Source organism: Stenotrophomonas sp. YJH_SMC_130, from assembly GCF_059369035.1.
The window spans coordinates 112,605-220,904 of the sequence record NZ_JCAFSH010000004.1 but is presented as its reverse complement, the minus strand read 5'-3'; the positions used below and the strand labels follow the sequence as shown (position 1 = coordinate 220,904).

General features: G+C 66.8%; 111 protein-coding genes and 2 pseudogenes (2 of these 113 running past the window's edge). 59 read left to right on the top strand and 54 right to left on the bottom strand.

Annotated features, from left to right (window positions below; translation table 11 throughout):
* The 5 genes from AC5P5V_RS09180 to AC5P5V_RS09160 all read left to right on the top strand — a co-directional run.
* Window positions 1-1,643 carry the 3' portion of a DUF2341 domain-containing protein gene (locus AC5P5V_RS09180; RefSeq protein ID WP_134968772.1) on the top strand. Its footprint begins 142 nt before the window's first position, so only the last 1,643 of its 1,785 coding nucleotides appear in the window; its start codon lies off the left edge, out of view; it ends in the stop codon at window positions 1,641-1,643.
* Between the two features lie 10 nt (window positions 1,644-1,653).
* Window positions 1,654-2,067 (top strand): ExbD/TolR family protein, encoded by a 414-nt coding sequence (locus AC5P5V_RS09175; protein WP_049413909.1) that lies wholly within the window; start codon window positions 1,654-1,656, stop codon window positions 2,065-2,067.
* A gap of 39 nt (window positions 2,068-2,106) precedes the next feature.
* Window positions 2,107-2,778, top strand: a complete 672-nt coding sequence (tolA, locus tag AC5P5V_RS09170) for a cell envelope integrity protein TolA (RefSeq protein WP_495215867.1) — start codon at window positions 2,107-2,109, stop codon at window positions 2,776-2,778.
* Between the two features lie 43 nt (window positions 2,779-2,821).
* Window positions 2,822-4,567: a putative porin gene (locus AC5P5V_RS09165; RefSeq protein WP_231352137.1), complete on the top strand. Its 1,746-nt coding sequence runs from the start codon at window positions 2,822-2,824 to the stop codon at window positions 4,565-4,567.
* A 97-nt stretch (window positions 4,568-4,664) separates the two neighbouring features.
* Window positions 4,665-4,994, top strand: coding sequence for a hypothetical protein (locus AC5P5V_RS09160; RefSeq protein WP_005416760.1), 330 nt, complete (start codon window positions 4,665-4,667; stop codon window positions 4,992-4,994).
* Window positions 4,995-5,104: 110 nt separating this feature from the next.
* Here AC5P5V_RS09160 and AC5P5V_RS09155 read toward each other — a convergent pair whose 3' ends face one another.
* On the bottom strand, window positions 5,105-5,503 hold the full coding sequence (locus tag AC5P5V_RS09155) for an OsmC family protein (RefSeq protein ID WP_134968770.1): 399 nt from the start codon (window positions 5,501-5,503) through the stop codon (window positions 5,105-5,107).
* Window positions 5,504-5,824: 321 nt separating this feature from the next.
* Between AC5P5V_RS09155 and AC5P5V_RS09150 the strand changes: the two genes are divergently transcribed.
* From AC5P5V_RS09150 to AC5P5V_RS09105, 10 genes are all read left to right on the top strand, one after another.
* Window positions 5,825-6,328, top strand: a complete 504-nt coding sequence (locus tag AC5P5V_RS09150; RefSeq protein ID WP_065177682.1) for an RNA polymerase sigma factor — start codon at window positions 5,825-5,827, stop codon at window positions 6,326-6,328.
* 82 nt (window positions 6,329-6,410) lie between these two features.
* Window positions 6,411-7,367, top strand: coding sequence for a FecR family protein (locus AC5P5V_RS09145; protein WP_231352136.1), 957 nt, complete (start codon window positions 6,411-6,413; stop codon window positions 7,365-7,367).
* A gap of 182 nt (window positions 7,368-7,549) precedes the next feature.
* The gene (locus AC5P5V_RS09140; RefSeq protein ID WP_134968721.1) at window positions 7,550-10,672 is read left to right on the top strand and encodes a TonB-dependent receptor; all 3,123 of its coding nucleotides are present in this window, start codon (window positions 7,550-7,552) and stop codon (window positions 10,670-10,672) included.
* A gap of 52 nt (window positions 10,673-10,724) precedes the next feature.
* Window positions 10,725-11,489 carry a Slam-dependent surface lipoprotein gene (locus AC5P5V_RS09135; RefSeq protein WP_134968720.1) on the top strand — a complete coding sequence of 255 codons (765 nt, stop codon included), beginning with the start codon at window positions 10,725-10,727 and terminating at the stop codon, window positions 11,487-11,489.
* Between the two features lie 90 nt (window positions 11,490-11,579).
* The gene (locus AC5P5V_RS09130) at window positions 11,580-13,034 is read left to right on the top strand and encodes a surface lipoprotein assembly modifier (RefSeq protein ID WP_154350934.1); all 1,455 of its coding nucleotides are present in this window, start codon (window positions 11,580-11,582) and stop codon (window positions 13,032-13,034) included.
* A gap of 136 nt (window positions 13,035-13,170) precedes the next feature.
* Window positions 13,171-13,575, top strand: coding sequence for a response regulator (locus AC5P5V_RS09125; protein ID WP_005416747.1), 405 nt, complete (start codon window positions 13,171-13,173; stop codon window positions 13,573-13,575).
* A gap of 9 nt (window positions 13,576-13,584) precedes the next feature.
* Window positions 13,585-15,171, top strand: coding sequence for a sensor histidine kinase (locus tag AC5P5V_RS09120; RefSeq protein ID WP_134968719.1), 1,587 nt, complete (start codon window positions 13,585-13,587; stop codon window positions 15,169-15,171).
* 70 nt (window positions 15,172-15,241) lie between these two features.
* Window positions 15,242-15,583, top strand: coding sequence for a type II toxin-antitoxin system prevent-host-death family antitoxin (locus AC5P5V_RS09115; RefSeq protein ID WP_049411569.1), 342 nt, complete (start codon window positions 15,242-15,244; stop codon window positions 15,581-15,583).
* A 3-nt stretch (window positions 15,584-15,586) separates the two neighbouring features.
* Window positions 15,587-16,213, top strand: a complete 627-nt coding sequence (locus tag AC5P5V_RS09110) for an ATPase (RefSeq protein WP_134968718.1) — start codon at window positions 15,587-15,589, stop codon at window positions 16,211-16,213.
* 63 nt (window positions 16,214-16,276) lie between these two features.
* Entirely contained in the window at window positions 16,277-16,894 is a 618-nt protein-coding gene (locus AC5P5V_RS09105; protein ID WP_134968717.1) for a hypothetical protein, read from the top strand.
* A 54-nt stretch (window positions 16,895-16,948) separates the two neighbouring features.
* Here the strand turns inward: AC5P5V_RS09105 and proP are convergent, their stop codons facing one another.
* Window positions 16,949-18,436, bottom strand: coding sequence for a glycine betaine/L-proline transporter ProP (gene proP / locus AC5P5V_RS09100; protein ID WP_495215866.1), 1,488 nt, complete (start codon window positions 18,434-18,436; stop codon window positions 16,949-16,951).
* A gap of 576 nt (window positions 18,437-19,012) precedes the next feature.
* Here proP and AC5P5V_RS09095 point away from each other — a divergent pair.
* Together AC5P5V_RS09095 and AC5P5V_RS09090 are read left to right on the top strand one after the other, a co-directional pair.
* Window positions 19,013-19,429, top strand: coding sequence for a host attachment family protein (locus AC5P5V_RS09095; protein WP_134968715.1), 417 nt, complete (start codon window positions 19,013-19,015; stop codon window positions 19,427-19,429).
* Window positions 19,430-19,434: 5 nt separating this feature from the next.
* Window positions 19,435-19,758 carry a thioredoxin family protein gene (locus AC5P5V_RS09090; RefSeq protein ID WP_134968714.1) on the top strand — a complete coding sequence of 108 codons (324 nt, stop codon included), beginning with the start codon at window positions 19,435-19,437 and terminating at the stop codon, window positions 19,756-19,758.
* 57 nt (window positions 19,759-19,815) lie between these two features.
* Here AC5P5V_RS09090 and AC5P5V_RS09085 read toward each other — a convergent pair whose 3' ends face one another.
* Window positions 19,816-20,058, bottom strand: a complete 243-nt coding sequence (locus AC5P5V_RS09085) for a hypothetical protein (protein ID WP_134968713.1) — start codon at window positions 20,056-20,058, stop codon at window positions 19,816-19,818.
* 462 nt (window positions 20,059-20,520) lie between these two features.
* Here AC5P5V_RS09085 and AC5P5V_RS09080 point away from each other — a divergent pair, with 462 nt between their 5' ends.
* A complete protein-coding gene (locus AC5P5V_RS09080; RefSeq protein ID WP_134968712.1) occupies window positions 20,521-22,872 on the top strand; it encodes a GH92 family glycosyl hydrolase in 2,352 nt (783 codons plus the stop codon).
* Between the two features lie 143 nt (window positions 22,873-23,015).
* Here AC5P5V_RS09080 and AC5P5V_RS09075 read toward each other — a convergent pair whose 3' ends face one another.
* Both AC5P5V_RS09075 and AC5P5V_RS09070 read right to left on the bottom strand, forming a co-directional pair.
* The gene (locus AC5P5V_RS09075) at window positions 23,016-24,389 is read right to left on the bottom strand and encodes a sensor histidine kinase (protein ID WP_231352135.1); all 1,374 of its coding nucleotides are present in this window, start codon (window positions 24,387-24,389) and stop codon (window positions 23,016-23,018) included.
* A complete protein-coding gene (locus AC5P5V_RS09070; protein WP_134968711.1) occupies window positions 24,382-25,056 on the bottom strand; it encodes a response regulator in 675 nt (224 codons plus the stop codon). Before AC5P5V_RS09070 ends, AC5P5V_RS09075 begins: the two co-directional genes overlap by 8 nt.
* A 62-nt stretch (window positions 25,057-25,118) precedes the next feature.
* Between AC5P5V_RS09070 and AC5P5V_RS09065 the strand changes: the two genes are divergently transcribed.
* The 3 genes from AC5P5V_RS09065 to AC5P5V_RS09055 are packed head-to-tail and all read left to right on the top strand — an operon-like array spanning window position 25,119 to window position 30,609.
* Entirely contained in the window at window positions 25,119-26,363 is a 1,245-nt protein-coding gene (locus tag AC5P5V_RS09065) for a TolC family protein (protein WP_265330008.1), read from the top strand.
* A complete protein-coding gene (locus tag AC5P5V_RS09060) occupies window positions 26,363-27,535 on the top strand; it encodes an efflux RND transporter periplasmic adaptor subunit (RefSeq protein WP_495215865.1) in 1,173 nt (390 codons plus the stop codon). Before AC5P5V_RS09065 ends, AC5P5V_RS09060 begins: the two co-directional genes overlap by 1 nt.
* Window positions 27,532-30,609 carry an efflux RND transporter permease subunit gene (locus AC5P5V_RS09055; RefSeq protein ID WP_134969040.1) on the top strand — a complete coding sequence of 1,026 codons (3,078 nt, stop codon included), beginning with the start codon at window positions 27,532-27,534 and terminating at the stop codon, window positions 30,607-30,609. The genes AC5P5V_RS09060 and AC5P5V_RS09055 overlap by 4 nt, the downstream gene beginning before the upstream one ends.
* A 139-nt stretch (window positions 30,610-30,748) precedes the next feature.
* Here AC5P5V_RS09055 and AC5P5V_RS09050 read toward each other — a convergent pair whose 3' ends face one another.
* Window positions 30,749-31,492: an SDR family oxidoreductase gene (locus tag AC5P5V_RS09050; RefSeq protein WP_134969039.1), complete on the bottom strand. Its 744-nt coding sequence runs from the start codon at window positions 31,490-31,492 to the stop codon at window positions 30,749-30,751.
* Between the two features lie 106 nt (window positions 31,493-31,598).
* On the opposite strand from AC5P5V_RS09050, the gene AC5P5V_RS09045 reads away from it, so the two are divergent.
* Window positions 31,599-32,552, top strand: coding sequence for a LysR family transcriptional regulator (locus AC5P5V_RS09045; RefSeq protein WP_235643204.1), 954 nt, complete (start codon window positions 31,599-31,601; stop codon window positions 32,550-32,552).
* A gap of 19 nt (window positions 32,553-32,571) precedes the next feature.
* Here the strand turns inward: AC5P5V_RS09045 and AC5P5V_RS09040 are convergent, their stop codons facing one another.
* The 4 genes from AC5P5V_RS09040 to dkgB are packed head-to-tail and all read right to left on the bottom strand — an operon-like array spanning window position 32,572 to window position 35,612.
* Window positions 32,572-32,895, bottom strand: a complete 324-nt coding sequence (locus AC5P5V_RS09040) for a MoaF-related domain-containing protein (protein WP_134969038.1) — start codon at window positions 32,893-32,895, stop codon at window positions 32,572-32,574.
* Entirely contained in the window at window positions 32,892-33,830 is a 939-nt protein-coding gene (locus AC5P5V_RS09035; RefSeq protein ID WP_134969037.1) for a cyclase family protein, read from the bottom strand. The genes AC5P5V_RS09040 and AC5P5V_RS09035 overlap by 4 nt, the downstream gene beginning before the upstream one ends.
* A gap of 19 nt (window positions 33,831-33,849) precedes the next feature.
* Complete coding sequence (locus tag AC5P5V_RS09030) at window positions 33,850-34,797, bottom strand: TIGR03571 family LLM class oxidoreductase (protein WP_134969036.1); 948 nt, start codon at window positions 34,795-34,797, stop codon at window positions 33,850-33,852.
* 11 nt (window positions 34,798-34,808) lie between these two features.
* Window positions 34,809-35,612 carry a 2,5-didehydrogluconate reductase DkgB gene (dkgB, locus tag AC5P5V_RS09025; RefSeq protein ID WP_134969035.1) on the bottom strand — a complete coding sequence of 268 codons (804 nt, stop codon included), beginning with the start codon at window positions 35,610-35,612 and terminating at the stop codon, window positions 34,809-34,811.
* 118 nt (window positions 35,613-35,730) lie between these two features.
* Here dkgB and AC5P5V_RS09020 point away from each other — a divergent pair, with 118 nt between their 5' ends.
* Window positions 35,731-36,633, top strand: a complete 903-nt coding sequence (locus AC5P5V_RS09020; protein WP_134969034.1) for a LysR family transcriptional regulator — start codon at window positions 35,731-35,733, stop codon at window positions 36,631-36,633.
* 73 nt (window positions 36,634-36,706) lie between these two features.
* Here AC5P5V_RS09020 and AC5P5V_RS09015 read toward each other — a convergent pair whose 3' ends face one another.
* Complete coding sequence (locus AC5P5V_RS09015) at window positions 36,707-37,183, bottom strand: MerC domain-containing protein (protein ID WP_134969033.1); 477 nt, start codon at window positions 37,181-37,183, stop codon at window positions 36,707-36,709.
* A gap of 32 nt (window positions 37,184-37,215) precedes the next feature.
* Here AC5P5V_RS09015 and AC5P5V_RS09010 point away from each other — a divergent pair, with 32 nt between their 5' ends.
* The 8 genes from AC5P5V_RS09010 (at window position 37,216) to AC5P5V_RS08975 (ending at window position 43,834) form a co-directional block, all read left to right on the top strand.
* Entirely contained in the window at window positions 37,216-37,749 is a 534-nt protein-coding gene (locus AC5P5V_RS09010; RefSeq protein ID WP_231352132.1) for a ZrgA family zinc uptake protein, read from the top strand.
* Window positions 37,746-38,441, top strand: a complete 696-nt coding sequence (locus AC5P5V_RS09005) for an ATP-binding cassette domain-containing protein (RefSeq protein ID WP_061479410.1) — start codon at window positions 37,746-37,748, stop codon at window positions 38,439-38,441. The genes AC5P5V_RS09010 and AC5P5V_RS09005 overlap by 4 nt, the downstream gene beginning before the upstream one ends.
* Window positions 38,434-39,687: an ABC transporter permease gene (locus tag AC5P5V_RS09000; RefSeq protein ID WP_134967838.1), complete on the top strand. Its 1,254-nt coding sequence runs from the start codon at window positions 38,434-38,436 to the stop codon at window positions 39,685-39,687. Before AC5P5V_RS09005 ends, AC5P5V_RS09000 begins: the two co-directional genes overlap by 8 nt.
* 2 nt (window positions 39,688-39,689) lie before the next feature.
* Window positions 39,690-40,241, top strand: coding sequence for a DUF3299 domain-containing protein (locus AC5P5V_RS08995; protein WP_134967837.1), 552 nt, complete (start codon window positions 39,690-39,692; stop codon window positions 40,239-40,241).
* Complete coding sequence (locus tag AC5P5V_RS08990; RefSeq protein ID WP_134967836.1) at window positions 40,231-40,851, top strand: DUF3299 domain-containing protein; 621 nt, start codon at window positions 40,231-40,233, stop codon at window positions 40,849-40,851. The genes AC5P5V_RS08995 and AC5P5V_RS08990 overlap by 11 nt, the downstream gene beginning before the upstream one ends.
* Window positions 40,851-41,591, top strand: a complete 741-nt coding sequence (locus tag AC5P5V_RS08985) for a hypothetical protein (protein ID WP_134967835.1) — start codon at window positions 40,851-40,853, stop codon at window positions 41,589-41,591. Before AC5P5V_RS08990 ends, AC5P5V_RS08985 begins: the two co-directional genes overlap by 1 nt.
* 148 nt (window positions 41,592-41,739) lie before the next feature.
* Complete coding sequence (locus AC5P5V_RS08980) at window positions 41,740-43,272, top strand: MFS transporter (protein WP_134967834.1); 1,533 nt, start codon at window positions 41,740-41,742, stop codon at window positions 43,270-43,272.
* Between the two features lie 4 nt (window positions 43,273-43,276).
* Complete coding sequence (locus AC5P5V_RS08975) at window positions 43,277-43,834, top strand: TetR/AcrR family transcriptional regulator (RefSeq protein WP_061479404.1); 558 nt, start codon at window positions 43,277-43,279, stop codon at window positions 43,832-43,834.
* A gap of 128 nt (window positions 43,835-43,962) precedes the next feature.
* Here the strand turns inward: AC5P5V_RS08975 and AC5P5V_RS08970 are convergent, their stop codons facing one another.
* On the bottom strand, window positions 43,963-44,841 hold the full coding sequence (locus tag AC5P5V_RS08970; RefSeq protein WP_134967833.1) for an AraC family transcriptional regulator: 879 nt from the start codon (window positions 44,839-44,841) through the stop codon (window positions 43,963-43,965).
* Window positions 44,842-44,947: 106 nt separating this feature from the next.
* Between AC5P5V_RS08970 and AC5P5V_RS08965 the strand changes: the two genes are divergently transcribed.
* Entirely contained in the window at window positions 44,948-45,484 is a 537-nt protein-coding gene (locus AC5P5V_RS08965; protein WP_134967832.1) for a carboxymuconolactone decarboxylase family protein, read from the top strand.
* 38 nt (window positions 45,485-45,522) lie between these two features.
* Here the strand turns inward: AC5P5V_RS08965 and fdhD are convergent, their stop codons facing one another.
* Complete coding sequence (fdhD, locus tag AC5P5V_RS08960) at window positions 45,523-46,371, bottom strand: formate dehydrogenase accessory sulfurtransferase FdhD (protein ID WP_231352131.1); 849 nt, start codon at window positions 46,369-46,371, stop codon at window positions 45,523-45,525.
* 483 nt (window positions 46,372-46,854) lie between these two features.
* On the opposite strand from fdhD, the gene AC5P5V_RS08955 reads away from it, so the two are divergent.
* A complete protein-coding gene (locus tag AC5P5V_RS08955) occupies window positions 46,855-47,394 on the top strand; it encodes a DUF411 domain-containing protein (RefSeq protein WP_134967830.1) in 540 nt (179 codons plus the stop codon).
* Window positions 47,395-47,519: 125 nt separating this feature from the next.
* Here the strand turns inward: AC5P5V_RS08955 and blaL1 are convergent, their stop codons facing one another.
* On the bottom strand, window positions 47,520-48,392 hold the full coding sequence (gene blaL1, locus AC5P5V_RS08950) for a L1 family subclass B3 metallo-beta-lactamase (RefSeq protein ID WP_134967829.1): 873 nt from the start codon (window positions 48,390-48,392) through the stop codon (window positions 47,520-47,522).
* 205 nt (window positions 48,393-48,597) lie between these two features.
* Between blaL1 and AC5P5V_RS08945 the strand changes: the two genes are divergently transcribed.
* Complete coding sequence (locus AC5P5V_RS08945) at window positions 48,598-48,864, top strand: hypothetical protein (RefSeq protein ID WP_061480327.1); 267 nt, start codon at window positions 48,598-48,600, stop codon at window positions 48,862-48,864.
* A gap of 9 nt (window positions 48,865-48,873) precedes the next feature.
* Window positions 48,874-50,052, top strand: coding sequence for a low temperature requirement protein A (locus tag AC5P5V_RS08940; protein ID WP_134967828.1), 1,179 nt, complete (start codon window positions 48,874-48,876; stop codon window positions 50,050-50,052).
* A gap of 69 nt (window positions 50,053-50,121) precedes the next feature.
* Here AC5P5V_RS08940 and AC5P5V_RS08935 read toward each other — a convergent pair whose 3' ends face one another.
* From AC5P5V_RS08935 to pip, 8 genes are all read right to left on the bottom strand, one after another.
* Window positions 50,122-50,673: a DUF1697 domain-containing protein gene (locus AC5P5V_RS08935; protein ID WP_134967827.1), complete on the bottom strand. Its 552-nt coding sequence runs from the start codon at window positions 50,671-50,673 to the stop codon at window positions 50,122-50,124.
* A complete protein-coding gene (locus AC5P5V_RS08930) occupies window positions 50,670-51,311 on the bottom strand; it encodes a response regulator transcription factor (protein WP_061480324.1) in 642 nt (213 codons plus the stop codon). The genes AC5P5V_RS08935 and AC5P5V_RS08930 overlap by 4 nt, the downstream gene beginning before the upstream one ends.
* Window positions 51,304-52,359, bottom strand: a complete 1,056-nt coding sequence (locus tag AC5P5V_RS08925; protein WP_134967826.1) for a sensor histidine kinase — start codon at window positions 52,357-52,359, stop codon at window positions 51,304-51,306. Before AC5P5V_RS08925 ends, AC5P5V_RS08930 begins: the two co-directional genes overlap by 8 nt.
* Window positions 52,360-52,597: 238 nt before the next feature.
* Entirely contained in the window at window positions 52,598-53,335 is a 738-nt protein-coding gene (locus tag AC5P5V_RS08920; protein ID WP_134967825.1) for an MgtC/SapB family protein, read from the bottom strand.
* A gap of 30 nt (window positions 53,336-53,365) precedes the next feature.
* Window positions 53,366-56,125 (bottom strand): magnesium-translocating P-type ATPase, encoded by a 2,760-nt coding sequence (gene mgtA / locus AC5P5V_RS08915; protein WP_495215864.1) that lies wholly within the window; start codon window positions 56,123-56,125, stop codon window positions 53,366-53,368.
* A gap of 63 nt (window positions 56,126-56,188) precedes the next feature.
* Complete coding sequence (locus AC5P5V_RS08910) at window positions 56,189-56,488, bottom strand: hypothetical protein (protein WP_049410891.1); 300 nt, start codon at window positions 56,486-56,488, stop codon at window positions 56,189-56,191.
* Between the two features lie 293 nt (window positions 56,489-56,781).
* Window positions 56,782-57,081 carry an EF-hand domain-containing protein gene (locus AC5P5V_RS08905; RefSeq protein ID WP_134967823.1) on the bottom strand — a complete coding sequence of 100 codons (300 nt, stop codon included), beginning with the start codon at window positions 57,079-57,081 and terminating at the stop codon, window positions 56,782-56,784.
* A gap of 320 nt (window positions 57,082-57,401) precedes the next feature.
* Window positions 57,402-58,349, bottom strand: coding sequence for a prolyl aminopeptidase (gene pip, locus AC5P5V_RS08900; protein ID WP_061480318.1), 948 nt, complete (start codon window positions 58,347-58,349; stop codon window positions 57,402-57,404).
* A gap of 114 nt (window positions 58,350-58,463) precedes the next feature.
* Here pip and AC5P5V_RS08895 point away from each other — a divergent pair, with 114 nt between their 5' ends.
* Complete coding sequence (locus AC5P5V_RS08895) at window positions 58,464-59,129, top strand: TraX family protein (RefSeq protein ID WP_134967822.1); 666 nt, start codon at window positions 58,464-58,466, stop codon at window positions 59,127-59,129.
* A 458-nt stretch (window positions 59,130-59,587) separates the two neighbouring features.
* Window positions 59,588-59,944 (top strand): hypothetical protein, encoded by a 357-nt coding sequence (locus tag AC5P5V_RS08890; RefSeq protein ID WP_032962681.1) that lies wholly within the window; start codon window positions 59,588-59,590, stop codon window positions 59,942-59,944.
* 79 nt (window positions 59,945-60,023) lie between these two features.
* Here the strand turns inward: AC5P5V_RS08890 and AC5P5V_RS08885 are convergent, their stop codons facing one another.
* Window positions 60,024-61,412: a phosphatase PAP2 family protein gene (locus AC5P5V_RS08885; RefSeq protein ID WP_235643206.1), complete on the bottom strand. Its 1,389-nt coding sequence runs from the start codon at window positions 61,410-61,412 to the stop codon at window positions 60,024-60,026.
* A gap of 289 nt (window positions 61,413-61,701) precedes the next feature.
* Between AC5P5V_RS08885 and AC5P5V_RS08880 the strand changes: the two genes are divergently transcribed.
* The 3 genes and pseudogenes from AC5P5V_RS08880 to AC5P5V_RS08870 all read left to right on the top strand — a co-directional run.
* Complete coding sequence (locus AC5P5V_RS08880) at window positions 61,702-62,073, top strand: hypothetical protein (protein ID WP_495215863.1); 372 nt, start codon at window positions 61,702-61,704, stop codon at window positions 62,071-62,073.
* A 32-nt stretch (window positions 62,074-62,105) separates the two neighbouring features.
* A complete protein-coding gene (locus AC5P5V_RS08875) occupies window positions 62,106-62,294 on the top strand; it encodes a hypothetical protein (protein ID WP_231352129.1) in 189 nt (62 codons plus the stop codon).
* Window positions 62,267-62,399, top strand: a pseudogene (locus AC5P5V_RS08870) (autotransporter outer membrane beta-barrel domain-containing protein); the annotation flags it as partial. The gene AC5P5V_RS08875 and the pseudogene AC5P5V_RS08870, both read left to right, overlap by 28 nt.
* A gap of 209 nt (window positions 62,400-62,608) precedes the next feature.
* Here the strand turns inward: AC5P5V_RS08870 and AC5P5V_RS08865 are convergent.
* Complete coding sequence (locus AC5P5V_RS08865; protein ID WP_231352128.1) at window positions 62,609-62,791, bottom strand: hypothetical protein; 183 nt, start codon at window positions 62,789-62,791, stop codon at window positions 62,609-62,611.
* Here AC5P5V_RS08865 and AC5P5V_RS08860 point away from each other — a divergent pair, their 5' ends adjacent.
* Window positions 62,792-64,888 (top strand): autotransporter family protein, encoded by a 2,097-nt coding sequence (locus tag AC5P5V_RS08860; RefSeq protein WP_231352127.1) that lies wholly within the window; start codon window positions 62,792-62,794, stop codon window positions 64,886-64,888. It begins immediately after the preceding gene.
* Window positions 64,889-65,009: 121 nt separating this feature from the next.
* Here the strand turns inward: AC5P5V_RS08860 and AC5P5V_RS08855 are convergent, their stop codons facing one another.
* Window positions 65,010-67,205, bottom strand: a complete 2,196-nt coding sequence (locus AC5P5V_RS08855) for a TonB-dependent receptor (RefSeq protein WP_134967817.1) — start codon at window positions 67,203-67,205, stop codon at window positions 65,010-65,012.
* 238 nt (window positions 67,206-67,443) lie between these two features.
* On the opposite strand from AC5P5V_RS08855, the gene AC5P5V_RS08850 reads away from it, so the two are divergent.
* The 3 genes from AC5P5V_RS08850 to AC5P5V_RS08840 are packed head-to-tail and all read left to right on the top strand — an operon-like array spanning window position 67,444 to window position 69,307.
* Window positions 67,444-68,046, top strand: coding sequence for a TetR/AcrR family transcriptional regulator (locus tag AC5P5V_RS08850; RefSeq protein WP_134967816.1), 603 nt, complete (start codon window positions 67,444-67,446; stop codon window positions 68,044-68,046).
* 12 nt (window positions 68,047-68,058) lie between these two features.
* Window positions 68,059-69,171: a DNA glycosylase AlkZ-like family protein gene (locus AC5P5V_RS08845; protein ID WP_231352126.1), complete on the top strand. Its 1,113-nt coding sequence runs from the start codon at window positions 68,059-68,061 to the stop codon at window positions 69,169-69,171.
* A gap of 13 nt (window positions 69,172-69,184) precedes the next feature.
* Window positions 69,185-69,307, top strand: coding sequence for a hypothetical protein (locus tag AC5P5V_RS08840; RefSeq protein ID WP_260619799.1), 123 nt, complete (start codon window positions 69,185-69,187; stop codon window positions 69,305-69,307).
* Between the two features lie 117 nt (window positions 69,308-69,424).
* Here the strand turns inward: AC5P5V_RS08840 and AC5P5V_RS08835 are convergent, their stop codons facing one another.
* The 3 genes from AC5P5V_RS08835 to AC5P5V_RS08825 all read right to left on the bottom strand — a co-directional run bounded on the left by AC5P5V_RS08835 (window position 69,425) and on the right by AC5P5V_RS08825 (window position 71,375).
* Window positions 69,425-70,018, bottom strand: a complete 594-nt coding sequence (locus tag AC5P5V_RS08835) for a mechanosensitive ion channel domain-containing protein (protein WP_134967815.1) — start codon at window positions 70,016-70,018, stop codon at window positions 69,425-69,427.
* A 6-nt stretch (window positions 70,019-70,024) separates the two neighbouring features.
* The gene (locus tag AC5P5V_RS08830; RefSeq protein ID WP_019659796.1) at window positions 70,025-70,891 is read right to left on the bottom strand and encodes a glucose 1-dehydrogenase; all 867 of its coding nucleotides are present in this window, start codon (window positions 70,889-70,891) and stop codon (window positions 70,025-70,027) included.
* 100 nt (window positions 70,892-70,991) lie between these two features.
* The gene (locus AC5P5V_RS08825) at window positions 70,992-71,375 is read right to left on the bottom strand and encodes a sensory rhodopsin transducer (protein WP_134967814.1); all 384 of its coding nucleotides are present in this window, start codon (window positions 71,373-71,375) and stop codon (window positions 70,992-70,994) included.
* Window positions 71,376-71,634: 259 nt separating this feature from the next.
* On the opposite strand from AC5P5V_RS08825, the gene AC5P5V_RS08820 reads away from it, so the two are divergent.
* The gene (locus tag AC5P5V_RS08820) at window positions 71,635-72,108 is read left to right on the top strand and encodes an LLM class flavin-dependent oxidoreductase (protein WP_331275682.1); all 474 of its coding nucleotides are present in this window, start codon (window positions 71,635-71,637) and stop codon (window positions 72,106-72,108) included.
* Between the two features lie 65 nt (window positions 72,109-72,173).
* On the opposite strand, the pseudogene AC5P5V_RS08815 reads toward AC5P5V_RS08820, so the two are convergent.
* Window positions 72,174-72,896 (bottom strand): annotated as a pseudogene (locus AC5P5V_RS08815) (alpha-amylase family glycosyl hydrolase); the annotation flags it as partial.
* A gap of 166 nt (window positions 72,897-73,062) precedes the next feature.
* Here AC5P5V_RS08815 and AC5P5V_RS08810 point away from each other — a divergent pair.
* Window positions 73,063-73,854, top strand: a complete 792-nt coding sequence (locus AC5P5V_RS08810) for an exodeoxyribonuclease III (RefSeq protein WP_134967813.1) — start codon at window positions 73,063-73,065, stop codon at window positions 73,852-73,854.
* On the opposite strand, the gene AC5P5V_RS08805 is transcribed toward AC5P5V_RS08810, so the two are convergent.
* The 6 genes from AC5P5V_RS08805 to AC5P5V_RS08780 form a co-directional block, all read right to left on the bottom strand.
* On the bottom strand, window positions 73,855-75,573 hold the full coding sequence (locus AC5P5V_RS08805; RefSeq protein WP_231352125.1) for a sensor domain-containing diguanylate cyclase: 1,719 nt from the start codon (window positions 75,571-75,573) through the stop codon (window positions 73,855-73,857).
* Between the two features lie 120 nt (window positions 75,574-75,693).
* Window positions 75,694-75,888, bottom strand: coding sequence for a hypothetical protein (locus AC5P5V_RS08800; RefSeq protein WP_134967812.1), 195 nt, complete (start codon window positions 75,886-75,888; stop codon window positions 75,694-75,696).
* On the bottom strand, window positions 75,888-76,523 hold the full coding sequence (locus AC5P5V_RS08795; RefSeq protein WP_235643207.1) for a DNA-3-methyladenine glycosylase: 636 nt from the start codon (window positions 76,521-76,523) through the stop codon (window positions 75,888-75,890). Before AC5P5V_RS08795 ends, AC5P5V_RS08800 begins: the two co-directional genes overlap by 1 nt.
* 72 nt (window positions 76,524-76,595) lie before the next feature.
* Complete coding sequence (locus AC5P5V_RS08790; protein ID WP_134967810.1) at window positions 76,596-77,555, bottom strand: cation diffusion facilitator family transporter; 960 nt, start codon at window positions 77,553-77,555, stop codon at window positions 76,596-76,598.
* Between the two features lie 144 nt (window positions 77,556-77,699).
* Entirely contained in the window at window positions 77,700-78,803 is a 1,104-nt protein-coding gene (locus AC5P5V_RS08785) for a hypothetical protein (RefSeq protein ID WP_134967809.1), read from the bottom strand.
* Between the two features lie 329 nt (window positions 78,804-79,132).
* Window positions 79,133-79,774, bottom strand: a complete 642-nt coding sequence (locus AC5P5V_RS08780; protein ID WP_134967808.1) for a TetR/AcrR family transcriptional regulator — start codon at window positions 79,772-79,774, stop codon at window positions 79,133-79,135.
* Window positions 79,775-79,897: 123 nt separating this feature from the next.
* Between AC5P5V_RS08780 and AC5P5V_RS08775 the strand changes: the two genes are divergently transcribed.
* Together AC5P5V_RS08775 and AC5P5V_RS08770 are read left to right on the top strand one after the other, a co-directional pair.
* On the top strand, window positions 79,898-82,186 hold the full coding sequence (locus AC5P5V_RS08775; protein WP_181357845.1) for a TonB-dependent receptor: 2,289 nt from the start codon (window positions 79,898-79,900) through the stop codon (window positions 82,184-82,186).
* A gap of 17 nt (window positions 82,187-82,203) precedes the next feature.
* Window positions 82,204-83,100 carry a tyrosine-protein phosphatase gene (locus tag AC5P5V_RS08770; RefSeq protein ID WP_134967806.1) on the top strand — a complete coding sequence of 299 codons (897 nt, stop codon included), beginning with the start codon at window positions 82,204-82,206 and terminating at the stop codon, window positions 83,098-83,100.
* 93 nt (window positions 83,101-83,193) lie between these two features.
* Here the strand turns inward: AC5P5V_RS08770 and AC5P5V_RS08765 are convergent, their stop codons facing one another.
* The 9 genes from AC5P5V_RS08765 to AC5P5V_RS08725 all read right to left on the bottom strand — a co-directional run bounded on the left by AC5P5V_RS08765 (window position 83,194) and on the right by AC5P5V_RS08725 (window position 91,523).
* Complete coding sequence (locus AC5P5V_RS08765; protein WP_061478325.1) at window positions 83,194-83,451, bottom strand: hypothetical protein; 258 nt, start codon at window positions 83,449-83,451, stop codon at window positions 83,194-83,196.
* Window positions 83,448-84,800, bottom strand: a complete 1,353-nt coding sequence (locus AC5P5V_RS08760) for a TFIIB-type zinc ribbon-containing protein (protein ID WP_134967805.1) — start codon at window positions 84,798-84,800, stop codon at window positions 83,448-83,450. The genes AC5P5V_RS08765 and AC5P5V_RS08760 overlap by 4 nt, the downstream gene beginning before the upstream one ends.
* 20 nt (window positions 84,801-84,820) lie before the next feature.
* The gene (locus tag AC5P5V_RS08755) at window positions 84,821-85,960 is read right to left on the bottom strand and encodes an SPFH domain-containing protein (RefSeq protein ID WP_134967804.1); all 1,140 of its coding nucleotides are present in this window, start codon (window positions 85,958-85,960) and stop codon (window positions 84,821-84,823) included.
* A 137-nt stretch (window positions 85,961-86,097) separates the two neighbouring features.
* Window positions 86,098-87,402, bottom strand: coding sequence for a transporter (locus AC5P5V_RS08750; protein ID WP_134967803.1), 1,305 nt, complete (start codon window positions 87,400-87,402; stop codon window positions 86,098-86,100).
* Window positions 87,403-87,451: 49 nt separating this feature from the next.
* Window positions 87,452-88,201: a hypothetical protein gene (locus AC5P5V_RS08745; protein WP_134967802.1), complete on the bottom strand. Its 750-nt coding sequence runs from the start codon at window positions 88,199-88,201 to the stop codon at window positions 87,452-87,454.
* A gap of 13 nt (window positions 88,202-88,214) precedes the next feature.
* Window positions 88,215-88,919 carry a C39 family peptidase gene (locus AC5P5V_RS08740; protein ID WP_134967801.1) on the bottom strand — a complete coding sequence of 235 codons (705 nt, stop codon included), beginning with the start codon at window positions 88,917-88,919 and terminating at the stop codon, window positions 88,215-88,217.
* A 99-nt stretch (window positions 88,920-89,018) separates the two neighbouring features.
* Window positions 89,019-90,335, bottom strand: a complete 1,317-nt coding sequence (locus tag AC5P5V_RS08735) for a FapB/FapC family functional amyloid domain-containing protein (RefSeq protein WP_134967800.1) — start codon at window positions 90,333-90,335, stop codon at window positions 89,019-89,021.
* Window positions 90,336-90,378: 43 nt separating this feature from the next.
* On the bottom strand, window positions 90,379-90,996 hold the full coding sequence (locus tag AC5P5V_RS08730; protein WP_134967799.1) for a FapB/FapC family functional amyloid domain-containing protein: 618 nt from the start codon (window positions 90,994-90,996) through the stop codon (window positions 90,379-90,381).
* Complete coding sequence (locus tag AC5P5V_RS08725; protein ID WP_061478317.1) at window positions 90,993-91,523, bottom strand: FapA family amyloid fibril periplasmic chaperone; 531 nt, start codon at window positions 91,521-91,523, stop codon at window positions 90,993-90,995. Before AC5P5V_RS08725 ends, AC5P5V_RS08730 begins: the two co-directional genes overlap by 4 nt.
* Before the next feature lie 397 nt (window positions 91,524-91,920).
* Between AC5P5V_RS08725 and AC5P5V_RS08720 the strand changes: the two genes are divergently transcribed.
* Window positions 91,921-93,276 carry a sigma-54 interaction domain-containing protein gene (locus tag AC5P5V_RS08720; protein ID WP_134967798.1) on the top strand — a complete coding sequence of 452 codons (1,356 nt, stop codon included), beginning with the start codon at window positions 91,921-91,923 and terminating at the stop codon, window positions 93,274-93,276.
* A 7-nt stretch (window positions 93,277-93,283) separates the two neighbouring features.
* Here the strand turns inward: AC5P5V_RS08720 and AC5P5V_RS08715 are convergent, their stop codons facing one another.
* On the bottom strand, window positions 93,284-94,165 hold the full coding sequence (locus AC5P5V_RS08715; RefSeq protein WP_134967797.1) for a TolB family protein: 882 nt from the start codon (window positions 94,163-94,165) through the stop codon (window positions 93,284-93,286).
* Window positions 94,162-95,202 (bottom strand): hypothetical protein, encoded by a 1,041-nt coding sequence (locus tag AC5P5V_RS08710; RefSeq protein WP_231352122.1) that lies wholly within the window; start codon window positions 95,200-95,202, stop codon window positions 94,162-94,164. The genes AC5P5V_RS08715 and AC5P5V_RS08710 overlap by 4 nt, the downstream gene beginning before the upstream one ends.
* Before the next feature lie 91 nt (window positions 95,203-95,293).
* On the opposite strand from AC5P5V_RS08710, the gene AC5P5V_RS08705 reads away from it, so the two are divergent.
* Genes AC5P5V_RS08705 through AC5P5V_RS08690 form a run of 4 tightly spaced genes read left to right on the top strand, consistent with a single transcriptional unit; the run spans window position 95,294 to window position 97,341 of the window.
* Window positions 95,294-96,220 (top strand): LysR substrate-binding domain-containing protein, encoded by a 927-nt coding sequence (locus tag AC5P5V_RS08705; protein ID WP_231352121.1) that lies wholly within the window; start codon window positions 95,294-95,296, stop codon window positions 96,218-96,220.
* Window positions 96,217-96,678 carry a helix-turn-helix domain-containing protein gene (locus tag AC5P5V_RS08700; RefSeq protein ID WP_061478312.1) on the top strand — a complete coding sequence of 154 codons (462 nt, stop codon included), beginning with the start codon at window positions 96,217-96,219 and terminating at the stop codon, window positions 96,676-96,678. Before AC5P5V_RS08705 ends, AC5P5V_RS08700 begins: the two co-directional genes overlap by 4 nt.
* A 10-nt stretch (window positions 96,679-96,688) precedes the next feature.
* On the top strand, window positions 96,689-97,114 hold the full coding sequence (locus tag AC5P5V_RS08695; protein ID WP_061478311.1) for a VOC family protein: 426 nt from the start codon (window positions 96,689-96,691) through the stop codon (window positions 97,112-97,114).
* Entirely contained in the window at window positions 97,111-97,341 is a 231-nt protein-coding gene (locus AC5P5V_RS08690) for a hypothetical protein (RefSeq protein ID WP_134967795.1), read from the top strand. Before AC5P5V_RS08695 ends, AC5P5V_RS08690 begins: the two co-directional genes overlap by 4 nt.
* 7 nt (window positions 97,342-97,348) lie before the next feature.
* On the opposite strand, the gene AC5P5V_RS08685 is transcribed toward AC5P5V_RS08690, so the two are convergent.
* From AC5P5V_RS08685 to AC5P5V_RS08675, 3 genes are all read right to left on the bottom strand, one after another.
* A complete protein-coding gene (locus AC5P5V_RS08685) occupies window positions 97,349-98,044 on the bottom strand; it encodes an HAD family hydrolase (protein WP_134967794.1) in 696 nt (231 codons plus the stop codon).
* 104 nt (window positions 98,045-98,148) lie between these two features.
* Entirely contained in the window at window positions 98,149-98,889 is a 741-nt protein-coding gene (locus AC5P5V_RS08680) for a DNA/RNA non-specific endonuclease (RefSeq protein ID WP_061478308.1), read from the bottom strand.
* Window positions 98,890-99,200: 311 nt separating this feature from the next.
* Window positions 99,201-100,214, bottom strand: a complete 1,014-nt coding sequence (locus AC5P5V_RS08675) for a DUF4034 domain-containing protein (RefSeq protein ID WP_134967840.1) — start codon at window positions 100,212-100,214, stop codon at window positions 99,201-99,203.
* A 159-nt stretch (window positions 100,215-100,373) separates the two neighbouring features.
* Between AC5P5V_RS08675 and AC5P5V_RS08670 the strand changes: the two genes are divergently transcribed.
* The gene (locus AC5P5V_RS08670; protein ID WP_134967793.1) at window positions 100,374-101,948 is read left to right on the top strand and encodes a S15 peptidase family protein; all 1,575 of its coding nucleotides are present in this window, start codon (window positions 100,374-100,376) and stop codon (window positions 101,946-101,948) included.
* Between the two features lie 4 nt (window positions 101,949-101,952).
* On the opposite strand, the gene AC5P5V_RS08665 is transcribed toward AC5P5V_RS08670, so the two are convergent.
* Complete coding sequence (locus AC5P5V_RS08665; protein ID WP_134967792.1) at window positions 101,953-102,138, bottom strand: hypothetical protein; 186 nt, start codon at window positions 102,136-102,138, stop codon at window positions 101,953-101,955.
* 51 nt (window positions 102,139-102,189) lie between these two features.
* Here AC5P5V_RS08665 and AC5P5V_RS08660 point away from each other — a divergent pair, with 51 nt between their 5' ends.
* On the top strand, window positions 102,190-102,402 hold the full coding sequence (locus AC5P5V_RS08660; protein WP_134967791.1) for a hypothetical protein: 213 nt from the start codon (window positions 102,190-102,192) through the stop codon (window positions 102,400-102,402).
* Between the two features lie 106 nt (window positions 102,403-102,508).
* Window positions 102,509-103,078 (top strand): hypothetical protein, encoded by a 570-nt coding sequence (locus AC5P5V_RS08655; protein WP_231352120.1) that lies wholly within the window; start codon window positions 102,509-102,511, stop codon window positions 103,076-103,078.
* Here the strand turns inward: AC5P5V_RS08655 and AC5P5V_RS08650 are convergent.
* The 3 genes from AC5P5V_RS08650 to msuE are packed head-to-tail and all read right to left on the bottom strand — an operon-like array spanning window position 103,035 to window position 105,730.
* The gene (locus tag AC5P5V_RS08650) at window positions 103,035-104,069 is read right to left on the bottom strand and encodes a methionine synthase (protein WP_134967790.1); all 1,035 of its coding nucleotides are present in this window, start codon (window positions 104,067-104,069) and stop codon (window positions 103,035-103,037) included. The two genes, AC5P5V_RS08655 and AC5P5V_RS08650, sit on opposite strands and share 44 nt — an antisense overlap.
* A 39-nt stretch (window positions 104,070-104,108) precedes the next feature.
* Window positions 104,109-105,086: a DUF1852 domain-containing protein gene (locus tag AC5P5V_RS08645; protein WP_134967789.1), complete on the bottom strand. Its 978-nt coding sequence runs from the start codon at window positions 105,084-105,086 to the stop codon at window positions 104,109-104,111.
* Window positions 105,087-105,142: 56 nt separating this feature from the next.
* Window positions 105,143-105,730, bottom strand: a complete 588-nt coding sequence (msuE, locus tag AC5P5V_RS08640; protein ID WP_134967788.1) for an FMN reductase — start codon at window positions 105,728-105,730, stop codon at window positions 105,143-105,145.
* A 75-nt stretch (window positions 105,731-105,805) separates the two neighbouring features.
* On the opposite strand from msuE, the gene AC5P5V_RS08635 reads away from it, so the two are divergent.
* Window positions 105,806-106,720, top strand: coding sequence for a LysR family transcriptional regulator (locus AC5P5V_RS08635; RefSeq protein WP_134967787.1), 915 nt, complete (start codon window positions 105,806-105,808; stop codon window positions 106,718-106,720).
* A complete protein-coding gene (locus tag AC5P5V_RS08630) occupies window positions 106,720-107,589 on the top strand; it encodes a methylenetetrahydrofolate reductase (protein WP_061478299.1) in 870 nt (289 codons plus the stop codon). The genes AC5P5V_RS08635 and AC5P5V_RS08630 overlap by 1 nt, the downstream gene beginning before the upstream one ends.
* Before the next feature lie 6 nt (window positions 107,590-107,595).
* Here the strand turns inward: AC5P5V_RS08630 and AC5P5V_RS08625 are convergent, their stop codons facing one another.
* On the bottom strand, window positions 107,596-107,874 hold the full coding sequence (locus AC5P5V_RS08625) for a hypothetical protein (RefSeq protein WP_061478298.1): 279 nt from the start codon (window positions 107,872-107,874) through the stop codon (window positions 107,596-107,598).
* A gap of 205 nt (window positions 107,875-108,079) precedes the next feature.
* Here AC5P5V_RS08625 and AC5P5V_RS08620 point away from each other — a divergent pair, with 205 nt between their 5' ends.
* Window positions 108,080-108,300: the beginning of a DUF6622 family protein gene (locus AC5P5V_RS08620; RefSeq protein ID WP_061478297.1), read on the top strand. The gene runs 307 nt beyond the window's last position; 221 of the gene's 528 nt are visible here — the first part of the coding sequence; the start codon lies at window positions 108,080-108,082; its stop codon lies beyond the right edge, outside the window.

The following is a 108,300-nucleotide window of genomic DNA, read 5'->3' as shown; positions in this document are numbered from 1 at the left end:
GCCTGGCCGGTGACCCGGGCCGCACGCCGCTGCTGCTGCGCCTGCATACCGGCAACTTCGGCTTCGACGGCACCCAGGATGCGGGCAACGACCTGCGCTTCGTCTCGGGTGATGGCCGTACCGTGCTGGCCCACCAGATCGAACAGTTCGATCCCCAGATGGGCCTGGCCCTGGTCTGGGTGGACGTGCCGGCGGTCAGTGCCGCCGCGCCGCAGACGATCTGGATGTACTACGGCAATGAAAAGGCCCCGGCCAGCGGCAACGGCCAGCAGGTGTTCGATCCGGACTATACGCTGGTCTACCACTTTGCCGAGGCCAACGCCCCGGCGCGTGATACCACCGCCTACGGCAACAACGCCGGTGCCGTGGCACCGCCAGCGGAAGGCTCGGTGATCGGTCGCGGCGTTCAGCTGGGCACCGCGCCGCTGCCGCTGCCGGCCAGCGCCTCGCTGGCACAGGAAGCGGGTGCACCGCTGACCGTCTCGGCCTGGATCAAGCCCGGCAGCAACACCGCTGCGCAGGCCATCTACGCCCGCCGAGATGGCGCGTCCGAACTGGTGCTGGGCATCGAGAACCGCGTGCCGTTCGTGCAGCTCAATGGCCAGCGCAGCACGCCTGCGCAGCCGGTTCCGGAAGGACAGTGGGCACACGTTGCACTGACGGCAGAGAAGGGCGCGTTGCAGCTGTACCTCAACGGGCGCGTCGTTGCCCAGCTGAGCGGTGCGCTGCCGGCGCTGGGCACGGCTCCGGTGGTGGGTGCCGATGCGCCGGGCGCGGTGCAGCCACTGGCCAACTTCGAAGGTGCGCTGGATGAACTGCGCATCTCGCGCGTGGCACGGCCGGCCGCGCTGCTGCTGGCCGATGCCACCGCACAGGGTGCCGATTCGCGGCTGATCAGCTACGGCGCCGACGAGCAGTCCACCGGCCAGAGCCACTTCGCCTTCATCCTCAAGGCGATGCCGTTCGACGCCTGGGTGGTGGTCGCGATCCTCGGCCTGATGATGCTGCTGTCGTGGGCGATCATGATCGCCAAGGGGCGGCACTTCGGCCGTACCAGCAAGGCCAATGCAGTGTTCACCGAGAGCTTCGGCAAGCTGTCCGGTGTGCCGCTGCGCACCCTGTCCGACATGGACCGCCAGGGCAAGGCCCCCACCGCGATGCACGACGGTTCGTTGTGGCGCATCTACCAGGTGGCCATCGATGAAATGCAGCAGCGCCATCAGCGCGACGGCAACAGTGGCTACCTCAGTGGCGCCACCATCGCGGCGATCCGCGCGTCGATGGATGCGGTGATGGTGCGTGAGCAGGAGGCAATGGCACGACGCATGAACTGGTTGTCGACCACCATCGAGGGAGCCCCGTATGTGGGCCTGTTCGGCACCGTGATCGGCATCATGCTGGTGTTCGTGGTGGCGGCGATGGCCGGCGCGGTCGACATCAACTCGGTGGCACCCGGCATGGCCGCAGCGTTGCTGTGTACGGCGGCCGGCCTCGGCGTCGCGATCCCGGCACTGTTCGGCTACAACTACCTGGGCGCGCGTGCCGAAGCTATCGGCGCCGACATGGCGGTGTTCATCGACGAGTTCGCCGCGCGCCTGGCCGAAGAGCAGGACGGGCGCGGCCCGGCCGCGGTGCAGGGCTGAGGGGCGCGCCATGGGCCAGAAGGCGAAGTTCGGCATCAAGAAGCGCGAGAAGGGCATCAACGTGACGCCCTTCGTCGACGTGCTGCTGGTGGTGCTGGTGATCTTCATCCTGACCAGCAACGCCTCCATCCCCGGCATCGAGGTCAACCTGCCGAAGGCCAGCAACGCCGTAGCGCTGGAGAAACCAAAGACCAAGGCGATCACCATCGACCCCAGTGGCCAGGTGTTCCTGGATGCCTACCCGGTGACGATGGCCGAGCTGGAAGACCGGCTGCGCACCGAGCGCGCGACCACGCCGGATTTTCCGGTGATCGTGCGGGGTGATGCGCAGGTGCAGTACGCCCGTGTGGTCGAGGTGCTGGACCTGCTGCGGCGCCTGGAGCTGGCCCAGGTGGGCCTGGTCACCGGCAAGGCGCAGGGCTGAGGCATGACCGCCCATCAACCCCCTCGGCCGGAGCCCGGCATGCGTGGTCGCCCGTTGCTGGTGACCGTCGCGCTGGTGCTGGTCGCGTTGCTGGTGCTTGGCGTCGCGCTGTGGTGGCTGTTGTTCAAGGACACCGCAAGCACCCGCCGGCCGGTGGTGCAGCCGCCGATGCTGGCGTTGCCGCCACCGCCTCCGCCACCCCCGCCGCCGCCGCCGCCGGAGAAACCGCCGGAACCGGAAACGCCGCCGGAAGAGGCGATGCCCGAACCGGAGCCGCTGGATCAGCCGACGCCGGCCGAAGAGCCGACGCCGACCCCGGACAACAGCGATCCGGTGACGATGAATGCCGACGCGCAGGCCGGTGGCGACAACTTCGGCATCCAGTCCGGCAGTGGTGGCGGTTCGTCCGGTGTCGGTCGTGGCGGTGCCGGCAACGCCACCTATGGGCGCTACCTCGGCTACCTGATGCAGCAGGCGATCTCGCGCGACGACAAGGTCAAGCGTCTGGCGTTCCAGTTGCAGGTGAATGTGTGGCTGGCCAGCGATGGTCGCCTGGAAAAGGTCGAGCTGGTGCGTGGCAGTGGCAACGAGGAGGCCGACGCGGCCGTGCTCGATGCACTGCGTCGCATCGGCAAGGTCGACCAGGCACCGCCGCCGTCGCTTGATTTCCCCGCCCGCGTCCTGATCCAGGGCCGCCGGCCCGGGGCCTGATTCCCCGACCTCCGTGATTTCCCTTCATTCGATGAGAACCGTGATGAACGACCACGTCCGCGCACGAACCGATTCCCGCCGCCCGCGGCCGGCCCGACGGGCGCTGCTGTGCTGCGCCGTGCTGCTCAGCCTGGCCGCCCCGGCCGGCGCGATGGCCGCCGAAACCACCATGGTCAAGCTGATCAAGGGGCTGATCGCCAGCGGTGCACTGAAACCCGAAGACGGCCAGGCATTGCTGGTGCAGGCGCAGGCCGAAGCAGAGGCATTGCAGCACACCGCGGCCGCCGGGACACCGGCCGCCAGTGGTGGCGTGGCCCTGGAGGCCGGTGACGTGCGCGTGCCGTACGTACCGCAGAGCGTGCGCGACGGCATTCGTGACGAAGTGCGCCAGGAGGTGATGGCGCAGGCCAGGTCCGAGGGCTGGGCGGCGCCGAACGAAGTGGCTGAGTGGACCAAGCGCATCAAGGTTACCGGTGACATGCGCGTGCGCAGCGAGTCGCGCTTCTTCTCCGAACGCAACAGCGACATCGTCAGCAACTGGTCGTCGATCAATTCCGGCAACGGCTTCGACACCAACACCAACACCAACCTGCAGCTGCCGCCGCTGCTGAACACCCGCCAGGACCGCCGCAACCTCTGGCGCATCCGCGCTCGCCTCGGCATCGAGGCGACCATCGGCCAGCACACCACGGCCGGCGTGCGCCTGGCCAGCGGCAGCAGCAATGGCCCGGTGTCGACCACCGAGCAGCTGGGCGGTGGCCTGAGCAAGAAGGACGTGTGGCTGGACCAGGCCTGGCTGGCCTACAGTCCGGCCGATTGGGTGACGGTGCGCGGCGGCCGCTTCGGCAATCCGTTCTGGACCAGCGATACGCTGTTCTCCAACGACCTGAACTTCGACGGCCTGGCCGCCAACCTGCAGTACGATTTCGACGGCGGTGACCTCGGCCTGTTCGCCAACCTGGCAGTGGTACCGCTGGAGTACACCTCCGACAGCGCGCCCAGTCAGAGCCGGGTCAAGACCCCGAACGAGAACAAGTGGCTGTCCGGCGCACAGGTGGGCGTGAACTGGCGCTTCAACGACGACAACGCGCTGCGCGCCGCGTTGGGCTACTACGATTTCAAGAACATCAGTGGCCGCCTGTCCTCGCCGTGCGCGCTGTACGCAGGCGCGGTCGGCTGCGACACCGACTGGTCGCGCCCGGCCTTCATGCAGAAGGGCAACACCCTGATGCTGATCCGCGACATCGCACGCAACCCGCTGGATCCAGCCAACACGCCCACCCCGCAGTACGTCGGCCTGGCCTCGGCATTCCGCCTGGCCACGCTGAACCTGCGCTGGGATACGCAGCTGGCCCAGGGCATCGGCCTGCGCCTGGATGGCGACTACATCCGCAATCTGGCCTACGACAAGCAGAAGATGTTCATCCGCGCCAACAGCGGCATCGTCAACAACTACGGTGCCGGTGGCACCGCCGGCATCGATACGTTCCGCAGCGGCGACACCGCCTGGATGGTGCAGGCCACCTTCGGTGCCACCGACCTGAAGGAGAAGGGGCAGTGGCAGGCGCTGCTGGGCTACAAGCGCATCGAGGCCGATGCGCTGCCGGACGCCTACAACGACCCGAACTTCCACCTCGGAGGCACCAACGCCCGCGGCTACTACGTGGGCGGCGCCTACGCGCTGGACGCGCGCAGCTGGATCAGCGGCAAGTGGATGGCGGCCAAGGAAGTGTCCGGTGCTCCACTGTCGATCGACGTGTTCCAGCTGGAGTTCAATACCGGGTTCTGAGTGACGGCGTGATGTGGATCACGTAGTGCGTGGCGGGGGCGCAGCGATGCGCCCGTCTAGGGAAAGGAGACCACGCGCTGCACATAAGGAGGAGTGGATGAGCCGTCGCAAGCTGTTCGAGAGTTCCGAACCGTCCAGCCGATCGCTGGGCATCGGCCCGGCCTATGTCTCGGTGGAGGGGCTGCGCCAGCACCTGGCGGAGTTCCTGCTGTATGCGGGCCGGCCGGTGGTGATCATGCGCGGGCGCAGCGAAGTGGGTTACTTCCTGCCAGCGCGCTGCTGGCGCCAGCGTGACGATGATCCGCTGGCGGCCGCCGCCGCCGACCAGCTGCTGGACGCGGCCGGGTTCCAGGCCGAGGATATCCAGCAGGTGGAGCAGGAATTCAACGCGATGCGCCAGCGCACCGTACTGCATTCACGGCGCTGAGTGGCCGCCGGGCATGGCCCGGCGCTACCCGATGGCCCCGCGCCGCTCCGGTAGCGCCGGGCCATGCCCGGCGAGCGTCGTCTGTAGATCCACGCCATGCGTGGATGGGGTTACGCAGCACTCCCGCGCTCACTGGTGATGCGTGCACCCTCGCGCATCACCAGGGTCACCGGGGTCTTCTCCACCACCTCCAGCAACCGCTGCCACTGCGCATCACTCAGCTCGGCGCTGGCATGCAGCACGCGGTGCACGTGGAAACGCCCATCCTCGTCACGTTCCGAGCGCAGCTCGGCATGGAACTCGCCCAGCTCCCAGCCCTTGCGCTGCGCATACATGCGCAGGGTGATGGCGGTACACGCCGCCAGCGAGGCCAGGTACAGGTCGAACGGCGCAAAGCCCTTGCCCTGGCCACCCAGCGAGGCAGGCTCGTCCGCATCCACATCAAAGCTGCCGTTGCTGATGTGGTGCAGATAGTTGTCGGCGGTCGAAACAATGCGTGCGTAGGCCATCACGTTCTCCATCTGTCTGTGGCGTCGAGCCACGCTCGACTGCGCTAAAAAGGGCGGCCCCAGCCAGGACCGGGGCCGCCACCCCATCACTCGGTACGATCGTACGAGAACTGGATGCCCGCGGTACCACCGGTTGCGATGAAGAGGTTCATGAAATCCGGGACCGTTGCCGAGCGGGCCCAGTCGCGCTGCAGTTCGCAGAGCACCTGCCATGCGTGGATGAACGAGCCCGCGGCTTGCCGCCTGCGGCCGCGCAGCCCACAATCCACGTCCGGACCGTCGCCATCACGCCCATCATTCCCCGGTCCGGCCTTGGCGCCTATGTCTCCCAATGCCCTGGCGCTGGTCGAGCTGCTGATCCGCGAGCGCCGTGCGTTGTCCCGCTTCATCGCACGCTATCTCGACCCGGCCAGTACTGAGGACACCCTGCAGAACCTGTACCTGAAGGCCAGCAGCGTGCCCGGCGATCCGCCCATCCTGGAGCCGCGCGGCTATCTGTACCGGATGGCCTACCATCACGCGCTCAACCGCAGCCAGGCCGACGCCCGCGAGCGGCGAGCGATGGCCGAGTACGCCGTCGACATGGGCGATGCAGGGCATGATGGCGAGGCGCAGGCGCTGGACCAGGCGCAGCTGCGCGAGATCACCCAGACCATCCTCGCCCTGCCGGCCCAGGTGCGCGAGTGCTTCGTGCTCAACCGCTACCTGGGCCTGAGCGAGCGCGAAATCGCCGCGCGCCTGGGAATCTCCAAGAGCCTGGTTGGCAAGCATGTGCTGCGCGCAGCGCTGCTGATCCAACAACAGCAGCAGGGAATGCGTCGATGAGCGGCGATTACCGTGGGCAGATCGCGCCCGCCGTTGTCACAACAGGAAAGCGCACCTGTTCGTGGTGCGGCAGGCCACAATCATGACCACCTCCGAACCCTCGCCGCGTCAGGCCAGGCAGGCGTTGCGCTGGGTGATACGGCGCAGTGCAGGCCCCCTGCCGGAACGCCAGCAACGAGCCCTGCAGCGCTGGCTGCAGGCCGATCCCCGCCACGCGCGGGCCTGGCGCCAGCAGCAGGCCTTCTGGCAGCGGTTGGACGCTGCCGGGCCCGAGGTGCTGGCCGCGCTGCCCGAGCTGACCGCAGATCAGCAGGGGCTGCGCCCGATCGCACCGCGCCGCCGTCTGCCCTGGCTGCTCGCCAGTGCTGCGGCCGCAGTGCTGATGGTCGCGGCCGCACCGCACGCGTTGCTGCTGGCGCGCAGCGATGTGCGCAGCAGTGATGCGCCGCGCGTGGTGCGGCTGGACGACGGCAGCACGGCGGTACTCGATGCCGGCACCGCACTGGCATTCACGTTCGATGGCCAGCAGCGGCGCGTGCAGCTGCTGCGCGGGCAGGCCTGGTTCCAGGTGGCGCATGAGCAGCGACCGTTCCAGGTCGAGGCCGGCGGTGGCCAGATCCGCGATATCGGTACGGCGTTCAGCGTGTCGATGCAGGGCGCCACCATCACCACCGAAGTCAGCGAGGGCGTGGTCGATGTGCGCCCGGGCGATGGCAGCGTGCAGCGCCTGCGCGCCGGGCAGGTGCGTGCGTTCCGTGACGGGCGCTGGCTGCAGCCGCTGCAACAGGCCGCGCCGGAGGCGATGGCGCCGTGGCGTCGCGGTGAGGTGGTGATCGACGGTCTGCCTGCCGCGCAGGCCATCGCCGATCTCGGCCGCTACCGGCGTGCCCCGGTCTGGGTGGTGGGCGGGCAGGGTACACGCGTGCGGGTCAGTGGCCTGTTCCATCTGCAGCAACCGGACACGGCCATCGACGCCGTGGCCGCGCAGGCGGGACTGCGAGTGCAGCGCTTGCCCGGAGGTGCGTTGCTGGTGTGGTGAAGCGCCCGCGGAGCACGCATTAACCGGCTGCATGAAAAAACATGAAAAAACCGTGGGCAGTCGTCGTACCCCGCTGTCTATAGAGGTATAGCCAGAGCGAAACCGCGTTTCTTCTCAAGCCAGACACACCACCGGGCACCGGACGTGGCCGTGGTCCCGCCCCGCTTGAGGAGTTCCTGTCCATGCCGTCCACGGCATCCGCCTGTCATCGTCGCGCTACCGTCCTGGCCCTGGCCATCTCCACCGCATTGCTGCCGCTGGCCTGGGTGCCGGTGGTGCAGGCGCAAGCCACAGTGGCCGCACCGCTGCGCACTTACGCCATTCCGGAACAACCGTTGGCCGATGCCGTGCGCAGCTTTGGCCGCCAGGCCGATGTGCAGGTGGTCTTCCGCAGTGACCTGGTGGAGGGCCGTCGATCCAGCGCGGTGAGCGGCGAGTACAGCCAGATGCAGGCCCTGCAGCAGCTGCTGCGCGGCAGTGGGGTGCGTGCCCAGCGCGGCATGGATGGCACCTGGAGCCTGCGCGCCGCAGCGGAGGCGGGGGAAGGGGACGGAGAAGGGGTGCGGGTGACCGAAACACTGGACGTGGCCGGTCGCCTGCAGTCGGAAGGGGGCGAGGCGCGTGATCGGCGCGGCTACGATGATGTGTTCGCGCTGGATCTGACCACGGCGTACTCGGGGCGCGACCGTGTGGAGCGCTATCGCGGCTCCAACCCGGCCGACGTGGTCAAGGATCTGGTCGGTGTGTTCAGCGGTGATGCGCGCAACAGCGGCGCGCTGGACATCAACATCCGCGGCATCCAGGGGCCGGGGCGGGTGCCGGTCAGCATCGACGGTGGCGAGCAGGCGCTCACGGTCTGGCGCGGCTACAACGGCGTCAGCAACCGCAACTACATCGATCCCAACCTGATCGGTGGCATCCAGGTCATCAAGGGGCCAGGGCTGGTGCGCGATGTGCACAGCGGGATCGGTGGCGCGCTGGTGATCAAGACCATCGATGTTGACGACATTGTTGCTGCCGGCGAGCGCTTCGGCGGGGAGCTGAAGATCGAAGGCAGCAGCAATGCGGTGGCGCCACGCCTGCCGCGGCTGCATACCGGCGAGGACTACCGCACGGTGCCGGGGTTCCCGCAGGGCTCACCCTCCGCACCGTATGCCGACAGCACGCTGCTGGTGCCGGTGAAGTCGCGCGGTTCTGAAACCCATGTGTTCGCCGGGGAAGACCAGGCCTGGCGGCTGGCGCTGGGCCTGCGTGGCGAACACGTGGACCTGATGGCGGCCTATGCCTGGCGCAAGCGCGGCAACTACTTTTCCGGCACCCGGGGCGCGGCGTACTACGACCAGGATCCGCGCGAGCAGTTCGAGTACAAGGGCCTGGACTACATCACCACGCTGGCGCGCTACTTCAAGCCCGGCGACGAGGTGCCCAATACCTCCAGCGAGCAGGAATCGTGGCTGCTGAAAGCGACCTGGCAGATCAACGACGACCAGCAGCTGCGCGCGACCTGGCGGCGCACGCTCTCGCACTACGGCGAGATCATGCCCTCGCGCATCCTGTCCGCGCCCGACTACGGTCGCATCCAGTGGCCGCTCAGCCGCGTCGATGCCGATGCCTGGAACCTGGAATACCACTGGCAGCCTGCCGGCAGCCGCTGGCTGGACCTGCGTGCCAACCTGTGGCGCACCGAAACCACCAGCGATACGTACACCGCTGGCGGCTTCCCCAATTTTGCCAGCAACCCCGACTGGAACCCCGGCAGCAGCCCGATCCTGCGCAATACCGCGCTGGCCAATGCCCGCAACGACCGCACCGGCCTGACCCTGAGCAACCGCTTCGCGTTGCATTCCACCCTGGACCTGACCGTGGGCGGCAACTGGCAGTTCGAGAGACTGCGCTCGGCGGACCCGTACTTCGGCGTCAGCGATGGCTGGCGCATGTATCCGCGCGCGGGGCGCCGCCAGGAAGGCGAGGGCTACCTGGTGCTGGACTGGCGGCCGGTGGATTTCCTCTCCCTGAGTGCCGGCGTGCGCTACGCGCGCTATTGGGCCTTCGATGATTTCCTGCAGGACCACCCGGAGCTGATGACCACCTCGGTGTTCCCCAAGGAGGCCCGCTACCGCGTCAACGAACTGCCCGAACGCCCGGCCAGCCTGCAGGGCGAGATCGACGCCATCGAGTCGCAGCGCGCGTTCTGGGACAGCATCGGCATGGGCTTCATCGTTGATGATCTGCTGAAGGGCCTGCTGGGCAGGTATGAGACGCCGGTTGCGGTGGACCACACCATTCCGTGGCTGCCGGATGCGGACGGCAACTACAGCCGTGCCAGCAACCCCTGCCTGAATGGCCAGGTGGCGGCCATTCCCGGGCTGTTGCCGGTGCAGGGGGCGCAGATCCTGTGCAGCATCCAGAGCGGGCCGCCGCAGACGGTGTCCGGGCGCAATGAGCGCAGGCGCGACCATGCCTGGCTGCCGACCTTCTCGGCCACCGCGCATTTCTCGCCCAATGCGCGCGCCTACGTCCGCTACAGCGAGGCGGTGCGTTTCCCCAGCATGTTCGAGAGCACCATCGCGTTCTCCAGCAGCCTGAGCCCGCTGTACCCGCTCAAGCCCGAGCACGCCTACAACTACGAAGTGGGCTACGTGCACAACCTGTCGGCGCTGTTCGGCAACACCGCTGATGCCGACGTGAAGTTGGCCTACTACGTGCACAAGACCCGCAACGTCATCGAGCGCGACGGCAATTTCCTGTTCGACAACCTGGACAAGCAGCGCATCCGCGGCGTGGAGCTGCAGGCGCGGTTCGACAACCGCCGCTTCTTCACCGACCTGGGCATCACCCGCACGCTGGAAAACAAGGTCTGTGACGAAAGCATGGCGGTGCAGCTCGATGCACTCGCCGGCAAGGTGCCCAACTGCGTGCAGGACGGCTTCGTCAGTGGCTACCTGCTGACCCAGGCCATTCCCCGCTTGTCGGTGAACGCGTCGCTGGGCACCCGGCTGTTCGATGAGCGCCTGGAGCTGGGCAGCCGCGTCGTGCATTACCAGCGCCACCAGAACCCGGACCTGCAGGCCTACCGTGACCGCCTGTACGCCGGCAGTGGTGGCCTGATCTGGCAGAACGTGCCGTTCACCTGGGGAAACATCACCACCGTCGATGCCTACGCGCGCTGGCGCATCAACGACCATGCCAGCGTCGAGCTGGTCGGCACCAACCTCGGCAACCGCTACTACGTCGACCCGGCCACTCGCTCCACGCTGCCGGCGCCAGGGCGCACGCTGAAGCTTGGTGTCACCGCGCGCTTCTGATGACCTGTTCCGTTGCTGTACCCGTAGTTCCCTCAACCCAAGGAGTAGTTCCATGAAGATGATCTCCCGTTCCGTACTGGCCGTGACCGCCACCTTTGCCCTGGCCGGTGCTGCCCAGGCTGCCGACATCGTCGGTGCGGCCAGCCCGGCCACCGATTCGCAGCTGTACGTCAAGGTCGGTGCTTCCGAAGTCAACGGCGGCCCGCACAGTGCCGGCAAGGCCGGCATCGGTGTCGGCACCGTCTCCAACGCCAAGCCGGTCGATTTCCAGGGTCTGGCCGCATACTCGGCCCCCACCACCGTGGGCAACGTGACCGTGCGCACGCTGGCCATGCCGATCACCGGCACCCCGGGCAACCATGCCGGCATGGGCCACTTCAACTTCGTCAAGGTGGGCAGTGGCGATGTGTGGTTCGGTGAATGGTCCAAGGATGGCGCCGCGGGTGGCTTCAACAACCGCCAGGTGTACTTCGCTGGCGACCGTGCGGGCACCACGTTGCCCAGCGGCACCGCCACGTACGCGGTGGCCGGCCTGAACAAATTCAACGGCAGCAACCTGCTCAGCGGCACTTTCGCCGCGAACTTCGGTACCGGCAAGCTGACCGGCGGCCTGGCCGGTGGTGGCCAGACGCTGGCGATCAACGCCAACATCAACAGCGCTGATGCGTCCTTCGCCGGCACCGCTGTGGCCAACGGTTCGGTCACCGGCAACAGCCAGGGCCAGTTCTTCGGCGCCAACGCCGCCACCCTGGCCGGTATCGCTACGTTCGCCGGCAACAGCCAGTACGACACCGCCTTCGGCGGCAGCAAGAACTGATTGCCACGCCCCTGACGGGGCAGGGCAGGGACAAGCCGCGATCCGCCAGTCCCTGCTTCGGCCCGCTGCATGCACCGCCACGGATCGCCCATGCGCCACCCCATCTTCCTTGTGTTCCTGCTGCTGGTTGCCGCCGACGTGTGCGCCCAGCAGGACGATCTGCGCCGCGTGCTCGAACAGGGCAGCGAACTGCGCCACCAGCAGCAGGACCAGCAGCGCCTGCAGCAAGCCGAATCACAGCGGCCGACGCTCACCATCGATGGCAAGACCGTGCGGGTGGAGCGCACCGTTGATGATCTCGGCCAGGCCCTCTACCTGTCGTTGCAGCACCAGCAGTGGCCGGCCGCCGCGGCGTTCCTGGCCGAATACATCGAGCTTCCGGGGCACGATCCGCTGCTGCGCCACTACGCGCAGGGTGCGTTGGCCCGCGTGGCCGGTGACCATCCGCGCGCTGCACAGGAGTACGAAGCGCTGCTGGCAGCGCAGCCGGACTTCCTGCCCGCCCGCCTTGAACTGGCACGCGTCTATGCCGAAGACCAGCGCGACCGCGAGGCGGTGGCATTGTTCGGTGCAATCAAGGCCGGTATCGACAGCAACGATCCGGCCACCGCAGGTGTCCGCGCTCGTGTGGACAGCTATCTGGACGCGTTGCAGGCACGCAGGCGCTGGAAGGCGGCGGTCGCCGCCGGGCCTGCATGGAGCGACAACATCAACCGCAGTTCGGCCAGCCGCACCTGCCTGTTCGTCGTCGGCGACACCTGCCTCATCGAACGCACGCTGCCCGAAGCGCAGCGCGCCACCGGCCTGGACTACGACGCCAACCTGGAACGGCGCTGGGCGTTGGCCGGCCATCATGGACTTTACGTGCGCGGTCTCGCTTTCGGTCAGGCATGGCGCGGGTACAGTGCATACAACGAGCTCAACGCCAGCGTGCAGGCCGGTTACAGCTGGCGCAGTGCACGGCACACCCTGCAGCTGGCGCCGAGCTATGACTTCCAGGCGCTGGGCAACCACGCTCTGCAGGGCGGCAGCGGCGTACACGGCGAGTGGCAGTACGCCCTGGACGGGCGCAGCCTGCTCAAGCTGGAGGCCGACTGGAAGCGCCAGCGCTATCGGCAGCCGGGCCTGGCTGACAACTACGATGGCGATCTGGCAGCGCTGTATGCCACCTGGTTCCGCGCGCTCAATCCGCGCTGGACCCTGTTCGCGGGCATGGACCTGAGCGACAGCAGCGCTGCCGACCCGGCCAACGGCTACCGCCAGCGCGGCCTGCGGCTGGGCGCGGCGCGCCAGTGGAGTGGCACCACGGCCACGGTGTTCGTGTCGTTGCGTCACCGTCACTACGATGCCTGGAGTCCGTTGCTGGAGGCGCGCAGGCAGGACGACGAACAGAACCTGATCGCCATCGTGCGCAGCGAGCGGCTGGCGGTGGGCGGGCTGGTGCCCAGCCTGAGCCTGCGCTACGCCCGTATCGACAGCAACGTCGGTTGGCTGTACAGCCATGACCGCGGCCTGCTCAGCCTGAAATGGGAGCGTGCGTTCTGAACGCACCGCTGCAAGGCCGGAGTGAATGCGCCGCGGCTGCGATCTTCATCGATCATCACGCGCCCTTGTAGCCCGGTTCGCGCATCCTACGACCGTTGCGGCGGAGGTGGGCCGCGTGTATCGAGGAGCGCCGGTCGTGCTGGAAGCGGGCAACAAACCAGAAGGCCTGAAAGGGTTGAGAGTACTGGTGGCGGAAGATGAATTCGCCATCGCGATGTTCCTGGTGGACTACCTGGAGCTGAAGGGCGCGCAGGTGGTGGGGCCGGCCGGGGACCTGCAGGCACTCGGCCGGCTGCTGGATGACAATCCCATCGATGTGGCCCTGCTGGACATCAACCTGGGCGGTGAACAGGTGTACCCGCTGGCCGACCGGTTGGCCGAAGCGGGTACGCCGTTCATGCTGACCTCTGGCTACGATGACAACCTGCCCAGCCGCTTCGCGGATGCGCCCCGCTGCACCAAGCCCTATCACATCGAGGCCCTGGTCCAGCAGCTGGCGGGACTGGTGGCGACGCCGCAGGCCCCTGCGGGCATCGCCTGATTGCGCGGCATGTCGCGCCGCACCGAAGGCCTCCGGGCCGTTGAGCGCCCGGCGGGCATGCCGCCGTCGCTGCAGGCGCATGCGCGCCATGACGGCATGGCCGCCCGTATTGCCCGGCACGACTGGTCAGGCACGCCACTGGGTGCGATCGAGCAATGGCCGCCGCACCTGCGCGCCACCGTCGACCTGATGCTTGCGCACGGCTTTCCGATGATCGTGCTGTGGGGCGAGCAGCTGGTGCAGCTCTACAACGATGGCTATGCCGAGATCCTGGCTGACAAGCATCCTGGCGGACTGGGCCAGCCGACGCGCGAATGCTGGCCCGAGGTCTGGCACATCAACGGCCCGATCTACCAGCGTGTGTGGCAGGGCGAGACCATCACCTATGAGGACAAGCTCTATCCGCTGGCGCGGCGGGGGCGCTTGGAGGATGTCTGGTTCACCATCACCTACAGCCCCATACGCGGAGAGGACGGGTGCATCAACGGCGTGCTGGTGACCATGTTCGAAACGACAGCCGCGCACGTTGCGCAGGCGGCCCGCGAACGCGAGGAACAGAAGCGCCGTGAGAGCGACCGCCGGTTGGCGCTGGCCTTCAAGGTGCTGCCGGTGGGTGTCTGCATTGTCGATGCCGACGGCAACCTGCAACTGTCCAACGACCAGATGCGGACCTATCTTCCCACCGGCAAGGTGCCCTCCACGGATCGCCCCAACCACTACCGGTGGCAGGGTACGCATCCCGATGGCTCGCGCATCGAACCCCACGATTTCGCCATCGCCCGCGCCCTGCGGGGGGAGACGATGGTCCCAGGCCTGGAGTTCCAGTTCATCCATGACGATGGGCGCGCGCGCTGGACGCGTGTCGCCGCCGCACCGCTGCGTGATGCCGATGGCGGGGTGAGTGGCGTGTTCGCGATCGCCGTGGACATCGACGACCTCAAGCGTGCCACCGAGCGCCAATCGGTGCTGCTGGCCGAACTGCAGCATCGCGTGCGCAACATCATGTCGACCATCCATGCCCTTGCCTGGCGGACCCGCGCATCGGTCGGCAGCGTGGACGAGTATGCCGAGCGCCTGTGCGCGCGGCTGATGTCACTGGCGCGCACGCAGAGCCTGTTGACCCGTGGCGCCAATGTAGGGGTCTGCCTGCGCGGCATGCTCGAGCAGGAGATCGCGGCGCAGACACCGGCCGCCGCCGCCTATCACCTGCAGGGTGAGGATGTGCTGTTGCCACCGAAGGCGGCCGAAGTACTGTCGCTGGCCATCCATGAGCTGGCCACCAATGCGTTGCGGTATGGCGCGCTGGCCCACGAGGACGGCCGGATCGATGTCTGCTGGCACCTGCAGGTGCAGGATGGGCAGCCGTGGCTGGGCCTGCACTGGTGCGAGCGCCATGCCGAGGTGGAGGGGTGGGAGATGCCACGCCAGCGTGGCCTGGGCCGGGTCCTGATCGAGCAGCGGGTGCCCTATGAACTGGCCGGCAGCGGCGAGCTGCGCTTTACCCCGCAAGGCCTGGATGCCTGGATCCGCTTCCCGCTGCGCGAGCGTGACAGCCTGCTGCAGACCGACGCCCCGGACGCTGGGGCGCCGGGGTGAAAAGGGATTTATCCCCAATTTGGCCAAATTGGGTATAGTGGCTGTCATCCACCCTGTCTGGAGCCGTGCCATGACCCTGCCGCTGGATCTGCCTGGCCTTGAAAAAGCCCCGGCCTCGTCGGTGAAGACCCGGGGCTGGCCGAGCCTGATGCGCACCGTGCGCGAAAAGCAGGCGCTGGTCATCACCAACCACAATCACCCGGAAGCGGTGATCGTGGACATCCGTACCTACCAGGAGCTGCTGGCCAAGGCCGCGGGTGGCGATGCCGGTGAGCGCAACGAAGAGCTGCTGCGCCTGCGCAGCGAATTCGACCAGAAGCTGGCCGGGCTGCAGCGCGGGGAGGGGCTGGGCAAGGTGCTGGGCCAGCCGATCCGGCGCGGCCGCAAGGTCACCCTCGGCCGCCCGCTCTGATCGATGGGACGCATCCTGGCGCTGGCCGGCGTCAATGGCGCCGGCAAGAGTTCGCTGCTGGGCACCTGGCTGGACGCCGAAGGGCTGAGCTGGTTCAACCCGGACTCGTTCACCCGTCGCCTGGTCGACGCCGGCTGGCCGCTGCCGGAGGCCAACGCCGAGGCCTGGCAGGAAGGCACCCGCCGCCTGCGCCAGGCCATGGCCGAGGGCACCGACTTCGCCTTCGAGACGACGCTCGGCGGCAACACCATTCCGCGCCTACTGCTCGAGGCCTGCGAACGGCATCAGGTGGCGATCTGGTTCTGTGGGCTGGCCGATGTCGAGCTGCACATCGCCCGTGTTGCGGCGCGGGTGGCCGCTGGCGGCCACGATATTCCGGTGGAGAGGATCCGCGCGCGCTTCGATTCCGCGCGCGCGAACCTGCTGGAGCTGCTGCCACACCTGGCCGAGCTGCACGTCTACGACAACAGCGCACCGGCCGACGCACAGGGCTGCGTGGTGCCGCTGCCGGTACTGGCCATGGCTGCAGGCGAACTGCAATACCCCATTGCGGTAGCCGACCTGCTGCACACGCCCGGCTGGGCCAAGCCCATCGTGATGCGTGCGATGGAATTGAACAGCCTGCGCTAGATCCACGCCATGCGTGGATGCCTTGGCTGTGGTTAGACTGGCCGCACACCCAAGGAGGATGACATGCACGGACCTGCGATGTTCCGCTCCACTTCGATCTGCCTGGCGCTTGCTGCGCTGGCGCTGTCCAGCTTGACGGCGGTGGCTGCGCCGGCCGCGTCCAAGCGGGTGGTGGCGCCGCCCAGCCTGGTACAAGCGTATCGGGCCGCCGAAGCCAATCTGCGGCTGATTCCCGGCGACGACATTGAATCCGAGTTCCGTCCGGTGTGGACCGCTGTTGCCGATCTCGATGGCGACGGCCGTGCCGAGGTCGTGTATTTCTACACGTCCACCTACACCGGCGGCAGCTTCGCCCAGCGCAACGTTGTTGCGGTGATGACCGCGTTGGCCGAGAACGATCCGCGGGGCCAGGAGAACCCGAAGAGCCTGTCGCCGGTGGAGGCAGAGGACTATGCCGCCATCCGCAGGTATGGCTATGGCGACGACGCGGTCGAACAGATTCCAGGCGCCATCCATGCCATCCGCATCCAGGGTGATCGCATCATTGTCGATTTCACCGTCAGTGCCGGGGCGACGGTCTGCGAATGGAAGAGCCCAGATCGCCACGTCTGTCCGCCGGACGGGAACTACACCTGGACGCTGCGTTGGACGCCGGGAAAGCTGGCGCGCATCAAGACGTAGCGCCAGTGGCGCCGCAGATCCACGCCATGCGTGGATCGCGTTTTGCACCCGATCTCAGGCAGGCTTCACCTGCTCGGGCTCGGCAACATCCGGCAGCGGCGGCAGGGTCGGGTCCACCGTCACCGGCACATCGCTCTTCAGCAGCGCAGCGGCTTCCTTCCTGCAGCCGACCGCCGGCGGTGAGCCGCGCAGCGGCAGGCCAGCGGTTTCCTTCACGAACAGCATGGTCACCAGGCCGATCACCGCCGCGCCCATCAGGTAATAGGCCGGCACCAGCGGGTCGCCGGTGCGTTCCACCAGCCACGCGGTCACCAGCGGCGTGGTGCCACCGAACAGCGACACCGACACATTGAAGGCGATCGACAGCGCGCTGTAGCGCACCGGGGTGTAGAACAGCGCCGGCAGCGTGGACGGCATCGAACTGGTGAAGCACACCAGCGCCAGGCCCAGCAGCATCAGGCCGAGGAAGATCAGCCCGTCATGGCCGCTGCCGACCAGCAGCAGGCACGGAATGGCCAGCACCAGCAGCGCGATGCAGGCACCGATGATCATCGGGCGGCGGCCCAGCCTGTCACTGAAGACGCCGCCGACGATGTTCAGCGGCATCATCACCAGCATCACGATGATGATCAGCAGCAGGCCCTTGCTCTCGGCGTAGCCCATGGTGACGCTGAGGTAGCTGGGCATGTAGGTCAACAGCATGTAATCGGTGACGTTGAACACCAGCACCAGGCCCATGCACACCAGCAGCTGGCGGCCATGCACCTGGAACAGCGCGCGCAGCCCCGGCCGGTCGTGTTCGCGCTTCTCGGCTTCCTCGGCGAAGGCGCGGAACGCCGGGGTTTCCTCCAGCTTCATGCGCATGTACAGGCCGAGCAGGCCCAGCGGGCCGGCCACCAGGAACGGAATGCGCCAGCCCCAGTCCAGCATCTGCTCGCTGCTCAACAGCATGTGCAGCGCGGTCACGGTACCGGCGCCGGCGATGTAGCCGCCCAGCGTGCCGAACTCCAGCCAGCTGCCCATCAGGCCGCGGTTGCGATCGGTGGAATACTCGGCGATGAAGGTCGCCGCGCCGCCATATTCACCGCCGGTGGAAAAGCCCTGCACCACGCGTGCGAGCAGCAACAGCACCGGTGCCCAGATACCGATGCGCTCGTAGGCGGGGATCAGGCCGATCGAAAAGGTACCCAGCGCCATCAGGACCATGGTGAACGCCAGCACTTTCTGGCGGCCGTAGCGATCACCCAGCGGTCCGAACACCAGGCCGCCCAGCGGCCGTACCAGGAACGCCACGGTGAAAGTGGCGAACGCGGCGATCACCTGCGCGGTGGGATTGCTGGACGGGAAGAACACCTGGCCGATGGTGACCGCCAGATAGCCGTAGACACCGAAGTCGAACCACTCCATGGCATTGCCGAGTGCGACCGCGCCAACGGCGCGCTTGAGCATGGGCTTGTCGACCACCGTGATCTCATCGACCTTCAGGTGGCGGCGGCGCTTGAACCAGCCAAAGTGGGCGTGTGCATCGGGGGTGTCCTGCATGGGGACTCCTTGTTGGGTAAATACGGTGCGGAACAGACGGTGTGGTGTGTCCCGAGAAACGGAAACGGCGATGCAGGCGCAGGTGGCGCAGGTGGCGCAGGGGGCGCAGGGGGCATCGGGGCTGGGGGAATGTGCGCACGCACGACGCCACGCGCACGAAATCGCACCGCAGTAACGGTGGACATGCGGAAACACACCACTGCAGCCGCGCAATCAGCGGCCAGCGGTCACGTCAGCGTGGGAATGCAGGCAGAGCGCCTGCGGGCGTCATCCGCCGGGATCCAGCGCGAGGCGATGGAAGGGCAGGGCGGGAGCCATCGTGGCAAGCGAAGCGCCGGTCGGCAGTGCTTCCCACGTAACAGGTGCGCCCGTCACGTAGTGGGTCGTGTCGATCATCGGTTCATGATAACGGCATCGGTGTGAGCATGCGGAGAAGCGGGCTGATCTGCACGCTGTGTTCCATTGCGCCTGTTCATCCGCAATGCATGCGATGACACGCGTTGAACGAACCTTGGCCGCAGCCCTCACGCAGTGCTGTCTACGGTAGTGCCGAACGCAATCGAGAAGGAGCATCGCATGACCCGTCGCATTCCCGAAGGCACCCTGATCGTCGTTGCCGATGGTGGTTCGGCCCGCGTGTTCACCAACGTGGGCAGCGAACATCAGCTTGCGTTGAAGCAGGAAGGTGAGCTGCGCCTGCAGGACATCAGCGAGCAGGGTATCTCAGGTCAGGGGCCGGCCGGTGCGGTGCCGAAGGACATGTCCATTTCCCAGCTCAACGAGGCGACGTTCGCCAAGCAGGTGGCTGAGCAGCTCAACGAAGATGCCTTGAATAATCGCTATGCACACCTGGTACTGGTGGCAGACCCGACCACGCTGGGCCGTATCCGCCCGCTGCTGCACAAGGAGGTCCAGGCGCGCCTGCTGGGCGATATTGCCAAGGACCTGACCAATTCACCGGTGGAGGACATCCAGAAGGCCTTGGCGGGGTAACGAGCATGCCGTTCATGCGTGACTACCCGGCGGCGGAGCCCGCCGGCGCGGACGTGGAAGCTCAGGCGGGCTGGCTGCTGCTCGAGTTCGGTGCACCCTGGTGTGGCCATTGCCAGGCCGCGCAGCCCACACTCCAGGCGTTTGTCGACGCCCATGATCTGGTGCATTGGAAGATCGAAGATGGCAAGGGAAAGCCACTGGGGCGTGCTTTCAAGGTAAAACTGTGGCCGACAGTGGTGCTGCTGCATGACGGCCAGGAAGTGGCGCGGGTGGTGAGGCCGGTCGACAGCGCCGACCTCGCCACGTTGCAGGGCGCATTGCCGGGTTGAGAGCAGCAATCATTGCGTGTGGTCCGCACGGCCGGGCAGGCTCGGCTGCATCGCGGGCTAGTGATAGGTCACCCTTTCCGCTTCCGCGCGCAGCTTCTGCAGCAACGACCGACCATGCTGGCTCAGCATGACCATCGCGTTGGCGATTTCTTTGGCGTTGTAGCCCATCGGTGCGGGTGGCTTCGGCTCGGGGCCGTACTGCTCGCCGATGAGGATGGCCATGCCTTCGGCACTGTTGAGGGCGTGTTCGATGCGCTGGAACAGCGATTCCATGGCCGGGCTGAGCGGACGTTGGGTCATGCGGGAACTCCTTGGGAAGCGAAGGCCACCGCAAGGGTGGCGGGCGATGCGAGGTTGGAACTTCGGCTGAGCTTTGGGAAAAGCCGGAGGGCCATTCGGCCGCCGCGCACCGCCCGCCGTAGTTACGGCAAGCAGATCCCAAAGCTCAAAACGGGGTTCCAATCCCGGCAGCGGCGTTTGCGCTGCGGTGCCATCCTGGGCAGATCGAGGCGCTGCATACCAATTGATGGTTCGTCTCGCTTTCTCCCGTTTCGAAGGCGCGGTCTTTCAGAGGTGCATGTGTGGACATCCATTGGCGTATCGGCACCGATCGGGAGGCGGGAGACCGCAAGGCTATGAGGCGACTCGTCGTCCGGCCATGCAATTACGTGCAAATCATCGTGCCGGTTCCGGCGGCCGCACTGCAGCATGCGACAAGACAGGCCCGGTGCTAGGATCCGACTACCACCTGAATCGATCCAAATGCCGATGCCCACGCTGGACCGTCGCCTCCTGATCGCCTTCGCTGCCACCGCCATGCTTGTCACCGGTACCGCCTTGGCGGCCCCGTCGAAATCCGCCGCCGAACGCGCCTATGCCTCGGTCGACCCGTTCATCGGCACCGGTGGCGAAGGCCACACCTACCCGGGGGCCACAGTGCCGTTCGGCATGGTCCAGCTCAGCCCGGACACGCGCATCCAGCCGCGCGAAAAGGCCTACGGCTGGGCCGCAGGCTACCGCTACGACGACAGCAGCATCGTCGGCTTCTCGCATACGCACTTCTCCGGCACTGGCCATTCCGATCTGGGCGACATCCTGCTGATGCCGTTCACCGGCAATCCGGGCCTGGAGCGCGGCGATCCGGAAAAGCCGCGCAGCGGCTATGCATCGCGCTTCCGTCATGACGATGAAAAGGCCGAGCCGGGCTACTACGCGGTCACCCTGGATGACTACAAGGTACGCGCCGAACTGACCACCAGTACCCGCGTGGGCGTGCACCGCTATGCCTTCCCCAAGGGCACCGACGCCAAGGTGCTGCTGGACATGCGTACCAGCATGTATGACTACCCGGGCAAGGTGCTGTGGTCGCGGGTACGGGTGCGCGCCGACGGTACGGTGACCGGCTTCCGCGAGACGCGCGGCTGGGCGCCGGGCCGCCAGCTGTATTTCGCGATGCGTTTCTCGCGCCCGCTGGCCGGGCACGAGCTGCACAACACCGAGCAGGACATCGTCTACAAGGGCTTCCCGCCGCCGGGTGAGAAGGATCCCGCGCAGCGCGCCCAGATCGAAGGCCGACAGCTGGTCGGCACGTTCGCATTCGGCAAGCTGGATGCACCGCTGGTGGTGAAGGTGGCGATCTCGCCGGTCAGCGAAGCCGGCGCCATCGCCAACCTCGACGCGGAAGTGGCCGACTTCGATTTCGATCGCGTGCGTGCACAGGCGAAGCAGGAGTGGACGCAGGCACTGTCCGTGCTGGACATCGACGCGCCGGAGCATGCCCGTCGCAGTGCCTATACCGCGCTGTACCACACGATGCTGGGGCCGACGCTGTTCATGGATGCCGATGGCCAGTACCGCGGTTCGGACAACGCAGTGCACAAGGCCGACGGCTTCACGCACTATTCCACGTTCTCGCTGTGGGACACCTACCGTGCGCTGCACCCGCTGCTGACGCTGGTGCAGCCGGAGAAGCGCAACAGCGACTTCGTCAATTCCATGCTTGCCCACCATGAGCACAGCCCGTACGGCATGCTGCCGGTATGGTCGTTCCATGGCCTGGAAGACTGGTGCATGATCGGCTACCACGCCGTGCCGGTGATCGCCGATGCCTACGTGAAGGGCATTCGTGGCTTCGACGCCGACAAGGCGCTGAAGGCAATGGTCGAGACCGCCAATTACGGTCCCTATGACGGCATCGCGCAGTACCGCGAGCTGGGCTACGTGCCGATCGACGAGGAGGGCGAAGCAGCCAGCAAGACGCTGGAATACGCCTTCGACGACTGGACCATCGCGCGCATGGCGCAGGCCATGGGCAAGGCCGACATCGCGGCGACCTTCGACAAGCGCGCAGGCAACTGGCGCAATGCCTTCGACAAGGACACCGGCTTCATGCGCGCACGCAAGCGCGATGGCAGTTTCCGCACGCCCTTCGACCCCAGCGCCAGCGGCTACGGCACCGACTACACCGAAGGCAATGCCTGGCAGTATTCGTGGTACGTGCCGCAGGACGTCGCCGGGTTGGCGGCCGCGCACGGTGGCAGCGACAAGCTGCTCGCGCGCCTGGACGAGGTGTTCAACGCCAAGGTGGATCCATCGATCTTCGAGCACATGGAAGACATCACCGGCCTGATCGGCTGGTACGCACATGGCAACGAGCCCAGCCACCACGTGGCCTACCTGTATTCGTATGCCGGCCAGCCGTGGCGCACGCAGGCGCGCCTGAAGCAGATCATGGATACCCAGTATGCGGACCGCACCGATGGCCTGGCCGGCAATGATGACGTCGGCCAGATGTCGGCGTGGTATGTGTTCACCGCGCTGGGCTTCTACCCGGTTGCACCGGGTTCGGGCGAGTACATTCTTGGCCGTCCGTTCCTGCCGAAGACCGCGATGCGCCTGCCCAACGGCAAGACGTTCACCATCGTGGCCGAGGGGCTGGATGAAGCGCACACGTACGTGGGCAGCGTGACGTTGAACGGCAAGCCGCTGCAGCGTACCTTCCTGCGCCACGACGAGATCCTGGCCGGTGGCGAACTGCGCTTCAGCATGCAGGCCGAGCCGAACAAGGACTGGCCGGGGCAGGGCGCGCAGGCGCCGTATTCGATGAGCCGATGACGCGCACTCGGTAGGTGCCAACCTTGGTTGGCACGCTTCACGGGTGACCGGGAACCTGTAGAGCCGAGCCCATGCTCGGCTCAGGCATCGTGCCAGGAGCAGCCGAGCATGGGCTCGGCTCTACAAGGGCAATTCAACAACGCTCAGCGAAACCGCAGCCCCACGCGCGCGCCACCGAGCGGCGCCGTTTCGATCTTCAACATCGCGCCATGCCGCTGCGCGATCTCGGCCACGATCGCCAGCCCCAGCCCGCAGCCGTCGCCCTCGCTGCTGGCCCGGTAGAAGCGTTCCGTGACGCGCGCGCGCTCGGCTTCGGCGATGCCGGTGCCGTCATCGTCCACCCACACCTGCACGCCGTCGGTCTCCTGCCGAAGGCCGAGGGTGATCACTCCGGGCGCGGCGCCATAGCGCAGCGCGTTGTCCAGCAGGTTGCCCAGCGCCTCGCGCAGCAGCTGTGGATTGCCCTGTACCTGCACGCTGTCGTCGGGTCCGTCGTAACCCAGGTCCACGCCTGCAGCCAACGCACGATCGGCGTAACGCTCGACCACGCCACGCGCCAGCGCGGCCAGGTCCAGCGGCCGCAGCGGCAGCGCGCTGCCCTGTGGATCTTCCGAGCGGCTGAGCATCAGCAGCTGATTGACCAGGTGCTGCAGCCGCGCCAGGCCGGCCAGCGTGCCGGACAGCGCCAGTTGCTGCGCCTGTGGATCATGCTGGCGCAGGGAACTCTCCAGCTCCACCTGCATCGCAGCAAGCGGCGTGCGCAGCTGGTGCGCGGCGTTGCTGACGAAGCGCCGTTGCGCCGCCTGCATCGCATCCAACCGGTGCAGCAGCGCGTTATAGGCTTCCACCGCCGGCCACAGTTCGCGTGGCGCTTCCTGTGCGGGTTCCAAGGGCGCCAGTGGGTCCGGGCGGGGGCTGGCCAAGCGCCGCGCCACCTGGTTCGCATGGCGTGCGGCAGCGCCGGTCCCCGACCACGCCAGCCACGCCGCCAGTGCCAGGATCGCGGCCTGGAACGGGATGCTGGTCAGCAGCAGCTTGCGCTCCAGCCGGTGGCGCTTGCGCAGCGTCTCGGCCACGCGCAGCCGGATGTCATGGCCCGGCCCGGCGCTGACCACGACTTCGACCATGCGCACTGGCTGCCCACGTAGGCGCGCATCGTAATAAACCGCGTCGTCGCTTGAAGCGGCGGTGGCCGGGCGGGGCAGGGCTTCGGCCAGGTCGCCATACAAGCGTGCACCCGCAGCATCGACCACTTCGCCATGCACTTCGTCGGCGGTGTCCCAGCTGAACATACGTGACACCGCGGGCGTGATCTCGATCGAGGCATGACCCTCCTGCACCGTCACCAGCTCGGACAGCGACATCGCCGAGTCCAGCAGCCAGCGGTCATAGACCTGGCCGGCGTAGAAACGGGCCAGCGCGAAGGAACCTACCGCGCTGCACAGCAGCAGCACCAGCAGCGGCAGCCACAGGCGGCGCAGCAGCAGGCCACGCAGGCTGTGCACGCGCTCAGTCACCCACGGCCTCCAAGCGGTATCCAAGCCCACGCAGCATGCGGATGCCGACGCCGACACGCGCCTGTTCCAGCTTGCGGCGCAGGCGGCTGACATGCACTTCGATCACCGACAGGCTGGCCTCGTGGTCCCAGCTGTACAGCGCGTCGAACAGGCGCTGCTTGGTGACGGTGCGGCCGGGATGCTGCATCAGGGCCTCGACCAGCGACAGCTCACGCGCGGTCAGTTCGATGCGCTGGCCGTCCACCTGCACTTCATTGCGGATGCTGTCGAAGCACAGGCGACCCAACCGCTTCTGCGCAGGCGCGTCGCTGCGGCGGCGTGACAGCGCACGCAGGCGTGCTTCCAGCTCTCCCAGCGCGAACGGCTTGGCGAGATAGTCGTCGCCACCCCGGTCGAGGCCGAGGATACGGTCTTCTATACCGTCGCGCGCAGTAAGGATCAGCACCGGCAGGGTCACACCGTCGTTGCGCAGGCGCGAGAGCAGGTCGAGGCCATCGACGTCGGGCAATGAAAGGTCGAGCACCATCACGTCATATGGCGCGCTGGCCAGTGCAGCGGGTGCATGCAGTCCGCGCGAGAGGTGGTCGCACAGATGACCCGTGCCCTGCAGGGCACGGATCAGTCCATCGGCCAGGGCGGCGTCGTCTTCGATCAGCAGGATTCGCATTGCAAGCTTCGTGCAAGGTTGGGGCAAGATTGGCGCAAGTGCGTCACCTTACCGTGACGCGCATGAATTTCTCCCCTTGTCTTGCGGCTGTGTTGGCTGCCCTCCTGTGCGCACCTGCGGCATCGGCACTGTCCCTGCAGGAAGCGCAGCGCGCCATGGAAGCGCATAACCCGGACCTGCGTGCGGCGGCGCTGGAGCTGCGCGGGGTGCAGGGCGACGCGCAGGCCGCCGCGCTGCGCCCGCCCACCGAGCTGTCGATCGGCAGCAGCAAGATCAGCCCGAAGCACGGCATCGGCCCGGGACGCTGGCAGGACAAGCGGGCGGACAGCACGCTGGGCCTGGGCTGGACCTGGGAGCGCGGTGGCAAGCGCGCATTGCGCATCCGCCAGGCCGATGCACTGCTGGAAGTGGCCGGGCTGGAGATGCTCGATACCCGGCGCCGGCAGCAGGTAGCGCTGCATGAGGCCTACTTCGGCCTGAAGCGCGCGCAGGAGCGGGTGCAGATTGCCGAGGCCAACCGCCAGAGTTCGGCCGAACAGATGGCGGCAGCCGACAAGCAGGTTGCCACCGGGGCGATGGCGCCGGTCGACCGCGCGCGGCTGGCGGTGGACGACCTGGCGGTGGCCGACGCGGCGCGCGAGGCAGTGCTGGATCTGCGCGATGCGCGGCATGCGCTGGGCCTGCTGCTCGGCCGTGACGACAGCGGCGACCTGAGCGCCGATGATCCCTGGCCCGACCCCGCAGCCGTTGCCGCAACGCGCGCGTTCGATCCGCAGCAGCGTGCCGATCTGCGTGCGGCGCGTTCGCGCCTGGCCGCGGCCGATGCCGGTGTAGCACTGGCGCGCAGCGAGCGCCATCGCGACGTCCAGCTGGGCGTGGAAGCCGAACGCGAGCCGACCGACATCAGCGGCGTCACCTGGGGTGTGTCATTGACCATCCCGCTGGGCGGCCCGTCGCGTGCACGCGGCGCGATCCAGCGTGCCGAGGCCGACCGTGACAGTGCCGCGCTGGAACTGCAGGTGCTGCAGCGCGAAGCGCGCGCCGAACTGGACCAGTTGCAGGCCAGCGCGCAGTCCGCCGCGCAGCGTCGCAGCGACTATGAAGGGCTGCAGTCCGACGCTGCACGCAAGGCGGTGCGGGGCATCGAACTGGCCTACCGCCGCGGTGCCGCCAGCCTGACCGATCTGCTGGATGCGCGCCGTAGCTGGCGCGACTTCGAGGCTGCGCTGATCGAGGCGCGTGCCGACCATGCCATTGCGTTGGCGCGCTGGGAAGCGGCCACATCCGTTGCTGAAGGAGAGTCCTGATGAAGTCCACTGTCGCCCATCGCCTGCGGGCGCGACACGCCGTGCTGCCGGCCTTGCTGGCGCTGACGCTGCTGGGTGGCTGCGTCCGCGAGCCGGCCTCGTACATCGAGGACGCGCCGCAGATCAGCGGCGGCCAGATCCAGTTTCCGGCCGGCAGTCGCCAGCTGGACGTGCTGCGCAGCGAGGCGGTGACCGCCGGCGCCAGCGCCAGCCTGCAGCTGCCGGGTCGGGTGGCCTGGGACGAGACCCGCTCCAGTGCACTGCGCACGCCATTGGCGGGGCAGGTGGCGCGTATCGATGCGCAGCCGGGGCAGAAAGTGAAGGCGGGCCAGGTGATCGCCTGGATCACTTCGCCCGAGTTCGGCCAGGCCCAGGCCGACGGCGTGCGCGGCCGCGCCGAACTGCAACAGGCCCGCAGGGAACTGGATCGCACCCGCGAGCTGCATGCGGCGGGTGTGGCATCGGGCCGTGAACTGGACGAGGCCGAGGCCAACTTTGCCGGCAGCCAGGCCGATCACGCGCGTGCGACCGCCTTCGCCAAGGCGTATGGCAATGGCCTGCACGTCGACCAGCGCCTGCCGCTGCGCGCCCCCATCGACGGCGTGCTGGTGGAACGGCGGATGAGCCCGGGCATGGCGGTCAGCCCCGACAGCGAACAGCCGTTGGCAGTGATTGGCGATCCGGACCGCTTGTGGTTGCTGCTGGATGTTCCCGAGAGCCAGGCAGGGCGCTTGAGGGCGGGCATGCAGGTGAGCCTGGCCGGCGCCGATGGACGGCCGCTGCAGGCGACCCTGCAGCACGTGGATGACTTCGTCGACAGCGAGCGCCGCGTGGTGCAGGCGCGCGCCGAGCTGGACAACCGGGCACGGGCATTCAAGGCCGGCCAGTACGTGCGTGCGCAGGTGGCGTTGCCGGCCGAGGGCGGTGTCTCGCTTCCGGATGCGGCGGTGCTGCTGATCGACGGCAAGCAGGTGGTGTTCGTGGAGGAAGCAAAGGGCCGCTTCGTGCGCAATGCCGTGCACGCCGAGGAACTGGGTGACGGCCGCCTGTGGGTGCGTGAAGGCCTGGCGGCGGGCAGCAGGGTGGTGGTCGAGGGTGGCCTGCTGCTGCAGCAGCTGGTGGATAGCGCGCCGGCAGCCACCAGCACCGGCACGGGGCACGCCGCCCCATGATCGATCGCCTGATTGCCTATTGCCTGCGCCAGCCACTGATGGTGATGCTGGCGCTGCTGCTGTTCATCGGCGCTGGCATTGCTGCGTTCCGCGTGTTGCCGGTGGAGGCCTTCCCGGATGTGTCCGATACCCAGGTGACGGTCGTATCGCTGCACCCGGGCCGCGCCGCCGAAGAGGTCGAGCGCGAGGTGACGATGCCGCTGGAAGTGGCGCTGTCCGGCATTCCGCATTCGGTGCGGGTGTTCTCGCACACCCAGTTCGGCCTGTCGATGATCATCCTGACCTTCGACGACAAGGCCGATGACTACTTCGCGCGCCAGCAGGTGCTGGAGCGCCTGCAGGGGGTGGAGCTGCCGGAAGGGGTGACCCCGGAACTGGAGGCGATGAGTTCGGCGGTGGGTGAGATCTACCGGTACGTGCTGAAAGGCCCGCACATGACGCCGACCCAGTTGCGCACCGTGCAGGAATGGACGATGGAGCGCAGCCTGCGCACCGTGCCGGGCGTGGCCGATGTGATCAGTTTCGGCGGCTTCGCGCGCACCTTCCAGGTCAAGCCGGACCTGGACAAGCTGCGTGACCGCGGCATCAGCCTGGGTGAGTTCGCCGAGGCGCTGGAGAAGGGCAGCTCGAATGCCGGCGGCGGCTACGTGGAACGCGGCCAGCAGCAGTTCCTGATCCGTGGCGTAGGCCTGATGCGTTCGCCGGCCGACATCGGCAACGTGGTGGTTACGCAGCGCGGGGGCACGCCAATACTGGTGCGCGACCTGGCCGGCATTGCCGACACCGGCCTGCCCCGGCAGGGCCTGGTCGGCCAGGACGACAATGACGATGCGGTGTTCGGCATGGTGCTGATGCGCAAGGGCGAGAATCCGTCCGACGTGCTCGACGCCCTGCATGCGCGCATCGCGGAGATCGAAGCCAACCAGCTGCCGCACGGGGTCAGCATCGAGCCGTTCTACGACCGCTCGTGGCTGGTCTCGACCACGCTGAAAACCGTCTTCCGCAACCTGCTGGAAGGCGCGGTGCTGGTGTTCCTGGTGCTGTGGCTGTTCCTGTACAACGCCCGCGCCGCACTGATCGTGGCGGCGATGATGCCGCTTGCGCTGCTGTCGACCTTCCTCGGCCTGCATCTGTGGGGCGTGCCGGCCAACCTGCTGTCGCTGGGGGCGATGGACTTCGGCATCATCATCGATGGGGCGGTGATCGTGACCGAGCACATCGTTTCGCGGCTGTCGAAGCTGCCCTCCGCAGCCGACCGGAAGGCGAGGTTCTCGACCATTCTTTCAGCTGCATCGGAAGTGGGGCGGCCGACGTTCTTCTCGATGCTGATCATCATCGCCGCGCACATCCCGATCTTTACCCTGCAGCGACAGGAAGGCCGCATGTTCGCGCCGATGGCGTACTCGGTGACCTCGGCATTGATCGGTGCGTTGATCCTCGCACTGACCGTAGTGCCGCTGTTCTGCTACTGGTGGCTGCGGCGCGACCGCATGCGCGATGGCAATCCACTGATGGACCGCCTGACCGGCTGGTACAAGCCGATCCTGGAACGCGCACTGGCCCGCCCGCGTGCGGTGGTGCTGACTGCGGTTGCGCTGCTGGTCGGCACGCTGGCGCTGGGCACAAGGTTGGGTTCGGAGTTCCTGCCCGAGCTGGACGAAGGATCGATCTGGCTGACCGCAACGCTCGACCCGAGCACCAGCCTGGCCGAGGCGCAGCAGCAGTCGCGGCGCATCCGCGAGCTGGTCGGCACCTTCCCGCAGGTATCGACGGTGGTGGCCAAGCTCGGGCGCCCGGAGGATGGCTCCGATGCCAAGGGTGCCAACCAGATCGAGGCGCTGGTGGCGTTGAAGCCGGAGGAAGAGGGGCCGAAGGGCGTGGACAAGCGGCAGCTGGTGAGCGATCTGCAGCGCACGCTGGAGCAGCGCATTCCAGGGCCGGAGTTCTCGATCTCGCAGCCGGTGCGCGACAACATCCTGGAGAGCATCTCGCAGATCAAGGGCCAGGTGGTGATCAAGGTGAGTGGCTCGGATCTGGACGTGCTGAACCAGCAGGCGCAGGCGATCCTGGCCCAGGTGCGTGCGGTGGACGGCGTGGAAAGCGCGTTCATCGATCGCGACGGTTCGCTGCCGCAGCTGCAGATCGACATCGACCGCGACCGCGCCGCGCGCTATGGCTTGAACGTGCGCGACATCGACGCGGTGATCGAGACTGCACTGGGCGGGCGCCAGGTCGGCGAGCTGTGGGAGGGTGACCGCAGGTTCCCGATCACCCTGCGCCTGGACGATGCTGATCGTGACCTGCAGCGGCTGCGCACGGTCCCGGTCGGCATCGGCGATGGGCACACGGTGACATTGTCCGACGTGGCCGACTTCCGCATGGCCAGCGGCGCGATCAACATCTCGCGCGAGAACGCACAACGGGTGAAGGCAGTGAGCATCTTCATCGCCGGGCGTGACATGGGTAGCGTGGTGGCTGACATGCGCAAGCGCGTGGAGGCCAGCGTGCAGTTGCCGGAAGGCTACCGGCTGGAGTGGTCCGGCGAGTTCGAGAACCAGCAGCGTGCGATGAAGCGGTTGGGCTGGGTGATTCCGCTGTCGGTGCTGATCATCTTCGTGCTGCTGTTCGATGCCTTCAAGGACATCAGCAGCGCGGCGCTGATCCTGGCCAACGTGCCGCTGGCGATGATCGGCGGCATCCTGGCCCTGTGGTTGACCGGCATCCCTCTGTCGGTGTCGGCGGCGATCGGGTTCATCGCGTTGTTCGGGCAGGCGGTACTGAACGGGGTGGTGATGCTCAGTCGCTTCGCCCAGCTGCGCGAGCAGGGCATGGACCTGCTGCAATCCGTGGTGCAGGGCTCGCTGCAGCGCCTGCGCACGGTGCTGATGACCGCGCTGCTGGCGATGTTCGGTTTGCTGCCGATGGCGACCTCGCATGCGATCGGTGCCGAGACCCAGAAGCCGCTGGCTGTGGTGGTGATCGGTGGCCTGCTGTCGGCGATGCTGCTGACCCTGCTGGTACTGCCCACGCTGTACTACTGGGTACACCGGCGCCGCGAGGACCGTAGCGCCTGACCCTGCTGTAGAGCCGAGCCCACGCTCGGCTGCTTCCGGCCTTTGCGCGAAGAGCAGCCGAGCGTGGGCTCGGCTCTACCGAATTCGCGCGTCACACGCAGGTGCGATCCGCGCCATGCGTGGATGCCGTCCGCGCGACCTACACCATCCCACCGTTGGCGCGCAGTACCTGGCCATTGATCCATCCGCCATCGGCACCGGCCAGGAAGGCCACCGCACCGGCGATGTCCTCTGGCGTACCCAGCCGCTCCAGGGGGGGCATCTTCGCCAGCCGCTCGATCAGCTCCGGCGATTTTCCATCCAGGAACAACTCGGTAGCGGTCGGGCCCGGCGCCACGGCGTTCACGGTGATGTTGCGCCCGCGCAGCTCCTTGCTGAGGATCGCGCCCATCGTCTCCACCGCCGACTTGCTGGCCGCATACACGCTGTAGTTCTCCAGCCGGGTCCCGACCACGCTGGTGGACAGCGTGACGATGCGCCCGCCGTCGCGCACCCGTCGTGCACTTTCGCGCAGCACATTGAAGGCGCCCTTGAGGTTGATGCCGATCACCCGCTCGAACAGGGCATCGTCGGTGTCGGCCAATGGTGCCAACTGCAGTACGCCCGCGCTGTTGACCACCACGTCGATGCCGCCGAAGCGGACTTCGATGGCGTCGAACAGCTGCCGCACCGCCTGCGGATCGGCGACATCGGCCTGAAGCGCAATGGCCTGCGCGCCGACTGCGCCGAGTTCGGCCGCCAAGGCTTCGGCGTCGCCGCGGCGGCCCGCATAGTTGATCGCGACCGCGTGGCCGTCGGCGGCGAGCCGGCGGGAGATGGCGGCGCCGATGCCACGGGAGCCGCCGGTGACCAGGGCGACAGAGCGGGCGGGGGAGAGGGTCATGGTGGCTTCCACTGGGGCACGCCGGAGCGGCGCAGGGCCATCTTCGCGCCATCGCACGTTCGGATAATCCTGCATAATCCGCCAACATCATCCGGATAGCCGAACAATGGACCGCTTCACGGCCATGCGCGCCTTCGTCCGTATCGTCGAGCGCCGCAGCTTCACCCGGGCCTCCGAGGACCTCGGGCTGCCGCGCGCCACGGTGACCGACGCGATCAAGGCGCTGGAACAGCGGCTGGGCGTGCGCCTGCTGCACCGGACCACGCGGCAGGTGGTGCCGACGCTGGAAGGCGAAGCCTTCTACGGGCGATGCCTGCGCCTGATCGCCGACATGGACGATGCCGAGGCCGCGTTCCGTGACGCGCCGCCGCGCGGCCCGTTGCGCATTGAAGTGCACGGCACGCTGGGCCGGCACCTGCTGTTTCCGCAGCTGCCGGACTTCCTGCAGTGCTACCCGGAGATCGAACTGGACGTCAGCGAAGGCGACCGCTATGTCGACCTGCTGCGCGAAGGCGTGGATGCCGCGTTGCGGGTGGGGACGCTGGCCGACAGCGATCTGGCGGCGCGCCGGTTGACGATGCTGCGCGAGGTGACGGTGGCCGCGCCGGGCTACCTGCAGGCCAAGGGCGTCCCAGGCAGCATCGAGTCACTGCTGGACGGGCATGAAATGGTTGGCTATCGCTCCAGCGCCACCGGCCAGCTGATTCCCCTGGAGTTCCAGCAGCGCGGGCAGGTGCGTTACCTGCCGCTGCCGGCGCGGGTGCGTGTGTCCGGCGCGGATGCGTTCCTCGGTGCCGCGCTGGCAGGCCTGGGCATCATCCAGGCGCCGCGCTACCGGATGGACCCGTACATCGCGCGCGGGCAGCTGGTCGAGCTGTTGCCTGATGCGCCGCCGACGCCAAGCCCGTTGAGCCTGGTCTACCCGCGCAACCGCACGCCGTCGCCGCGGTTGCGGGTGTTCATCGACTGGGTGGCTGGGGTGTTCGACCAGGCCGAGGTTGCCGGCCAGCGGCCGGCACTACCGGGCCCGGTCAAACAGAGTGGGGTATTGCTTGGGTAGTGCCGGCCGCTGGCCGGCATCACAGCGCTGCCAACGACCCCTGCATGCGATGGAAACTGCCATCGGTGGCGGTGAACCAGGCCAGCGAACGCCCGCCGGCGAAGTCATCGACATGCACCACCGATGCGCCATCGGCTTCCTGCCACGAAATGGCATAGACCCCTTCGCTGATCTGCTGCCACTCGCAGGCGGCTTCGCCCTGCGCACCGGCATAGGCGCCGGAGACGATGGCGTACTGCACGTGGCGGCCATCGGCGCTGTAGATGTTGTCAGCGGCCAGGCCGTCATAGCGGACGCGGAAGCGCCGGCCAGCGAACACGGGCAGGTCGGTTGCAGCGTTCATCGGATCGCCACCGGGTTGATGTTGACCTGGGTCGAGCCGACATACAGCGGTTGGCCGAGCACGAACAGGAATTCCCAGGCCTTGTCTCGGACCAGGGCACGGCTGTCGATCAGCTCCAGGTTGTAGATGCCGCGCTTGGCCAGCATGTACTGGTTGACCGGAAATTCCTCGGCACCGTTCGGGTTCGGGTAGACCTCCGAGGCCCAGGTGTCGCCACCGAACGCGACGATGCCCTGGTCGGCCAGCCACTTCGCGGCCTCCATGCCGATACCCGGTTCCACGTCCAGGAATTGCGTGTTGTCCTTGCCGATCAGTTCCAGCCAGCCGGTGTTGAACAGCACCACGTCGCCCTTGCGCAGGCTCAGGCCCTGCTTCTTCAGCACGGCCTGGATGTCGGCCACGGTGAACTCGGTGCCGCCGGGCACGATCGCCTTGCCGTAGTGCGCGGTCATGTCCAGCACCACACCGCGGGTGACCATCGGCGGCACCTTCTCGACGCCGAGCTTGCGCACGCCGTCGACGGTGACGAAGTCGGCGGCCTTGTTGCCGTTGTAGTAGACGTTGTCGATGCCGATATGGCCGATCCCATTGAGCTGGGTGCCGACGCCGGTCCACGCGTTCACCAGTTCATCGTTGAAGGTGAACCTGTTGGGGCCCAGCGACCTGCCGGCCTGCTGGCCGACCTGCACGTTGTACAGGCGGAAGCTGCGGTGGCGGAACGCGGGCAGGTTCTTGTCCACCGGCACCGCCAGCGGATAGGTCTTGCCGGTCCTGACCAGCGATACCGCGTGCTTGACCACGTCCGTGGTGAGCAGGTTGGCGGCGCCGATCTCGTCGTTGGCGCCGTAGGCAGAGGGGTGCCAGTCCTCGGCGGTGGCCTGGAAAGACAGCGGTAGGGTAGCCAGTGCAAGCGCGGCCAGGGTCTTCATTTTCATGGCAAAGCTCCGGTAACGGTCAGGCCGCCGCGGCGGCGCCGGCATGGGCCGGGAAGTGCGGCAGCACGTACTCGGCGATTTCGTGGAAGGTTTCGGCCAGGGGCCGTTCGTTGCGGCGGAACTGCAGGCCGATGTGGTCAACGCCGGCGGCCTGCAGGGCATTCAGTTCGGACAGCAGGGCGTTGCGGCCACCGCGCAGGCCGAAGCGCCAGCGCTGGGGCGGAGCATCAGCATCGGCGAGCAGGTCCAGGTGGATGAAGCTGGCATAGGGCTTGTTGCCGGCCACGGCACGCCAGGCCGCTACACGTTGCGCATGGTCCTGTGGCGTGCCCGGGTAGGCCAGGCAGCCGTCCATGTGCTGGCCGATCCACGCCGGTTGCTGCTGGGCCAGGCCGGCCACGAACAACGGCAGGGCCGGGCCATCCGCGGGCAGCACATCCAGGCCCTGCGGCAGGTGCGCGGCGGCGCCTTCGCGCAACAGTGCGATCTGCTCGCGTAAGCGGCTGCCACGGCTGTCGAAGTCACGGCCGAACAGCGGGTACTCCACCGGGCGGTCGCCGCTGGCCACGCCCAGCAGCAGGCGGTCGCCGCTGAGCCGCTGCACGCTGCGCGCCGACTTCAGGGTCAGCAACGGCTCGCGGATCGGCAGCACCACCGCACCGGTACCCAGCAGGATGTGCTCGGTGATGCCGGCCAGGTAGCCGAGGTAACTGAACACCTCGAACACCTGCGCCGCATCGCCGAAGGCCGGGTCGTACACCGGCACGTCGCGTACCCACAGCGCACGGAAGCCGAGACGGTCGGCCAGCCGTGCCAGCTCCGCATGGCGCTGCAGGTCCGGTTCGCCGGGCAGGCGTCGCGCGGCGCGTCGCGCCTGTTCGCCCAGCGGCGTCCAGTCATTGTCCAGCGGTGCTTCGATGCCGATGCTGAACCCCCCGGCCTGCAGCCGCGCCAACGCACTGCCCATGGCGAAGCTCCTCAGTCCCAGGCCGGGGCCAGGCCCGGCGGATCGACTTCGCGGCCGTTGCGGTCAAGCGCGGCGATCGCGGCCATGTCGTCGGCATCCAGGCGCAGGTCCTGGGCGAGCAGGTTGCTGGCCAGGTTCTCGCGCTTGGTCGACGACGGGATGACCGCGTAGCCCAGTTGCAGCGCCCACGCCAGCGCGACCTGGGCTACGGTGGCCTGGTGCTTGTCGGCGACGGCGGCCAGTACCGGGTCCTTCAGCACCTTGCCGTAGGCCAGGGTCATGTAGGAGGTGACGGTGATGCCCTGGTCCTGCAGGAAAGCAGTCAGTGCCGGATTCTGCAGGTAGGGGCTCAGTTCGATCTGGTTGGTGGCGATCTCGCCAACGCCGACCATCTCGATGGCCTGCCGGGTCAGTTCGATGTTGAAGTTGGACACACCGATCTGGCGGGTCAGGCCCAGCGTCTTGGTTTCGGCCAGCGCGGTCATGTACTCGCGCAGTTCAACGCCATTGCCCGGCGCCGGCCAGTGGATCAGCAGCAGGTCGACGTAGTCGGTGCGCAACTTGGCCAGGCTGTCGCGCAGGCTCGGGATCAGCTTGTCGGCGGCGTAGTTGTCGACCCAGATCTTGGTGGTCAGGAACAGCTGGTCGCGCGGGATGCCGGATTCGGCGATGGCCTGGCCGACCTCGGCTTCGTTGCCGTAGATCTGCGCCGTATCGATCGCACGGTAGCCGACGTCGAGGGCGTTGCGCACCGAGTCGATGACGGTCTGGCCGGTCAGGCGGAAGGTGCCGACGCCAAAGGAAGGAACGCTCATGAGGGACTCCAGGGACTTCGTTGAGAGCCGGCGGGCTCGGGACAGGGCGAAGTGTGGGCGCTTTACATTTGTTGATTAAGCCGTGTATACGGGAAACGCTTTTGCAACGAGGTAAATAATGAAAACCACCCTGGATGAGCTGAAGGCCTTCGTGGCGGTGGTCGATGGTGGCTCGATCACGGCGGCGGCCGAGGCGCTGGAGCTGACCATCTCGGCCACCAGCCGCACCTTGGCGCGGTTGGAGGACAAGCTGCAGACCACGCTGCTGCGGCGGACCACGCGCCGGCTGGAACTGACCGAGGAGGGCGCGGCGTTCCTGGAGTACGCGCGCACGATCCTGGCCACGGTGGACGAGGCCGAGGAACAGATGGCGGCGCGGCGGCTGCAGCCGGTCGGGCGCCTGCGCGTGGACGCCGCCACGCCGTTCATGCTGCACGTGATCGTGCCGCTGCTGGAGGGCTTCCGCGAGCGCTACCCGCAGGTAGAGCTGGAGTTGAATTCCAACGAGGGCATCACCGACCTGATCGAAAAGCGCACCGATGTGGCGTTCCGCATCGGCGTGCTGCGCGATTCGAGCCTGCATGCGCGGCCGATCGGCCACAGTCGCATCCGCGTGGTGGCCAGCCCCGAATACCTGCGACGGCACGGCACGCCCACGCGCGTGGAGCAGCTGCGCCAGCACGACCTGCTGGGCTTCACCCAGCCCAGCTCCTTGAACGAATGGCCGCTGCAGGATGCCGATGGCGGGCCTTTCGTGATCGCGCCGGCCATCGCTTCATCCAGTGGCGAGACACTGCGGCAGATGGCGGTGGCCGGGTTGGGCATCGCCTGCCTGTCCGACTTCCTGACCCGCCAGGACCGGCGCGAGGGCCGACTGGTGCAGCTGTTCGGCAAACAGACGCAGGACGTGCGGCAGCCGATCAATGCGGTGTACTACCGCAACACCGCGCTGGCGGCGCGCATCACCTGCTTCGTCGACCACGTCACGCAGACGCTCGGCCAGCGCCCGTTCGATGAATAAAGATCGGTAGAGCCGGCCGCTGGCCGGCTTCCCCATCTGCCGGATCAGCGCTGCTGCCGGCCAGCGACCGGCACTACCGGCGGTTGTGCAGCGCGCGCCGGTTTCCGATATGCGCGCATGCCAGCAGCACGCCACCGCTGGCTGTCGCCACGCCGTGCCAGAGCAGCGATTCCTTCAACGGCAGGTACAGCGAGGCCGACAACAGCAGGATGGCGCCGACGCACGCCAACCGCAGGGGGCGCCAGTATCGATGCCGATGCGCCCCGGCCGAGGTACTCACCAAGGCCAGCGACGAGGCCAGCAGCGCGAACAGCCACTCCCAGCGCGACATCATCAGCAGCCATGTCATGGCGCCATGGCCGGGATGCTGGAACGAGCGCAGCGCCATCATCGTGGCCGGCACGAAGGCCAGCAGCAGGGGCAGGACGATGCAGTGGGCGGCGCAGGCCAGGGACAGCCAGGCCCCGGCAAGATCGAAGCGGGGGTGCCAGCGTGCCGAACGTGGCGGCTGGGCCAGGGCCCTTGCGGGCGTCGTGGGGATATGGTCCATAATGTTACATAGTAACAATAGGAATCTCCCCCATGAAGCGTTCTGCTGCTCTTTTCCTGCTGCTGGCGGCCAGCACCGCGCAGGCCCATGACGTCCGCCAGTTGGGTGCGCATGTGCACGGCCAGGCCACCGTCGATGTTGCGCTTGACCAGCAGACGCTGGAGTTCGCCCTGCAGGCCCCCGGCATCGGCATCCTTGATTTCGAGCGGCCGCCGGCCAACGCAGCCGAGCAGGCCGCGCTGGCGCGTGCGACTGCGCTGCTGCAGAGCGGCAGCTGGGTCACCCTGCCAACCGCGGCGGGCTGCCGTCTTTCCGGCAACGATGCCAGGGCCGAGGGCTTCGATGCGTCGGCTGCCGCGCCGCCGTCAGGCAGGCACCGGCACGCGGGGTTCAGCGCAACGCTGCAGTACCACTGCGCCAGGCCGGCCGAGCTGCGGGCCATGGTCGTGCGCCTGCCCGCACTGTTCCCGGGCCTGCACGAAGTGATCGTCAACAGCGCCACCGGACGTGGCCAGAACCGCAGCGTGTTGACTGCGGACAATCTGCGCGTGGTGCTGGCACCGTGAGCCTGCGACCGGTGATCGCGCTGGATGGCGTGCAGTTCGGCTATGGCCGGCGCCTGGTGCTGGATGTGCCGCGGCTGTGGATCGAGCAGGGCAGCAGCGTGCTGCTGCGCGGGATCAGCGGTGGCGGGAAGAGCACGCTGCTGGGCCTGCTGGCGGGCGTGTTGCTGCCCGGCAAGGGCAGCGTGGAGGTCGCCGGCCACGCACTGCAGGCGATGCGTGGCGCCGCACGCGACCGCTTCCGTGCCGACCACCTGGGCGTGATCTTCCAGCAGTTCAACCTGCTGCCGTTTCTCAGTGTGCGCGACAACATCGCACTGGGCCTGCGCTTCTCGCGCGTGCGCAGCGCGCGCATCAGCGGCCCGGTGGATGCCGAGATCACCCGCCTGCTGCAGGCCCTGCAGCTGGACCCGGCGCTGATGCAGCGGCGCGCAGGCACACTCAGCGTTGGCCAGCAGCAGCGCGTGGCGGCGGCACGCGCCCTGATCGGCCGCCCGGCGTTGCTGCTGGCAGATGAGCCAACCTCGGCGCTCGATCGCGACGCGGCCACCGCGTTCCTGCAGCTGATGTCTGCGCAGTGCCAGGCGGCCGGCACCACGGTGCTGGTGGTCAGCCATGACGACAGCCTGGAGCGGTTGTTCGACCGCACGATTGCCCTGTCTCAGATCAACCAGGCAGGTGCCGGCCATGCTTGAGCTTGCCTGGGCCAGCCTGCGCAGCCGTGCGTTGAGCGTGGGCCTGACCGTGCTGGTCATCACCCTCAGCGTGGTGCTGTTGCTGGGCGTCGAGCGCGTGCGCACGCAAGCACACGAAGGCTTCGCCAGCACCGTGTCCGGTACCGACCTGATCGTCGGTGCGCGTTCGGGGCCGGTGAACCTGCTGCTGTACTCGGTGTTCCATATCGGCGACCCGACCAACAACGTGTCCTGGCAGTCCTACCAGGCGCTGTCCGCAATGCCGCAGGTGAAGTGGGCGGTGCCGCTTTCGCTGGGCGATTCCTGGCGTGGCTACCGCGTGGTCGGTACCAGCGATGCCTATTTCGAGCACTACCGCTACGGCGCCGGGCACCTGCTTGCGTTCGCGAGCGGACGGCCGTTCGATGACCTGTATGACGTGGTGATCGGTGCCGAGGTGGCACAAGCACAGAAGGTCGTCCTCGGCGATGAGATCGTGCTGGCGCACGGCACCGGCGCGGTCAGCCTGGCCACGCATGCCGACAAGCCATTCCGTGTCGCCGGCATCCTGCAGCGCACCGGCACGCCGGTCGACTCGTCGCTGCTGGTCTCGCTGCCGGCCATCGAGGCGATCCATGTCGACTGGCGCTCGGGCGTGCAGCTGCGCCGCCAGAGCGTCAGCGCCGAGCAGGCGCGTCATCTGGACCTGACCCCGACCAGCATCACCGCCTTCATGCTCGGCCTGAACTCGCGCATTGCCACGTTCTCGGTGCAGCGCAGGATCAACGAGTACCCGGACGAGGCGATGCTGGCAATCCTGCCCGGCGTGACGCTGCAGCAGCTATGGCAGTCGCTGGGCACCGCCGAGCGGGCGCTGCGGCTGATCAGCGCGATGGTGGTGGCACTGGGCATGGTTTCGCTGGTGGCGCTGCTGGTTTCGACCCTGCAGGAGCGGCGGCGTGAGATGGCCATCCTGCGTGCCACCGGGGCACGGCCGGGTTACATCGCTGGCCTGCTCGTGGTGGAAGCGGTGGCGACCAGTGCGGTGGCGTGCGTGCTGGCCCTGTCGCTGCTGGTGGTCGCCAGCATTGCCGGGCGCGGCTGGGTACTGGCCACCTTCGGTTTGTCGATCAGCCATGTGTGGCCGGATGGCCGCGAGCTGGGATGGGTGGCGGGGGTGCTGCTGATCAGCACAGTGGCCGGGCTGGTGCCGGCATTGCTGGCTTACCGGCGCACCTTGGCCGATGGCCTTTCAGCGGGAGGCTGAGCATGCGATGGATGCGGGTAGTGCCGATGGTGCTGGCGCTGGCCGCCTGTGAGCGGCCGGTGGATACCGGTGTGCAGGCCTTGCCACCTGCGCCGATTGTCGACCGCGCTGACGCTTCGGTTGCGGCAGAGCAGGAGCTGGACTGGTTGCAGATGATGCCCGAGGACGAACTGGCCGCGCTGGAGCGGGGCGAGGGCCCGGAGGTCGAGCACAACGGCAACCGGCGCATGCCGCAGTTCGGCACCTTCCGCACCGTGGACACGGTCCTGCAGCGACCGGTGCGCCTGCCAGGCTACGTGGTACCTCTAGCCAATGCGCAGGACGGGCGGCTGACCGAATTCCTGTTCGTGCCGTACTACGGCGCCTGCATCCACGTGCCGCCGCCGCCGCCGAACCAGATCGTGCACGTGGTGCTGCCGCGCCCGATCGAGATGCCGGACATGTACTCGCCATTCTTCCTGGCCGGCACCCTGCGTGCCGAACGGCTGGATGACGATCTGGCCGGCTCGGCCTACACCATGCGCGATGCGGAGCTGAGGCCGTATGAACCGTAGCCCCCTTTTGCTCATGCTGGGATGCCTGTGGCTGGCGGGCTGTACGTCGCCGGGCGGCGATGCCGTGGCGGTCGTGCCGCAGGACAAGCCGGCGCGCTCGGCCACGGCCGAAGCCCCCATCGACCGTTGGGACACGTTACGGCCCGACGAAGTGACCTATCAACGCCCACCCCCGCAGATCGGCCTGTCACGCAATGGCATGGACGGGGTGGGCGGGCTGATCGACGACACCGGCTCCGGCACGCCACCGGGACAGCAGATCGATCATTCCAGCCCGGACCGCGCAAGACAGTTCGGTTCTTCGCAGGTGGTCGATGCTGCCGATGGCCGCGCGGTGGACCTGGATGGCTACGTGGTACCGCTCGGCACCAACGATGCCGGCCTGGTGGATGAACTGCTGTTCGTACCGTTCTACGGTGCCTGCATCCACGTGCCGCCACCGCCGCCGAACCAGATCATCCACGTGACCCTGGCGACGCCGATCACGCTGGGCGATCTGTGGGATCCCTACCGGCTTGTCGGCCGCCTGCAGGTGAAGCGCTTCGACGCGGACATCGCCAGCGCCTCCTACGATGCTGCTGCGGCCACGCTGACGGCGATCCACAACTGATGCGCCGGCGCTGGATCATTGCTGCGGGGATACTGCTGGGCGCAGTTGTGCTGCTGGTTTGGTGGCAGCGCGCCCCCACCGCGCCGCCGTCGGTCGCATTTCCGGCGCCTTCTTCCGATGCCCGCCAGCGCATCGAACAGCGCCTGGCTGATGACCACGCCTTCCGCAACGACGTGCTGTTCCTGCTCGCGGCAACAGTGCGCGACCGCTGCCAGCCGGCGCAGGCAGGTCTGTTGGCGCGCATGGCCAATCGTGCATCGCTGCCGGTGCTGGCGGCGGTGAGTGCGGTGACCCAGCAGGACCCATCGCTGGACCGGCCGATCTACCAGTACATCCAGCATCGCGCTGATGCGACGCCGTGCGGCCAGCCGCTGCAGATGCCGCTGGCCGGTGGGCGCAGCATGGCCGTGGACATCGAACAGTACGCACGCACGTTCCCGGACAGCTACTTCGACCCGCAGCGCAGCAGCGAACCACGGGATTTTGATGGGGTGTCGTTGCAGCAGCGGGCCGGCAATGCCTGCAACAGCGTGGTGTATTCGGTGTTGCCGCTGGGTGGCACCGATTGGCGGTGCAGCAGCCTGCGCGCCAATGCCCGGGCGCGGGTGCGCGGGCTGTGCGAGGACGAACTGCGGCGCCGGCATGGGAATACAGGTGGGGAGCTGGACATGGCCGTAGGGCAGGGCATGCAGGCGGCCGTGGTATCAACCATCGCCGCGCTGCCGGAAGACTGCCGGTGATGATCCCTGACACCGGCCACACTCGGCAGGAGCGGCGCGGCAACATGAACATTGGCCGGACCCCAATCTGAACCGGTGGTACTGTCTCCATAACTATACCGGATATCCTGTATAGTTTTGGTGGTACTTCATCCCATCAGGTTCTCCCATGGCTCTGTCCCAGCCCTTGGCCGGCGCTCCGGCCCTGTCGCGTGCCCGTCGCTGGGCACTGTTGTTCACCGTCGCCGCCGGCCTGCTGCTGGTCACGCTGGATAACTCGGTGCTCTACACCGCACTGCCCACACTGACTGGGGAACTCTCGGCCAGCGCCGGCCAGGCGCTGTGGATCATCAATGCCTATCCACTGGTGATGGCCGGCCTGCTGCTGGGGGCGGGCACGCTGGGCGACCGCATCGGCCACCGCCGCATGTTCCTGATCGGCCTGGTGGTGTTCGGCGTCGCCTCGCTGGCAGCGGCGTTCGCCGACTCCGCAGCGCAGCTGATTGCCGCACGTGCGTTGCTGGCGGTCGGCGCGGCCGCGATGATGCCGGCCACGCTGGCGCTGATCGGCCTGAGCTTCCACGAAGAGCGCGAACGCAACATCGCGATTGCCATTTGGGGTTCGGTGGCCATCGTCGGTGCGGCGCTCGGCCCGATCATCGGTGGCTGGCTGCTGCAGCATTTCTGGTGGGGCTCGGTGTTCCTGATCAACGTGCCGGTGGTCGTGGTCGCGTTCGTGGCCACGCTGCTGCTGGCACCGGAAGGCCAGCGCGACACCTCGCGGCCGTGGGACCTGGTTTCGTCGCTGCTGGCTCTGGCGGCACTGTCCGGCCTGGTGCTGGCGATCAAGTCGCTGATCGCGACGCCGCCGTCGTATGCGCTGGGCGCAGGCGCGCTGCTGCTGGCCGTCATCAGTGGTGCGGCGTTCGCACGCCGCCAGCAGCAGTTGCCGTACCCGCTGCTGGACTTCGCGATCTTCCGTAATCCGGCGTTCCTGGCCGGCACGCTGTCGGCGGTGTTCACCCTGTTCGCGATGGCCGGCCTGCAGCTGGTCACCACCCAGCGCTTCCAGCTGGTGGCAGGCTTTTCGCCGCTGCAGGCGGGCCTGCTGGTGTCGGTGGCCGCGCTGGGCAGCCTGCCCAGTGCGCTGCTGGGCGGCAGCATCCTGCACCGGGTGGGCCTGCGCCCATTGATCTGCGGTGGCCTGGCTGCGGGCGCGCTGGGCGTCGGCGTGGTGGCGTTCGGCTTCCCGCACGGCCTTGGCTGGGTGGTCGCCGGTATGGCCATCACCGGCTTCGGTATGGGCGCGGCCATCTCGGTGGCGTCCACGGCCATCCTCAACAATGTGCCGGCGCACCGTGCGGGCATGGCGTCTTCCGTGGAAGAAGTGTCCTACGAGTTCGGTGGCCTGTTGGCTGTGGCGATGCTGGGCAGCCTGAGCGCAGCGATGTACAGCGCGTTCCTGCCGGTCTCGGCCGATATGCCCGCGCTTGCCCGCGAGGGTTTCACCCAGGCGCTGCATGCCGCGCGCGAGAGCGGGCAGGGTGATTGGTTCGCACTGGCTGCGGCGGCATATGACCGTGGCTACCAGAGCGTGCTGCTGGTGATCACGGCGGTACTGGCGCTGGGCGCGACGATCCTGGCGCACCTGCTGCGTGGCCGGGCCGGCAGCCGTGAGGGCGCCGCCGATCGCGTAAAATGACGCCATGAGAACCAGCAAGCGCGACCGCATCCTCGACGCTGCCGTCAACGTGATCAATCGTGACGGCGTGCGTGCGGTGACCTTCGAGTCGGTGGCGGCCGAGGCCAAGCTGACCCGCGGCGGCCTGCTGTACCACTTTCCCTCGCGCGAGGCGCTGCTGCGCGGGATCGACGAGTACCTGGCGCAGGCCTGGGAGGCGTCCATGGAAACGCTGCTGGGCAAGCGTGCGGACGAAGCCTCGGCGCTGGAGCGTTACCAGACCTTCGTGCGCGTGTCGGCCCAGAGCGCCACCCGTGCCGAACTGATGTTCATGCTCGAATCGGCCGACCCGGAGGCGGGCGAGCGTCCGTGGGGCCCGGCGGTTCAGCGCTGGGCACCGTCCGCGCCGGAGGCCGGGAATGTGGATCCGACGACGCTCGACAATTTCGTGGCACGTCTGGCCGCCGACGGCCTGTGGATCTACGAGGCGATGTACGAAGGGCAGCTGGATGAAGGCGTACGTGCCCAGGTGGCCGAGCGCATCGCCGGGCTGCTGGCAAAGTCTGACGGCACGTCCAGTTGAGCGGCCGGCCGGCGCGCCGACATCGCCCGTGGTAGAGCCGACCGCGGGTCGGCTGCTCTGCGGCCAAGCCATGAAAACCCCGCGCTTTGCGCGATGGTCGGCCAGCGGCCGACCCTACCCTGACGCAATTACCGAGCCTGCGTGGCGCTCGCGTCCAGCCACGCCCTGGGCGATGCCCCCAGCCGCTTGCGGAACGCCTTCGACAGTGACGGGGTATCGGCAAACCCCACCTCGATCGCCACCTGCTTGACCGCCACGCCGGCCCGCAGCTGCGCGCAGGCCAGGCTCAGCCGCCAGTCCAGCAGATAAGCGGCCGGCGTCGCCTGCATCACCTCCTTGAACACGGCCGCGAACGCACTGCGCGACATGCCGGCGGTCGCGGCCATGCGCGGCAGCGTCCATTCGTCCTGCGGCGCCTGGTGCATCGCCACCAGCGTACGAGCCAGCCGCGCATCGGACAGCCCGCGCATCAGCCCATGGCTGACGCCCGCTGCATCCGGATGATCGACCACCCAGCGCAGGATCTGGATCAGCGCGACCTCGAACAGGCGGTTGGTCAGCAGCCGTGAACCGCAGCGCTGGCGATCGGCCTCGGCAAACAGCAGCTGCAGGGTGTCATCCAGTTCGCCGATGGCCGCCAGCGGCACCACCATCACCGGTGGCAGCGACTGCACGATCGGATTGCGCGCACCGCCATCGAAATCCAGCGTGGCGCAAGTGAAATCCGGGCCATCCAGCGGCGCGTTGAAGAACACATGGTGCAGCGGCTGCGGGTACAGCAGCAGGCTGGGTGTGTCGATCTTCAGCCGGGGCAGCGCGATATCGCCGTCGGGATGGCGGACTTCCATTTCACCCTGGCGCAGGATGTGCAGGAACGCACGACCGGGCTGCGGCTCGAAGACATGCTGCCCGCACAGCGGGCCACTGTGGAACAGCGCCGCCTGCACCCGGAAGCGTTCCAGCAGGGAGGAGAGGCGATCTGGCGCAGGGGCGGCGGGCATGCTCATGGACGTATGGACAACATGTGTGGCGAATTACGACTGATGCGTCCGGAGAGTCTCCCTAGGATGAGCGGGTCGTCCAATCCCGGGCGCTTTCCCAAGGAGATCCACCATGTCCCGTGTCCCCCTGATCGATGCCGCCAACACCACCGCCGAACGCCAGGCCCTGCTGGGCCAGGTCAACGCCGCCTTTGGCGCCACCCCGGCCATGTTCCGCGCCGTAGCCAATTCGCCGGCCGTGCTGAAGAGCATGTGGGGTTCGTTCGGCGCACTCGGTGGCGGTCGCCTGTCGCCGCTGCTGGGCGAGCAGATCGCCGTGGCCATTGCCAACCGCAATGCCTGCGAGTACTGCCTGGCCGCGCACACGGCACTGGGCCGCAAGGCCGGCGCCAGCAGCGAGCGGATGGCTGCCGCGCAGATCGGCCAGTCCAGTGACCCGGCGACCGCCGCTGCCCTGGACTTCGCGCTGAAGGTGGTCGAGCAGCGTGCGCAGATCGCCGATGGCGACGTGCAGGCGCTGCGCGCGGCTGGCTTCGATGATGAGCAGATCGTGGAGATCCTCGCGCATGTGGCGCTCAACCTGTTCACCAACTACGTCAACGTCGCGTTCGACGTGCCGGTGGACTTCCCGAAGGTCGCGCTGCGCTGAGGTCTACCGGGCCGGGGGCGCTGTGCTCCCGGCCATCTTCAGCGGGCGTGGCCGTCGTCCGCCTGCAGCCGCTCCGGATGGGTATATACATTGAACCCGCTCTCCCGCGCGAACCCGACCAGGCACAGGCCGGCGCTGCGGGCCAGGTCGATCGCCAATGCGGTCGGTGCCGAGACTGCAGCCAGCACGCTGGCACCGGCGCGCACCGCCTTGCTGACCATTTCGTAGCTGGCCCGGCTGGAAATCACCAGCAGGCCGCCTTCAATGGTGTGTTCGTTGTAGTGCAGCGCGCCGATCAGCTTGTCCAGCGCGTTGTGGCGGCCGACGTCCTCGCGGACCCAGCCGATGCGCCCACTGGCATCGGCCCAGGCGGCGGCGTGGATGGAGCCGCTCACCGCATTCATCGGCTGGTGCTGCGCCAGCGTGGCCACCGCGCGCTGCAGAGCGGCGGCGGCATAGCTGCGTCGTTCGCGGACCTGCGGCAGTGGGCGCAGCACTTCCTCCAGCTGGCGCGTGCCGCACAGGCCACAGCCACCACGGCCGGGCAGCAGGCGTCCATTGGCCGGGTCCAGGTCGGCACCGGATGCCTCCTCGGCCACGGTCATCTGTAATTCGATGCCTTCCAGCTGCGGGCGGATCTCGATCGACAGCAGCTGCGAGGGCGTGTCGATCAGGCCCTCGCTGAGCGAGAACCCGAGCGCGAAGTCTTCCAGGTCGCACGGGGTGGCCATCATCACTGCAAAGGGGGCATCGTTGTAACGCAGCGCCACCGGCACTTCTTCGGCCACCATGTCGACCTGCTGCTGTTGCCTGCCGCCGCGCCAGCGCTGCAAGGGGCGCTGGGCGGTGCCGGCAGGCGGGATGTGCGGCGGGATCGAATAAGGCATGCAGCGCGTCCGGGCAAGGGGGAAACGCGGGCGGGCCACCGCCTGCGGTTTCGAGGATAGCGCAGTGGTCGCGTACAGACGCGGCTGTAACCGTTGCCCTGGCAGGTTGTGCTGAAAACAGCCAGTGCCCTCTGGCGAAGCGGCGTGGGCCGTGCTTGACTGTGGGGCTTGCTGCGCAGCCGAAACGACCGCCCGCCGGCGTCGTGCCGTTCGTTGTAGCGTTCCTCCCGCCGACCTGCCTTGGCATGCTGGCCACGTTGAATGGAACGCCAGTCTCGCCGTGGCGCGAGGCGCCGGCAGCCGCCAGTTCCCCGCAACGGGCATCGCCGCCGATGCCTGACCCGTTGCGTCCCCCCATTGCGTGATTTCCTGCAGGCGCTCAAGCGCCTGCCATGACTGTTCGACTTTTTCTCGACTCTGCCTGCGACTTCGATGCGCGGGCGGCGGGCTGCGTTGCCCGACTCTGCAAAGGAATCACTCCCTATGCACCGTACTCTCTCCCTCGGCCTGCTGCTGGGCACCGTGTTTGCCACGACCGCCTGTGCACGTGCCGCCGAAGAATCCGCCGCCGCACCGATCGCCAGCGCAGCATCGGTGGCACCGATCCAGGCCAGCCCGGCCAAGGTCGATCCGGCCTTGCCGGTGGCCATCGTGCACAAGACCGCCAGCTGTGGTTGCTGCGGCATCTGGGTCGACCACCTGAAGGCCGCGGGCTTCCAGGTCGAGGTGCGCGACACCGATGACATGAATCCGATCAAGGTTCGCCTGGGCGTGCCGGTCGGCAAGGCCTCCTGCCATACCGCCGAGATCGGCGGGTATGTGGTCGAGGGCCACATACCGGCCGAGGACATCAAGCGCCTGCTGGCCGAACGCCCGGCCGCGCGCGGGCTGGTGCTGCCCGACATGCCGGCCGGTTCGCCGGGCATGGAAATGCCGGATGGCTACGTGCAGCCGTATACCGTCGAGCTGGTGCGCACCGACGGCAGCACCGAGCCGTTTGCCCGGCACGGACAGGGTGGCTGATGGACGGCGGGTGCCGGTCGTCCTGACCGGCACTCTTCGACGCGTCCTGTGTAGAGCCGAGCCCACGCTCGGCTGTTGTCGGCCGGCAAGACGAGCATGGGCTCGGCTCTACAGGATCTGCAGAATCAGCGTGCCGTGGCCGTTTCCTTGGCCAGCTGCGCGTCGAACTTCTTCTCGGCCGCATCCGCGTAGGCTTTGCAGCTCAGTACCTTCTCGCTGGCGTTGCTGCCAGCAGCATAGTTCCAGTTGCTGGCGCCCGGATGCGGGGTCAGCAACAGGTCGCAGGGCAGGCCGCGCACCGTAGCGAAGCTGCGTCGGTAGTCCTCGACCAGGCGGGGATAGCGGGCATTGCCCTGCAGCTGGTAGCCCGGCGCGCTCAGGCTGTCGGCATAGGCGATGCGCACCGGCTTGCCATCGCGCGTATCGGTCCAGGTCCAGGCGGTGCTGCCCGGGGTGTGCCCGGGCATGAAGTAGGCGGTGAACTCGATGCCGCCCAGCTTAACGACCTCCCGATCCATGACGATGCGGTCTGCATTGACCGGTGGAAACGTGATTTCGTCGCCGAAATGAAGGTCGTCGCTGCCGCCTCGGGCCAGCAGCACTGCGGTTTCGGCGTTCACGACCACCTGCGCCCCCGTGCGGCGCTTGATCTCGGCCACAGGGCCGGCGTGGTCGGTGTGCGCGTGGCTGAGCAGGACCATGCGCAGGGGACCGGTATTGGTTCCGCTGGCCTTCATGTTGGTCAGGAGGTAAGAGGCCATTTGCGGCATGCCACCATCGATCAGGACGAGGCCATCAGCCGTCTGGACCAGCAGTGCCGTCAGGTCATGCGTGCCGATCTGCCAGGTGTGATCGGCGATCTGCAACGGCGCCATCGGTTGCAGCCAGGAAGGGTCCACCGTGTAGGCCTGCAGCTGTGGCAGCGATGCGTCGGCGGCGGCGCCGTCGAAGGTGATGAGCGTGGCGGCCAGGGCGAGCGACGAGAGGCGAAGGTGCATGATGGAAAGAAGGTCGAAAGAGAGGAGGATGACGTTAACACGCACCTGGCGGCGCGCAGTTTCGCGAATAACTCATGGCTCCGATAAGGCGGCCTCGGTATCGGCAGCCGATTGTTCGGCCGATCTGGACTGTGAATCCATGTACACGGGCTGGAGCGAAGAATCGGCCGGGGCTAGCCTGTTCTCAGGCTCAAGGAGGTGGACCATGCATGTGCTCATGGTGATGCTCGGTGGCGTGCTCCTGCTGGGGGTGTTCCTGCTGTTTGGCCAACTCTGGAGCGTGGGCACCTCGCAGCTGCGCACGGCGCTGATCGCCTTCATCGCCACCTGGCTGCTGGTGGCCGTCGCCAACATGTGGGTGGGGGTCAGCAAGGCCGGTTATACGGTACGCGAGGAGCTGCCGATCCTGTTGCTGGTGTTCGCCGTGCCGGCGCTGCTGGCCGGGTTGCTGTACTGGCGCCTGGCGCGCTGAAGGCGTTGCATGCGTACCCGACCGCGCCTGCCCGCGCTGCGCCACCGAGATGGTCACCATGCCCGCGTGACCTACGAAGAACTGTTCTTCGATCTGGTCTACGTATTTGCGGTCACCCAGCTCAGTCACCACCTGTTGCACCACCTGGACCTGGCTGGCGTGCTGCAGACCCTGGTGCTGTGGTTCGCAGTCTGGCTCGGCTGGCAGTACGCGTGCTGGGTCAGCAACTGGTTCGACCCGCAGGCGCCGCGCATCCGCGGCTTGCTGTTCACCACAATGCTGTTGGCGTTGTTGATGTCCTCGTCCATCCCCGAGGCGTTTGCCGAGCGTGCGTGGATCTTCGCCGGAGCGTACGCCACGATGCAGGTCGGACGCACCGCGTTCGTGCTGTTCGAGGTCGGCCGCAACCATCCGTTGGCGCCTAACTTCCGTCGCATGCTGGCCTGGGTCAGCGTCTCGGCCTGCTTCTGGCTGGCCGGCGCAGTGGCCGAGGGCAATCTGCGGCTGGCACTGTGGGCGGTGGCAGTTGCCTGCGAATACATCTCGCCGATGTTCGGCTTCGCCTTCCCGGGCATGGGTCGTTCGCACACCCGCGACTGGACCATCGAAGGGGGGCACCTGGCCGAACGCTGCCAGCTGTTCGTCATCGTCGCGCTGGGTGAGACGATGCTGGCCACCGGTGGCGTGCTCAGCAACGTCGAGCATTGGAGCCTGGAAGTGGTTTCAGCGGTGCTGGCCACCTTCGCCGGCACGATTGCCATGTGGTGGCTGTACTTCGGCATCTCCAGCCACGATGCCACTGAGGCCATCACCCACGCCGAAGACCCCGGAAGGATGGGCGCCAACTTCCACTACGTGCATGCATTGCTGATCGCCGGCATCATCGCCACGGCGGTGGGCAATGATCTGGTCATGGACCATCCGGGGGTGGCCGCCACCAAGGTTTACGCCAGCGTGATGGTGGCAGGCCCGCTGATCTATCTGCTGGGCAGTGCCCTGTACAAACGCGTGGTCTATGGGCACGCGCCGCGCTCGCATCTGCTGGGCGCGGTGGCGCTGCTGGTGCTGGGGCTGGGGCTGATGCTACCGCACGTGCACCTGCTGGCCGCCGGATGGCTGACCAGCCTGGTGCTGCTGGGCGTGGGGCTGCTGGATACGCGATTGAAGCGCCGCTTGCTGCGGGCGTGATCCGTTGGGTCCGCCCACTGCTTCAGCCTTCACGGAGCGCGAGCGCGGCGCAGTGCCTGAGGGTCGACGCTACCGCCTCCGGCCAGCACGCGGATTGCTGGCAGGCCAGGTAAGCGCTGCGGCCATCACTGCAAGCTTGCCGATTGTGTTCATATTGCGGGCGGTGCCGTGCTGGGCATAGGGCACCCGCAAGCGCGAGTCGGCCATGCCGGCACCGTAGTGGATGAAGATCTCGCGCGTGCCGAGTGCAAGCTGTTCGTCGCGCCGGCCGGTCACGCCGTCCAGCGGATCGGCAGGCAGGCTGCCGTCGAGGAACAGGGCGACCACACGGTTGCCGGCCGCCTGCGCAAACGGGTTGCGTGCCACCACACCGGCAATCTCGTTGGCCGAGCGCACCAGCACGCCCACCGGCTTGCCGGCATAGGCCTGGAGCCGCTGGCCGAGGGCCTGGCGCACGCCTGTTTCGTCGAGCGAGCTGCGCAACACCACGTTGCCGCTGGCGATGTACGTGCGGACATCGGCGAAGCCTGCGTCCTCGCACATTGCCACCAGTTCGCGCATCGGCAGCTTGCCGGTGCCGCCGACGTTGACCGCGCGCAGCAGCGCGACGTGGACGTTCATGGCGTACCCGCCTGCAGGCGGTCGTACATGCGCACCAGGTCAACCAGGGTGCGTGCGCCCATCTTGCGCATCACCTGCGCACGGCGCACCTTCACCGTGATCTCGCTGACGCCCAGATCGCCGGCAATCTGCTTGTTGAGGCGGCCGCGCACCACGCCATCGACCACCTCGCGCTCGCCGGCATTGAGGGTGTGCCAACGCAGCTGTAGCGCGCCGAGCGCCTCGTCCTCGCGGCGGCGCTGGCGGTCGATCTCGATGCCCTTGTGGATGGCATCAAGCAGTTCCTGGTCACGGAAGGGCTTGGTGAGGAATTCGATGGCGCCGTCCTTGATCGCGTTGACGCCCATCGCGATGTCGCCGTGGCCGGTGATGAACACCACCGGAAGCTGCAGGCCGTGGTTGCCCATCGTGCGATGGAATTCAAGACCGCTCTGGCCGGGCATGCGCACGTCCAGCACGAGACATGCCGGTGCGTCTTCCAGCGCGTGTTCGAGGAAGGCCTGGGTGGAGGCGAAGGCCCGCACCTGCAGGCCCATCGAGGCCAGCAGGTCTTCCAGTGCCGCGCGCACCGACGGATCGTCGTCGACCACATAGACGATGGGTGCCGGATCGGGGTTGGCGGCAGTCGGCTTACGCATGGTGGGCGTCCGTGGCAATGGGCAGGTCGAACACAAAGCAGGCACCGCCGCCTGCCGGTCGTTCGGCACGGATCTGGCCGTCGTTGGCTTCGATCATCGAGCGGCTCAGGCTGAGACCCAGCCCCAGACCGTGCGACTTGGTGGTCCAGAAGGCATCGAAGACGCGTTCGGGATGGTCGGCGGGCAGGCCGACGCCGCGGTCACGCACACTGAGGCTGACCCGCTGGCCGTCGCGCCGGGTCAGCAGGGACAAGCGGCGGTCGGCGGTGGGCACGGTCTCCATCGCGTCCACCGCATTGAGGATCAGGTTGCCGATCACCTGCTGTACCTGCACGCGGTCGGCCTGCACCGGTGGCAGCTCGGCGTCCAGCAGCAGCGCCACGGCCACGCCATGCCGGTCCAGCTCGCTGCGCGACAGCGCCAGCATTTCCTCCACCGCCTGGTTCAGATCGAAGGCGCGTCGCTGCGGTGCCGCGCCCTGGGTCAGGCCACGGATGCGGGCGATCACGTCGCCTGCGCGGTGTGCATCGGCGAGGATGCGGGCCACGGTCTGGCGGGCCTTGTCCACGTTCGGTGGGTCCTGCGCGAGCCAACGCTGGCAGGCTTCGGCGCTGCTGGCGATGGCCGCCAGCGGCTGGTTCACTTCATGCGCGATGGAGGTGGTGAGCTCGCCCACGGTGGAGGCGCGCGCTACCCGCAGCAGGCGGCCCTGTGCTTCCTGCACGGCGGCCTTGGCCGCTTCCATGTTCAGGGCAAGGTAGGTTGTGATGCCGATCACCAGCATGCCGATGACCGAATTGACCAGGCCGATGCGGTAGGTGCCGAAGCGGGTCAGGAAGAAGCTCACCCCGGTCAGCGCGATGCAGGCCAGGGCAAGCGTGATCAACCCGCGTGCGCCCAGCACGCGCGATGCGGCCAGAATGACCGCCGCGTAGAAGCAGGCAGCGGCAACCGCGTAATCGGTGACGGTGTCGATCAGGAAGATCGCCGCCATCACGACGATCAGGACCAGCAGCACCAGTGGGCGGCGGGGCGACAGCGATGGCATCGGGGAAGCTCCCTGGCGTGGGCGGAAAGGATAGCAAAGCCGCCATCGGTGGATGCCGACCCTGTTCGGCACCGGTCAAAGCGATGCCTGGTAGTGCCGGCCGCTGGCCGGCATCTGCAGGGTGCTTCCGGAGATCATGAGGTTGCCGGCCAGCGGCCGGCACTACCGCAGTGGTGGGCATGCCGAGGCGATGCACGGGGCGTCCGGAGATCATCAGGTCGTCGGCCAGCGGCCGCCACTACTCCTCCAGGCCGGCGTTCCAGAACCCCTGCAGGACGCCGGGCGTGGTCGCCAGCGTGGCCAATACCGCATCGAGTTCGCCGGCATCGACGGTGGTGGCATACAGCACCGCTTCGATCTCCACGTCGCGCTCGCCAAACGGGCGCTGGTCGACCGCGCGCACCGGGTACTGCGCCTGTTCAAGCAGCAGCAACAGCTGGTCCAGTACCTCGGCCTGCTGCTCGCGCTGGCAGACCACGTTGATCGCATAGGTTGCCTCGCTGAACGCTTCCGGCAGCGGCTGCCGATGGATGCGGTTCACCACCGGCCGCAGCAGGGTGTTGGCGGCCAGCACGAACACCGCGGCGAGCACTGCTTCGGGCAGCAGCTTGATACCGGCACATGCTCCCACCGCCGCCGATCCCCACAGGGTGGCGGCGGTGTTCAGGCCGGACACCTGCGCGCCGTCCTTCATGATCGCGCCGGCACCAAGGAAGCCGACGCCGGAGATCACATAGGCCACCACATGCAGCGGTGACGGTGGGCCGCCGTACAGGTCATGGAAGCGCACCGCCAGATCGACGAACACCGCCGCACCCACCGCCACCAGCGTGTTGGTACGCAGGCCGGCGGTGCGTTGCCGCAGCTGCCGTTCCAGGCCGATGATCGTGCCCAGCACGAACGCCACCGACAGGCTGATCAGCGAGCTGAGCGTGGCGCCGGCGTTGAACGCCGGCAGGTTCGGATTGATGTCCATTGTGTTTCTCCCTGGACAAGCGGCGGGCGCTTACTGCCAGCCGTAACGACGGATGTAGAACCGCTTCAGCGCAGTGGTCAGCACCGCGTAGCCGAACAGGATGGCCACCAGGAAAGGCCAGTAGCCGGCCGGCAGCGCCTGCAGCTTGAAGTAGCCGGCCAGCGGGCTCATCGGCAGGGCCACGCCAATCGCCATGATCAGGCCGGTCACCAGCAGCAGTGGCGGCGCGGCGATGCTCTGCAGGAACGGCACCTTCGGCGTGCGGATCATGTGCACGATCAGGGTCTGGGTCAGCAGGCCGACCACGAACCAACCGGACTGGAACAGACCCTGGTCGGCCGGCGTGCGTGCATCGAACACGTACCACATCAGCGCGAAGCAGGTCAGGTCGAAGATCGAGCTGATCGGCCCGAAGAACACCATGAAGCGGCCGATGTCCGCCGGGTTCCACTTCAGCGGCCTGCGCACCAGCTCCTCGTCCACGTTGTCGAACGGAATGGCGATCTGCGAGATGTCGTACAGCAGGTTCTGCACCAGCAGCTGCAGCGGCAGCATCGGCAGGAACGGCAGGAACGCGGAGGCCACCAGCACCGAGAACACATTGCCGAAGTTGGAGCTGGCGGTCATGCGGATGTACTTCAGCATGTTGTTGAACGTGCGCCGGCCCTGGATGACGCCTTCCTCCAGCACCATCAGGTTCTTCTCCAGCAGGATGATGTCGGCGGCCTCCTTGGCGATGTCCACCGCACTGTCCACGCTGATGCCGATATCGGCCGCGCGCAGCGCCGGTGCATCGTTGATGCCGTCGCCGAGGAAGCCGACCACCTTGCCCTGTGCGCGCAGTTCGCGCACCAGGCGCTCCTTGTGCAGCGGCGTCAGCCGCGCGAACACGCGATGGTGGTGCAGCGCCCGCGACAGCGCGCCGTCGTCCATGCGCTCGATCTGCGGCCCGGTCAGGATGGTGTCGGCATCCAGTCCCACCTGTGCGCACACACGGGCGGTCACCAGTTCGTTGTCGCCAGTGAAGACCTTGACCTCGACGCCGTGTGCGGCCAGCGCCTGCAGCGCCTGCGCGGCCGATTCCTTCGGCGGGTCCAGGAAGGCCACGTAGCCGACCAGGGTCAACCCGCACTCGTCCGCCTGCGAGTAGGTGGTCTGGCTGGCTGCGGTCTCCTTCATCGCCACCGCCACCACGCGCAGGCCCTGTTCGTTCAGTTCCTCGGTGGTCTGCCGCACCCGCGCCAGGCGGCGCTCGTCCAGTGGCATGTCCTGGCCGTTCTCGCGCACGGTGCTGCACACCGCCAGCATCTCTTCCACGGCTCCCTTGCAGATCAGCTCATGGTGGTCCTCGCGCTCGGAGACCACCACCGACATGCGGCGGCGCTCGAAGTCGAACGGGATCTCATCCACCTTGTGGTAGTCCTGCGACAGCCGCAACGAACTCTGCAGCTCCACGTGCTCCAGCACCGCGCGGTCGAGCAGGTTGATCAGGCCGGTCTGGAAGTGACTGTTGAGGTAAGCGAACTTCAGTACGTCTTCCGAATCCTGGCCGAACACATCGGTGTGGCGCTCCAGCGCGATCCTGTCCTGGGTGAGCGTGCCGGTCTTGTCGGTGCACAGCACTTCCATCGCGCCGAAGTTCTGGATGGCATCCAGGCGCTTGACGATCACCTTGCGCCGCGACAGCAGCACCGCGCCCTTGGCCAGGGTGGAAGTGACGATCATCGGCAGCATTTCCGGCGTCAGGCCCACCGCCACCGACAGCGCGAACAGGAACGCCTCGGTCCAGTCGCCCTTGGTCCAGCCGTTGATCAGCAGCACGAATGGCACCATCACCAGCGCGAAGCGGATCAGCAGCCAGCTGACACTGTTGACGCCGGCCTGGAACGCGGTGGGCGCACGGTCGGTGGCGGTGCTGCGCTGGGCCAGCGTGCCGAAGTAGGTGCGGTTGCCCGTGGCCAGCACGATGGCGGTGGCCGTACCGGACACCACGTTGGTACCCATGAACAGCAGGTTGTGCTGTTCCAGCAGGCCGGCCAGGCCATCGCCCGGGTGCGCGAACTTCTCCACCGGCAGCGATTCGCCGGTCATCGCTGCCTGCGCCACGAACAGGTCCTTGGCGGTCAGCACGCGGCAATCGGCCGGAATCATGTCGCCTGCCGACAGCACAATGTGGTCGCCGGGTACCAGTTCGCGGATAGGCAGGTCCAGCAGGCGTGCCGGGCGGCGGCTGTGCAGGTGCGCGCCGAAGTACTGGTCGGCCACATCCGCAGCCTCGGTGCCGGGATTGCGGCGCAGAACGCGCGCAGTGTTGCCGACCAGTGCCTTCAGCCGCTCGGCAGCACGGTTCGAGCGACCCTCCTGCACGAAGCGGATCAGCGTGGACAGCAGCACCATCGCACCGATGACGATCGTCGCCTTGATGTCCTCGGTCAGCCAGGACACCGCCGCCAGCACGGTCAGCAGCAGGTTGAACGGATTGCGGTAGCACTGCCACAGGTGGCGCCACCACGGCAGCGGCTTCTCGTGATCCACCTCGTTGGGGCCGAGCGTGGCCAGTCGCTCCTCGGCCTCATGCGGGCTGAGGCCATCGGCATGTGATTCCAGCGTGGTCAGCAGCTCGGCTTCGTCCTGCTGGGCGAGGGTGACCAGGCCGGTGGTGAGCGCGAACGGCGCGGCCTCGGCGCTGCCAGGGCCGAAGCCGGCTTCGGGCATCGCACGGCGGCGGAACAGGTTGCCTGCGCGGCGGCTGCGCAGGAAGGCGTTGAACCAGGCGTTGAGCAGGCTCATGGGACGCTCCTCGAATGTCAGAGCCGGCCGCAGCCGGAACACGAACGGAATGGGTGAGACAGATCAGGCGTGGCGCATGGCCAGCACCGCCGGCGACCACGGCTGCATGCGCAGGCGCTGGCTGCCACCGATGCACAGTGGCTTCATCGCGTCGCGCAGGGGATAGGGCAGGTGCCGCAGCACGTTGATGCGTTCGCTGATCGGCAGCAGCGACAGCGCGTCGGCCACCACGCGTGGCGAACCGAGCGACAGCGAACGGGCGAACATCACGGGGCCGTGTTGCAGCAGCTGGCTGCGCAGCGCGGCGACATCGCGCTCGCCGATCAGGCGGCGCAGCGTGATGTAAAGGATCTTGTAGGACATGGGGGTGATCTCCAGGCAGGCGGCGCCTGGCGGCCCCCCGTCACTCAAGCAGGCAGGGACCGGCGGGCAGGCGCCAGGAACAGGCAGCAATCAGGCATACGGGTCGCGGTGCGCCCGGAAGGGTCGGGGTCCATCTGCGTCTCCATGAGGGGAGGGGGCCGGCCAGGATTGCCCTGGCCAGTGGCGATATTGTCCGCCCCTGAACGGGGCAGGCCTAGAGGCCGGTGGGTTAGCCCGGCTATACCTTGGTATAGCCGGGCATGCACAGCGCCAATCGAGGGTTCAGTGATGGATCAATGCGGAGCGCTGGTCTGCTTGCACACGTCGTACTCGCCATGGCTCAGCGTCTTGTTGCGGTCGGTATCGCAGGCATGCAGGCGTTCGGCCCAGTCCGGCGCCACCGCATCGACTTCCGCCAGGGTGACGATGCCGTCCTTGTCCTTGTCAAGCGAGTCATAGGGCGGTATCAGCTTCACTTCGGTGACGTCTTCGGCGGCGGTGGCCCTGCTCGCCTCCTGGGTTCTGGAACAGGCGCCCAGCAGCAGGGCCGCACAAAGCGAGAGTGCAATGGGAAGGTAGCGACAAGCGATCATGGCGTGCTCCTGAAGAAAAGGCGGACGACCGGTGCGGTGGTCACGGCAGGATCTTCTGCGCGGGCCTGTAAGTGGGCTGCGAAGAATGGGGTCCGTCGACCATTGCCGGTGGGCCGCCATTCACCGGGCCGCGCAGCAGCGACTGTGCGCGGACGCCTTGGGGGAGGTGGCTCGACGGAGATGGCTCGGTAGCGTCGTGTGCTGGTCGACTATCGCGCGCAGCGCGGGGCCTTCAGCTTCCTGCCAAGAGCAGTCGACTAACAGTCCACTCTACCCTCGAACGGCAGGAAGCCGGCCAGCGGCAGGCACTCCCGTCTGCTTCAGAAGCGGTCTGCAAAGGCGTCCGTGGCTCGCACCAGCGCATCCACCGTGGCCGGCTCGTTGGCACTGTGGCCGGAGGTCACCATCTCCAGCCGCGCTTCCGGCCAGGCCTGGGCCAGGTCCCACGCACTGCGCGGTGGGCAGATGATGTCGTAGCGCCCCTGCACGATCACGCCCGGCAGGTGACGGATGCGATCGATATCGCGCAGCAGCTGGTCGGGTTCCAGGAAGATGCCGTTGCGGAAGTAGTGCGCCTCGATGCGGGCCTTGGCCAAGGTATCCAGCGGATCATCAGTGGATTGGGCGTCGACGTCGTGCTGCAGGGTTGCCGCGTTGTCTTCCCAGCCCAGCCAGGCCTGCGCGGCCTCGATGCGGGTCGCCTCATCCGGGCCGTCCATGCGGCTCCAGTAGGCCGCAATCATGTCGCCGCGCTCGGCTTCCGGGATGTAGGCCTCGTAGCGGTCCCAGCGCTCCGGAAAGATCCAGCGCGCACCGCCATCGGCCTCGGCGAACCAGCGATTCTCCATTTCGCGTCCGAGGAATACGCCGCGCACGATCAGGCCGGTGGCGCGCTCGGGATGCGCTTGTGCGTAGGCCAGTGACAGGGTCGACCCCCAGGAGCCGCCATAGACCAGCCAACGCTCGATGCCCAGGTGCTCACGCACTTTCTCGATGTCGGCCACCAGGTCCTGCGTGGTGTTGTGGCGCAGCTCGCCGAACGGCGTGGAACGGCCACTGCCGCGCTGGTCGATCAACACGATGCGGTAGCGTGCCGGATCGAAGAAGCGGCGATGGGTGGGTGAAATGCCCGCGCCTGGGCCGCCGTGCAGGTACACCACCGGAATGCCGCCCGGTGTGCCGCACTCTTCGACATGCAGCGTGTGCAGATCGCTCACCTTCAGGGTGAACTCGCGGTAGGGTTCGATGGCGGGGTACAGGGTGCGCATGGCGGGTGTCTCACAAGCAGGGGCGGCCAGCATAGCGCCGCCACCTGCGGGCTGCAGCGACGGGCTCCTGCGCGGCGCTGGAAATGGGCTGGCCGATGCGCATAAGCTTCCGCGATGCAAGCGACCACGACAGGGACGTCAACCTTCAACTTCACCCTTGGCAGCGGCGCGCGCGAGCTGCTGAAGTGGGTCGCACTGCTGGCCATGACGGGTGATCACGTGGCCAAGGTGGCCTTCGGCGGCTACGTGCCGGTGGTCAGCGAACTGGGGCGTATTGCCTTCCCGCTGTTCGCGCTGGTGATGGCCTGCAACCTGGCCCAGCCCGGGGCCGACCTGCGCAAATCGATACGCCGGCTCGTGCTTTGGGGGCTGATCGCCCAGCCAGTGCACGCATTCGCGTTTGGTTCCTGGCTGCCGCTCAACATCCTGCTTACCTTCACGCTGGCGGCCGTGGCCGTTCATGCGCTGGCGAACCATCGGCCCGTTCTGCTGTTGCTGGCTGCCGGCGTGCTGCCGATGTTCGTGGATTACCAGTGGGCGGGTGTCGGCTGCGTGCTGGTGGGTTGGATCGCGTTCCGGCATCGCGCGCGGTGGCTGTTGCTGGCCGGGCTCGCAGCGGTGTGCTGGGCGAACCACAACGGCTGGGCGCTGCTGGCGATACCGGTGGTGCTGCTGGCCGCGCGGGTGAATTGGCCACTGCCGCGCTGGCGGTGGGTGTTCTACGGGTACTACGTGGGACATCTGGCGGTGCTGGCGTTGATTGCCTATCTGCTTGCGTAATGTCGCAACTGGCGCGTCGCCTGTCTTGAATGCCGGATGCGGTCAAGGAATGCGCGGTGCCGATGCGGGTGAAGCATGCCGCCATCGGCATGGTGCAAGTTGTTGAATCTTCGGCTCGATTGTCGATATGCGACAATGCTGCCACTGCGTGAACGTTGCTGTCTTTGCACGTGGGTTGTTGGCGCCTGCCACCCCGCCGTGCACATGATGGATTGCCGCCGGAAAAGGGTGGCCGGGTGTGGAAACCCGTTTAGCTATGCGTTGTTTACGCTTGCCAGCCGGCGTCGCCTTGCGCGGCGCCGGCTGGCATTCCGTTCGCGTTCCATGGCGGGCGGTACGTGGGGTGCGCGCAAGCGAACCCACCGGGTAATGACGCTTAGCTACCGGTTTCCACACACGTACCGTCCGCCGCCTTTGTTAAGGGCGGTGGTCCCGCATGCCTTGCACGGAGACCTGCCATGAACGCATCGGAGTTTCCCCATCAGCGCGCCCCGGCCAATGCCGATGAGGGGCACGACATCCCGCCCGATCCCAACAACCTGACGGCCCTGCTGCATCGCATCGGGTTGGGCGCGGCTGCAGACGGCCAGCCCTGGCCCGAGCGCCATCAGCTGCCGGGCCGGTGCCTGGCGTTGGCCGACGCCGACGGTGCACTGGCCGGGCTGCGTATCGTGCAGGAGATCCTGCTGGCGGCCGAACGCGCCCGCCAGAATGGCGGCCCGGAACAGTACGTGGGCGATCGCGTGATGGAAGGTCTGAAGCTGGCCGCGCTGGCGTTGACCAGCCACGCCATCTACCGCCTGCATCCCGAGTAGATCCACGCCATGCGTGGATGCCGTTCATGTAGAGCCGGACAAAACGCAGCCGAGCATGGCTGGGCGCCATGCGTGGCCGCTACCGCGGGTGCCTCATCGGCCACCACGCGGCAGCCGCACTGGCACCCCACGCCACCCACGCGCCCAGCCCCGCGTAGACCAGCGCCTGCAGGCCGGCCGCAAGCACGAACGGTTCGGCGCGCTGTGCCATCGGCAGGCACACGCCACCCAGCACCAGCAGGCCGGCCAGCAGCCATGCTGCCGAGCGCATCGACGCTCGCTCCCGGGTTGCACGCGGCAGTACCGCGCAGGCGGCTGCTACGCAGAACGGCAATAGCAGCGGCATGGCCTGCCAGGCCACACCCACGGCCAGGCTGACGCAGGCAATGGCAGCCCAGCAGATCCGCTCGCGCACCGCCGGGTGTTCGTGGCGTGCCAGCGATGTCCCCAGCGCATGGATTCCAGCCGCGATCGCACCACCCAACAGCAACCCTGCAGCAACATCGCTCCAATAGTGAACCCCCAGCCAGACCCGGGCCATTCCGGCGATCACCCCGGCCAGCAGCGCGATACCCAGCACTGCCGAGCGTTTGAACCTTCCGGTGATGTGTTGGCGTGCCAACAACCACAGCGCGACCAGCACGAAGAAGCAGGTGGCGCTGGTGGTGTGCCCGCTGGGCAGGGAAGGGCCGGCGGCACCGGCCGGGCTGAGCGTGGCGTCGAAGCTGAAGGGGCGTGGCACCGGTGCGAAGACCTTGATGCTCTGCACGGCCAGCGTGACCACCATCAACGCCATCAGCATCAGGCGGGATGCCTGCGCGCCGAACGCAACCCACAACACGGGCATTGCCAGCAGATAGAACCAGAATTCGCCCAGGACGTTGCCGATCATCGCCAGCCCGCGCACCGGCCACTGCTGGGTGCGGTGCACGCGATCCAGCTCCGCTTGGCGGAAGGCCGAGGCGGCCCCGAAGCGCGCGACGGGGCGTACTTCACTCTCGGCTACTGCGTGCAGGCGCTGATACGCGTGCTCCAGCTGCTGCGGGAAGCGCGTGCGCAGCTGGCGGGCTTCGTCACGGCTGACCCAGCGCGCCTGGATGATCTCCCGCCCGAGGTGCGGCGCATCCAGCACATTCACCGCATTGCCGTGCACCTGGACGGGTTCGAGGGCACGGCAGGCGAACACATGCACACCCGCCCTGTCGTCCAGCAGGTCGGTGGTGGCGACGGCAAACCCAGCTTCTTCCAGCGCTTCGCGGGCGGCGGTCTGTTGCGGCAATTCACCGTGTTCTGCCGTTCCGCCAGGCAGCTGCCAGCGCGAGGTGACATCCTGCACCAGCAGCAGGCGCTCACCCGAGCGCATGACGCAGACCGAGGCGGCGGTTGCCAGCGGGGGTACGAGCAGGAGTGTTGCGAGCAGCACATGTCGCAACGACGTGGTGAACGAGGGAAAGGCTGGAAGGCGCATGGCACCACCGCGTGGGGAGGGTCACGCCGATGGTGGAGTACGGCCGGGAAGGGCACTATCGGATTCGTACGAATCCGATAGTGCACTTTTGTAGATCCACGCCATGCGTGGATGGCGTTCGCGAATTGCCTGACGATCCGTCGAGCCGTGCCCGCGCTCGGCTCACCGGACCAGACGGAGCCTTGCATGGCTCAGCGCTACAGCAACCGCGTTGTGCGGGCGTACTGCGAGAAAAGACAATCGCGATGGGGCGTGTCTTGTTTAGCTGGCTGCAGCGTTCGTAGTGCGGATGGATTTGCAGCAAGTTGCATGGCATTCGGTGGCGTACGGCGCGAAAGTTTCCGGGCCTAACACTTTTCGATTCCTGGACGCCATGAACAACCTCACCCGACAGCCTCTGGCGGCAGCACTGGTGCTGGCCCTGGTTCTGCCCGCAGCATCGGTGGCCGCCGCTCCTCCCGGCGTGCCTTGCCCGAGCATTCCGCGCCCGGCAGATCCGGGTGATCCGGCTGTAGAGGTGTCCTACCTGTGCGGCGTTGAGATTGCCGCACACGGTCTCTGGTTCGATCGGTCGCTGGAGGTCTACGACGCCACCGTGATCGGCAGTCGCGATCGCTGGCCTGGCGTGGAGATGGACATCATCACCATGGCTATCTGGTGATGGACGACAGCCCGGTCGAGACTAGAGGGATGATGTCCGACGCCGTGGTGATGGCCAGCAACCATGTGGACGGCGCAAGGATCGGCCGGTCGCACCTGCGGATCTCCGGCGAGGCTTCGACGGGGCTGTACGCAGGCAACATTTCGCCGGACGCGTCAGGTCTTATCGCCAAGGCGAATACGACCACACCGCCTACGAAGTGCAGGCCGGCGCCGAGCTGAAGCTGGGCCAGCGCTGGGGGGCCGTGGGGCGGCCTGAGCGTGCAGCGCGGTGACCGTGGCTATCGCAACGTGGGCGGCCAAGTGGGTTTGCGCATGGCCTGGTGATGTCTGTCTGGGTGCGACGAATCAGCGGTAGCTGACAATGAATGGCGTAGATCGCCATAGTTTGTCGTGATCAACTTTGAAACAAGTTGTATTCAGATGCTCTGGGTGAACTGACACAGTGGCCGCTTCTGAAATCCGCCTTTTCTCCGGATACACAACAAGTAGAAGCATTGATGCGTTCGGCGCCACCTCGTCATCTCCTTGCCGCCTCATTGGCCGGCATCCTGTTTCACATCCCGCTGGCCATGGCACAGCATGTTGTCGCTGATGGCAGCATCGCGGGTGAGGACTTCAAAATGCCTGCAGCGGGTGACTATGTCACCACTGATCCTGCCCAGCACGCCTTCCATGCACTTAATGGCGGCATGATCTTGGGCGACGACGGCATCCACTTGTCAACCCAGGGTGAGAAAGCTGCCGGCGTGCGCGTGGAGGGAGCGGGCAGCGCCGTGTTCCTGGGTCGCTCCAGCAGCATTCTGACCACGGGTCATGACGCGGCGGGTATTGCGGCAGTGGCGGCGGGGTTCGATGGAACGCAGATCGCCATTGAAACCCGCGGTGACGCCGCAAGGGGTGTCGACCTGGACAACGCGCAGCTCGCGTTGTCGCAGGCGACAGTGCAGACCTCGGGAAATGCGGCACACGGTATCGTCGCCACAGGAGGCAGCCACGTCCAGTTGCAACGCACTGATGTGATGGCTCTGGGGGCAGGCGCGTGGGGCGCGGTACTGCGCGATGCCAGCCAGCTGCAGCTGGATGGCACGGTGGTTTTCAGTGAAAAGCATGGCGCAGTGCGCATTGAAGGTAGCGGCGACACCCGTATTGAACTGTCCAACGGCGCATTCCTGTATGGCGGGAATGGCACAGCGGTATCCCGGGATCCAGCAGCTACCGGACGCGTCGATGTCGTGCTGAGCGGAGGCTCGGAAATCCGCGGCGATATTGTTTCGGCACCGGGCGTTACCTCGAGCCCTGTCGGCGCGGCGGCGGATCTGCACGTGCGGCTGTCCGGTGCGTCAACGTGGACGGGACGTTCGGACGCCGTGCGTTCGTTGTGGCTGGAGAATGGTAGTACCTGGGCGTTGAGTGGAGATTCGCGTGTCGGATCGCTTGATGTCCGCAGCAGTGCGCTGCATCTTTCCGAGGGAGCGCGCTTCAACTCGCTGACGGTTGAGGGTGATCTGCATACGGAGGATGCGCACCTCTACTTCCGTGGGGCGCTGGAAGGCGATGACTCGGCCGTGGATCGCCTGCATGTGGTGGGTGACACCCATGGCGATGCGCGCGTCTACGTGTCCAACGTCGGCGGTGTGGGTGCAGCGACGCTTGAAGGCATCACCGTGATCCAGGTCGATGGCAGGTCGGATGCGAGCTATACGCTTGCTGGGCGTACCGTTGCCGGCACCAACGAGTATTTCCTGCACAAGGGTGGTGTGGCCGGCGGTGAAGGCAACTGGTTCCTGCGTTCCGAATTGCCGACGACGCCCGATCCGTGCCAGGTCGATCCGTTGGCGCCGGGCTGTGCGCCGATCGAGCCGGTTGACCCGGTTGACCCGGTCACTCCGCCGTCTGTGCTGCGCCCGGAGGCCGGTGTCTACCTGGCCAATCAAATCGCTGCGCTGGGCATGTTCAGCCACCGGCTGAGTGATCGGCTGGGCAGCCTGGATGGAGGTGATGCACGCAATGCCTGGGCACGGTTCGGGCATGGTCAGGCCAACTTCACCGTGGTGGGTGGCCAGCTGTTGGCCAACGGCAACACCTCGGTGCTGCAGATCGGTACTGACCTGCTGCGGCGTGGCAACGCGGCTGCCGGGGTGATGCTGGGCAGTGGTCGCGCCGACAGCAGCGCAGTGTCTGATCTGACTGGCTACAGTGCCAAGGGTCGGGTGCGTGGCAGCGCGGTGGGCGTGTACGGCACCTGGTTGCAGGAGGCCGATGGCACGCGAGGCGCGTATGTGGATGCGACCCTGCAATACGGCCGATTCGACAACCGGGTGCAGGGCATCGGCCTGGCGCCGGAGCACTACGATTCGCGCATGGCCAGTGCGTCGCTGGAGACCGGCTACACCTTCAACGTGTGGCAGGGTGCCGCAAGCGCACTGTATGTGCAGCCGCAGCTGCAGCTGAGTCATGTTGACTTCCGCGCCGATCGCCACTTGGAGAGCAATGGCACGGTGATCGACCACGCCGATGCCGGTGGCCTGAGCGGGCGCCTGGGCGTGCGCGTGTTCGGTCATGGCACTGCCGCCGGCAACACCGTGCAGCCGTACCTGGGCGTGAACTGGCTGCGTGGCAGCGGCACCAGTACGTTGCAGTTCAACGGTGACACACTGGGGGCGGACGTGCCGCGCAACCGCTACGAAGTGCAGGCCGGTGCCGAGCTGAAGCTGGGCCAGCGCTGGGGGGCGTGGGGCGGCCTGAGCGTGCAGCGCGGTGACCGCGGCTATCGCAACGTGGGCGGCGAAGTGGGTTTGCGCATGGCCTGGTAAGTGAGCCTGCATCGGAGTCAGATCCCCTTGCCAAGGCAAGGGGATCTGACCCCGGCTGCTGCTGGAGAGCCGAGTCTATGCTCGGCTCCACAGCAGATCCACGCCACGCGTGGATAACTTCTCAGAAATCCATGGTTGCCGAGAACAAAGCCGTTCTCGGTGCCCCCAGCGCCAGGCTGGAAAGCAACGGCATGCCCCAATACGCCTTGTTGGTCACGTTGTTCACCGTGGCGCGCAGCGCCAGCGGCCTGCCGGCCAGTGTGGTGCTGTAGCGCGCGCCCACGTCGAACAACGTGCGCCCCGGCACCGACAGGCGGTTGTCGGCACTGATGTACTGCTTCGACATCGCCGTGGCATTACCAGTCAGAGTCAGGCCTTCCAGCGCGGGCACATCCCACTCCACGCCCAGCTTGGCCTGCCGCTGCGCAATTGCCGTGGCCATGCGGCCTTCATTCACGCCGCCAGCCGTGCGGGTCAGCTTCGGCTGTACATAGGCCACGCCACCGAGCAGGCGCACGCCGTCCATCGGTGTGCCGAAGAAGCCCCATTCTACGCCCCGGTTCCGCTGTTCGCCGCCGAACGAGAAGATATTCGTGACCGGGTCGGTGTAGCTGCTGGGGCGCTTGATTTCATACAGGCTGAAGGTGTGCGCGAAGCGGCCCAGGTCCAGCTTCAGGCCCAGCTCCTTCTGCCTGGTGCGGAACGGCGCGAATACATCGCCGGCATTGGCGGCGGTCATCGGCGCGGTGGCGCCCTGGCTGAGGCCCTCGATGTAGTTGGTGTAGAGGGAGATCGTGTCGGTGGCCTTCACCAGCAGCGCCGCTGCCGGGGTGGTGGCGCTCTCGTCGTAGCGCGAGGTGCGTGCACCCGTGGCGACGTTGAAGGTCTCACTGACCACCTGCTGGCGGCGCACGCCCAGGGTCAACTGCACGCGCTCATCGGCGAAGGACAGGGTATCGGCAACGCCGAGGCTGTCCAGCTGCAGTTCGGTATGCGAGATGTGTGGCGCCACGAACGGCGCGGCCGGGCCCCAAACCGGGTTGTACAGGTTGGTGGTCCAGTCCCAGCCTGGCACGCTGCGGCGGCCGTAGTCGTTCTGGGTGTGCTGGTAGTGGGTCACGTTGGCAGCCCACTGGTGGCCGACGCTGCCGGTCCGGAACGAACCGCGCAGGCCGGCATCGCCGGACTGCTTCCTGATATCGAAGGCGAGCTGGCCGATCACCGTGGTGAAGTCGCCGGCCGGGTTGAGGATCTGCGCGCTGATCGAACCGTTGTAGCGGTAGTCGGTCCTGCTGGTGCCGTAGGCCAGGTAGGCCATCAGGGTATCGTTGATGTCCAGTTCGCCGCGCAGCATCGCGCCCTTGTCCTGGCTGTCCACGTAGGCCCAGTCCGGGTTGATCAGCGTATCGCCACGCGGCGGCCGCGGAATGGCGACGCCGGGTGCCAGGCCGACGCCACGTGCGGGGCCGTCAACACGGTCATCGGCGCTGTACAGATCGGCCGACAGCCGCGCACGTTCGCCGCGCCAGTCCAGTGCCAGCGAACCGAGCTGGACCTTCTTGCGCTGCTTGCCCACGGCGCCATCGCCATCACGGTACGCGCCGTTGAAGCGGACGCCGAACTGCTTGTCCGCGCCGAGCCGACGGCCCATGTCCACATGGGTGCCGAACTGCGCGTCGGAGGCGAAGTTGGCGCTGATCCGCAACAGCGGCTGCTCGCCAGCGCGCTTGGGCACCAGGTTGACGCTGCCGCCGACCGAACCACCCGGCGGCATGCCGTTGAGCAGCGCGGAGGGGCCCTTCAGTACCTCGATGCGTTCGAACATTTCCGGCGAGGTGCGGTAGTAGGGCGCCATGCCACTCAGCCCGTTGAAGGTGGTGTCGCTGGTGCTGGAGGCGAAGCCGCGGATTGCGTAGTTCTCGCTCCAGGAACCGGTGACGCCGTTGCTGAACACCGTGGGGTCGGTGGCGGCGATGACGTCGGTCAGGTCCTTGGCCTGGCGGTCGCGGATGAAGGACTCGGTGTAGCTGACCGTACTGAACGGCGTATCCATGAAGTCCTTGTCGCCGAGCAGGCCGATACGGCCACCGGCGGCCACCTGGCCGCCGGCATAGTCGCCGGTCACGCGGCGCTGTTCCTGTACCTGCACCGAGGGCAGGGTGGACGGCGCGGTTTCGGCCAGCGCGGCACACGATGCCATCAGGCCAAGCGCGAGCGCCGATGCGCGGTAGCGCCGGGCCAGCCCGTGTGGAAGTGGCTGGCTGCAGGACACGGCGGCAGCATGGTTTTGTGAAGAGTAGAAGGGGGATACGGTCATGCCAGGGTCCTGTGAATCGCGAGGGCGAGCGCGCCTGGCGCGCGACCATCGGCAAGCACGGGGGAGGGCGCAGCGCGGGGTTGTCGGCTGGGTGGGGACCTGGCGGGAAGTGAGCCACGGGCTCGATCCGGACTGCGCCATGATTGCGAACCAGACGCATTCCGAATTAGTTGAGTAAATTAAACTAAAGAGACCGAAGCGGACAAGAGGGTCCCTTTGCTGGCACCCTCGGCAGGGTATGAACACGCAACGCGAAACCACGGTGCCGCCTCGCGGCCGTCCACCGACCATCACCCCCGAGCGCCTGGCCGACATCGGCATCCGCCTGGGTCTGCCCAACCTGACCATGGCCAACGTGGCCGCCGAACTGGCGGTGACCCAGGCCGCGCTATACAAGCGCGTGGCCAGTTTGGAGGCGTTGAAGCGGCTGGTGGCGGAGGCAGTGTTCCGGCGCTGGCAGATCCCGCGCGCGTCGGCCGATGCGGCGGGCGGTCTGCAGGGCTATCTGATGGTGTTCGTGGCATCGTTGTGCGAGGTGGTGAAGGCGCATCCCGGGTTGCCGCCATACCTGCTGCGGCGCACGGTGGCGACCGCGCCGATGCTGGAAAAGATTGCCTCGCACCAGGCGCATGTGGCCGAAGTGTTCGGCCTGCCGATGGACAAGGCACGCCGGCTGCTGGCCACGATCGCGTTCTATTGCATGGCCGGTGCCGACACCATCTACGCGATTGCGGACGATGAAGAAGGCCAGGTGATCACCGAGTTCAAGCAGGGCATGCGGGCGCTGGTGATCGGGTCGTTGCAGTTGTTGGATGCGGAGGACGCGGACGGATCACCGTGATGCCATCCACGCATGGCGTGGATCTACAATGCGGCCATGCCAGCCACGCCCACCCTTGAAGATCTGCGCCGCTATGCGGTGGCGCGCACCCTGTTCAAGCCGACCACGCTGCTGACCGCGATCCGGAAGCTGGGCTTCGTGCAGGCCGACCCGATCCGGGCACCGGCACGCGCGCAGGATCTGACCCTGCGGCACCGGGTGAAGGACTATCGCGCGGGTGATCTTGAACGGCGTTATGCGCGCTTGCCGGTGGAAGAGGACTGCCTGGTGAACTACGGCTTCCTGCCGCGCGAGCATCTGGCGCTGATGCACCCGCGCGTGTCCAAGCGCGAGTGGGACGCCGAGACCCATCGCCGCGCGGCCGAGGTGCTGGCGTTCGTGCGCGAGCGCGGCAGCGTGCATCCGCGCGAGGTCGACCAGGCGTTTGCGCATGGGCGGGTGACCAACTACTGGGGCGGCACCAGCAACGCCAGCACGCATCTGCTGGACGGCATGCACTACCGTGGCCTGCTGCGGGTGCAGCGGCGTGATAGTGGCACGCGCATCTATGCAGTGGCCGAGCACGCCGAACCGGATGCCAGCGAGCAGGCACAGATCGAACGCCCCGCTGCCCTGATTGATCTGGTGGTGCGCAAGTACGCGCCGTTGCCGTCGGCCAGCCTGACCTATCTGGTGCGCCTGCTGGGCTATGGTGCACCGCATCTGGCCGAGCAGACCCGCAAGGCATTGGCGCTGGCCAAGCAGCAGCTGGCCAGCTGCACGCTGGAGGGCACCACCTGGTACTGGCCGGCAGACGAGAATCCACGCTCGCGCAGGCACGCGCCAGACGAGCAGGTGCGCCTGCTGGCGCCGTTCGACCCGGTGGTATGGGACCGCCGCCGTTTCGAGCTGTTGTGGAATTGGGTCTACAAGTTCGAAGCGTACACGCCTGCGCCGAAACGCCAGTACGGCTACTACGCACTGCCGGTGCTGTGGCACGACCAGGTAGTGGGCTGGGCCAACCTGAGCGTGCGCGACAGTGAGTTGGTGTCGAGCGTGGGTTATGCCGGCAAGTCGCTGGCCCGCGACAAGGTGTTTGGTGGCGCGCTGGACGACGAGCTGCAGCGCATGGCGGAGTTCCTGTAGCGCCAAGCGGCGCATGGGTACCTATCTGGTGCTGGCCGCGTTGGTGTGTTCGTCTGTGATCGGGTTGGGCTTCGGCTGCTTCCCGGCACGCAGTGCTGCACAGCTGGACCCTATCCAGGCACTGGCGGCGGAATAGGGCCGCCCGCTATGGCACCTGTAGAGCCGAGCCCGCGCTCGGCTGCACTCCGTTCAGGTCGCGCTGTACCGAGCGCTGCGCGCAGCAAGCCGAGCATGGGCTCGGCTCTACAGCTACTCAGCGCACCTTGCCTTTGATCGGCACGCTTCCTGGCAGCTGGGAATAGCCGCCGTCACCCCAGTGCCGGGTGATGCGCTGGAAGAACAGCGAGTTCGGCACGCGCAGCAGGCAACCGGGCGCGCCGTCGCCACGATCACTCAGCGTGGTGTAGATCAGGTTGATATCAACCACCTGACCGCACAAGCCCGGCTTGTCCACGCTTTCCAGCACTTCGATGGTGTCATTGATGCGGAACGGGCGCGTGGCGACGATCAGGAACGAACAGAACAGGTTGGACAACACGCTCCACGCGGCGAAGAACGCCACCGCACCGACCGCCATGAACCCGGTCAGCGCGGTCCACAGCACCGAGCGCGACACGCCCAGTCGCTCCAGTATCAGCAGCGCGGCCGCCAGATACAGCAGCAAGGCACCGCCGCGGCGCAGGCCCACATGAAGCTCTGGTGCCAGCCTGCCGCGCTGCCGCGCCTGCACCAGCAGCCACGCCAGGGCATGCACCATCACCCATGCGACGCCGAGGATGGCCAGCACCTCGGCCACCGGCACAACGACGGTCAGCCAGTCCTCGATCCAGGCGGGCAGTCCGGTCATGAGGGGTCACAGTGTTGCCGCGCCGCCGGAGATGGTCAGCAGCGCACCGGAGGTGTAGCTGGCGCTGTCCGAAGCCAGCATCACATAGGCCGAGGCCAGCTCGGCCGGCTGTCCGGGGCGGCCGAACGGCGTCTGTGCGCCGAACTGTTCGACCTCTTCGGCGGCCATGCCTGCGGGAATGAACGGCGTCCAGATCGGGCCGGGCAGCACGGCATTGACGCGGATCTGATGCTCGGCGAGCAGGCCGGCCAGCCCCAGCGTCAGGTTGGCGACGGCACCTTTGGTTGCAGAATAGGGAAGGATGTTCGGCGTCGGTCGCTTGGAATTGACCGACGCCGTGTTGATGATCGCACCACCACCGCGCAGGTGTGGCACGCACAGCCGGGTCAGATTGAACACGGCATGCACGTTGGTATCGAACGTCCGCTTCCAGTCATCCAGGGTGATGTCATCGAAGTGCTCGTAGTAGCGCTGGTAGGCCGCGTTGTTGACCAGGATGTCGAGACCGTCCAGTTCGCTGGCCACGCGGTCTACGAGCGATCGCGCCTGCGCCGGGTCGCTGATGTCACAGGGCACCAGCACGGCCTTGCGCCCGGCCTGTTCGATCTGCTGCTGCACATGGCGGGCGTCGTCCTGCTCGCCATCGAGGAATGCGATGGCAACGTCGGCGCCTTCGCGCGCGAAAGCGATCGCCACCGCCGCGCCGATACCGCTGTCACCGCCGGTGATCAGTGCCTTCTTGCCCTGCAGCAGGCCATGCCCGCGATAACTGTCCTCGCCGTGGTCCGGCCGGGGCTGCATCTGCGCAGTCTTGCCGGGGAAGGATTGCTGCTGGGCCGGGAAGGGCGGGCGTGGGTAGTCGGGCAGGGCCATCGTCACTCTCCGAAAGGAAACCGGCGCCAGTCTCCCTGCAAGCGGGTAAACGGCTGGAGGGCGCGGTGTCGTTGCAGCGTGGACGCCTGCGCGCGCGGCTTCACACTGGATGCGCGATGGTGGTCATGATGCTGTTGGCCGGTTGCCTTGAATCCAGCCGCGTGTGCTGCACGATGATCGGCTGGTCGGATTCGACGAGGGTGGCGAAGCCCGTGCCGCGCGGCACAGGTGCCGGATGCTGCAGATCGTTGAAGCGCAGATGGCAGGTGCGCCGCGCCGGCACCGTGATCCGGTAGGGGCCCACCGGATCGCGGTCCTCGAAGTAGAGGGTCAGGGTGACATGTGCGTCCTCGTTGCCGGCATTGAGGACGCAGCATGTTTCGTGACTCTGCATCTCCGGTGACGGGCCGTTGCTCCAGGCCGGAATGTAGCCTTCGGCGATAGCCCAGCGTCGATGCCCGATGCAGGAAGCGTTCGTTTCCATGACGCCGTTTTAGCTGGAGGGGTGTTGCCATCGTGTCCAGTCCCCGCACGGAATCCGTGATGACCATCGGCTACCACGCATCGCATGAGCAGTTCCCGCCCACCACCTTGCTGGGCCTGGCGCTGCGCGCCGAACAGGCGGGATTCGAGGCCCTGATGTGCTCCGACCATTTCCACCCGTGGACGGCTGCGCAAGGCAGTCCGGCCACAGCTGGGTGTGGGCCGGCGCGCTGGCGGTGCAGAGCGCGTTGACCCTGGGCATGGTGACGTGCCCGATGCTGCGCCAGCACCCGGCCTTGGTGGCACAGGCAGCGGCGACGCTGGAGCAGCTGGCGCCGGGCCGGATCTGGCTGGCGCTGGGTACCGGCGAGGCCCTGAACGAGCGCATCACCGGCCAGCCGTGGCCAGCCAAGCGCGAGCGGCAGAAGGCGCTGCGCGATGCTGCCGAGGTGATGCGGCGGCTGTGGGGCGGCGAGCGGGTCGACCACGACGGTGGCTTCCAGGTGCGCCAGGCGCGACTGTACAGCCGGCCGGCACTTCCCCTGCCGCTACTGGGGGCGGCCGTCACTGAGGAAACCGCACGCTGGATGGGGGGCTGGGCCGATGGCCTGATCACCATCAGCCAGCCACTGGCGCAGTTGCGGCGCGTGTGCGGCGGCGCCTGCGGTCCGTATTCGGCCATGACCCGGGCCACTTCACTGGCGTCGCCGCGCGCCAGGGCCAGGAAGAAATGATTGTTCAGATGGAAGTCGAGCAGGTGCGAAAGCCGCCGCCCCTGGCACAGGAAGTCACCGTAGCGGGACGCGCGGACATCCGCTTCGCCGATCAACGGTAGCCCTGGCTGCTGTGCGTCTGCCGTGGCGCGCATTTCCTCCAGCAGCCACAACCCGTCGTCGCGCGGGTCCGCGTGGCGGGCGCGCTCGACCATGTACGGGACCGCATCCACGCGGAAGCCGGCCACGCCGCGCTGCATCCAGAACGTCATCACCCGCAGCAGTTCGTCGCGTACTGGCGCATGGGCCAGCTCCAGGTCTGGCTCGTGCCGGTAGAACATGTGCCGGTTGAACGCGCCTGCCTCGGCGTCCCAAGTCCAGGCAGACGCCTCGTTCGGCGGGAACATGGGCTGCAGGCCGTCGTCGGGCACGTGGTCGCTCCACAGGTACCAGCGGCGCCATGCCGGGTCGCCCCGCTGCGCGGCGACGAACCATGGGTGGGCGCTGGCAGAGTGCTGCATGACCAGCTCGACGATGATGCCGATACCGCGTGCGTCGGCAGCATCGACCAGGCGCTGGAACGCCGCCTCGTCACCCAGGCGTGGATCGATGCGGTAGTGATCGGTGACATCGTAGCCACCGTCACGGCCGGCATTGCAATAGAACGGCAGCAGCCACAGGTGGCTGACACCGAGCCACTGCAGGTAGTCCAGCTTTTCGGTGATGCCATCCAGGGTGCCCCAGCCGCGCCCATTGCTGTCGCGGAACAGGTAGGGGTCGACCTGGTAGATCGCGCGCAGCGGGCGCACCGCCTTGGGGCTTCTCCGTCACTGGCCACGGGTGACCAGCCTGCTGTCGCCCGTGGCAGCGGTTCGTGAAACGGATGGCACCCTGTCATGACATGGCATCCACGGACTCTGCATGCGCGGGCGCGCACAGTGAATGCTCATTCCCGGCGCCGAGGAGTCTTCCTGCATGGCCCGACGTAAAACGCTTCGCATTGCCACGTTCAACGTCAACGGCATCGGCACACGCTTGCCGCAGCTGTTGGACTGGCTGCACAGGGAATCGCCGGATGTGGTTGCCCTGCAGGAACTGAAGGCGACCGACGCCGCGTTTCCAGCTTCAGTATTGGAAGAGGCGGGATACGGCGCGCTCTGGCAGGGCGAGGCGCGTTGGAACGGCGTGGCGCTGCTGGCACGAGGGACCACGCCGGTCGAGAGCCGCCGCCGATTGCCGGGCGAGCCCAAGGACACCCAGAGCCGCTACCTGGAGGCGGCGGCGCACGGGGTCATCGTGGGTGCCCTCTACCTGCCCAACGGCAACCCGCAGCCCGGGCCCAGGTTCGACTATAAGCTGCGCTGGATGGAGCGCCTGATCCGGCATGCGCGCAGCCTGGTCGAGCTGCCGCATCCGGCGCTGCTGCTGGGTGATTTCAACGTGATTCCCACGGACGCCGATGTCTATGACCCGAAGGCCTGGCGCCGCGATGCGCTGTTCCAGCCTGAAGTGCGCGAAGCCTTTGAACGACTGCTGGCGCAGGGCTGGACCGATGCGGTGCGGGAGGTGCACGGCGACGCCACGATCTATACCTTCTGGGATTATTTCCGCCAGCATGCCGAGCGCGACCGTGGGTTGCGCATCGATCATCTGCTGTTGAACCCCGTACTGGCGGAGCGACTGAAGGACGCTGGCGTCGACCGCTGGGTACGCCTGCAGGCAAAGGCCAGCGACCACGCGCCGGCCTGGGTGACGGTAAGCGCGTGATCAACGCGCGGCGGGGTCCTCGCGTCGCTCGCGGCGTACCCGTGCGCGGGTGCGATACAGGCGGCTGTCCGCTTTCTGGATGGTGTCGGCCACCGGCTCGCCGGGCGTGTTGATGGCCGCGCCCATCGAGAACGCGCTGGGCGAGAGCGCGGCGTGGTCCTGGTACCAATGCTCCAGTTCGCTCAACCGGCCGTCCGCAGGCGCGACCAGTACCACCATGAATTCGTCGCCGCCCAGTCGCACCACTGTCTCATCCTTGCCCAGCGGTGAGCGCAGGAACGTGGCGAACTCGACCAGGACGGCGTCGCCACGCCGGTGGCCTTGGGTGTCGTTGATGTGCTTGAAGTGGTCCAGGTCGAACATCACGCAGGCCCAGCGCTCGTCAATCAGTTCATCCAGCCGGTGCAGGTAACGCCGGTTGTAGCACTGGGTGAGCGGATCCTTGAAGGACATCTCGCGCAGCTGCTGCTCCTGCATCCTCAGCGCGGTGACGTCCTGTGCATGCCCCAGCACGTAGGGCGGGCTGGCTTCGTTGTCGAGCACGTTGTGGTACGCCCAGTAGTGACGCGTACCATCGGCGGCAATCAGCTCGATCACGCCAGCGTCGGTGTGATTTGCCCGGATCCGAGCGAGGTAGGCCTTGAAGCACTCGCGTTTTTCCGGCGGCATCAGGTCACACAGGCTGCGCCCGATCATCTGGCTTTCCTCGAAGCCCAGCGACTGCACCGCCGCGGGATTCACCGAGGTCAATGTGCCGTCCAGCGTGTGGGTGCAGATCAGGCCCAGGCTGTAGTGGAACAACCGCCGGTAGCGGGTTTCGCTCGCTTCCAGCGCGTCCAGCGCGGCTCGTTCGTCCGTGATGTCCTGGATCGCCCCGACCAGGCGCGGATGGCCGTCGACCTGTTGCCGGCTGCCAACGACCCGGGTCCAGATCGCACGACCGTCGGCGGTGGTCATCGGTAGCTGTACTTCCCAGGAAGCGCCTTCGTCGATACAGCGCTTTACCGCAGCCTGGATGATATTGCGGCTGTCTTCGCGATAGAACGAGAGTGCGGTCTCCAACGTAGGCTCGAAGTTGCTGCGTACGCCATGCAACTGCTTGGTTTCCCGTGTCCAGCGCACCTCGTTGGTCAGCAGGTCCATCTCCCAGCCGCCTACCCGTGCGGCACGGTTGGTACGCTCCAGGAAGTCCTCGCTGCGTTTCAGCTCGCGGTGCAGCGCCTTGGCCTGGCCCACCTGCGCCATCAGGGTGCTGCGCTGTTCCAGCACCTGGGTGGTGACCCGCGCCAGATGCACCATCAGTTCGCGCTGGGAGGGGGACAGCACACCGGGCATCGGGTCGAGCAGGCACAGCGTGCCGATACGTGCGCCGTGCGCCGAGCCCAGAGGGATGCCAGCGTAGTGGCGGATGCGCGGCCCACCCGTCACCAGGGGATTGGTGGAGAAACGTGGGTCCTGGCGCGCATCGGGTATCTCGAACAGCTCGTCCTGGCGTATGGCATGGGTGCAGAAGGAAATTTCGCGGGCCGTTTCGCGGACGCCCTCAAGGCCGATGTTGGCCTTGAACCACTGGCGGTCTTCGGCTACCACGCTGATCAGGCCCATGGTCATGCCGGTTGCGGCGCGGGCGGAGGCGACGATGGCATCGAACACCGGCTCCGGCGGCGTATCCAACAGGTGCAGTCGTTCGATTTCGAGCAGTCGTTCGGCTTCGTCCATGGCGCTTTTCAGGGCTGGGTGGCGAGGGCGGTTGCGGCGGCTGTCTGGGACTAACGTAGTAGGTGCGGCGTTATGTATCGCCATGGCTGGGTGATGCCGACGTGAGCTGGGTGCGCCGGTTCAGTGCTCGCGCAGCGACGCCTGCAATGCGGTTGCCAGCGCCGCGTCCCCGGACACCAGATCCTGCCAGCGCAACGCAATGCCCTTGCGTCGCCCCTTCTCCGCCAGCTTCAGGCCTTCAGGGTCCACAGTCAGGGTGTAGGGCTGGCCATTGATCTCCAGTTCGCGTCGCAACGGCTTGTCGAGAGGTGTCATCAACGTCTCCTTACGGGGGCGGAGATGCGGCGTCGCCGCACCGATACGTGACGGTGGTCACGGACGTGCCATCGCCAGGGGAAATCGACGGCTCGGGTGATTCCGATGCGTGGACCAACTTCCGGGTCGGACGGAGGCGGGGTGCCATCGCTGGCGATCACGATGCCATGGCTGCCGGTCACCAGATCGGCGCCGTCGAAGCTGCGGTCCAACCCGAAGGCCTGCGAGAGCTTGCCGGGGCCACTGGCCAGATCGTGGTCGCGGCGCGCGGCGGGGCGCAGTTCGCGCATACGCTCCAGGCCCAGCAACGGCTCGATGGCCCGCAGCAGCACCGCCACGCCTTCGCCTGCTTCGCCGCAGACCACGTTGCTGCCCCAGTGCATGCCGTACGTGAAGTAGACATAGAGGTGGCCGGCCTCACCGAACATGCTGGCCGTGCGCGGCGTTGGCCCGCGATAGGAGTGCGCGGCGGGATCGTCGCTGCCGGCATAGGCTTCAACTTCGACGATGCGGCCAGCGCGACCATCGTCGCGCACCAGCAGTTTGTTGAGCAGCTCCGGCGCAACGTCGGTCGATGGACGCCGGTAGAAGCTGCGCGGCAGGATCTGCAGGGAGGCGGGCAACCAATCCGGCACGGTGGTGGCAGGCTCGGGTGAAAGACCGTGGCACTGTGGCATCGATCAGGTGAAACGGGCGCAGACGCCGCGTCATTCCGGCGCAGGCGGTGCGGCCAATGCAGCGCGCCGGGCGGCATACACCTCCGGCGTCTGCGGCTTGATGAACAGTGCCACCAGTTCCGGATACTCGCGCTTCACCGCCGTTTCGATGCGGGTGATGCAGGCTTCGATCTGCGGGGTCCGGCGGTCATCCTCGAACTCAGCGCTGAGCATGGCCACGACCTGTTCCGGGCCCATCTGCATGGTGGTCACGCCATTGGCACGGCGCAGGTCCGGATCGGTTTCGGCCACCGCCATGATCCGCTCGGCCACCGCAGGATGGGCCGGCTCGCCCACCAGCAGTCCCTTGGTTTCGCGTGCGAGAAGAAAGGCGGTGGCGGCAAGCACGCCGGCGATGCACAGCGACGCCACACCATCAAGCACCGGCATGTCCAGGACCTGGGCGGCCACGAGCCCGATCAGTGCGAAACCCAGGCCCAGCAGGGCCGCGCTATCCTCCAGCAGCACGGTAAAGGTGGAAGGATCCTTGCTGCGGCGGAACGCTTCGAAGTAGCCAAGTCTGCCCTTGGTGCGCCGGAACTCACGCAGCGCCACCCACCAGGAAGCCCCCTCGAACAGGATGGAGATGCCCAGCACGCTGTAGCTCAACGCGTGGTTGGTGGCCGGCTCCGGCTGGCGGATGTGCTGGATACCTTCGTAGGCCGAAACGCCGGCGCCGGCAGCGAACACCAGCAGGGCGACGATGAAGCTCCAGAAGTACAGTTCGCGGCCATAGCCGAACGGATGTACCGGGTCCGGCGCCTTGCCGGCGCGGCGCAGCCCGTACAGCAGCAGCACCTCGTTGAGGGTGTCGACCAGCGAATGCACGCCCTCGCTGAGCATGGCCGAGCTGCCGGAGATGCCGGCAGCAATGAACTTGGCGATGGCAATGGCCAGGTTGCCCGCGAGGGCGGCGTAGATGACCAGACGGGAACCGGTGGGGGCGGACATTCGGGTGTGGGTAGAGACAGTCGGAGTGGCTCATCCTCCGCGCCTGGCCGTGCTCAGCACGTCGACGGCCTCCGCGTGGCGGGGCGAGAAGGGCTGCGCCCACCGTCGACGTTTCCCCGAGCAAGTGCATCCGACACCGTGGCTTCAGCCGCCATGCATTTTCTTTGGCAGTTTTTCCTTTGGCGCGATCTTGGGAGGGGGCGTCGAAGAACGTGGCGCATACTCGGCCAAAGGTGTCGCTGAGGGAGGCGTTGCGTACCATGTCACCACATCGCTGGCCGGGATCGGAACAGAGCGAGATGGCTTCTTTGGCGTCCAACCGGACTCTGCAATGACCATGTGGCTACCAAGGCGATTGAGAACGAAGACGTCGTGAATCTCATAGAGTTCCTTCCCTGAGCCTTGCACCGTGCTGCATGAAGCGATGACCGAAGCGGCCTTGGCGATGCGGCAGCCTTCACTTGATACAACGACATTCTGATGCGGGCGCAGGCCCAGTTGGAACGTCGCCGCAGCACGATCAAGTGCCTCGAACATAGTGCCTGCCATTGAGAGCAGATAGATGATTGTAATGGATGCGGCGATAAGCCTCTGCTGCATGGGCAGAGCGCGAAGAGACAGAAAGAGGAAGTGGAGCAAAGGGAGCGCGAGATAGATACACACCAGTTCGGCGGTTGTTAGATTCTCTGCGGCTGAATGCGTGCCGAAAACTACAAGGGTCAAGAAAGGAAAGAAGAAGAGGTAGAGCCCTGTCGAGAACGCAACCAGTCTCAATGACCATGCGATGCGGCTGACCGGTGTGGATGCATCGCGCTTTAGAAGGATAGGGGCGAACGAAAGCAGCGCGCCAAGAAGCAGGAGTAGCGGAAGTGCCCACAAATTTTGCTCGCCAGTTTCAGTGAACAACGCGGCCCAGAGGAAAATTAGAGCGATGACGCCGCCCACCAGTAGCAGCACCAAGCTGAGTCCAGTGGGTGCAACCCAAGGTCCATTGCTATTCCTGGGGCTGAGCTTGTCTGTGATGGCCCCGGCCGCATGCCACTCGCGCAACAAAGCGACGGGTAGCAACGCGTAAACAACGAGCAGAACTATCATCAATGCCGAGAATGCGACAATAGCAATTGCAACCAGCCCGAGGTCGGTCAGCGTCATTGCAGGCAGATAGCGAACACGCCAGAAGAACGCGACCATTACGAGGGTGCCGAGCAGCAGGAACAGCCACTTGTGCGTGTAGATTTCAACAAGCAACTTTGAAATCGCTGGCCAAAGTGGGCGGGGCGGTGGCGGGGTCGTGTAGGGGTAGGGCGGTGAGAAAGACAATCTGGTTCTTCCATGGGGGAGTTCCAAGAAGAAGTATCGGCTGCAGTGCGCTTTGCTTGAATGTTCGATCTTTGCAGGCAGCCGCATCGTTCGCTGCGGCCAGAACCAAGCGCAGCTTGGATGTTGATTTGCACTGGCACTGATGTAACTGCGCCAATGCAAGCTACAGGCGTGGCAATGATGACTTCCTGGAATTGATGCGAGTCAGTCAGGGCAGTTCTGCCCTTGGAGTTGCGGCCAGCAGCCGGCACTACCGCTCAATCCGCCATCACCCGCCCAATTGCATCGGCCAGCAGGGCGCGTACCCGTTCCGGTGGCAGGTCGGGATCGCGCACGGCGCGCATGGCCAGGCCCTCCACCAGCAACCGCAGCAACAGGGTGCGTCTGGCGATGCCTTCCTCGTCAACGCGCTGGCCCAGATTGAGGTCGCGCTGGCGCAGCCAGGCCTGGATGGCCGCACTGGTCTGCTTGTCATGGGTACGCAGCACACCGGCCAGCTCCGGATCGCGATGGGCTTCGGCATTGATTTCCGCGTACAGCGCAACGCTGGCGATGGCATTGCCGTGGATCGGCAGCACCTCGCCGCGTGCCCATTGCTGGTAGCACGCGAGCAGGCCATCGACTAGGTCCGAGGCCGCCGGCATCTCGCTGATCGAGGCCTGGTCGTGACGCAGTTGGCGCTCGATCAGCGCCAGGATCAGGGCGCGCTTGTTGGCGAAATAGCGGTACATCAAGCCTTGGCTGATCTCGGCCTCGGCGGCGATATCGCCGATGGACCCGGCGTGAAATCCACGAGTGATGAAGCACTTCTGGGCGGCGTCCAGAATGCGCCGTCGCTGTGCCTCGGCATGGGCGGCAGCAGGATCTTCGGAGGTGGTTACGGCGGTTTTCGGCGTCATTGCGTGAGGTCAGGGCGTCCAGAGGCGGGATAGTACGTCACAAAAGGTGTGAATGAACGGTCATTCATTTGTAATTCCCGCCTCCCAGGCTGCGCCGGACTTCTCCTTCCGCGAATGAGTCCGATGCGCCACGCCATGCTGCACCGCCCGCTGCTCACCCTCGCCATCGCCGCCGCCCTGCCGGCGCTGGCCCATGCCGAAGACAGCCCCAGCGCCGACGCCAGCGCGTCCGCCGATGCCGCACGTACCGTGGTCGCCCTCGACCAGATAATGGTGACCGCCCAGAAACGCGCCACCAACCTGCAGGAAACCCCGATCTCGGTATCGGTAGTCGATGCCGAAGCGCTGAAGGACCGCAGCGCGATTTCGCTGGGCAGACTTTCCGATGGCTCCATTCCGTCGCTGCGGGTCACGCCATTCGCTACCCGCAGTTCGGCGCTCAACATCGGCATCCGTGGCATCGGCGCCTCCGGCGACGCCAACCAGCCTGCGCGTGATGCCGGCGTCGGCATCTACGTCGATGGCGTGTTCATGGGCCGCGCGCAGGGCCTGGGCAGCATGCTCTACGACGTGGAGCGCATCGAAGTGCTGAAGGGCCCGCAGGGGACGCTGTTCGGCCGCAATACCGAAGGCGGCGCGGTGAGCATCGTGACCAAGGCGCCGACCGGCGAGTTTGGCGGCAGCGTCAGCGCCGGGGTGTCCAACTTCAGTGGGTACAACAGTGCGCTGCACCTGGACCTGCCCAAGGTGGGCGATGTCAGCTTCAAGATCGACGCCGTACAGGCCAAGCGCGGCGGCACCACCGAAAATCCCATGCGCGGCGAGCGCGACTTCAACAGCTACGACAAGCGCGGCGCACGCCTGAGCGCGCTGTGGCAGCCGAGCGATGACTTTTCGCTGCTGTACGCCTTCGACCGCTCCTACGATGCCACCACGCCGTATCACACCCAGGTGCTGGTGCCAGGCGCCTACCTCAGCCCACTGCAGAAGGCCGGTGCCAGCCTGGACCGCCGCGACAGTGCCATCCTCGGTGGACCGCTGGAAGACAACATCGGCCGCACCAGTGGCCATCTGTTGAACCTGTCGTGGGTGTTGAATGACACCCTTGAACTGAAGTCGATCAGTTCCTACCGCGAACTCACCCAGGGCCAGTTCGACATGGGCCTGGTCGATGCGATTTCTGCTTACGGTGGCGCAGGGACGCCGTTCGGTCGTTACAGCCTGGCGCAGGTCTACCAGCACCAGTACAGCCAGGAATTGCAGCTGATCGGTAACACCTCGCAGGTGCAGTTCCTTGGCGGTGCGTTCTACTACCACGAGACCGCTGGCGACAATGCACAGACCCCGAACATGCTGGTGTGGGGGCCGGGTGGCAACAGCTACACGGTGAACCCGGCGACCAATCCGCTGGATCTTTCCCGGGTGCGTATCGACCGTGCCAGCAAGGCGTGGACCGACAGCCTGGGCGTGTTCGGCCAGGCCACGTGGACACCGGAAGCACTGCAGCGCCTGCACTTGACCGCCGGCGGTCGCTACACCCGTGATGACAAGAAGGGCAACCTGTACATCGTCAACGGTGCCGCCACCAACCTTGCGTTCAAGGACCGCTGGAGCCGCTTCGACCCGATGGTCAACATCGCCTACGACCTGGGTGAGCACGCGATGGTCTATGCCAGGTACAGCACCGGCTTCAAGGCGGGCGGCGCCAACTCACGTTCGACCAATTACGCGGCCTTCGGTCCGGAGGAAGTGACGGCCTATGAGCTCGGCTTCAAATCGCAGTTCTGGGACAACCGTGCACGCCTGAACCTGGCCGTGTTCGATTCGACCATCGCGCACAAGCAGATGGACTTCTCGCTGCCGTTCGACCCGAACAGCGGTGAAACACGCACCACCATGGTCACCACCAACGCACTGAGCGATGGCAAGTCCCGGGGTGCGGAGCTGGAATTCAACGTGATGCCGGTGGACAACCTCACCCTCGGCCTCAACTACGCCTACACGAAGATCGAAGCGCAGACCGCGACGGACCCGTTCGGCGCTGGCGTGCAGGTGACCGTGCAGCCGCTGCTGGCACCGAAGAATGCGGGCAGCCTGTCGGTCGACTATCTGGTGCCATTCGCCAACTTCTCGGCACTGAAGTTCCATGTGGACGGCAACTGGTCCGACGGCTACTACACCAGCGAGTACGACCAGATGCTGACCGACAGCTCGTTTGTGGTGAACGCACGGGTGGCGCTGGTGGACGTTCCGGTCAACAGCACCGGCACCACGATGTCGTTCTCGCTGTGGGCACGCAACCTGCTGGACGAGCAGCACCTGTTCTACAAGATCAACAGCGCGGCACTGGGCCAGAGCGGCATCTTCAACGACCCGCGCACCTTCGGCCTGGATGTGGCCGTCAACTTCTGATTCGAACGGAGAACCCCATGAAGACCCGCCATACCGAACTCGCCCTGGCCCTGATGCTGAGCCTGCCGCTGGCCGCGACGGCTGTTGCCGCTGATGCGCCACACGCCGTCGCCGCGAAGGCCTCCGCCGCCGCCAATGTGAAGCCGGTCGCTGCCGATGCACAACGGGTGATTCCGCTGCAGGGTGCCTGGAATGTACGTACCTTCGCCGGCCTGCAAGGCCGCCACGGTCCGATTCCGGCCGATGCATTCGTGCGCACCGCCGATCTCGGCCGCCTGACCGAAGCCGACCGTGATGCCCTGGTCGCCGCCGGTGTGAAGCTGGACATCGATCTGCGCACCACCGATGAGGAGGCACAGTCGCCGGACCTGCTGGCCCGCGATGATCGTTTCGATTATCAGCGAATCTCCCTGATGGGCACCGAGAAGATGGACCTGCAGAAGATGATGACCAGCTTCCCCGATTCGCTGGGCGAAGCCTATGTGCAGTGGCTGGGCCACAGCCAGCCGCAGTTCAAGCAGGTGTTCCAGCGCATTGCCGCGCAGCAGGACGGTGCGGTGCTGTTCCATTGCACGGCCGGCAAGGACCGCACCGGCATCATCGCCGGCCTGCTGCTGGACCTGGCCGGCGTGCCGAAGGCCGAGATCGTGCACAACTACGCGATCTCCGCGCATTACCTGGAAGGGCAGCCGAAGGATAGCGCGATGAGCGCGCAGATCATGGCGCTGGCAAAGCAGAACCCGGAGATCGGCCGCAAGTTGGCGGGCATGGCCGGTACTGCGCCGGACAACATGGAGCAGTTCCTGGCGGCGCTGCACAGTCAGTACGGTGGTGCGGAAGGGTACCTGAAGTCGATCGGGGTCAGCGAGCAGGAGATCCAGCAGTTGAAGGTGCGGCTGGGTCAGGCCGGCTGATAGGTCGTGCCGGCTGTTGGCCGGTTGACGTGCAGATACCGAAGGGATGCCGGCCATCGGCCGGCATGACCCGCAGCCTGGCATGGCCTGGCGCTACTGATCCGGCTTCACCCTTGCCACCCGTTTCCGGTACTCATACACATTGTCACCGCGGATGCGCTTTTCCTCGGTGCCGGTGACCCGGCCGACCTGCTGGTCCGAGCCGGTGACCGGCTTGGCCTCGATCTCGGTCTCGTGCTCGAAGGAGTGCGATTTGTCGGTGTTGCGGTAATAGCGGTACAGCGCCCAGTACAGCGCGGTTGCGCCGGCCGGACCTGCCGCCAACAGCCAGAGGCCACTGTCGTCGCTCATGTCGATGCCACCAGGAAGGCAATTGCGAGGGCTTCAATGACGGTGCCGGTGGCCAGGGCCGCCAGCAGCATCTTCCATTGCTGCACGGGCACACTGCCCATGGTTTCGCCGGTACGGCCGTTCACCGCGATGTAGTGCAACATGCCGCCGTTCTTTCCGGGCTGGTGATACGAGTACAACCACACCGGCAGGTACATCGACACCCAGCGCGTTCCATGCACCTCCAGCTGTTCCTGTTCCCAACGCACGCCACGGTTGTAGCGCCTCATCGACCCTTCCACCTGCGCGCGGGCGATCGACAGCAGCTGGTCTTCCAGCCGCGGCCGCAGCTTCTCCACGTCGAGGTTGCGCTTCTCCGAGGTGAAGCCAGCCAGGTATGAGGCGTTCCATTTCACCGCGTTCTTGGTATCGAACGGCAGGATGGTGTTGATGATGTTGTTGGTGTTGGCGCGGGTATCCAGATTGCCGCGCTCGGCCGAGGATTCCAGAGGCAGGTCATCAACGGTGAAATCGATCTGGCGCTCCACCTGGTAGACATCGGCATCGTACAGGGTGCGCTTGTTCTTCTCGCTGCCCACCGTGTATTGCCGGGTCTGGATCTCGCCCTTGCCGGCCACGGCCGCGCTGACGTTGCTGTCCACAATCATGTAGGGCAGGAACACGCCCACCACGTTTTCCGGGGTGAACTGCTCCTTGAACGCCTTCAGCGCGAACATGCGGCGCTTGTCGACGAACTGGCGGATGCGCGCGACCGCATCGTCCTTCTTGATGTGGAAGGGCAGCACCGCGTCGGGCACCGCACCATTGCTGATCTGTTCGTTGACGCCGAATACATGGCGGCACCAGTGGCAGCGCGCCGTCATCGTGCTTTCGGTGTTGACCGTGACTTCGGCGCCGCAGCCCGTGCACTTGAACGTCATCAACGCCGAGGTGTCGGCATCGATGTTGCGTGCACCGGAGGCGATGACCGTGCCACGCAGCTGGTCGATGGCCTCGCCCAGCCCGAATTCCTCCTCGACCCGCGCGCCATGCCATTCGTGACGGCAGTACAGGCAGACGAGGATATCGGTGCCGGCCTTGGGCCGGATGTCGGTGGCGCCGCACTTCGGGCAGCGGTTGAGGCCGTCCTTCAGCTCGCTGGCCGAGGTATCAATGGCCACAGGATCGGGCGCTTCCACATCATCGCGGATGGCCTGTGGCAGTTTCGAGGTGTCCAGCGGGAAGCTGCCGGGCAGGGGAGGGACGTCCTGCGGCGAACCGGGCCCATCCAACGACGCCGCCGGCAAGGGCGGCGGCGTCGCGGGCGCGGATCCGGGCAGCGGCGGTGGGCCGTTTCTGGGATCGGACATGTGGGTTGTGCGTCCTGCTGTTACAGGCCCAGCGCCTTGGCTTTCAGGGCGTCATAGTCGCCCTGGGTGATCAGGCCCAGGTCCAGCATTTCCTTGGCCTTCTTCAGCTTGGCCACCGGATCGTCGGCAGCCGGCGTGACCGGCTGCTGCATGCCGCCGACACCGAACATGCCTGAGGCCATGCCGACACCGACCAGGCCAGCCGCACCGCCGTTCTCGCCGGCGGACTGGATGCCCTGGGCAACGCTGGCCTGCAGGTTGGAATTGCCGCGCGAGCCAGACAGTGCATCTGCGCGCTGCACGGTCTTCAGCAGTTCGCGGGTATTGGCGTCGTACTCGATCGAGACAATAGCGGTCTTGACGATGGCCAGGCCGCGTTCGGACTTCCACTGGTAGCCCTGCTCGACGGCGGCCGACAGGCTCTGTGCAAAGCCCAGCGAGTCCTGCTGCAGCCTGGTGATGCGATTGCCCTTGCCCGGATCGTTCGTGTACAGGCTGAAAGCCGGCGCCAGCGAACCGACCACTTCATTGAACAGCTGGCTGGCGGCGGCGTTGTCCAGGTCGGTGAAGTCGAACACCTGGCCCGGCTGCAGGTAACTGGCCGGCACGAAGTTCTTCACGAACAGGATCGGGTCGACGATCTTCAGCGTGTACGAGCCACGCGTGACTGCACCCACCTGGGTATTGAGGAAGCCGTCGTCCCAGTAGATTTCCGACTGGGTCCCGAAGCGGTTGTCCGGCAGCTCCTTCAGCGAGACGAAATAAGCCGCCTGCTGCGAACCGGGCTGGCCGCCGAACTTGAAGCGTTCCCAGCTCTGCTTGATGAAGGTGCTGACCAGGCCGTCACCGGCGAAGATCGATTGCGAGTTCAGGTCGTCCGAACGCCACTCGTAGCCGCCCGGTTCGGCGACGAACGCGGTGATCGCGCCGTCCTGGAACAGCAGCAGGCCGTAGCCCTCCGGCACGATGATCTTCGAGCCGTTGCTGATGATGTTGGACGAGCCGCTGGTGTTGGAGCCGCGGCCGGCGTTGGTGCCGCGCGGCACCGCCGCGAACAGGGCCGCCGTCGAGGGCAGGCCCGTGGGCACGGTGTAGAAATCCTTCCACTGGTCGGCCAGCACACCACCGACCGCACCCTTCACCGCCTGTACCAGACCCATGTCCAACTCCCTGTGATTCGAGGGCAGGCACCATGCCTGCCGAGCTGGGCTGAATATAGCAGCGGGCAGGGACCGCTGTGGTGCCGGAAGATGAATCCAGGCCCTGCCGGGGCGCAGGACCGTGCCTGGCGCTGTCTCTACAACATGTACGGGATCTTGAAGGCGAGCGTGAAGTCCGGTGCATCCGGGGTCAGCCCGATGCCGAGCAGGGTCACCAGTGTGGTGTGCTGGTTGAGCGCGTAGGTCACGCCCAGATTCAGTGATGCCGCGTTGGCGTCGCTGCCGATCACTTTCATCCACTTCCCGCCTTGGAAACGGGTGGAAGCGCGGGCGCTGATGCGGTCGCTGAAGGACAGGCTGAGGCTGGTGCGCTCGTTGAACGCAAAGGCCACGCCAGCGCCGAAGTAGACCGCGCCGCCGAGCTTCACGTCACCCGGGTTGACCGTGTCGGGGTTGCTGTCGATATCACTGAAACCACGCGGGAACGAATGCACATAGCCAACGTTGGCGAACAGGATTGCCGGATCGGCGGTCTTGACCATCGACAGGCCCACGTTGGCCTGCCACACGCCATTGCCGGTGGGCTGTTCCCTGGGAACGGCGAAGCGGATGTAGTCATCGTCGTCGCGCTCGATCACCTTCCAGTCCAGACCGTAGGGTGCGCGCCCGGTAGGGGCGGTGACCCCGGCGGTGAGCACCGTTTCCGGGCGCCAGCCGCGTTCGCCGAACAAGCGGTAGTTCGCACTCAGGCCGATATCGCCCAGCCCGTTGCCATTGGTTTCTTCCTGCGCGATCGCGGCCGCCGCACCGCCGGCGCCGCCCTTCTGGTAGACGGTGCGCCGCGCCAGGTAGGGCACGTCCAGGTTGAGCGTCAGGTTCGGGCTGACACCCCAACGTGCGGCCAGGTTGTAGGTGAGCGAATCGGATTCAACGTTCTCGATGGCGATGTTGCCGAGGAAGATCGCGTCCAGCGCCAGGAAACCATTGAGGGTGAGCTGCTTGCGGTCGTAGCGGGCGTAGGTGAGGCTGTTCTCGACGGTGAAGCGGCGCGAGAACAGGGCCGACTGCTGTTGTTTCACATCATCCACGCTGCGCCGCGATTCCTGCTTCGCCTGCTGTGCCTCGGCCGCCGTGCTGGCGTAGCCCTCGCTACCCTGCGACGTCTGTAGCGTCGAGCCATGCTCGACTGCGGCGCCCGTTGCCGCCGCCGTTGCCGGCCCGGTGGGCCCGGTGCGTCCACTCAATCGCGCCTGCATCGCCTGCACCTGCATGTCCAGTTCGCGCAGCCGCCGCACTTCCTGTGCATAGTTGGATTTGAGCTGCTCCAGCTGACTGGCCAGTGCCTGCACGTCGGCGCCATCGTCCGCCGCTGGCGGTGCGGCGAAGGCGGTGCCCGCCAGCGCCGCCAGCGCCAACGGGGTGATCCTCATCAAGGTGTGCATGTTCGTGTCCTGCGTTGTGGAACGCTTCCCCCAACGCCGTGCCGTGGTGCTATCGGCCCGGCCCCATGCCGCGGTTCATCGCAATCGCCTGGGCCACGTTCTGGCTCAACGGCAGGTTGCCGCCCGCGGTATCCCGCACCAGTTCCAGCCGCAGCTGGTTGCTGGCGATCTGCCCGTCACCGGCCAGGGCGATGCCCTGGCCGACGCTGCCGTTGCGTATCCATTGCTGGACCATGCCCTGGCCCTCCACCTGCAGTTGCAGGCGTGCCTGGTTGCCGTCCAGCACTGCGGAGGCCGAGACGCCTGCACCCTGCGCACTGAGCGAATGGGCACCGTCATCGGAAAGGCCCGGCACCGTGCCGTTGCGCACCACCAGCGTGGTCGCATTGCGGGCAACGTTGCCATCGCCGGCCACCTGCACGCTCTGCAACAGGCCATTGGCGTTGGCCAGGCCGGTGCTGTCGATATGGCGGCCCTGCGTGTCCGGCAGCGGCGCATCTGCGGCAGTCACGTGCACGCTGGGCTGGAAGCTCAGTTTCGGGCTGCCGCCGCCGCGGAAGTCCATGCCCAGGGTCAACGCACCCTGCAATACGTTTCCGTTGCCGGCCTGCCACTGCGAGACCATCGACACCCCGAACCACGCGACGGTATTGCCGCCCACGGTGTAGCGGCCGCGCATCAGGTTCAGTTCGGGATCCGGAATTTCCTTCAGGCCGCGTCCCGGCGCAGCATCCGCCGCCTGCAGGGGCAGGGCGGGGCTCGCCAGCAGCAGGAGCATCAACAGACGGTGGCGGAACATGGCGGAACCTCCTTCAGAACAGGTCGGCGTGGCTGAAGCCGAAATCGACCAGTTCGGCATCGGTGATCGGCCCCTGTCGCGCGTAGAGCGCGCGGGCACTGGGCCGTTCGCTGGGTTGCAGCAGGACTGTGTTGCGATCGAAATCACTGCCGATCACCACGAATACGGCACGCGATGGCCACGCAGCGAGGAATTCAGGCAGCGCCAGGCTGCGGTTGCCAAGGATGGGATCAGCCACCTCGACCACACCGCCGCGCACCTGCTTGAGCACCACGAAGTGGCGGAAGCCGCGCACGTCCATCAGCACAAGACCCGGAACCCGAAGCGTGCGCAGGCGTGCCTCATCGATGCGATAGCCGCGCCCGCGCATGCCCAGCGATTCCACGTAGCGCTTGATGTCGAGCAGCGAAAAGCCACGCTCGGCTACCAGCGCCGGGTCGGACACCCCCATCATCCCTTCGATCACCGTCGCCTCGTCGGTGTCCAGGTGGTAGGCATGGCGCAGGATGGTCGCCAGTGCGGCCGCTCCGCAGCTGTAATCGGTGTGCTGGCGTACCACGTTGCGGTAGCGCCGTTCCTGCATGCTCTCCACCTTCTGCTGCAGCAGCGCGCCATTGGGCAGTACGCCGGCGAAGTCGACGTCGCCCGCCCGCGCGGACGCGCCGCCCAGCAACAGCAGGCAGGCCAGCAGGCGTATCGAGAGACGGTGGCCGAACATCGCATTCTCCGGCAGCAAGGGGGAGCCCCTGTCCCAAGGGGGAGGAGGAACAGGAGCTCCCGGGAACCCGGCCATTGGCGGACGGCCGGGGTGTTACGCTTACTCGCCGCTGCCACCACCGCCGCCGGTGCTGGGCTGGGCGACTGCCAGGGCCAGGCTGTTGGCCTGCAGGTTGCCGGTGCCCGCGGCCACGTTCACGCCGATGTTGCCCGAGGCGCCGGAGAAGGCGCTGCCCGACAAGGCCGAGGTGTTGGTCGCGTTGACGTTCACCCAGCGCGTGGTGCTGACCGTGCCGCTGAGGCTGGCATACAGGTCGGCCACGCCCAGCTCGACGAACTGGCTGGTGCCACTCTCACGCGTATCGAAGCCCAGGCCGCCCACCCCCGGCCGGTTGGGGTTCATCGTGGCGTTCTGGATCTGGTTGTCCAGATCGATATGGCCGGTGCTGCTGCCACCCGGGTGTGGCAGCTCGCCACTCCAGGTATCCAGATAGTAGTTGGCCATCTGGTAGGCGTTGCCGGTACCGCGGTAGGTGCCGGCGCCATAGGCCAGGGTCAGGCCGCTGACGCCGCCACGCATGCCGACCTGCACGGTATCGGTGTAGGACTGCACGAAGCCGGCGTTGCTGACCGTGTTGCCGGTGGAGACCTGGTTGGAGCTGATGCTCGACTGCGCCACCGCGGTGGTCGCGACCGACGCCGCCAGCGCGTTCTTCTGCTCGTTGTTGTTGCCCGAAGCAATGTTGACACCGATGTTGCCTGACGCACCGCCAAAGGCATTGCCACCGAGACCTGCGGCATTGGTGACACCGGAGTTCATGGTCGCGTTGCCGAAGCCGGCCTGGTTGACGAACACCTCGGCGTCGGCCATGCCGAAGCTGAAGGACGCATCGGCAGCGGACAGCGACGCGGCGTTGTCCTGGGCGTTGTTGTCGCCCGATACCACGTTGAAGCCGAGGTTGCCGGAGGCACCTGCGCCCACGCTGTCACCGATGGAGGCACTGTTGGTGACCAGGCTGTTGCTGGTGGCGTTGTTGCTGATCGATTGGCGGTTGTCGATCACGGCAATGGCCGCCGAGTCGAGGTCGATGTCGCCGGTGATGTTCGGGTCGCCGGAGAAATTGATGTCGGTGCTCAGTCGCAGGTCCTTCTCCAGGTTCACGTCGACGCCGTGGTTGTTCTTTTCCTTGCGTTCGTCGGCCTGGATGGTGCTGTGCTTCTGCACATTGACGTTGACGGTACGGTTGCGCACGTCGTTGTCGGTGTGGTTGTGCGTCTCGTTGCGGGTTTCGCTGACGGTGTGGGTGTGGTTGATGTTCGCGTTGGTGTTCTGGTTGTCCCAGCCATTGGCCGCAGCGGCGGTCGAGGCAGTGGCAATCGCCATGGCGAGCATGGTCCGTTTGACGGTCGCTTTCATGGTGCCCTCTCTCTCATCAGGTGGTGCATCGGTTGGGTGGTTGTCACGGGCGGTCCTGCACGACCAGGCCCAGTACATTGGCCGTGTCATTGCCGCTGCCCGCGATCTGATTGAGTTGCAGGACCCCGTCGAATCCCCGCAGCGCGGTGCTGGTGACACCGGCGCTGCGGGTGCCCGTCGCGACGCCGCGACCGGCGTCGTCCCGCCCCCCTGCCAACGCGGAACCCTCGGCGGCCAAGGCCGTATCGTCGGTTTCGCGTATGCCCTGTCGGGCCAGCGTCGCGCTGACGACGTTGAGCGTCGTGTTGGCGATGCCGCTGGCCTGGTTGATGGATGCGATGCCGCTGGCACCGGCCAGCGCCTTGCCATCGATGACGGCGGTGGCGTGCATCGGTGCACCCAGCACGCGGTTGCCACCGCGCAGTTGTCGGTTGGCGATCGAGACGTCGGCATGTTCGCCCGTGGCGATGCCGCGCAGGTTGGCCTGCAGATTGAGGTCGCCGGCCGCCTGGTTGACCGCGATGGCGCCGTTCGCGCCGGCCAGTGCATGGCCGTCGATGCGGGCAACGTCGAGGTAGGCGAGCATGCCGCTGTAGTCATCGGCCTGCGCGATCAACGGCGTGGCAGGCAGGATCAGCAGCAGCCAGTGCGCCCGCCTCACTTGCCACCTGCCGGGGCCATGCCCTGCAGCGGGAACTGGCCGAGCGCGCCGCGCACGGTCTCGCCGATGCCGCGAGTACTGTTGCCGACCGCGCCGAGCGGCCCGCTCATGGCGCCACCGAGACTGCTGCCGACCATGCCGTCACCGTTGCGGCCGAGCGTACCGCCCAATGCCTGCTGCGTCACACGTTCGACCGTGGTGCCTGCGGGTGCGGTGGCTGTGGCTGCCTGACCCGCCCCCATGCCTGCGTAGTCTTCATCGCTCAGCTCGTCCATCCCGTTTGCCGGGGCACCCGCACCGAGGGCCGCCGCGATCTCGCGCTGGGGTTTCGGGTCGGCGATCAGCGCCATGCCGGGCGGCGCCATGCGATAGGCCGGGCGTGCGGACACATCACGCAACAGGACGATTTCGCCCGGTTGAGCCTTCACGCCCTGGCGTGCACCGGAGGCAGAGGCGCTCGCACCAACCGACAGCAGGGCCACGGCCAGCGTTGCCAGCAGGCCGCGAATGGGGGTGATGCCGTCCATGCCGATCTCCCGTGGTGGGTGCGGCGGAACCACGCATCAACCGTGCCAACCCTGCAAGGCTTGGCTGCCCTGGCGCCAGGCGCTGGCGGGAGTCGGGTGCTGCTGCCGCGCTGTTACAGCACCATCGGAAAAATGCTGGGATCGCGCTGTACCTAGCGCGGCAGGGCAAGGCGGGCGCCCGACTGTCACACCGGTGTTACAGGTGCCGTCGCGGACTGTAACGATGCCGCTTCAGCCGGTGGTCTCTTGACGCGGCGCTCATTGCGCCGCCGTTTAGCGCAGCGCTAGGATCCGCCCATCAAAGGCCGCTGCGGTGGCCGTAGAAGGTCCCGGCGGAGGGCGGCACGCCGGTGATTGCCTGACAGTCCGCCGACGGTGTCCGGATGCTGGGGGAAGCATGGCGGCGGTCCCGGAGGCTTCTACATCACGTTGCGTGCTCTGGTTCGGCGAGCCGCTGGCGAACGAGCGCAGCGCGCTGGCGGCCGCAGGCTGGTACGTGCGCCGCATCCATCCCGACCCGGCGATGGCGATCGGGCTGCGCGGGCGTGATCGGCTGCTCGCTGTGCTGGATCTTCGCCATCTGGATACGCCCGCGCTGCAGTTGCTGGCGCCATGGATCGAACAGCACGTGCATCTGCCCTGGATTGCGGTGCTGCCACCCGGCGCGGGGCCCACGCCTGCAGCGTGGCTGCCCTTGCTGCAGCGTTGCATCTCGCGGTTCACGCTGCCTTTCGGCCTGCAGGACCTGGTGGCTGCGATGCGCCAGCAGTTCGACGCGGATGATCCTTCTGCCAGCGAGGTATGCGCCGGCCAGGGGCCGCGCACACTGATCGGCGAGAGTCCTGCGTTGCATGCGGTGCGCACCGTGCTGCACAAGTTCGCGCCGGTCGAACTGCCGGTGCTGGTCACCGGCGAAACCGGTACCGGCAAGGAGCTGGCGGCTCACGCGCTGCATGCGTTGTCCGGCCGTGCGGGCAAGCCGTTCATCGCGGTCAACTGCGGTGCCATTCCGGCCAACCTGGTGCAGTCGGAGCTGTTTGGCCACGAGCGCGGCTCGTTCACCGGCGCCGACAAGCGCCAGATAGGCGTATTCGAAGCCGCACACGGCGGCACCGTGTTCCTCGACGAGGTGGGCGACCTGCCGGCGGAGGCGCAGACCAGCCTGCTGCGCGTGCTGCAGGAAGGCACCTTCGAGCGCGTCGGCAGCAGCCAGCCGCTGCGGGCCGACGTGCGTGTACTCGCGGCCACCCACGTCGAACTGGAACACGCGGTGGCGCAGGGGCGGTTCCGTAGCGATCTCTACTATCGGCTCAATGTGCTGCGCCTGCTGATGCCGCCCTTGCGCGAGCGTGGCGCCGATGTGCAGCTGCTGGCCGAGCACTTCCTGCGCTGCTTCCGCCTGCGCCACAGCGTGCGTGCACGTGGCTTCGCGCCCGCTGCGCTGCAGGCGATGCGGCGCTTCGGTTGGCCCGGCAACGTGCGTGAACTGCTCAACCGGGTGCAGCGGGCGGCGATCATGGCCGAAGGCGAGCTGATCAGCGAGCGTGACCTTGAACTGGGTGGGGCCGAGCATGCGCCGCCGGGCGCGATGCTGCAGGATGCCCGCGGCCAGGCCGAGCGCGATGTGCTGCTGCAGACCCTGCGCCAGACCGGCTACAACGTCTCCGAGTGCGCACGGCAGATGCAGATCTCGCGGGTGACCGTGTATCGGCTGTGCCGCAAGCATCGTCTGGAACTGCCGGCGCAGCGTTGAGTGCGGATCATGGTTCGCCCGAACGGTAGCGGATGCGGTACAGGTCCAACCCCGCACCGTCTGCGCGCCGCGCCGAATAGGTCAAAGTGTCAGGTTGCGAGCCATCCAGCATCGCACCGTAGCTGTCGCCGGAGGCTTCGTTCACCGGGGAGGGCAATGCATGGCCCGCGTCATAACGGCCTCCACGCTCGTAGGCAATGAACTGGCGGACCGGTGCAGTGGCGAAGTCCAGGGCGCGGGCAAACACCACCGTTCGGCCGTCGCCCAGGAACGTGGCATCGAACTCCTGTGCGGCGGTATTGATGCCACCCGCCAGCGGCCGCGCCGGCTGCGCCACGCCGCCGATCATCGTGGCGCTGTAGAGGTCATGGCCGCCGGCACCGCCCGCGCGATCGCTGGAGAACAACAGCGTACGACCGTCCGGCGAGAGCATCGGCGCGAACTCGTCGGCCGCGCTGTTCACCGCGGGGCCCAGATTCTCCGGTTCGCCGAATCGACCGTCACGTCCAATGCTGACCCGGTACAGATCGTCGCCGCCCTGGCCGCCTGCTCGATCCGAACAGAAATACACCGTACGGCCATCGGCAGAAAAGGCGGGATCGAAGTCTCGTCCCGGCGTGTTGAACGAGACCGGCGTCGCCGGCCGCCAGCGCTGCCCGTCGTGGCGGGAGACCCAGATGTCATACCCGCCCGGACCGCCGGGACGGTTGCGGCTGAACCACAGCGCGGTGTTTCCGTCCGGGCTCAGGGTCAGTCGAATCTCGTCGTACTGCGTGGATGCAACGCCCGGCGCAAAGCGTTCAGCGGAGCCGACGATCTGCAGCACCCTTGAGGGAGTCGCGGGGGGCGACGCAGCAACCAGCAGCATCACGGCCAGCCGCGCTTTCATGCCTGCCGCTCGAAGTCGCTGACCCAGTTGGTTTCCCAACTGCGTCCCCCATCGGTCGAAGCCGCCTGTTCCCAGCGCGCCGAGCGCGGGGTAATGCGTGACCAGATCACCCGCGTCTGGATCGCCCGTCCGTCGTGCTGGTCTTCGCCGAAGAAGCGGCCGACACCGGCCTCGAAACCACCGCGCAGCGGCGCGCCGATCCGGGTCGGCTCCCGGCCATCCAGCCACCAGCTCAGCCAGTGCCGCTCAGCGGCGTTCCAGGCGCGGATACCCATGCCGCGCAGCGGTGCTCCCGGCACGTCCATAAGGTTGTCGCCTACGTTGCCGAATCCTCCCAGTACCGCCCAGTTGTGCAGGGTGCCGTTGAACGCGTCCCACGCATCACTGCCTGCCAGCCGAGCGCGCAGGCGACGATGGCGCACGTTCCAATGGCCCACCAGGAAATCAAAATCGCGCGGTGCATCCGGCAGCTTCGGAAGCGGAGAGGGGACCGCCGCAGTGCGGCGGAACCAGTTGCGCCAGTTCACTTCCCAGTGCGCGCCGGCATCGTCGGAGAACGCCTGCTCCCACCACGGCTCCTCGCCATGGATGTCATGCCAGCGGAACCAGACGTCGATGGGGCGTCCCTTGAAGTGATCACGACCACGGAAGCTGCCGCCATCGCCTTCGAAGACGCCGCGCACGGGCGCTTCGATATGGGCAGGGTTGCGCCCATCGATCCACCAGATCGACCACGTGGAAGACACTGGATCAAAAGCACGCACGCCCAGGCCTCTGTACGGGCCCGAAGGCAGCGCCATGACGTTGTCATCGATGGTGCCGAGCCCGCCCAGGGTGAGCCAGACCGCGCTGGCGCCGGTGAAGGCTTCCCAGCGGGTGTCGCCCACCAGGCGCTCCTTCAGGCGTTGGTGCCGGACCTGCCAGTTGCCCTGCAACCATTTCCAGTCTTCGCTGTGGCTGGACAGGGGCCGCCCCGAGGGTAGGGCGCTTGAGGCTGCCACTGCGGCCAAGGTGGCCAGGAACTGCCGTCGATCCATGTGCGTGACCCCTTGCCGGAAGTGCCTCCATCGTTGCGGGTGCGAGGGGGATTGACCACGCAGATATCCGGGCTCAGGCTAAGCCACACTTATGGTGACCCAACGCCAGCTTCCATCGCTTGCCGCCATCCGCGCCTTCGAAGCGGCGGCGCGGCCGGGCAGTTTTGCCCGTGCCGCCGAGGAGCTCGACACCAGCGCGGCATCGGTGAGTTACCACGTGCGCCGGCTGGAGGCCCAGACCGGCACCTGCCTGTTCCTGCGCCATGCACAGCACGTAGAACTGACGGCGACGGGTGCCAGCGTCGCGCAGGAGGCCACCCGGGCATTCGATGCACTGCGTGCCAGCTTCATGCGCGCCGCAGACATGGATGCGGCGCGACTGCGCCTGTCCGTGCTACCCACGCTGGGCACCAGTTGGCTGACACCGCGGCTGGGCAGTTTCCGCAGCCGCCATCGGAGCATCGTGCTGGAACTGGACCTGTCGGCAGAGCCGCAGGACCTGGCCGCCGGGCATTTTGATGCTGCCATCCGCAATGGGCATGGCGAGTGGCCCGGGCTGCAGGCCACGCCCCTGTTCCCCAGCATTTTCACCCCGTTGTGCGCGCCAGCGCTGCTGCCGGCGGCAGACGGGCTCGGGCGCCGGGCCTTGGAGGTTCCGCTGCTCGGCAGGCCCGACTGGTGGGCACTGTGGTTTTCCGCACATGGCGCGGTTCCGCCGCCGGCCGAGGCGAGCCTGGTCAGCCCCTTTGCGGTAGAGCATCTGGATGTCGGCGCGGCCATTGCCGGGCAGGGCATCGCCATTGCCTCGCCAATCCTGTTCCAGGCCGAACTGGACAGCGGGCGCCTGGTGCAGGCACATCCCGGTGTGGCCAGCGACGGGCGTGTCTTCTGGTTCGTGGCACCGACGGCGCGCAGCCGGAGCGCCAAGGTCATTGCATTCGGTGACTGGCTGGGCGAGCAGGCCGCGCAGGCCAGGCATGCGGCGCGACATCATCTGGCGCGCACGGTGGCGGCATGAACCAGAGCCCTGAACTGCTGAGACGCCTGCTGCGTGCCAAGGACCGGATGGACCATGCCAGCCACGAGGACTGGCCGGTGGCCCGCCTGGCCGAAGTGAGTGCCGTATCGCCCGCGCATTTCGCGCGTTCGTTCAAGCAGGCCTTCGGGCTGCCGCCGCACCGCTACCTGCTGAGCCGCCGCATCGAACGGGCCGTGGCGATGTTGCGTGACACCGATCTGCCGGTCACCGAGATCGCCGCGCAGACCGGCTGGAGCAGCCTGGGCACCTTCGGCCGCATCTTCCGTGACATCACCGGCGACAGCCCGGGCAACGTGCGCGAGCGTGAGCGGGCCGGCCAGGCGACGCCGGCCTGCGTGCCGGAGTGCCACGCACGTGCCGCGCAGCGACCGGACCTGAACATGGCAGTTTTGGAGAAGCGCCGGCGCGCGGCGGTTGCTAACGTGGATCCCACGTGAGGGAGGTCCCATGACAAACACTGTGAACACGGTCGGCCTCTATGTGCGCGACCAGGATGAAGCGCTCGCGTTCTACGTCGGCATGCTCGGTTTCGAAGTGCACACCGATGTGCGCAATGGCAGCTACCGTTGGCTGACGGTACGCAGCCCCGACCAGGACGGATTCCAGCTGGGGCTGTTCGTTCCGGGCCCGCCCACACACGACGCGGCCACCGCGCAGGCACTGCAGCAGCTGGTGGCGAAAGGCGCAATGCCGCCGCTGGTGCTGGCCGTCGATGACTGTCGGGCGCGCTATACGCAATGGCTGGCACGGGGCGTCGAGTTCACCCAGGAGCCGGTCGAACGCTATGGCGCCATCGATGCCGGATTCCGTGACCCGTCCGGCAATGGCTGGAAGATGATCGAAGCCCGCTCCGAAGCGAGGCGCCGTCAATGAGCCGGGGTGGCTGGGCGCGGCCCGTGCATCGCTGGACCTCGATCGTCTTTACCCTGGCGGTGATCGCCAATTTCGCCGCTCGCGGGCTGGGGCAGGGCGAGCCGGCAGCGTGGATCACCTATTCGCCGCTGCCGCCATTGTTCCTGCAGCTGTTCACTGGCCTGTACCTGTTCGTGCTGCATTACACCGGGACACGCCGCAGCGCCACGCTGGGCGCTGCAGGCTGAGGCCGCCTCAGGCAGCAGCGTCGGCGGCGTAGGCCGCCAGCAATGCCGGCAGCTGGTCCATGCGCTGGAAGATCACCTTCGCACCCGCAGCGCGCAGGGCCTCCGGCGTGCTGTGGTGCGGGCCGCCCTCGCTGAAGCCAAACACGGTTGCACCCGCCGCGACGCCGGCGGTCGCGCCGGTCACGGTGTCTTCAATGACCGCGCAGCGCTTCGGATCCACACCCAGCGCGGCAGCGGCCGCCAGGTAGACGTCCGGGTGCGGCTTGGTGTTCGGCATGTCCTGGCCGCTGTAGACGTGGTCGCCGAATGCATCGAGGATGCCGACCTTGCCCAGCTGCAGTTTCACCTTGATCAGGTCGGCACCGGACGCGCAGGCAATGCGGCCACCGGTCGCTGCGGCGATCGCACGCACGGCCTCGGGTGCCCCCCGGATCGGCTCCAGATCCCGTTCCAGCGCCCGGTTGCGCTGCTGGCGGAACTCCTCCAGCCATTCCTCGGTGAACGGCTTGCCGGTGCGCTCTGCGATCAGCCCGGCCAGATGGGCCACGGATTGGCCCAGGAAGACCTCGCCGGCCTGCGCAGGCGTCAGCGGCCAGCCGCGTGCGGTCAGCATTTCCGAGAGCACGCGGGCCACCAGCGGCTCGGAATCGACCAGTACGCCGTCGCAGTCGAACAGCACGGCATCGAAGGGGAAAAGGGGCATCTACAACTCCAGGGCGCAATGCGGTGGTGCAATTGCCCGTCATTTTCCCACAGCCATCCTTGCCTGGCACCCGGACCGGGTGCCACGCATTCCCGGCAGGCCGATCAGCCCAGATCACAGCCCGCCGGCTGCGGCCAGGTGCTGGCAGGCAGCATGTTCTTCAGCGAGGTCGGTGCGTTGATCGCCACATAGCTGGCGCCCAGCAGCTCCTCCAGATCGGCAATCGTCACCAGGTAGTTGTCCAGGCTGCCCAGGTTGGCCTCGTTGGGAATGATCCAGCTGATCGCCTTGGCGGTTCCGGTGTTCGGGTCACGGGTGATGATCGTCTTCCAGAAGAACTCCGGGGTCGGGATGCCATGGCTGGCCAGGAAGTAATCGTTGGCGGCGTCGCCGTAGACCACGCCACCGTAGACGTCCACTGGTGCGATGTCGCGGTAGCACTCGGCCACGTTCTCGGCCTTCACCCAGATGCCCTGGTTGAAGCTGGACACCTGCGGCACGATGTTGGTCATGTAGTTGGCGCGGCGGATGTAGGTCGCGTCGTAGTCCATGTGGTTGGACGTGACCAGATGGCCACGGTCATAGCCGGATCTGATGCTGGCGTAGGACGCGGTGCTGGTCTGGCCCAGGCAACCGGCCGGCAGGTCCGGGTCCTTGTAGAAGCTGGACGGCCGTGCGGCCGAACCGGTATCGGCGGTAAGCGTGTACTCGTAGCGGGTGGCGCTGTGGATGCTGCAGTCGTAGGTCAGCACGAAGCCGCCCTTGTTGAGGGTGACCACCTGGGCCTGTGCAGCACCGGCAAAAGCACTGAGTACGAAAGCAAAGACAAAGCTTGCAAAGCGCATTTCGATTCTCCAGCAGAAGATTCAGGGCGCAGCCGCCCGTCACGACCTGGCCGGGGCGAGGACATGCGGAGATGCTGCGGAGACGGGTGCTGCGGATTGCGGTGGAACCTGGCCGCGTTGTTGGGCCATCAGCCCTGCGGTGTCATAAGCGTCACAAGCTGGCGCCTTGTGGTCAATGACGAAAGGGCGAAGCTGTGATCATGCGCAAGCACTGGTGATATGTCAGATCACGCGGCGCGTGGATGACACGCGCGCGTGCTAGGCGCCTGGCAGGCCTGCCAGCTGCGCCCCTGGGCCTGCGGCGGCGGGCGCTACAGGAATGTTTCCTGTTCTTCGTCCGGCGCCAGGCATGCGGCCTTGCTTTGCTCGGTCGAGTGCGCAATGGCCGCCTCGTCGAAACCGGCGCGGCTCAACCACAAACGATTCCAGCGGACCAGTGCGTCGCCGTCGCGTGCCAGGCAGGCATAGCGGACGATCGATTCCAGGTTGTCGATGGTCGGGTACTGCTGGGCGATTTCGTCCAGCCCCTGGCGCATCAGCGGCCAATCGGGCTTCGCTGCGCGGAAGTGATCGGGCGAATATTCGGTGGCCGACCAGTACAGCCGTGCGTAGCGCATGGCCCCCTTCTTCTTTGGTGCACTGGCCATCGAGTGCCGCGCGAAGGCTCCCATCTTCTGCGCGCTGCCACCCCAGGCCGGCGTGAAGTACTCCATGGCAATGAGGTGCAGTGGTTCGTAGTCGGGGAAGGCCTTCGCTGCGCGATCAACGAGCGCCAGCATTTCGTCGTCATCCGCGCTTTCGCGCAGCGCGATCAGCACGTTCATTTCGTGCCAGAACGGGTCGCCGCCGGCAACATCCTCATGCGATTGCAGGTAGGCCCGCGAAACCGCGTTGTACTCATGGAACTGTGCCCAGTCTTCGGCGTTGACGGTGTTGGCGTAACCGTTGCCGCGGTAGCTCCAGGCCAGGTTGAGTGGAATCCGTGCGGTGATCAGGTGGGCCGCCGCAGACTTCGGCGCGTGCTGAACCCAGCGCGCCGCCCATGCAGACCAGTCATTCCAGGCTTGAACCTCCTGCCGCGACGTGCCGATTGCACGCGACATGCAGATGTAGAAACGGCCGAGCCGGGATTGGCCGGCGGCGTTGAGCTCGCCCTTGCGGAAACGCGCGGCCATCGCGTCGAGTGCCGCAAAGTCGTCGTTGGCCATCAGTCGCGCAATCTCCGCGCAGTCGTTGGCCGGTTCGGGGGCATCTTCCGCCAACACTGAAGGGGCGAACAGACAGGCGACGCTGGAGAGCGTGCCTGCGACGAGCATCCTGTGCATCGGGGGCGTCCTTGCTTTGATGGGAGACTGCGGAGGGCCCGCAGTGCCTCGAAGCATAGCAAGGCGCGCTTTGCGGCATGTTGCGTCGCAAGGTGCCAGCCACCATTCGCACTGGTACGGTCCGATCCGTTGCACCACCACCGACGGGGAGAGACAACGATGCGCAAGGTTCTGCTGCTGTTGATCCTGCTGACCGGGCTGGCGCCCGCGGCCCTGGCGGCCACGGTCAAGACCACCCATCGCACCATCCCCAGCTGGGATGGCACGCCCCTCGGGGCCTTCGTCATCGAACCCCAGGATGCCGGCAGTGGCCGCTATCCGCTGCTGGTGATGCCCAGCAGCTGGGCAGTGCCCAGCGTGGAGTACGTGGGCGTGGCACAGTCGCTGGCGCAGCGCGGCTATGTGGTCATCAGCTACAGCTCGCGCGGCTTCTGGGAGTCCGGCGGCAGCATCGACATCGCCGGGCCCGCCACGGTCGAAGACGTCAGTGCCCTGATCGACTGGGCGCTGGCCAACACCCGGGCCGATCCGGCCAGGATCGGTGTCTCTGGCATCTCCTACGGGGCCGGCACCAGCCTGCTGGCGGCGGCACGCGATCCGCGCATCAAGGCCGTTGCCGCGCTGAGCGGCTGGGCCGACCTGCAGGCGTCGCTCTACAGCCATGACACGCCCAGCGCACAGGGCATCGCCCTGCTGGTGGCAGCGGGCCTGGCGACTGGCCGCCCCGGAGCGGAGCTGACCACCATCAACCGCAATGTGCTGGTCGGCAACTACCAGGGGGCGGTGGACTCGCTGCTGCCGGTAGCGGCACAGCGCAGCCCGGCCAGCAGCCTTGATGAGATCAATGCCAACCAACCCGCGGTATTCCTCGCCAACGCCTTCAACGACAGCCTGTTCCCGCCGGGCCAGCTGGTCGACTTCTTTACCCGCCTGAAGGGACCCAAGCAGTTGCAGCTGCGCCATGGCGACCACGCCCTCAACGAAGCCTTCGGTGCGCTCGGCATTCCCAATGAAGTCTATGCCGTGGTGGGCGACTGGTTCGACCACTACCTCAAGGGCGTGGCCAATGGCATCGACCGCCAGCCGGCGGTGCAGTTGAAGTCGCAGAAGGGCAGCTGGAGCCGTTATCCGGACTGGCAGGCCACCTCTACCGGCGCCGTAAGCTACGGGCTGACCGCGCCGACCGGGCTGCTGCTGCCCACCGGAGGGCTGGCCGAGAGCGGTGGCGGCACCGGTTGGAACTACCGGATCGGCAGCGGCCTGCTGACTGCCGCCAACTCCGGCGTGGTGATGGCGTCCGGCGCGCTGCAGATGTTCAACCTGCCGCCCGGCGCCTATGTGCCGTTCGTTGGCCGCAACGCCGCAGGCGTCTGGCAAGGCCCGATCTACTGGAGTGCACGCCGCCTGGATGGCGCACCGGAAGTGCGGCTGACGGTGACGCCCACGCGCGCCAACACCACGCTGTATGCCTACCTGTATGCCGAGGATATGCTGGGCAACGGCCAGCTGATCAGCCACAAGCCGTACACCCTGCGCGGTGCCACGCCCGGCCAGCCGAGAACCATCGATCTTCGCCTGGAAGCCAGCAGCTGGAACCTACCGACCGGCAGCCGGCTGACCCTGGTGGTCGATACCGTGGACCTGCGCTATGCGGGCATCAGCCAGCTCGGCGGTGCGGTCACCTTCAGCTCGCCGGCCAACGCGCCTTCGGTGCTGAAGGTGCCGCTGCATTGATGGGTCAGTGCAGGTCCAGTGGATTCATCGAAGCGTCGCGGACACAGGGATCACCGGCGTCCGGTGTCAGGCGCGCCTCGATGTCCGGTGGAAACCGCGGAATCCTGCTGGTCTGCATCACCACCCAGCGCATGATCGTGTGGCGTGCCCGGTAACCACGCTCCACGAACGTTTCTTCGGCGCTCTTCACCACCTCCCGCATAAGGTGGGAGCCATTCAGGGCGTTGCGGTGGACTCAACGATGTTCGACTACCAGGACTGGACCTTCAACGCCAATGGCCGAACCGGGGTGCCCCGGGTGGAACTGGATGGCGACGGCGGCGGCACCATCAACCGTTACCGGTTGACCCTCGGGCCCGCCCAGTCCGGGCTGTGCATCAAGGTGGCCTCGCAGGAGGAAGCCGCCAAGAGGCTCGAAACCGAGGTGGAGAAACTGCTCGGCCCAGAGTGGTAAAGAGGGGAGTGGTAAAGAGGGCTTCACTGCGGCAGATGCGTTGTGAGGTTGCCAGCGCCACTCCGCAATCTCAGTCCATGCGACGGCCGACCGTATTCTTACGGCCATGCATTCGCCCTCCAGCGCTCCCGATTTCATGATAGCCCGCCGGCCCTCGGGCTGGGTGCAGAGCGGCGAGCGCTGGGACCTGTGGTGGAACGGGCGTTCCGTAGCCAACATCGTGCCGCATGCCGTGCTCGGGTTCCGGGTGTACCTGGACGCACGCAAGATGTCCCAGACCAAGGTGGTGGCCGCCACGAATGTGCGGCAGGCCAGGCGCTACGCCGAGCGCTGGTGTGCCGCGCGGCTTTGCCCACAGCTGCGGCTGCGCGAGGCGGTGGCACGCCTGGTGGACGTGGCGCCGGAATCAAAGGCTGCGCCGTCGCCCGCACTTTCGCGGGAACAACGGCAGCAGGCCCGCCGGCTGGCCGAGGCTGGGGCGGGTGAGGTGGTACGGATCAAACAGGCACTGACGCCGCGACAGCCCGCGATGAAGACCCGGCCGGAGCTGCAGGGGCGAGGTGGAGCCTGGTCGATACCCGGGCAGGCTCCGTCAAGCCGGCATTCGAACGGCAATGCCTCCCCGGCCAGGCTTATGCCGAGAGTTCCTCGCGCACGATCCTCGCCCCCGCGCTGAGTGCGCGCAGCTTGCCCCTGGCCACATCGCGCGCCAGCGGCGCCATGCCACAGTTGGTGCTCGGGTAGAGCTTGTCGGCATCCACGAACTGCAGCGCCCTGCGCAGGGTGTGGGCCACATCCTCCGCCGATTCCACCGTGTTGCAGGCCACGTCGATGGCACCGACCATCACCTTCTTGCCACGCACCAGCTCGATCAGGTCCATCGGCACGTGCGAGTTCTGGCATTCCAGCGAGATGATGTCGAGGTTGGAGGTCTGCAGCTTGGGGAACGATTCTTCATACTGGCGCCATTCCGATCCCAGCGTCTGCTTCCAGTCGGTGTTGGCCTTGATGCCGTAGCCGTAGCAGATGTGCACGGCGGTCTCGCACTTCAGTCCTTCGATCGCACGCTCCAGCGCGGCCACGCCCCAGTCGTTCACTTCGTCGAAGAACACGTTGAAGGCCGGCTCATCGAACTGGATGATGTCAACGCCGGCGGCCTCCAGCTCCTTCGCCTCCTCGTTGAGGATCTTCGCGAACTCCCAGGCCAGTTTCTCGCGGCTCCTGTAATGCGCGTCGTACAGGGTATCGATCATCGTCATCGGGCCGGGCAGCGCCCACTTGATCGGCTGCGTGGTCTGGCGGCGCAGGAACTTCGCATCCTCCACGAACACCGGCTTCGGACGGCTCACTGCGCCGACCACGGTCGGCACGCTGGCATCGTAGCGGTTGCGGATGCGCACGGTCTCGCGCTTCTCGAAATCAACGCCGCTGAGGTGTTCGATGAAGGTGGTAACGAAGTGCTGCCGGGTCTGCTCGCCGTCGCTGACGATATCAATGCCGGCATGCTGTTGTTCCTGCAGCGACAGGCGCAGCGCATCCCGCTTGCCTTCAACCAGGGCTTCGTCCTGCAGCTTCCACGGTGACCAGAGCTTCTCGGGCTCGGCCAGCCAGGAAGGCTTGGGCAGGCTGCCTGCAGTGGAGGTGGGGAGCAGCGTCTTCGTCGGCATTGTGTCGTGTGTCCTGGGGGAGAATGGAAGTTTGATGGATCAGCGGGCGGCCCACTGCTCAAGCACGGCGCGGTATGGCTTGATGAAGTGCTCTTCGGTGAACCGGCCCTGCTTGATGGCCAACTGGCTGCGCTCTTCGCGGTCGTAGACGATGCGGGTGGAGGAGTAGTCCTGGTGCTTCAGGCTGGGCTGGTAGACCTTGCCGGCCACGGAGTTGGCGTTGTAGATCTCCGGGCGGTAGATCTTCTGGAAGGCCTCCATCGTGCTGATGGTGCCGATCAGTTCCAGGTTCGAGTAATCGCCCAGCAGGTCGCCCTGGAAGTAGAACGCCAGCGGTGCGACGCTGCCCGGTGGCATGAAATAGCGCACCCGCAGGCCCATCTTGTCGAAGTACTGGTCGGTGGGGGAGAACTTACCCTGGCGGTATTCCACGCCCAGGATCGGGTGATGGTTCTCGGTGCGGTGGTAGGTCCTGCTGCTGGAAACACTGATGCAGATCACCGGCCCCTTGCTGAAGTTGGCACGGTAGGCGTCAGACTCCAGGAAGTGCTGGAACAGCTTGCCGTGCAGGTCGCCAAAGCCCTCCGGAAGGCGGAAGGTGTCCTTGCCTTCGTTGCTGGCCGGCAGCACGACGCTGAAGTCGTAGTCACGGACATAGGACGAGAAGTTGTTGCCGACGATGCCTTCGGTGCGCGCGCCGGTGTGCGTGTCAACGATGGTCGGGCGCAACACTTCGATCAACGGGAAAGGATCGCTGCCGTCGGCGCCGTCGATGTGCATCTCCACCGAGATGATGTCGAGCTCGACCGCGTAGCGATCGGCGCTTGGGTTGTCCCAATGCGCCAGATCATTGAAGCGGTTGTTGATCATGCGGATGGTGTTGCGCAGGTTTTCCTGCCGGGACGCGCCGCGCGCCAGGTTGGCGAAGTTGGTGGTGATGCGCGTGCCTTCGGCCGGCTGGTAATCCTCGTTGAAGGGGATGCGCGTGATGCTGAAGGTGAAGGTGTCGGTCGTCATGGGCGGCGTTCCGTGTTGCGGGGTGGCACCCGGATGCGGGCGAGGGCATCCGGCATTCAAAGAGCTGCGGCGGTCTCAAGGGCGGTGGCACGATGGCGGGGCAGCGCCAGCAGCGGCATGGCCCGCCGTACCGCCAGTCGCGCCCGCTCGATCAGGGCGTCGCTGTGCACGCGGCCGTCGGCGAAATCGCGATCGGTGGCGTAGATACCCAGTGGCAGGGTGCGCGCCTGGAAGAAGCTGAAGAGCGGGCGCAGCTGATGGTCGATCACCAGCGAGTGGCGCTCGCTGCCACCGGTGGCGGCCAGAAGGATGGGGGTGTCGACCAGTGCGTCCTGGTGGATGAAGTCGAAGAAGTGCTTGAACAGCCCCGTGTACGAACCCCGGTAGACCGGCGTTGCCACCACCAGTACATCGGCCTGTTCAACAGCAACCAGCTGCCGCTCCACAGCGTCGGACACCTGTGAGCGCCACAGTGCGCCGGCCAGCTGCGGCGCCAGCTCGCCCAGTTCGATCAGGTGTTGCTCGCAATGGATGTCCTCGCCGATCAGGCCCAGCAGATGCTCGGCCAGCGTGGCGGCCCTGGAAGGGCGTTGCAATCCGCCGGAGACGGCGACGATTCGAAGGGGGCGGGCAGGTGAAAGCATGACCCGATCCTAGTCAGTGCCTTCCATGACGTAAAATGGTATTACTTCACCAATCCATGAGCGAGATTCATCATCATGCTGGAGCGGATTCACCTCAGCATCGTGCAGCAGGTCGAGCTGCAGGGCTCGCTCACCGCTGCTGCCGGCGTGCTCAACCTGACCCAGTCGGCGCTCAGCCACAGCATGAAGAAGCTGGAGCAGCAGCTGGGTACCGATGTCTGGCTGCGCGAAGGCCGAAGCCTGCGGCTGACCCAGGCCGGGCAATATCTGCTGGCAGTCGCCAACCGGGTGCTGCCACAGCTGGACCTGGCCGAGGAGCGGCTGGGCCAGTTCGCACAGGGCGAGCGTGGCGCGCTGCGCATCGGCATGGAATGCCATCCCTGCTACCAGTGGCTGCTGAAGATCGTCTCGCCGTATCTGGCCGCGTGGCCGGATGTGGACGTGGACGTCAAGCAGAAGTTCCAGTTCGGCGGTATCGGCGCGCTGTTCGGCTACGAGATCGACCTGCTGGTCACCCCCGACCCGCTGCTGAAGCCGGGCCTGAAGTTCATCCCGGTGTTCGACTACGAGCAGGTGCTGGTGGTGGCCAGCAACCACGCCCTGGCCAAGGTGAACCACGTAAAGCCGCGCCAGCTCAGCCAGGAAGTGCTGATCAGCTACCCGGTGCCGTTCGAGCGCCTGGACATCTACAACCAGTTCCTGCTGCCGGCCGGCATCACGCCGCGGCGCCACAAGGCCATCGAAACCACCGACATCATGATGCAGATGGTGGCCAGCGGCCGCGGCGTGGCCGCCATGCCGCGCTGGCTGGTTGAGGAGTACGCCGCGCGCATGGACGTGGTGCCGGTGCGCCTGGGCGCCAAGGGCATTCCCAAGCAGATCTATCTGGGTGCGCGCGAGGCCGATACCGGCATCGACTACCTGCAGGCCTTCATCGAACTGGCCCGTAACAGCTCGCCGCTTGCCGGCAATGTGGGCGGAGCGCGTTGATGCCTGCAGGCCTGTCACTGCGGGCGGACGCCTTCATCAACGCCTTTTCACTGGAAGTCAGTGCGAAGGCCATGCCCGCGCTGTGCGCCGAGGCGGATCGGATCCCGTGCGGTACCGTCATCTCCATTCCCTGGCTGGCCAGCGAGGATGACGACGCCCGACTGGCCGCCGCGCGCACGGTGCGCGCGCTCGGATTCGAGCCGATGCCGCATCTGTCTGCGCGGCGCGTCGGGTCACGCGCAGCGCTTGAACGCTTTCTGCAGCGTGCCGCCAGCGAAGCCAGGGTCGCGCGTTGCCTGCTGATCGCGGGCGACTTGGCCACGCCTGTCGGACCGTTTGCCGACAGTGCTTCGATCATCCAGACCGGTGTTCTGGAGCAATCCGGCATCAAGGTCGTTGCTATCGGCGGGCACCCGGAAGGGCATCCTGTAATGAGCAGTGACGAACGCTGGCAGGCGCTGGAGGGAAAATGCCAGGCCATCGAAGCACGTGGCATGGCCCCCTTGGTCGTCACCCAGTTCGCCTTCGATGCCGATACCGTGCTGGCCTGGCTGGATGCACTGCGCGCGCGTGGCATCACGGCTCCGGTGCTGGTCGGGGTTCCGGGGCCGGCAAGCATCCCCCGGCTGATGCGCTACGCCGCGATGTGCGGCGTGGGCGCCAGTGCATCGATGTTGGCCCGGTATGGCATCTCGATCGGCCGGCTGCTGGGAACGGCGGGGCCGGAGGTGTTCGTTGACCGCCTGGTGAAGGGGCTGACCAGCGCCCATGGCCCGGTCAGCCCGCACTTCTTCCCGTTCGGCGGTGTTGCGCCGTCGCTGGAGTGGATGGCGCAGTACCGGCGGCGCATTTCCGGCACCGGTGGTTGAATCGCCTCAGCCCGGCAGGTCGCACTTCATCCTGCCGTCCACGTAGTACGGCTTGGGTACGTTCGGGTTCGGGCTGGTCTTCTCGAAGACCACCTCGAACGAGGCAGCATCGGGCGAGCCCTTGCGCTCGGTACACGCGTCCTGCAGTTTCTTCTTGACCGCAGTGATACCGGCATCGCGGTTGGCGCCCTCGGCGCTGTTGGTCAGATTCACGGTCTCGGCCGAGGCCAGCGGGCTCAGCGCGAGCAGGCCGCCGGCCAGCATCAGTGCGTGCAGCTTGGTCATGGTTTTTACCTCGCAGGTCTCCAATGAGGCCCCAGCATAGGGCCGGGCCGTTAACGGCATGTGCCCGGCCGGGTGAGGGCAGGGCGGGCGCGCCTCGGCGTAACCCGCGATGGCTGACAGCTGTCACTGGCTGCAACCCGGGCGGAAGCGAATAGTGAGCGCCAAGGCGAGGGAACCTCGCCACCACTCACCAAGGGGACCGCTCATGAGCATGCTTCAGCACCTCGCCTCGCAGACGCCGATCTGGGTCTGGCTGCTCCTGGCCTTCCTGGTCACCCGTGGCATCGCCGCCATGAAGCCGGCCGAGACCTCGCTGCAGAAGCTGGCGATCGTACCCGCCTTGTTCGCCGTCTGGGGTGCGTGGTCGGTCAGTCATCGCTTCGGCGCGTCGCTGAGCGCCTGGAGCGAATGGCTGGCCGGCATCGC

Excerpts from the sequence above, each read along its gene's own strand:
- AC5P5V_RS09155 (WP_134968770.1), bottom strand. The coding sequence starts at position 5,503 with ATGGCCTACGCACGCATTGTTTCGACCGCCGACAACTATCTGCACCAC.
- AC5P5V_RS08780 (WP_134967808.1), bottom strand. The coding sequence starts at position 79,774 with ATGACGCCGAAAACCGCCGTAACCACCTCCGAAGATCCTGCTGCCGCC.
- AC5P5V_RS09065 (WP_265330008.1), top strand. The coding sequence starts at position 25,119 with ATGAATTTCTCCCCTTGTCTTGCGGCTGTGTTGGCTGCCCTCCTGTGC.
- AC5P5V_RS08955 (WP_134967830.1), top strand. The coding sequence starts at position 46,855 with ATGCACCGTACTCTCTCCCTCGGCCTGCTGCTGGGCACCGTGTTTGCC.
- AC5P5V_RS08685 (WP_134967794.1), bottom strand. The coding sequence starts at position 98,044 with ATGCCCCTTTTCCCCTTCGATGCCGTGCTGTTCGACTGCGACGGCGTA.
- AC5P5V_RS08965 (WP_134967832.1), top strand. The coding sequence starts at position 44,948 with ATGTCCCGTGTCCCCCTGATCGATGCCGCCAACACCACCGCCGAACGC.
- AC5P5V_RS08890 (WP_032962681.1), top strand. The coding sequence starts at position 59,588 with ATGAACGCATCGGAGTTTCCCCATCAGCGCGCCCCGGCCAATGCCGAT.
- AC5P5V_RS09060 (WP_495215865.1), top strand. The coding sequence starts at position 26,363 with ATGAAGTCCACTGTCGCCCATCGCCTGCGGGCGCGACACGCCGTGCTG.
- AC5P5V_RS09070 (WP_134968711.1), bottom strand. The coding sequence starts at position 25,056 with ATGCGAATCCTGCTGATCGAAGACGACGCCGCCCTGGCCGATGGACTG.
- AC5P5V_RS08825 (WP_134967814.1), bottom strand. The coding sequence starts at position 71,375 with ATGGAAACGAACGCTTCCTGCATCGGGCATCGACGCTGGGCTATCGCC.
- AC5P5V_RS08710 (WP_231352122.1), bottom strand. The coding sequence starts at position 95,202 with ATGGATCGACGGCAGTTCCTGGCCACCTTGGCCGCAGTGGCAGCCTCA.
- AC5P5V_RS09055 (WP_134969040.1), top strand. The coding sequence starts at position 27,532 with ATGATCGATCGCCTGATTGCCTATTGCCTGCGCCAGCCACTGATGGTG.
- AC5P5V_RS08810 (WP_134967813.1), top strand. The coding sequence starts at position 73,063 with ATGGCCCGACGTAAAACGCTTCGCATTGCCACGTTCAACGTCAACGGC.
- AC5P5V_RS08835 (WP_134967815.1), bottom strand. The coding sequence starts at position 70,018 with ATGACCGGACTGCCCGCCTGGATCGAGGACTGGCTGACCGTCGTTGTG.
- AC5P5V_RS08995 (WP_134967837.1), top strand. The coding sequence starts at position 39,690 with ATGCGATGGATGCGGGTAGTGCCGATGGTGCTGGCGCTGGCCGCCTGT.
- AC5P5V_RS08680 (WP_061478308.1), bottom strand. The coding sequence starts at position 98,889 with ATGCGCTTTGCAAGCTTTGTCTTTGCTTTCGTACTCAGTGCTTTTGCC.
- AC5P5V_RS08895 (WP_134967822.1), top strand. The coding sequence starts at position 58,464 with ATGCAAGCGACCACGACAGGGACGTCAACCTTCAACTTCACCCTTGGC.
- AC5P5V_RS08635 (WP_134967787.1), top strand. The coding sequence starts at position 105,806 with ATGCTGGAGCGGATTCACCTCAGCATCGTGCAGCAGGTCGAGCTGCAG.
- AC5P5V_RS08720 (WP_134967798.1), top strand. The coding sequence starts at position 91,921 with ATGGCGGCGGTCCCGGAGGCTTCTACATCACGTTGCGTGCTCTGGTTC.
- AC5P5V_RS08750 (WP_134967803.1), bottom strand. The coding sequence starts at position 87,402 with ATGCACACCTTGATGAGGATCACCCCGTTGGCGCTGGCGGCGCTGGCG.
- AC5P5V_RS08975 (WP_061479404.1), top strand. The coding sequence starts at position 43,277 with ATGAGAACCAGCAAGCGCGACCGCATCCTCGACGCTGCCGTCAACGTG.
- AC5P5V_RS08885 (WP_235643206.1), bottom strand. The coding sequence starts at position 61,412 with ATGCGCCTTCCAGCCTTTCCCTCGTTCACCACGTCGTTGCGACATGTG.
- AC5P5V_RS08875 (WP_231352129.1), top strand. The coding sequence starts at position 62,106 with ATGTCCGACGCCGTGGTGATGGCCAGCAACCATGTGGACGGCGCAAGG.
- AC5P5V_RS08910 (WP_049410891.1), bottom strand. The coding sequence starts at position 56,488 with ATGTCCTACAAGATCCTTTACATCACGCTGCGCCGCCTGATCGGCGAG.
- AC5P5V_RS08905 (WP_134967823.1), bottom strand. The coding sequence starts at position 57,081 with ATGATCGCTTGTCGCTACCTTCCCATTGCACTCTCGCTTTGTGCGGCC.
- AC5P5V_RS09145 (WP_231352136.1), top strand. The coding sequence starts at position 6,411 with ATGACCACCTCCGAACCCTCGCCGCGTCAGGCCAGGCAGGCGTTGCGC.
- AC5P5V_RS09120 (WP_134968719.1), top strand. The coding sequence starts at position 13,585 with ATGTCGCGCCGCACCGAAGGCCTCCGGGCCGTTGAGCGCCCGGCGGGC.
- AC5P5V_RS08725 (WP_061478317.1), bottom strand. The coding sequence starts at position 91,523 with ATGGACGGCATCACCCCCATTCGCGGCCTGCTGGCAACGCTGGCCGTG.
- AC5P5V_RS09135 (WP_134968720.1), top strand. The coding sequence starts at position 10,725 with ATGAAGATGATCTCCCGTTCCGTACTGGCCGTGACCGCCACCTTTGCC.
- AC5P5V_RS09175 (WP_049413909.1), top strand. The coding sequence starts at position 1,654 with ATGGGCCAGAAGGCGAAGTTCGGCATCAAGAAGCGCGAGAAGGGCATC.
- AC5P5V_RS08970 (WP_134967833.1), bottom strand. The coding sequence starts at position 44,841 with ATGAGCATGCCCGCCGCCCCTGCGCCAGATCGCCTCTCCTCCCTGCTG.
- dkgB (WP_134969035.1), bottom strand. The coding sequence starts at position 35,612 with ATGAGCGTTCCTTCCTTTGGCGTCGGCACCTTCCGCCTGACCGGCCAG.
- blaL1 (WP_134967829.1), bottom strand. The coding sequence starts at position 48,392 with ATGCACCTTCGCCTCTCGTCGCTCGCCCTGGCCGCCACGCTCATCACC.
- AC5P5V_RS08830 (WP_019659796.1), bottom strand. The coding sequence starts at position 70,891 with ATGGCCCTGCCCGACTACCCACGCCCGCCCTTCCCGGCCCAGCAGCAA.
- AC5P5V_RS08805 (WP_231352125.1), bottom strand. The coding sequence starts at position 75,573 with ATGGACGAAGCCGAACGACTGCTCGAAATCGAACGACTGCACCTGTTG.
- AC5P5V_RS09090 (WP_134968714.1), top strand. The coding sequence starts at position 19,435 with ATGCCGTTCATGCGTGACTACCCGGCGGCGGAGCCCGCCGGCGCGGAC.
- proP (WP_495215866.1), bottom strand. The coding sequence starts at position 18,436 with ATGCAGGACACCCCCGATGCACACGCCCACTTTGGCTGGTTCAAGCGC.
- AC5P5V_RS08800 (WP_134967812.1), bottom strand. The coding sequence starts at position 75,888 with ATGACACCTCTCGACAAGCCGTTGCGACGCGAACTGGAGATCAATGGC.
- AC5P5V_RS08655 (WP_231352120.1), top strand. The coding sequence starts at position 102,509 with ATGCATTCGCCCTCCAGCGCTCCCGATTTCATGATAGCCCGCCGGCCC.
- AC5P5V_RS08770 (WP_134967806.1), top strand. The coding sequence starts at position 82,204 with ATGAAGACCCGCCATACCGAACTCGCCCTGGCCCTGATGCTGAGCCTG.
- AC5P5V_RS09015 (WP_134969033.1), bottom strand. The coding sequence starts at position 37,183 with ATGGACCATATCCCCACGACGCCCGCAAGGGCCCTGGCCCAGCCGCCA.
- AC5P5V_RS08625 (WP_061478298.1), bottom strand. The coding sequence starts at position 107,874 with ATGACCAAGCTGCACGCACTGATGCTGGCCGGCGGCCTGCTCGCGCTG.
- AC5P5V_RS08855 (WP_134967817.1), bottom strand. The coding sequence starts at position 67,205 with ATGACCGTATCCCCCTTCTACTCTTCACAAAACCATGCTGCCGCCGTG.
- AC5P5V_RS09010 (WP_231352132.1), top strand. The coding sequence starts at position 37,216 with ATGAAGCGTTCTGCTGCTCTTTTCCTGCTGCTGGCGGCCAGCACCGCG.
- mgtA (WP_495215864.1), bottom strand. The coding sequence starts at position 56,125 with ATGAGCCTGCTCAACGCCTGGTTCAACGCCTTCCTGCGCAGCCGCCGC.
- AC5P5V_RS08980 (WP_134967834.1), top strand. The coding sequence starts at position 41,740 with ATGGCTCTGTCCCAGCCCTTGGCCGGCGCTCCGGCCCTGTCGCGTGCC.
- AC5P5V_RS08845 (WP_231352126.1), top strand. The coding sequence starts at position 68,059 with ATGGCGTGGATCTACAATGCGGCCATGCCAGCCACGCCCACCCTTGAA.
- AC5P5V_RS08695 (WP_061478311.1), top strand. The coding sequence starts at position 96,689 with ATGACAAACACTGTGAACACGGTCGGCCTCTATGTGCGCGACCAGGAT.
- AC5P5V_RS08940 (WP_134967828.1), top strand. The coding sequence starts at position 48,874 with ATGCGTACCCGACCGCGCCTGCCCGCGCTGCGCCACCGAGATGGTCAC.
- AC5P5V_RS09095 (WP_134968715.1), top strand. The coding sequence starts at position 19,013 with ATGACCCGTCGCATTCCCGAAGGCACCCTGATCGTCGTTGCCGATGGT.
- AC5P5V_RS09140 (WP_134968721.1), top strand. The coding sequence starts at position 7,550 with ATGCCGTCCACGGCATCCGCCTGTCATCGTCGCGCTACCGTCCTGGCC.
- AC5P5V_RS08740 (WP_134967801.1), bottom strand. The coding sequence starts at position 88,919 with ATGTTCGGCCACCGTCTCTCGATACGCCTGCTGGCCTGCCTGCTGTTG.
- AC5P5V_RS09130 (WP_154350934.1), top strand. The coding sequence starts at position 11,580 with ATGCGCCACCCCATCTTCCTTGTGTTCCTGCTGCTGGTTGCCGCCGAC.
- AC5P5V_RS09085 (WP_134968713.1), bottom strand. The coding sequence starts at position 20,058 with ATGACCCAACGTCCGCTCAGCCCGGCCATGGAATCGCTGTTCCAGCGC.
- AC5P5V_RS08630 (WP_061478299.1), top strand. The coding sequence starts at position 106,720 with ATGCCTGCAGGCCTGTCACTGCGGGCGGACGCCTTCATCAACGCCTTT.
- AC5P5V_RS08920 (WP_134967825.1), bottom strand. The coding sequence starts at position 53,335 with ATGGACATCAATCCGAACCTGCCGGCGTTCAACGCCGGCGCCACGCTC.
- AC5P5V_RS09150 (WP_065177682.1), top strand. The coding sequence starts at position 5,825 with ATGTCTCCCAATGCCCTGGCGCTGGTCGAGCTGCTGATCCGCGAGCGC.
- AC5P5V_RS08755 (WP_134967804.1), bottom strand. The coding sequence starts at position 85,960 with ATGGGTCTGGTACAGGCGGTGAAGGGTGCGGTCGGTGGTGTGCTGGCC.
- AC5P5V_RS08990 (WP_134967836.1), top strand. The coding sequence starts at position 40,231 with ATGAACCGTAGCCCCCTTTTGCTCATGCTGGGATGCCTGTGGCTGGCG.
- AC5P5V_RS08985 (WP_134967835.1), top strand. The coding sequence starts at position 40,851 with ATGCGCCGGCGCTGGATCATTGCTGCGGGGATACTGCTGGGCGCAGTT.
- AC5P5V_RS08670 (WP_134967793.1), top strand. The coding sequence starts at position 100,374 with ATGCGCAAGGTTCTGCTGCTGTTGATCCTGCTGACCGGGCTGGCGCCC.
- AC5P5V_RS08820 (WP_331275682.1), top strand. The coding sequence starts at position 71,635 with ATGGTGACGTGCCCGATGCTGCGCCAGCACCCGGCCTTGGTGGCACAG.
- msuE (WP_134967788.1), bottom strand. The coding sequence starts at position 105,730 with ATGCTTTCACCTGCCCGCCCCCTTCGAATCGTCGCCGTCTCCGGCGGA.
- AC5P5V_RS09105 (WP_134968717.1), top strand. The coding sequence starts at position 16,277 with ATGCACGGACCTGCGATGTTCCGCTCCACTTCGATCTGCCTGGCGCTT.
- AC5P5V_RS09030 (WP_134969036.1), bottom strand. The coding sequence starts at position 34,797 with ATGGGCAGTGCGTTGGCGCGGCTGCAGGCCGGGGGGTTCAGCATCGGC.
- AC5P5V_RS08645 (WP_134967789.1), bottom strand. The coding sequence starts at position 105,086 with ATGACGACCGACACCTTCACCTTCAGCATCACGCGCATCCCCTTCAAC.
- AC5P5V_RS08760 (WP_134967805.1), bottom strand. The coding sequence starts at position 84,800 with ATGTCCGATCCCAGAAACGGCCCACCGCCGCTGCCCGGATCCGCGCCC.
- AC5P5V_RS08690 (WP_134967795.1), top strand. The coding sequence starts at position 97,111 with ATGAGCCGGGGTGGCTGGGCGCGGCCCGTGCATCGCTGGACCTCGATC.
- AC5P5V_RS08775 (WP_181357845.1), top strand. The coding sequence starts at position 79,898 with ATGCGCCACGCCATGCTGCACCGCCCGCTGCTCACCCTCGCCATCGCC.
- AC5P5V_RS08840 (WP_260619799.1), top strand. The coding sequence starts at position 69,185 with ATGGGTACCTATCTGGTGCTGGCCGCGTTGGTGTGTTCGTCTGTGATC.
- AC5P5V_RS09110 (WP_134968718.1), top strand. The coding sequence starts at position 15,587 with ATGGGACGCATCCTGGCGCTGGCCGGCGTCAATGGCGCCGGCAAGAGT.
- AC5P5V_RS09045 (WP_235643204.1), top strand. The coding sequence starts at position 31,599 with ATGGACCGCTTCACGGCCATGCGCGCCTTCGTCCGTATCGTCGAGCGC.
- AC5P5V_RS08850 (WP_134967816.1), top strand. The coding sequence starts at position 67,444 with ATGAACACGCAACGCGAAACCACGGTGCCGCCTCGCGGCCGTCCACCG.
- AC5P5V_RS08705 (WP_231352121.1), top strand. The coding sequence starts at position 95,294 with ATGGTGACCCAACGCCAGCTTCCATCGCTTGCCGCCATCCGCGCCTTC.
- AC5P5V_RS08880 (WP_495215863.1), top strand. The coding sequence starts at position 61,702 with ATGGATTTGCAGCAAGTTGCATGGCATTCGGTGGCGTACGGCGCGAAA.
- pip (WP_061480318.1), bottom strand. The coding sequence starts at position 58,349 with ATGCGCACCCTGTACCCCGCCATCGAACCCTACCGCGAGTTCACCCTG.
- AC5P5V_RS08700 (WP_061478312.1), top strand. The coding sequence starts at position 96,217 with ATGAACCAGAGCCCTGAACTGCTGAGACGCCTGCTGCGTGCCAAGGAC.
- AC5P5V_RS08935 (WP_134967827.1), bottom strand. The coding sequence starts at position 50,673 with ATGAACGTCCACGTCGCGCTGCTGCGCGCGGTCAACGTCGGCGGCACC.
- fdhD (WP_231352131.1), bottom strand. The coding sequence starts at position 46,371 with ATGCCTTATTCGATCCCGCCGCACATCCCGCCTGCCGGCACCGCCCAG.
- AC5P5V_RS08715 (WP_134967797.1), bottom strand. The coding sequence starts at position 94,165 with ATGAAAGCGCGGCTGGCCGTGATGCTGCTGGTTGCTGCGTCGCCCCCC.
- AC5P5V_RS09050 (WP_134969039.1), bottom strand. The coding sequence starts at position 31,492 with ATGACCCTCTCCCCCGCCCGCTCTGTCGCCCTGGTCACCGGCGGCTCC.
- AC5P5V_RS09035 (WP_134969037.1), bottom strand. The coding sequence starts at position 33,830 with ATGAAAATGAAGACCCTGGCCGCGCTTGCACTGGCTACCCTACCGCTG.
- AC5P5V_RS08675 (WP_134967840.1), bottom strand. The coding sequence starts at position 100,214 with ATGCACAGGATGCTCGTCGCAGGCACGCTCTCCAGCGTCGCCTGTCTG.
- AC5P5V_RS09115 (WP_049411569.1), top strand. The coding sequence starts at position 15,242 with ATGACCCTGCCGCTGGATCTGCCTGGCCTTGAAAAAGCCCCGGCCTCG.
- AC5P5V_RS08660 (WP_134967791.1), top strand. The coding sequence starts at position 102,190 with ATGTTCGACTACCAGGACTGGACCTTCAACGCCAATGGCCGAACCGGG.
- AC5P5V_RS09165 (WP_231352137.1), top strand. The coding sequence starts at position 2,822 with ATGAACGACCACGTCCGCGCACGAACCGATTCCCGCCGCCCGCGGCCG.
- AC5P5V_RS08790 (WP_134967810.1), bottom strand. The coding sequence starts at position 77,555 with ATGTCCGCCCCCACCGGTTCCCGTCTGGTCATCTACGCCGCCCTCGCG.
- tolA (WP_495215867.1), top strand. The coding sequence starts at position 2,107 with ATGCGTGGTCGCCCGTTGCTGGTGACCGTCGCGCTGGTGCTGGTCGCG.
- AC5P5V_RS08930 (WP_061480324.1), bottom strand. The coding sequence starts at position 51,311 with ATGCGTAAGCCGACTGCCGCCAACCCCGATCCGGCACCCATCGTCTAT.
- AC5P5V_RS09020 (WP_134969034.1), top strand. The coding sequence starts at position 35,731 with ATGAAAACCACCCTGGATGAGCTGAAGGCCTTCGTGGCGGTGGTCGAT.
- AC5P5V_RS09160 (WP_005416760.1), top strand. The coding sequence starts at position 4,665 with ATGAGCCGTCGCAAGCTGTTCGAGAGTTCCGAACCGTCCAGCCGATCG.
- AC5P5V_RS09080 (WP_134968712.1), top strand. The coding sequence starts at position 20,521 with ATGCCGATGCCCACGCTGGACCGTCGCCTCCTGATCGCCTTCGCTGCC.
- AC5P5V_RS09040 (WP_134969038.1), bottom strand. The coding sequence starts at position 32,895 with ATGAACGCTGCAACCGACCTGCCCGTGTTCGCTGGCCGGCGCTTCCGC.
- AC5P5V_RS08650 (WP_134967790.1), bottom strand. The coding sequence starts at position 104,069 with ATGCCGACGAAGACGCTGCTCCCCACCTCCACTGCAGGCAGCCTGCCC.
- AC5P5V_RS08735 (WP_134967800.1), bottom strand. The coding sequence starts at position 90,335 with ATGAAAGCGACCGTCAAACGGACCATGCTCGCCATGGCGATTGCCACT.
- AC5P5V_RS08765 (WP_061478325.1), bottom strand. The coding sequence starts at position 83,451 with ATGAGCGACGACAGTGGCCTCTGGCTGTTGGCGGCAGGTCCGGCCGGC.
- AC5P5V_RS08925 (WP_134967826.1), bottom strand. The coding sequence starts at position 52,359 with ATGCCATCGCTGTCGCCCCGCCGCCCACTGGTGCTGCTGGTCCTGATC.
- AC5P5V_RS08745 (WP_134967802.1), bottom strand. The coding sequence starts at position 88,201 with ATGTTCCGCCACCGTCTGTTGATGCTCCTGCTGCTGGCGAGCCCCGCC.
- AC5P5V_RS09000 (WP_134967838.1), top strand. The coding sequence starts at position 38,434 with ATGCTTGAGCTTGCCTGGGCCAGCCTGCGCAGCCGTGCGTTGAGCGTG.
- AC5P5V_RS08945 (WP_061480327.1), top strand. The coding sequence starts at position 48,598 with ATGCATGTGCTCATGGTGATGCTCGGTGGCGTGCTCCTGCTGGGGGTG.